At 45.0% G+C, this 115,343-nt stretch carries 105 protein-coding genes, 3 tRNA genes, 1 other RNA gene and 1 riboswitch (2 of these 110 running past the window's edge); of the genes, 51 read left to right on the forward strand and 58 right to left on the reverse strand.

Translation table 11 applies throughout. The features are described 5' to 3' along the window. Positions 1 to 283: the start of an HD domain-containing phosphohydrolase gene (locus BUR09_RS02640; protein WP_084539297.1), read on the reverse strand. The gene continues 2,141 nt to the left of window position 1, outside the view; 283 of the gene's 2,424 nt are visible here — the first part of the coding sequence; its start codon is at positions 281 to 283; its stop codon lies beyond the left edge, outside the window. Between the two features lie 504 nt (positions 284 to 787). Then, a complete protein-coding gene (locus BUR09_RS02645; protein ID WP_074215392.1) occupies positions 788 to 1,339 on the reverse strand; it encodes a hypothetical protein in 552 nt (183 codons plus the stop codon). Between the two features lie 296 nt (positions 1,340 to 1,635). Between BUR09_RS02645 and BUR09_RS02650 the strand changes: the two genes are divergently transcribed. The 3 genes from BUR09_RS02650 to BUR09_RS02660 all read left to right on the forward strand — a co-directional run bounded on the left by BUR09_RS02650 (position 1,636) and on the right by BUR09_RS02660 (position 6,669). Beyond that, complete coding sequence (locus tag BUR09_RS02650) at positions 1,636 to 2,205, forward strand: manganese efflux pump MntP (protein ID WP_074215393.1); 570 nt, start codon at positions 1,636 to 1,638, stop codon at positions 2,203 to 2,205. 218 nt (positions 2,206 to 2,423) lie between these two features. Continuing rightward, positions 2,424 to 3,959: a biotin/lipoyl-binding protein gene (locus tag BUR09_RS02655; protein ID WP_074215394.1), complete on the forward strand. Its 1,536-nt coding sequence runs from the start codon at positions 2,424 to 2,426 to the stop codon at positions 3,957 to 3,959. 4 nt (positions 3,960 to 3,963) lie between these two features. Beyond that, positions 3,964 to 6,669: a glycosyltransferase gene (locus BUR09_RS02660; protein ID WP_084539298.1), complete on the forward strand. Its 2,706-nt coding sequence runs from the start codon at positions 3,964 to 3,966 to the stop codon at positions 6,667 to 6,669. Between the two features lie 46 nt (positions 6,670 to 6,715). On the opposite strand, the gene phnN is transcribed toward BUR09_RS02660, so the two are convergent. The 9 genes from phnN to phnG form a co-directional block, all read right to left on the reverse strand. Further along, on the reverse strand, positions 6,716 to 7,300 hold the full coding sequence (gene phnN / locus BUR09_RS02665; RefSeq protein WP_074215396.1) for a phosphonate metabolism protein/1,5-bisphosphokinase (PRPP-forming) PhnN: 585 nt from the start codon (positions 7,298 to 7,300) through the stop codon (positions 6,716 to 6,718). A 2-nt stretch (positions 7,301 to 7,302) separates the two neighbouring features. Then, entirely contained in the window at positions 7,303 to 8,007 is a 705-nt protein-coding gene (locus BUR09_RS02670; RefSeq protein ID WP_074215397.1) for a DUF1045 domain-containing protein, read from the reverse strand. Between the two features lie 68 nt (positions 8,008 to 8,075). Next, complete coding sequence (locus BUR09_RS02675) at positions 8,076 to 9,242, reverse strand: alpha-D-ribose 1-methylphosphonate 5-triphosphate diphosphatase (RefSeq protein WP_074215398.1); 1,167 nt, start codon at positions 9,240 to 9,242, stop codon at positions 8,076 to 8,078. Continuing rightward, positions 9,239 to 9,937, reverse strand: a complete 699-nt coding sequence (gene phnL, locus BUR09_RS02680) for a phosphonate C-P lyase system protein PhnL (RefSeq protein ID WP_074215399.1) — start codon at positions 9,935 to 9,937, stop codon at positions 9,239 to 9,241. Before phnL ends, BUR09_RS02675 begins: the two co-directional genes overlap by 4 nt. Positions 9,938 to 9,998: 61 nt before the next feature. Further along, a complete protein-coding gene (gene phnK, locus BUR09_RS02685; protein WP_084539299.1) occupies positions 9,999 to 10,853 on the reverse strand; it encodes a phosphonate C-P lyase system protein PhnK in 855 nt (284 codons plus the stop codon). Beyond that, complete coding sequence (locus BUR09_RS02690) at positions 10,846 to 11,799, reverse strand: alpha-D-ribose 1-methylphosphonate 5-phosphate C-P-lyase PhnJ (protein ID WP_074215400.1); 954 nt, start codon at positions 11,797 to 11,799, stop codon at positions 10,846 to 10,848. Before BUR09_RS02690 ends, phnK begins: the two co-directional genes overlap by 8 nt. Then, positions 11,799 to 12,983, reverse strand: coding sequence for a carbon-phosphorus lyase complex subunit PhnI (locus tag BUR09_RS02695; protein ID WP_074215401.1), 1,185 nt, complete (start codon positions 12,981 to 12,983; stop codon positions 11,799 to 11,801). Before BUR09_RS02695 ends, BUR09_RS02690 begins: the two co-directional genes overlap by 1 nt. Continuing rightward, positions 12,974 to 13,585, reverse strand: a complete 612-nt coding sequence (gene phnH / locus BUR09_RS02700; protein ID WP_074215402.1) for a phosphonate C-P lyase system protein PhnH — start codon at positions 13,583 to 13,585, stop codon at positions 12,974 to 12,976. Before phnH ends, BUR09_RS02695 begins: the two co-directional genes overlap by 10 nt. Position 13,586: 1 nt before the next feature. Further along, positions 13,587 to 14,036 carry a phosphonate C-P lyase system protein PhnG gene (phnG, locus tag BUR09_RS02705; protein WP_074215403.1) on the reverse strand — a complete coding sequence of 150 codons (450 nt, stop codon included), beginning with the start codon at positions 14,034 to 14,036 and terminating at the stop codon, positions 13,587 to 13,589. A 132-nt stretch (positions 14,037 to 14,168) separates the two neighbouring features. On the opposite strand from phnG, the gene phnF reads away from it, so the two are divergent. After that, the gene (gene phnF, locus BUR09_RS02710; protein ID WP_074215404.1) at positions 14,169 to 14,924 is read left to right on the forward strand and encodes a phosphonate metabolism transcriptional regulator PhnF; all 756 of its coding nucleotides are present in this window, start codon (positions 14,169 to 14,171) and stop codon (positions 14,922 to 14,924) included. Positions 14,925 to 14,959: 35 nt separating this feature from the next. Here the strand turns inward: phnF and phnE are convergent, their stop codons facing one another. The 4 genes from phnE to BUR09_RS02730 all read right to left on the reverse strand — a co-directional run bounded on the left by phnE (position 14,960) and on the right by BUR09_RS02730 (position 20,176). Then, a complete protein-coding gene (phnE, locus tag BUR09_RS02715; protein ID WP_074215405.1) occupies positions 14,960 to 16,057 on the reverse strand; it encodes a phosphonate ABC transporter, permease protein PhnE in 1,098 nt (365 codons plus the stop codon). Positions 16,058 to 16,204: 147 nt separating this feature from the next. Further along, entirely contained in the window at positions 16,205 to 17,086 is an 882-nt protein-coding gene (gene phnD / locus BUR09_RS02720; RefSeq protein ID WP_074215406.1) for a phosphonate ABC transporter substrate-binding protein, read from the reverse strand. 53 nt (positions 17,087 to 17,139) lie between these two features. Further along, positions 17,140 to 17,967, reverse strand: a complete 828-nt coding sequence (gene phnC, locus BUR09_RS02725) for a phosphonate ABC transporter ATP-binding protein (RefSeq protein ID WP_074215407.1) — start codon at positions 17,965 to 17,967, stop codon at positions 17,140 to 17,142. Positions 17,968 to 18,745: 778 nt separating this feature from the next. Next, entirely contained in the window at positions 18,746 to 20,176 is a 1,431-nt protein-coding gene (locus tag BUR09_RS02730) for a pyridoxal phosphate-dependent decarboxylase family protein (protein ID WP_074215408.1), read from the reverse strand. 199 nt (positions 20,177 to 20,375) lie between these two features. Between BUR09_RS02730 and BUR09_RS02735 the strand changes: the two genes are divergently transcribed. The 4 genes from BUR09_RS02735 to BUR09_RS02750 all read left to right on the forward strand — a co-directional run bounded on the left by BUR09_RS02735 (position 20,376) and on the right by BUR09_RS02750 (position 26,119). Then, a complete protein-coding gene (locus BUR09_RS02735; RefSeq protein WP_074215409.1) occupies positions 20,376 to 20,558 on the forward strand; it encodes a transposase in 183 nt (60 codons plus the stop codon). Between the two features lie 479 nt (positions 20,559 to 21,037). Further along, positions 21,038 to 22,945, forward strand: a complete 1,908-nt coding sequence (locus BUR09_RS02740; protein WP_074215410.1) for a BCCT family transporter — start codon at positions 21,038 to 21,040, stop codon at positions 22,943 to 22,945. A 366-nt stretch (positions 22,946 to 23,311) separates the two neighbouring features. Then, positions 23,312 to 24,739, forward strand: coding sequence for a sensor histidine kinase (locus BUR09_RS02745; RefSeq protein WP_074215411.1), 1,428 nt, complete (start codon positions 23,312 to 23,314; stop codon positions 24,737 to 24,739). 27 nt (positions 24,740 to 24,766) lie between these two features. After that, positions 24,767 to 26,119, forward strand: coding sequence for a sigma-54-dependent transcriptional regulator (locus BUR09_RS02750; RefSeq protein ID WP_074215412.1), 1,353 nt, complete (start codon positions 24,767 to 24,769; stop codon positions 26,117 to 26,119). 1 nt (position 26,120) lies between these two features. On the opposite strand, the gene BUR09_RS02755 is transcribed toward BUR09_RS02750, so the two are convergent. Next, a complete protein-coding gene (locus BUR09_RS02755; protein ID WP_074215772.1) occupies positions 26,121 to 28,133 on the reverse strand; it encodes a S16 family serine protease in 2,013 nt (670 codons plus the stop codon). 281 nt (positions 28,134 to 28,414) lie between these two features. Here BUR09_RS02755 and BUR09_RS02760 point away from each other — a divergent pair, with 281 nt between their 5' ends. The 5 genes from BUR09_RS02760 (at position 28,415) to BUR09_RS02775 (ending at position 30,958) form a co-directional block, all read left to right on the forward strand. Next, positions 28,415 to 28,903, forward strand: a complete 489-nt coding sequence (locus BUR09_RS02760) for a hypothetical protein (RefSeq protein ID WP_074215413.1) — start codon at positions 28,415 to 28,417, stop codon at positions 28,901 to 28,903. 30 nt (positions 28,904 to 28,933) lie between these two features. Then, complete coding sequence (locus BUR09_RS16785) at positions 28,934 to 29,101, forward strand: hypothetical protein (protein ID WP_175565974.1); 168 nt, start codon at positions 28,934 to 28,936, stop codon at positions 29,099 to 29,101. A gap of 32 nt (positions 29,102 to 29,133) precedes the next feature. Next, positions 29,134 to 29,442: a hypothetical protein gene (locus tag BUR09_RS02765; protein ID WP_074215414.1), complete on the forward strand. Its 309-nt coding sequence runs from the start codon at positions 29,134 to 29,136 to the stop codon at positions 29,440 to 29,442. Between the two features lie 24 nt (positions 29,443 to 29,466). Next, positions 29,467 to 30,534 (forward strand): sulfite exporter TauE/SafE family protein, encoded by a 1,068-nt coding sequence (locus tag BUR09_RS02770; protein WP_074215415.1) that lies wholly within the window; start codon positions 29,467 to 29,469, stop codon positions 30,532 to 30,534. A gap of 76 nt (positions 30,535 to 30,610) precedes the next feature. Continuing rightward, positions 30,611 to 30,958, forward strand: coding sequence for a hypothetical protein (locus tag BUR09_RS02775; RefSeq protein ID WP_074215416.1), 348 nt, complete (start codon positions 30,611 to 30,613; stop codon positions 30,956 to 30,958). A 261-nt stretch (positions 30,959 to 31,219) separates the two neighbouring features. On the opposite strand, the gene BUR09_RS02780 is transcribed toward BUR09_RS02775, so the two are convergent. The 3 genes from BUR09_RS02780 to BUR09_RS02790 all read right to left on the reverse strand — a co-directional run bounded on the left by BUR09_RS02780 (position 31,220) and on the right by BUR09_RS02790 (position 33,241). After that, positions 31,220 to 31,729 carry a DsrE family protein gene (locus tag BUR09_RS02780; RefSeq protein WP_074215417.1) on the reverse strand — a complete coding sequence of 170 codons (510 nt, stop codon included), beginning with the start codon at positions 31,727 to 31,729 and terminating at the stop codon, positions 31,220 to 31,222. Positions 31,730 to 31,754: 25 nt separating this feature from the next. Further along, complete coding sequence (locus BUR09_RS02785; RefSeq protein WP_074215418.1) at positions 31,755 to 32,345, reverse strand: TetR/AcrR family transcriptional regulator; 591 nt, start codon at positions 32,343 to 32,345, stop codon at positions 31,755 to 31,757. 374 nt (positions 32,346 to 32,719) lie between these two features. Then, entirely contained in the window at positions 32,720 to 33,241 is a 522-nt protein-coding gene (locus BUR09_RS02790; protein ID WP_074215419.1) for a type 1 glutamine amidotransferase domain-containing protein, read from the reverse strand. 706 nt (positions 33,242 to 33,947) lie between these two features. Between BUR09_RS02790 and BUR09_RS02795 the strand changes: the two genes are divergently transcribed. From BUR09_RS02795 to BUR09_RS02815, 5 genes are all read left to right on the forward strand, one after another. Next, entirely contained in the window at positions 33,948 to 35,279 is a 1,332-nt protein-coding gene (locus BUR09_RS02795; RefSeq protein ID WP_074215420.1) for a TolC family protein, read from the forward strand. A gap of 23 nt (positions 35,280 to 35,302) precedes the next feature. Next, a complete protein-coding gene (locus tag BUR09_RS02800) occupies positions 35,303 to 35,563 on the forward strand; it encodes a TA0938 family protein (RefSeq protein WP_074215421.1) in 261 nt (86 codons plus the stop codon). 62 nt (positions 35,564 to 35,625) lie between these two features. After that, on the forward strand, positions 35,626 to 37,800 hold the full coding sequence (locus BUR09_RS02805) for an efflux RND transporter periplasmic adaptor subunit (RefSeq protein WP_074215422.1): 2,175 nt from the start codon (positions 35,626 to 35,628) through the stop codon (positions 37,798 to 37,800). 19 nt (positions 37,801 to 37,819) lie between these two features. Further along, on the forward strand, positions 37,820 to 41,767 hold the full coding sequence (locus BUR09_RS02810) for an efflux RND transporter permease subunit (protein WP_084539331.1): 3,948 nt from the start codon (positions 37,820 to 37,822) through the stop codon (positions 41,765 to 41,767). 213 nt (positions 41,768 to 41,980) lie between these two features. Then, positions 41,981 to 42,967: an MBL fold metallo-hydrolase gene (locus BUR09_RS02815; RefSeq protein WP_074215423.1), complete on the forward strand. Its 987-nt coding sequence runs from the start codon at positions 41,981 to 41,983 to the stop codon at positions 42,965 to 42,967. 401 nt (positions 42,968 to 43,368) lie between these two features. Here the strand turns inward: BUR09_RS02815 and BUR09_RS02820 are convergent. From BUR09_RS02820 to BUR09_RS02830, 3 genes are all read right to left on the reverse strand, one after another. After that, positions 43,369 to 43,445: transfer RNA gene (locus tag BUR09_RS02820), tRNA-Met, on the reverse strand. 44 nt (positions 43,446 to 43,489) lie between these two features. Next, positions 43,490 to 43,566 (reverse strand) — tRNA-Met (locus tag BUR09_RS02825). Between the two features lie 104 nt (positions 43,567 to 43,670). Beyond that, entirely contained in the window at positions 43,671 to 44,480 is an 810-nt protein-coding gene (locus tag BUR09_RS02830) for an undecaprenyl-diphosphate phosphatase (protein WP_074215424.1), read from the reverse strand. 156 nt (positions 44,481 to 44,636) lie between these two features. On the opposite strand from BUR09_RS02830, the gene BUR09_RS02835 reads away from it, so the two are divergent. From BUR09_RS02835 to ribB, 19 genes are all read left to right on the forward strand, one after another. Next, positions 44,637 to 44,822 (forward strand): hypothetical protein, encoded by a 186-nt coding sequence (locus BUR09_RS02835; protein WP_074215425.1) that lies wholly within the window; start codon positions 44,637 to 44,639, stop codon positions 44,820 to 44,822. A gap of 27 nt (positions 44,823 to 44,849) precedes the next feature. Then, positions 44,850 to 46,037 carry an LptF/LptG family permease gene (locus BUR09_RS02840; protein ID WP_139296723.1) on the forward strand — a complete coding sequence of 396 codons (1,188 nt, stop codon included), beginning with the start codon at positions 44,850 to 44,852 and terminating at the stop codon, positions 46,035 to 46,037. Continuing rightward, positions 46,038 to 47,153: an LptF/LptG family permease gene (locus BUR09_RS02845; protein WP_074215426.1), complete on the forward strand. Its 1,116-nt coding sequence runs from the start codon at positions 46,038 to 46,040 to the stop codon at positions 47,151 to 47,153. It abuts the gene before it with no gap. 58 nt (positions 47,154 to 47,211) lie between these two features. Next, complete coding sequence (locus BUR09_RS02850; RefSeq protein ID WP_074215427.1) at positions 47,212 to 48,036, forward strand: hypothetical protein; 825 nt, start codon at positions 47,212 to 47,214, stop codon at positions 48,034 to 48,036. Between the two features lie 27 nt (positions 48,037 to 48,063). Then, positions 48,064 to 50,103 carry an elongation factor G gene (gene fusA, locus BUR09_RS02855; RefSeq protein ID WP_074215428.1) on the forward strand — a complete coding sequence of 680 codons (2,040 nt, stop codon included), beginning with the start codon at positions 48,064 to 48,066 and terminating at the stop codon, positions 50,101 to 50,103. 23 nt (positions 50,104 to 50,126) lie between these two features. Further along, positions 50,127 to 50,648 (forward strand): DUF2062 domain-containing protein, encoded by a 522-nt coding sequence (locus BUR09_RS02860; protein ID WP_074215429.1) that lies wholly within the window; start codon positions 50,127 to 50,129, stop codon positions 50,646 to 50,648. Continuing rightward, positions 50,626 to 51,420: a trehalose-phosphatase gene (otsB, locus tag BUR09_RS02865; RefSeq protein WP_074215430.1), complete on the forward strand. Its 795-nt coding sequence runs from the start codon at positions 50,626 to 50,628 to the stop codon at positions 51,418 to 51,420. Before BUR09_RS02860 ends, otsB begins: the two co-directional genes overlap by 23 nt. Positions 51,421 to 51,552: 132 nt before the next feature. Further along, positions 51,553 to 52,983, forward strand: coding sequence for an alpha,alpha-trehalose-phosphate synthase (UDP-forming) (locus BUR09_RS02870; protein ID WP_074215431.1), 1,431 nt, complete (start codon positions 51,553 to 51,555; stop codon positions 52,981 to 52,983). Between the two features lie 23 nt (positions 52,984 to 53,006). Then, on the forward strand, positions 53,007 to 53,825 hold the full coding sequence (gene rsmA / locus BUR09_RS02875) for a 16S rRNA (adenine(1518)-N(6)/adenine(1519)-N(6))-dimethyltransferase RsmA (protein WP_074215432.1): 819 nt from the start codon (positions 53,007 to 53,009) through the stop codon (positions 53,823 to 53,825). 173 nt (positions 53,826 to 53,998) lie between these two features. Then, complete coding sequence (locus tag BUR09_RS02880; protein WP_066852705.1) at positions 53,999 to 54,271, forward strand: HU family DNA-binding protein; 273 nt, start codon at positions 53,999 to 54,001, stop codon at positions 54,269 to 54,271. A gap of 15 nt (positions 54,272 to 54,286) precedes the next feature. Further along, positions 54,287 to 54,466 (forward strand): hypothetical protein, encoded by a 180-nt coding sequence (locus tag BUR09_RS02885; RefSeq protein ID WP_074215433.1) that lies wholly within the window; start codon positions 54,287 to 54,289, stop codon positions 54,464 to 54,466. Between the two features lie 158 nt (positions 54,467 to 54,624). Beyond that, complete coding sequence (gene rpsU / locus BUR09_RS02890; protein WP_074215434.1) at positions 54,625 to 54,828, forward strand: 30S ribosomal protein S21; 204 nt, start codon at positions 54,625 to 54,627, stop codon at positions 54,826 to 54,828. Positions 54,829 to 54,935: 107 nt separating this feature from the next. After that, on the forward strand, positions 54,936 to 55,379 hold the full coding sequence (locus tag BUR09_RS02895; protein WP_074215435.1) for a GatB/YqeY domain-containing protein: 444 nt from the start codon (positions 54,936 to 54,938) through the stop codon (positions 55,377 to 55,379). Positions 55,380 to 55,384: 5 nt separating this feature from the next. Next, positions 55,385 to 57,685, forward strand: a complete 2,301-nt coding sequence (locus tag BUR09_RS02900) for an endonuclease MutS2 (RefSeq protein WP_074215436.1) — start codon at positions 55,385 to 55,387, stop codon at positions 57,683 to 57,685. A 35-nt stretch (positions 57,686 to 57,720) separates the two neighbouring features. Further along, entirely contained in the window at positions 57,721 to 59,505 is a 1,785-nt protein-coding gene (gene dnaG, locus BUR09_RS02905) for a DNA primase (RefSeq protein WP_074215437.1), read from the forward strand. Continuing rightward, the gene (gene rpoD / locus BUR09_RS02910; RefSeq protein WP_074215438.1) at positions 59,492 to 61,264 is read left to right on the forward strand and encodes an RNA polymerase sigma factor RpoD; all 1,773 of its coding nucleotides are present in this window, start codon (positions 59,492 to 59,494) and stop codon (positions 61,262 to 61,264) included. Before dnaG ends, rpoD begins: the two co-directional genes overlap by 14 nt. A gap of 57 nt (positions 61,265 to 61,321) precedes the next feature. After that, complete coding sequence (locus tag BUR09_RS02915) at positions 61,322 to 61,984, forward strand: thermonuclease family protein (protein WP_074215439.1); 663 nt, start codon at positions 61,322 to 61,324, stop codon at positions 61,982 to 61,984. 68 nt (positions 61,985 to 62,052) lie between these two features. Further along, positions 62,053 to 63,132 (forward strand): GGDEF domain-containing protein, encoded by a 1,080-nt coding sequence (locus BUR09_RS02920; protein WP_084539303.1) that lies wholly within the window; start codon positions 62,053 to 62,055, stop codon positions 63,130 to 63,132. Between the two features lie 72 nt (positions 63,133 to 63,204). Next, positions 63,205 to 63,346, forward strand: a riboswitch (FMN riboswitch). A gap of 105 nt (positions 63,347 to 63,451) precedes the next feature. Continuing rightward, positions 63,452 to 64,096: a 3,4-dihydroxy-2-butanone-4-phosphate synthase gene (gene ribB, locus BUR09_RS02925; protein ID WP_074215440.1), complete on the forward strand. Its 645-nt coding sequence runs from the start codon at positions 63,452 to 63,454 to the stop codon at positions 64,094 to 64,096. Between the two features lie 298 nt (positions 64,097 to 64,394). Here ribB and cimA read toward each other — a convergent pair whose 3' ends face one another. The 7 genes from cimA to BUR09_RS02960 are packed head-to-tail and all read right to left on the reverse strand — an operon-like array spanning position 64,395 to position 70,968. After that, the gene (gene cimA, locus BUR09_RS02930) at positions 64,395 to 66,017 is read right to left on the reverse strand and encodes a citramalate synthase (RefSeq protein WP_074215441.1); all 1,623 of its coding nucleotides are present in this window, start codon (positions 66,015 to 66,017) and stop codon (positions 64,395 to 64,397) included. An 18-nt stretch (positions 66,018 to 66,035) separates the two neighbouring features. Next, complete coding sequence (locus BUR09_RS02935; RefSeq protein ID WP_074215442.1) at positions 66,036 to 67,250, reverse strand: aspartate kinase; 1,215 nt, start codon at positions 67,248 to 67,250, stop codon at positions 66,036 to 66,038. Between the two features lie 58 nt (positions 67,251 to 67,308). After that, complete coding sequence (gene tsaE, locus BUR09_RS02940; RefSeq protein WP_074215443.1) at positions 67,309 to 67,800, reverse strand: tRNA (adenosine(37)-N6)-threonylcarbamoyltransferase complex ATPase subunit type 1 TsaE; 492 nt, start codon at positions 67,798 to 67,800, stop codon at positions 67,309 to 67,311. 6 nt (positions 67,801 to 67,806) lie between these two features. Continuing rightward, positions 67,807 to 68,274 carry a CBS domain-containing protein gene (locus BUR09_RS02945; RefSeq protein ID WP_074215444.1) on the reverse strand — a complete coding sequence of 156 codons (468 nt, stop codon included), beginning with the start codon at positions 68,272 to 68,274 and terminating at the stop codon, positions 67,807 to 67,809. Beyond that, complete coding sequence (locus BUR09_RS02950) at positions 68,253 to 69,818, reverse strand: bifunctional ADP-dependent NAD(P)H-hydrate dehydratase/NAD(P)H-hydrate epimerase (protein WP_074215445.1); 1,566 nt, start codon at positions 69,816 to 69,818, stop codon at positions 68,253 to 68,255. Before BUR09_RS02950 ends, BUR09_RS02945 begins: the two co-directional genes overlap by 22 nt. Positions 69,819 to 69,844: 26 nt before the next feature. Then, entirely contained in the window at positions 69,845 to 70,219 is a 375-nt protein-coding gene (locus tag BUR09_RS02955; RefSeq protein ID WP_074215446.1) for a holo-[acyl-carrier-protein] synthase, read from the reverse strand. A 23-nt stretch (positions 70,220 to 70,242) separates the two neighbouring features. Further along, positions 70,243 to 70,968, reverse strand: coding sequence for a pyridoxine 5'-phosphate synthase (locus tag BUR09_RS02960; RefSeq protein ID WP_074215447.1), 726 nt, complete (start codon positions 70,966 to 70,968; stop codon positions 70,243 to 70,245). Positions 70,969 to 71,360: 392 nt separating this feature from the next. Here BUR09_RS02960 and BUR09_RS02965 point away from each other — a divergent pair, with 392 nt between their 5' ends. Next, positions 71,361 to 72,695: a UDP-glucose dehydrogenase family protein gene (locus tag BUR09_RS02965; protein WP_074215448.1), complete on the forward strand. Its 1,335-nt coding sequence runs from the start codon at positions 71,361 to 71,363 to the stop codon at positions 72,693 to 72,695. Between the two features lie 177 nt (positions 72,696 to 72,872). Here the strand turns inward: BUR09_RS02965 and BUR09_RS02970 are convergent, their stop codons facing one another. Beyond that, positions 72,873 to 73,100, reverse strand: a complete 228-nt coding sequence (locus tag BUR09_RS02970) for a hypothetical protein (RefSeq protein ID WP_074215449.1) — start codon at positions 73,098 to 73,100, stop codon at positions 72,873 to 72,875. A 202-nt stretch (positions 73,101 to 73,302) separates the two neighbouring features. On the opposite strand from BUR09_RS02970, the gene BUR09_RS02975 reads away from it, so the two are divergent. The 11 genes from BUR09_RS02975 to BUR09_RS03025 all read left to right on the forward strand — a co-directional run bounded on the left by BUR09_RS02975 (position 73,303) and on the right by BUR09_RS03025 (position 87,883). Then, positions 73,303 to 73,779, forward strand: a complete 477-nt coding sequence (locus tag BUR09_RS02975) for a chemotaxis protein CheW (RefSeq protein ID WP_074215450.1) — start codon at positions 73,303 to 73,305, stop codon at positions 73,777 to 73,779. 121 nt (positions 73,780 to 73,900) lie between these two features. Next, the gene (mfd, locus tag BUR09_RS02980; RefSeq protein WP_074215451.1) at positions 73,901 to 77,362 is read left to right on the forward strand and encodes a transcription-repair coupling factor; all 3,462 of its coding nucleotides are present in this window, start codon (positions 73,901 to 73,903) and stop codon (positions 77,360 to 77,362) included. A 10-nt stretch (positions 77,363 to 77,372) separates the two neighbouring features. Next, a complete protein-coding gene (locus tag BUR09_RS02985; protein WP_074215452.1) occupies positions 77,373 to 78,401 on the forward strand; it encodes a peptidylprolyl isomerase in 1,029 nt (342 codons plus the stop codon). Positions 78,402 to 78,549: 148 nt separating this feature from the next. Then, complete coding sequence (locus tag BUR09_RS02990) at positions 78,550 to 79,512, forward strand: peptidyl-prolyl cis-trans isomerase (protein WP_074215453.1); 963 nt, start codon at positions 78,550 to 78,552, stop codon at positions 79,510 to 79,512. A 12-nt stretch (positions 79,513 to 79,524) separates the two neighbouring features. After that, positions 79,525 to 80,478 carry a helix-turn-helix domain-containing protein gene (locus tag BUR09_RS02995; RefSeq protein WP_074215454.1) on the forward strand — a complete coding sequence of 318 codons (954 nt, stop codon included), beginning with the start codon at positions 79,525 to 79,527 and terminating at the stop codon, positions 80,476 to 80,478. A gap of 5 nt (positions 80,479 to 80,483) precedes the next feature. After that, complete coding sequence (gene recO / locus BUR09_RS03000) at positions 80,484 to 81,221, forward strand: DNA repair protein RecO (protein ID WP_074215455.1); 738 nt, start codon at positions 80,484 to 80,486, stop codon at positions 81,219 to 81,221. A 68-nt stretch (positions 81,222 to 81,289) separates the two neighbouring features. Then, entirely contained in the window at positions 81,290 to 82,171 is an 882-nt protein-coding gene (gene glyQ / locus BUR09_RS03005; RefSeq protein WP_074215456.1) for a glycine--tRNA ligase subunit alpha, read from the forward strand. A gap of 18 nt (positions 82,172 to 82,189) precedes the next feature. Beyond that, positions 82,190 to 84,280, forward strand: coding sequence for a glycine--tRNA ligase subunit beta (gene glyS, locus BUR09_RS03010; RefSeq protein WP_074215457.1), 2,091 nt, complete (start codon positions 82,190 to 82,192; stop codon positions 84,278 to 84,280). A 146-nt stretch (positions 84,281 to 84,426) separates the two neighbouring features. Next, positions 84,427 to 84,693: a 30S ribosomal protein S20 gene (rpsT, locus tag BUR09_RS03015; protein WP_074215458.1), complete on the forward strand. Its 267-nt coding sequence runs from the start codon at positions 84,427 to 84,429 to the stop codon at positions 84,691 to 84,693. A gap of 336 nt (positions 84,694 to 85,029) precedes the next feature. After that, on the forward strand, positions 85,030 to 86,427 hold the full coding sequence (trkA, locus tag BUR09_RS03020) for a Trk system potassium transporter TrkA (RefSeq protein WP_074215459.1): 1,398 nt from the start codon (positions 85,030 to 85,032) through the stop codon (positions 86,425 to 86,427). A 7-nt stretch (positions 86,428 to 86,434) separates the two neighbouring features. After that, positions 86,435 to 87,883 carry a TrkH family potassium uptake protein gene (locus BUR09_RS03025; protein ID WP_074215460.1) on the forward strand — a complete coding sequence of 483 codons (1,449 nt, stop codon included), beginning with the start codon at positions 86,435 to 86,437 and terminating at the stop codon, positions 87,881 to 87,883. Between the two features lie 418 nt (positions 87,884 to 88,301). On the opposite strand, the gene BUR09_RS03030 is transcribed toward BUR09_RS03025, so the two are convergent. From BUR09_RS03030 to BUR09_RS03055, 6 genes are all read right to left on the reverse strand, one after another. Next, complete coding sequence (locus BUR09_RS03030; protein ID WP_074215461.1) at positions 88,302 to 88,976, reverse strand: adenylate kinase; 675 nt, start codon at positions 88,974 to 88,976, stop codon at positions 88,302 to 88,304. 83 nt (positions 88,977 to 89,059) lie between these two features. Next, positions 89,060 to 90,079: a tRNA lysidine(34) synthetase TilS gene (gene tilS / locus BUR09_RS03035; RefSeq protein WP_074215462.1), complete on the reverse strand. Its 1,020-nt coding sequence runs from the start codon at positions 90,077 to 90,079 to the stop codon at positions 89,060 to 89,062. Between the two features lie 24 nt (positions 90,080 to 90,103). After that, entirely contained in the window at positions 90,104 to 90,439 is a 336-nt protein-coding gene (locus BUR09_RS03040) for a hypothetical protein (RefSeq protein WP_074215463.1), read from the reverse strand. 47 nt (positions 90,440 to 90,486) lie between these two features. Beyond that, a complete protein-coding gene (gene hemA, locus BUR09_RS03045; protein WP_074215464.1) occupies positions 90,487 to 91,794 on the reverse strand; it encodes a glutamyl-tRNA reductase in 1,308 nt (435 codons plus the stop codon). A gap of 5 nt (positions 91,795 to 91,799) precedes the next feature. After that, positions 91,800 to 92,618, reverse strand: coding sequence for a cytochrome C assembly family protein (locus tag BUR09_RS03050; RefSeq protein WP_074215465.1), 819 nt, complete (start codon positions 92,616 to 92,618; stop codon positions 91,800 to 91,802). Next, positions 92,605 to 93,294: a precorrin-2 dehydrogenase/sirohydrochlorin ferrochelatase family protein gene (locus tag BUR09_RS03055; protein WP_074215466.1), complete on the reverse strand. Its 690-nt coding sequence runs from the start codon at positions 93,292 to 93,294 to the stop codon at positions 92,605 to 92,607. The genes BUR09_RS03050 and BUR09_RS03055 overlap by 14 nt, the downstream gene beginning before the upstream one ends. 190 nt (positions 93,295 to 93,484) lie before the next feature. On the opposite strand from BUR09_RS03055, the gene BUR09_RS03060 reads away from it, so the two are divergent. Together BUR09_RS03060 and BUR09_RS03065 are read left to right on the forward strand one after the other, a co-directional pair. Further along, positions 93,485 to 94,693, forward strand: coding sequence for a glycosyltransferase family 9 protein (locus tag BUR09_RS03060; RefSeq protein WP_074215467.1), 1,209 nt, complete (start codon positions 93,485 to 93,487; stop codon positions 94,691 to 94,693). Beyond that, the gene (locus BUR09_RS03065; protein ID WP_175565976.1) at positions 94,683 to 95,711 is read left to right on the forward strand and encodes a CgeB family protein; all 1,029 of its coding nucleotides are present in this window, start codon (positions 94,683 to 94,685) and stop codon (positions 95,709 to 95,711) included. The genes BUR09_RS03060 and BUR09_RS03065 overlap by 11 nt, the downstream gene beginning before the upstream one ends. 82 nt (positions 95,712 to 95,793) lie before the next feature. On the opposite strand, the gene ispD is transcribed toward BUR09_RS03065, so the two are convergent. The 22 genes from ispD to BUR09_RS03175 all read right to left on the reverse strand — a co-directional run. Beyond that, positions 95,794 to 96,975 carry a 2-C-methyl-D-erythritol 4-phosphate cytidylyltransferase gene (gene ispD / locus BUR09_RS03070; RefSeq protein WP_074215469.1) on the reverse strand — a complete coding sequence of 394 codons (1,182 nt, stop codon included), beginning with the start codon at positions 96,973 to 96,975 and terminating at the stop codon, positions 95,794 to 95,796. A gap of 84 nt (positions 96,976 to 97,059) precedes the next feature. Then, an RNA gene (gene rnpB, locus BUR09_RS03075) (RNase P RNA component class A) lies at positions 97,060 to 97,425 on the reverse strand. Positions 97,426 to 97,435: 10 nt separating this feature from the next. Beyond that, positions 97,436 to 98,188: a zinc ribbon domain-containing protein gene (locus tag BUR09_RS03080; RefSeq protein ID WP_074215470.1), complete on the reverse strand. Its 753-nt coding sequence runs from the start codon at positions 98,186 to 98,188 to the stop codon at positions 97,436 to 97,438. A gap of 55 nt (positions 98,189 to 98,243) precedes the next feature. Continuing rightward, complete coding sequence (locus BUR09_RS03085) at positions 98,244 to 99,248, reverse strand: Nif3-like dinuclear metal center hexameric protein (RefSeq protein WP_074215471.1); 1,005 nt, start codon at positions 99,246 to 99,248, stop codon at positions 98,244 to 98,246. Between the two features lie 375 nt (positions 99,249 to 99,623). After that, positions 99,624 to 99,806 carry a hypothetical protein gene (locus BUR09_RS03090; RefSeq protein ID WP_074215472.1) on the reverse strand — a complete coding sequence of 61 codons (183 nt, stop codon included), beginning with the start codon at positions 99,804 to 99,806 and terminating at the stop codon, positions 99,624 to 99,626. A gap of 430 nt (positions 99,807 to 100,236) precedes the next feature. Beyond that, entirely contained in the window at positions 100,237 to 100,842 is a 606-nt protein-coding gene (locus BUR09_RS03095; protein ID WP_074215473.1) for a DUF1641 domain-containing protein, read from the reverse strand. A 14-nt stretch (positions 100,843 to 100,856) separates the two neighbouring features. Continuing rightward, positions 100,857 to 102,095 carry a type III sulfide quinone reductase, selenoprotein subtype gene (gene sqr / locus BUR09_RS03100; protein WP_074215474.1) on the reverse strand — a complete coding sequence of 413 codons (1,239 nt, stop codon included), beginning with the start codon at positions 102,093 to 102,095 and terminating at the stop codon, positions 100,857 to 100,859. 219 nt (positions 102,096 to 102,314) lie between these two features. Beyond that, a complete protein-coding gene (locus BUR09_RS03105) occupies positions 102,315 to 102,731 on the reverse strand; it encodes an RrF2 family transcriptional regulator (protein ID WP_074215475.1) in 417 nt (138 codons plus the stop codon). Positions 102,732 to 103,078: 347 nt separating this feature from the next. After that, positions 103,079 to 103,504, reverse strand: coding sequence for an RrF2 family transcriptional regulator (locus BUR09_RS03110; RefSeq protein ID WP_074215476.1), 426 nt, complete (start codon positions 103,502 to 103,504; stop codon positions 103,079 to 103,081). A gap of 381 nt (positions 103,505 to 103,885) precedes the next feature. After that, positions 103,886 to 103,961, reverse strand: a tRNA-Ile gene (locus BUR09_RS03115). A gap of 192 nt (positions 103,962 to 104,153) precedes the next feature. Beyond that, entirely contained in the window at positions 104,154 to 104,879 is a 726-nt protein-coding gene (locus tag BUR09_RS03120) for a protein phosphatase CheZ (RefSeq protein WP_074215477.1), read from the reverse strand. Positions 104,880 to 105,150: 271 nt separating this feature from the next. Next, complete coding sequence (locus BUR09_RS03125) at positions 105,151 to 105,660, reverse strand: hypothetical protein (protein WP_074215478.1); 510 nt, start codon at positions 105,658 to 105,660, stop codon at positions 105,151 to 105,153. A 14-nt stretch (positions 105,661 to 105,674) separates the two neighbouring features. After that, entirely contained in the window at positions 105,675 to 106,106 is a 432-nt protein-coding gene (locus tag BUR09_RS03130; RefSeq protein ID WP_074215479.1) for an NIL domain-containing protein, read from the reverse strand. An 18-nt stretch (positions 106,107 to 106,124) separates the two neighbouring features. Beyond that, positions 106,125 to 107,045 carry a tol-pal system protein YbgF gene (ybgF, locus tag BUR09_RS03135; RefSeq protein ID WP_074215480.1) on the reverse strand — a complete coding sequence of 307 codons (921 nt, stop codon included), beginning with the start codon at positions 107,043 to 107,045 and terminating at the stop codon, positions 106,125 to 106,127. A gap of 3 nt (positions 107,046 to 107,048) precedes the next feature. After that, the gene (locus BUR09_RS03140) at positions 107,049 to 107,321 is read right to left on the reverse strand and encodes a PLD nuclease N-terminal domain-containing protein (protein ID WP_322788040.1); all 273 of its coding nucleotides are present in this window, start codon (positions 107,319 to 107,321) and stop codon (positions 107,049 to 107,051) included. A gap of 9 nt (positions 107,322 to 107,330) precedes the next feature. Continuing rightward, entirely contained in the window at positions 107,331 to 107,801 is a 471-nt protein-coding gene (gene lspA / locus BUR09_RS03145) for a signal peptidase II (RefSeq protein WP_074215481.1), read from the reverse strand. A gap of 314 nt (positions 107,802 to 108,115) precedes the next feature. Next, positions 108,116 to 110,926 (reverse strand): isoleucine--tRNA ligase, encoded by a 2,811-nt coding sequence (gene ileS, locus BUR09_RS03150; RefSeq protein WP_074215482.1) that lies wholly within the window; start codon positions 110,924 to 110,926, stop codon positions 108,116 to 108,118. A gap of 173 nt (positions 110,927 to 111,099) precedes the next feature. Continuing rightward, the gene (locus BUR09_RS03155) at positions 111,100 to 111,351 is read right to left on the reverse strand and encodes a HypC/HybG/HupF family hydrogenase formation chaperone (RefSeq protein ID WP_074215483.1); all 252 of its coding nucleotides are present in this window, start codon (positions 111,349 to 111,351) and stop codon (positions 111,100 to 111,102) included. Positions 111,352 to 111,418: 67 nt separating this feature from the next. After that, entirely contained in the window at positions 111,419 to 111,907 is a 489-nt protein-coding gene (locus tag BUR09_RS03160; RefSeq protein ID WP_074215484.1) for a HyaD/HybD family hydrogenase maturation endopeptidase, read from the reverse strand. A gap of 83 nt (positions 111,908 to 111,990) precedes the next feature. Continuing rightward, positions 111,991 to 113,679 (reverse strand): nickel-dependent hydrogenase large subunit, encoded by a 1,689-nt coding sequence (locus tag BUR09_RS03165; RefSeq protein ID WP_074215485.1) that lies wholly within the window; start codon positions 113,677 to 113,679, stop codon positions 111,991 to 111,993. A gap of 38 nt (positions 113,680 to 113,717) precedes the next feature. Then, the gene (locus BUR09_RS03170; RefSeq protein ID WP_074215486.1) at positions 113,718 to 114,671 is read right to left on the reverse strand and encodes a hydrogenase small subunit; all 954 of its coding nucleotides are present in this window, start codon (positions 114,669 to 114,671) and stop codon (positions 113,718 to 113,720) included. A gap of 567 nt (positions 114,672 to 115,238) precedes the next feature. Then, positions 115,239 to 115,343, reverse strand: partial view of a type III secretion system chaperone gene (locus BUR09_RS03175; protein ID WP_074215487.1) — the 3' end only. Its footprint extends 354 nt past the window's final position; only the last 105 of its 459 coding nucleotides appear in the window; the start codon falls outside the window, past its right edge — the gene reads right to left on this strand; the stop codon is at positions 115,239 to 115,241.

Consider the following 115,343-nt stretch of genomic DNA (forward strand, 5'->3'; position numbering starts at 1 on the left):
CCAGAGGGGCAAGTGCGGGCATTTCGCCATCCTGAGGTGGAGAACTTAGTTTATCGAAAAAACTTATTGTTTCAACAGTGTTCCGCGCTTGTCGCTTTAGGTTAAGGAGCTGTTGCTCCATGTTGTTTGCTGTGTTGTAGAAGGCTTTCGTTGCAGATTCCATGGCGAGTTCTTTGCCGTAATGAAATTGCATTCCGATGACCAAACCTACCGAAAGAATGGTGAGGATTATCATTACGCCTAGCAGGCTGAAGCGGAAGGAGATCAAGTGCCGGTTGCTCAAAGGAATACTCCTAGGGATGGTCTGGGACACTTTGGGGTGGCGTCTGTGGGCAATGCTATTAACGAAAGCAGATTAGGTGCGATTAAGTTATACAGGCGTGAGGGGGCGCACCTTTACTCCTCTTTCCGTTGCTAATCCTCCATTTACCCTATGGGACTTTTTGCCCGCGTTGCCATGCTTTGTCTCGAAAGGAGAAAGTAAGAAAAATTCTATTATCGTTGTTAGTTATCCTATGACGTAAGATTTGGTCATTTATTTTTGCTTTTTCGAAACTCGAAGTGGGAAGCACAAGTGCCAGTGCTTAGCTGGAAGATCATATTAAGATTTAATATAACGTTAACTCGTGGCAACTCCATTAATGTCGGGGATGAATTCGTAATCACCCTCTATATCCCACTGCTCAGGATTTAGAGGGATAAAAAGCCCCGTCTGCAGTGGACCTGCAAGGCGGGGCTTCTCTTAGAGTTAGTTTTGAGCAAAAACTATGAAGAAAGTTAGCCGATGTTATTTTTTGCTTCTGATATAGTAACGTGCGGTGGACTTCGGTACTGCTGGGTACTTCGTTGCCTCTTTGGAGGTGAAGGCGAGCACACGGGCTACGCTGGTTGGGGTGACAAGAGAATCATACATTTCGACAAGGTAGCTAGAGCTGGTAAGCAAGGCTTTTTCCTTGAGAAAATTGTTATAGTTGTCAAATTCCAGTGTCGTGCTGTCTATATCCATGCTGTAGGTATTTTTATACCAATCTTTACCCCATTTGGTTACTTTTTCTCCATTAAGAGGCTTAAAGCAAGTCTTTGCGGTTGGAGTAGACATGCGCTGCACGAGAAGAATGGTCTCGCCATTAGTATAGGCTGTTGAATGCATGGAGCCATGCGGAAATCGGCCGCTTACTTCCGTATTCAACTTAATTTTAGCTGAGAACTGACCCACCTTTTGAAAATCTGATGGAATAGAAAGCGCATATGCGTCATAGCCAACAGTCTTGGCTAATACTATTGCAAAAACGAAGACGCAGATGAGAGCGAGGAGTCGTCGCTTCTTTTTAGTATTCATTACAACCTCTTTTTTGGTGTCTTGTGAGGTTATTTAAAGTCGTTGTCAAATTAGGTCTACAAGAGATTCATGCCACGTGAAATTTTGATTAGCTTCTACAATAAGTTTTTTTATAAATATCCTTATTGGCAATATCTGGTGCGAGGTGTAACGGTTTCTAACCGAACCTTTGGGTTGAATTGATAGCATGCTGAAAATCTGTCACGTTTCATTTCGTGTTTTTGATAAAGAAATATTTCTTGTAAAAGTACGATTTCCTGAGTAGCTGCTTTGGCAGTTAATATGGGAGATTTTTTATGGGTATTATTGAGCTTGTTTCCATTTCTATTGCGCTTGCGATGGATGCTTTTGCCGTCGCCATTGCGACAGGCGTTGCGTTAAAAAGAGTCAGCTCGAGACAAACTTTTCGGTTAGCATGGCATTTCGGTTTGTTTCAGGCGTTGATGCCAATAATAGGTTGGTACTTAGGGAGTACCGTTCGATCATCTATTGAAGCTTATGACCACTGGATTGCTTTTGGACTTTTAGGATATATAGGGTTCAAAATGATTCGCGAGTCTTTTGATAAGGACGAAGAGTCTCAAGGTGATCCAACCAGAGGAATGACTCTTGTTGTTCTTTCGGTTGCAACCAGCATTGATGCGTTAGCCGTTGGTTTTAGCTTGTCCATGCTAGGTCTTTCAATTTGGTGGCCTGCACTGGTTATTGGTGTAGTGGCTTTGCTTTTTACAGCTGTAGGCCTGCATTTGGGCAAATCTGTCTCAGAGGCTAAAGGCATTGGCAGCTATGCAGAATTAGTAGGTGGAATTGTTCTTATTGGAATTGGAATAAAGATTCTATGGGAACATGGAGTATTGACTTTGTAGTATTTTGTAAATTGATGAAAGTAAGCGGTGCTGAGTTTTTTTCTCAGCGCCGCTTTTTTTATGTCATAGATTGTTTGAGGTTGAAGGTAGACTTAAGCGAGACCTGAGCATTGCGTAGAACGAACTATGTTTTTTTTTGTTAAGAATAATTAAAGCTGATGTGCCTTAAAGGAGCTGTGCTATAGGTTTTAGATATTTTGTTGGGGGTGGAGGCTCACATGACTCTACGAATGGAAGGTAAGTCGCAACGCAAATCACATCGCATCTCATTACCTGCAAAAATGAATTTGCAGGGGAAGGAATATAGAGTTCTCGACTGGTCGCTTGAGGGATTTAAGGCAGAACTTCCTCAGGGGAGCTTAGCAGACAACTGGATAGGCGAAGTAACGTTCATTTTGCCGTTACAGCAGATGGATATTTCGTTTGGTGTAAAAGCGCGCTTGCGACGTCAAGAAGACGAAAGTGCAGGATTTTCTTTTGAATCATTACCCGAAAGAAGTAAATCGCTACTGTCCGCATATGTTAAAGCGAGCATAGAAGGGCAGCTCGATGACGTTGAAGGTATAATTGCCCGAGTAGATACATTGGGCACACCGGTAGAAATCGAAAAGCCATTAACCATTAGTGAACGTAAGCAGTTTAAACGAAGCTTTTTGGGGAGAGCCTTCGGGCATGTTTGCTTGGCTGCAACTGTCGTTTTTCTAGTCAGTTTTATTTGTTATAATAATTATTCAACTCTTCGCAGTACTCGCGGCGTTATTTCAGGGGGACTTGTTGATGCAGTTCCTCAACTTTCTGGCACATTGAAGAGCATTAAAGTGCAAGAAGGGCAAAATGTAAAAAAAGGGCAATTGCTATTTACTCTTGATGATAGAGAGTTGCTGCGCCAAGGAGAGGGGATCCGGCATGAACTTTCTATTGAAAGAGAGAGGTTAGAATACCTCTATGTTCTGTTGCAAGAAGAAGCGAAGGCAATGGGATTGTATCGCGAAGCTGCAAAGAATTCAGCGGCTCGTTTGCGGTTGAACATTGAGGGGATAGATGCCCGGATTGCCTTGGCTACTAAAGAGTTTCAACGTGCAAATTTACTTGTAAAAACAGGGTATGTCAGTCGATCAGAATGGGATAAAAAACAAGAACATCTTTTGAGTCTTGAAGCTAAACGCGAGGAAGTTGTGCAGCAGCTTTTGCTTGCTGAAGAAAACATACGAAGTTCTATAGACGGTAAGTATCTCTCTGACGGTAAAGCCCAGGGTAAATTTCGAGAGATCGAGGCACAAATAAGTATTCAAAAAAAAGTGATTGCGAAAGATGAATTGCGCCTTTCAAGTGCTCTTGAGTTATTGGAAAAAACTCGGGTTTTAAGCAAGGTGGATGGTTTTGTACACGCTACAAAACGTATTTCCGGAACCTTCTTACGTTCCGGAGAGAGTGTTTTAACGATAGTTGTGGATGGTGCAAAACCGTGGGTTCAGGCTCGTTTTACCTTCCAAGAAGCTAAGAACCTTTTTCCGGGAGCAAAAGCGCAAGTATTCATTCCTGCTCTTGGAATAGTCTGTGATGGAACTGTACAAGCGTTGGGGCATTATGCAATGGGGCCGAATGAATCCGTGTCACAAGCGAATGAAACGCGCCTTAATGAAGTACCTGTAAAAATTATTTTAGATAATCCACCTAATGGATTGATTACAGGGCTTGGGGTGGAAGTGTCTGTTGATATTCCTTGGCGTAATTTTTTGAATTCTATTTCGTAACGTGATGCAGTCCTACCTCACCAGTGATGTTTTTTTACGCCCTTCGTTAAGGCATACCGTTGTAAGATCTCTTCCTGTAACAATGTTGTATCTGGCGTTGGCGTGGGGGCTTATTGCTGCACTGCCAGATAGAGCATGGTTAGTAAAAACACAACCAATTGCAACATTAACGGTATTTGGCATTTGGCGTTTTGGGTGGCAGTTTTTGCATGCGGTGCGTCATATCATGTACCGGATGCGCGCATTTCCACAGATTCGCAATGAAGCGATGTCACTGATACAAAAGTATCCTAAGCGTCTTTATATAATGGTACCTTCGTATCAAGAAGAGTTTCAGGTAAGCCAGCTTGTTTTTGAAGCGCTTATTCGTGAAGTTCAAATAATACCAAGCAAGGTGTTTTTGTACGTAAGTGTAGCAACGGAAGCAGAAGTAGAATTTATTTCCAAGGTTATCAACTCCGTTTCTGGTGGCGAAAATGTAGAAGTAGTATTCATGTATCAAGAACAGGGAAAGCGAATCGCTATGGGGCATGCCTTGCGTGCAATTGCGAGAAGCTACAATGACCCTGCAACTTGGCACGATGACACTGGGAATGATGCTGTTATTTTCATGGATGGTGACACGTTAGTAGAGCCAGGAACCTTTACTAAAACGTTACCCTATCTTCGTCATAATTCAAATCTTGGCGCACTCACAACTGATAATATTGGTGTTTCTCCGGATGCCGCTGGTGTGTTCGCTGATTGGTATTCTGTAAAGTTTGCGCAACGAAATCATCTTTTTCATTCTCACAGTCTTTCCAAGCGGATTTTAACAATCACAGGCCGTTTTTCTCTGTATCGTGCCTCTATAGTTGTGAATGAGGATTTTATTCGTCTTCTTGAGGCAGATTACCTTGATCATTGGTTGTTTGGACGTTTCCGTTTTTTGATGGGGGACGATAAATCCACATGGTTTCATTTGCTTAAAGAAGGATTTGAGATGATGTATGTGCCAGATGTTAGAGTTATAGCACTGGAAACACGTCAAACTCACTTCTTCCGGACAAGCCTTTCGTTAATGTTCCGCTGGTACGGGAACATGCTCAGAAACAATTGGCGAGCGATAAAATTGGGACCACGCCCTATGGGGGGATTTATCTGGTGGTGTATTCTTGACCAGCGATTTTCGTCCTTTACGCCTCTTGTTGGCCCTGTATCTATTCTGTTGTTGTGCCTTGTGGACTCGTGGTTCTATCTAGATTTTTACCTTGCATGGATCATTATAACTCGTCTTGCAATGATGTGGATGTATGTGCTGGAAGGCATGCAATTGCGTTTACTGCATATTCCATTGATGGTTTATAACCAGTGGGTTGGGGCAATTATCAAAATTTACAGCATGCACAGTTTGGATATGCAGTCGTGGCATAAGTCAAACGCTAAAGAAAAACGCAATAAGCAACGCACGTCTTCCGCTAAGATTGAGTTTGGTGCAATGCGTAAAGCTTTGCGGATCTTGCTGTTAGGTTTGAATGGAGTACTTCTTGTTTTTTTGTGTGGACTTACTTCTGGTTCATTAGCACTACCTAGTTGGGCAGAGCTTACCTATTGGCCTGAATTAACAAAGCGAGACCTTGTAACTACAAATAGCTCAGAAAGCCATTCTGTTAGGATTATTGCTGTAGATGCGAATCTACAGAGTATTACCAATGCCCTGCAATCTGTAAAAAGTAATGAATCAGTAAGAATAGTGCTTCCTGAAGGGCATATTGAACTAAGTGCTCCGCTTCTTATTGATAAAAGTAATGTCGAAATTGTGGGGGCTGGAAAGGGCAAAACAATATTCGATTCTCGAATGAGTCGACTAGAGGGAGCTGCTGCGATTGCTGTGCGTGGACGCAAGGGACCTGTTGTCGGTTCCCTGCATGCAGCTTCCCGCAAGGGAGATAGAGTACTTGCTGTCGATAACTGGCCTGCCACGGCTCGATATATTTGGCTTGGAATAGAAAATGACAATGCATTTTTTGATGTCATTGGAGACACTAAGTGGCGAAAAGAAAAGCCGTGGGTGCGTCAATTTATTGCGGAAGTTGTTGATTCAGGTAAGGGACATGTTATTTTGAAAGATGGAATCCCTGTTGGTTTTCCTGCGGGAACAGTGGTTCGGGCAGCACGAATGGTGTCCCAAGTCTCACTCTCTGATTTTTCAGTTGTCCAGCATGTTCCAGATATGACATTAGAGCAAGTTGCTGGAGTATACGAAAACAGTGCACCTGAATATGCGGTGGATGGTGTTCGTTTCGATTGGGTAGCAGGGAGTCGTATACATAATGTGTCTGTTGTAGGAGCAGGGCGTCATCCTCTTGTGTTCGAAACAAGCCTTGATGTGCATGCCTCAACAATGGCTATAGATGGTGCATGGAATAAGGGAAAAGGTGGAAACGGCTATATTCGTTTTGCTAGAGCTTTTAACTGTGAACTCACTGACTCTGAAGTAAAGAATATACGGCACCTAGTGTTTCAATGGAGTTCCACCAGCAATATTGTACATAACAGTGCTCTTGCTACTGATGTAAATTTCCATGGTGGCTATAGCCAGAATAATAGAGTTGAAGGCTCGATAATAGAGCCACCGGTAAACCATCCATGGTCTTCAGTTACGCGTATGCCATCAGGAGGAGCAGCTTGGGCTCCACCTGATGGAGAAGGGAACGACGTTTTTCACTAGTGATGCTGGAAAGTTTCGTTGCGCGTGTCGGTGTGTGTCTAATTAGCTAGCCGTGTTGCAGAAGGAGCTCTTCGTTGCAGATTAAGGCCTCCAGATGATCCACCGCGGACTCTATTGTGGAATCATTTATTACGACTGCAGTTTGCCGTCCGCAGCCACAGTCGATGGTGCAGATGTCATTCAGTTCAGTGTTTCGGTGTAGGCGGTGAAGGATTTCGTTTTTTGTTTCCCGCTGGCGTGCGTGGAGTCGTTCAGCGATAATATTTTCAGGCGCGGTAATAAGTACTGGCTGTAAGTCAGGATACAATTCACGTGCTTGTGGAAGGTAGGCACGTGATCCGTTGATAACGACAGAGAGCCCCTGATTGAGCCAGTTGTTTATTTCTATGCCGATTCCATAGTTCTTGTCGTGGCTGTGCCAGTGCAGTGCAAAGCTGTTTGCAACTAGATGCTTTTGAAATTCTTTTTTGGAAAGTGCCACGTGATTTTCACCAGTAGCTGAAGCGGGCCGTGTAATGTAACGATGTGCTACAATCACCGATTTGCCTTCCAGGCGGGAACGAAGTGTATTGAGGAGCGTATCTTTTCCAACGCCTGAAGGACCCATCAGGTAAAAAAGAGTGCCTTTCATGGTTATGCCTTTTTAAAGCCTGTTAATGGAATGCGGGTATATTCCACAAATGGTGTTTTCCTGTCCGGCTGCATGTAGACAGAGACTTCTTGAACGGGAACTGGTTCGGTGAGGTATGGTTTGAGTATGTTCTCTAATTTTTCTTTGTAGGAGCTTCGTACCTTGTCTTCAATCGTTCCTGTCAGGGTCATGTGGAACTTGAACTCTTCCAGAACAAAAGGGTAGCCGAAACGGCGCAGGAGTCGTTCTTGTCGTTCGGAAAGCTTCTTGTCCATATGGCGTTTCAGGTCGAATCGGGAAAGCGGAGGACGCAGGAAGTCAAGTTTACGGATAAGATCTGAATGCAACTTGATAAGCTCAGGATAGCCGGAAGTGGGAGTCAGGGCTAAAAATCCACCAAAGCAGCTGATAGAAAGGCTGGAGAAGTTAAAAGGCGTATGGGTTGCGCAGATTTTTGTGATTTCCTTTATGAATTCTTCAGGTGTCACATGTTCTGCAAGTTCAAACGGAGCCCTGATGGTGCCATGGAATCCGTACCAACGTGGGGACTCAATAAGTTGGTAGTACTCTTGTTTGAAAAATCCTTCAGGGATTTCCTTTGGGATTTGTCCATACCGGACTGTTGTGCGTCCTAGCCAGTGTGTTCCTGCTGCTTCTAAAAGCGAATTACGCGGAGGAGTGTAGTATATTGCGTAACGGGCTGTCATTGGAAGTATCCTTGTACGCTATTCACCTTCCGTTGTGTGCGGGAAGGCGAATAGCGAGCATCATTTTTTTATAACAGACGCTTGCCGCCGCGCCATACGGTACGAACGACAGGTACAGATTCGATAGAGGTTACACGTACAATATCTGCACGTTTGCCTTCAACCAGTTCGCCCCTGTCATCGAGTTTTAATAAGCGGGCGGGATTGCTGGTTACAGTTGCAAGAGCTTCGTGCAGCGGGATATTCAGTGTTTCGTTGAGCATGAATGCACCGTGCAACAGGCTTGCAGGAACGTAGTCTGAGGAGAGGATATCCAGCAGTCCTTCTGCTGCAAGGTCTCGTGCGGAGACGTTTCCGGAGTGGGAGCCGCCGCGTACAACGTTAGGAGCACCCATAACAATCCCTAACCCCTCTTTCCGTGCCTCGCGGGCTGCTTCCATCGTTGTAGGGAATTCAGAAATAGTCAGCCCTTCGCGTACAGCCTCTTCAACATGTTCCAATGTTGTGTCATCGTGACTTGCTATTGGAATATTGCGACGGTGACACATAGCAAGGATCATGGCGCGGTTTTTCGCAGCGTTGCTTTCCTGTTCACTTTTAAGTTGTGTTACCAAAGTCTGGAATTCTTCGTCACTCCAATCGAGGCATTTGTAGTATTCGCGGTACTTGCTATAATCGCAGAACTGACGTTGCCCCGGAGTGTGGTCCATGAGTGAAACAAGACGCAGGTTTTCTTCATCCACGTATGGTTCAAACATTTCCATTACATGCGGGTCACAAATTTCGCAACGCAGATGAAGCTGATGGTCTGCTCGTAGGATATTTTTCTTGCGGGCATCACGAATGGCGGAAATGGACATATCTAGAAGAGTATGACGCATTTTCCCTTCGTTCAGCTGGCCGCAGCAGATGGAGTCCAGTACTGTTGTAATGCCGGAGCCTACAACCTGTGTGTCGTGTGCTACTAACGCAGCAAAGGAGGACGGCCACAGTACGCCCGGGCGAGGCTGGAACTGAGTTTCCAGATGGTCTGTATGCATTTCGATTAGACCCGGAAGAAGGTAATCCCTTTGCACATCTCGAACAAGGCTGCTTTCGCATTCGCAGGTACTGCCTACGTTGGATTTGCCTTCGTCGATGGTAACAATTTCTTCATCTCGAACTACCACTGTGCCGAAGATGGTCCCCTGTGGGGTAACAACTTGGGCATTGGTAAAAATTACTTCTTTTGTCATGCAGCATGCTCCATAGATTGCATGTCAATAACACGGTCTGCCACAGCTTTTCGTACTTCATCGTCGTGGAAAATACCCACAACTGCGGTGCCGTTTGCTTTGGCTTCTTCAATTAATTCCACTACAATCTGTCTATTTGCGGCGTCTAGTGATGCAGTAGGTTCATCCAATAAGAGAATCGGATATTCTACCGCAAAACCTCGAGCGATATTTACTCGTTGCTGTTCCCCACCGGAAAAGGTTGCCGGAGCAAGGTTCCACAGGCGTTCAGGGATGTTCAGCCGTTTGAGCAGGGTGCCGGCTCTTTTTAGAGTCTCTTCTGTGTTTCCCGTGAGCTCTTTTCGTGTTTCAGCAACGATATTCAGTGCAGAAACACGTGGGATGACCCGTAAAAACTGACTCACGTATCCGATGGTATGTTTTCTCATTTCAAGAACTTTGCGTGGAGGAGCGGAAACTATGTCAATCATCTGGTCGCGGTGTCGAATATCAATTGTGCCGGAAGTCGTTTTGTAGTTTGCGTACAAAGAGCGTAGGAGTGTGGATTTTCCCGCACCGGATTGTCCGTAGAGTGCAACACATTCTCCAGCGTGGACTTGTAGAGACAGATTTTCAAAGACAGAAATTGTGATTCCATTCTGGTTATGTAATACGAAGTTTTTACAAACATTCTGTACATCAATCATGACAGTCATACGTCATTTTCCTGTATTTTTATGTCAAAAGGTTAACAGCAATGATACGTCGATTGTGCTACTAGACTTGCAGGATGGAAGAAACCAACAGCTGTGTGTAGTGGTGATGCGGGTCGTCCAGCACCTGATCGGTTAAGCCTGATTCTACAACCTGCCCGCCGCGCATAACCATGAGGCGGTGTGCCAAAATGCGCGCTACTGCGAGGTCGTGCGTTACGATGATCACGGCAAGTCCCATCTCTGCAACCAGTTCTCTGAGAAGATCCAGCAGACGTGCCTGCACTGATACATCCAGCCCGCCTGTTGGTTCGTCCATAAAAATGAGTCGTGGATTGGAGACAAGGTTACGGGCAATCTGCAAGCGCTGTTGCATGCCGCCGGAGAAGGTTCGCGGTAGATCGTCCATTCTGTCTTGAGAAATTTCAACGCGTTCCAGCCATGAGGTCGCCTGAGAGCGGATGTTACCGTAGTGGCGCATGCCCACTCCCATGAGTCGTTCACCGATATTTGCGCCGGCGCTTACGTTGTTACGCAGACCGTCACGCGGGTGCTGGTGAACGTAGCCCCATTCTGTTCGCATGAGCATGCGTCGCAGGTGCTCCGGTGCGTCATGGAGATCACACAGTGAGCCGTTTTGTTGCTGGTATGTTACAGAGCCGTATGTCGGGCTGAGACGTCCAGAAATGCAGTTGAGTAGGGTGGATTTGCCTGAGCCGGATTCGCCTACGATGCCGAGAATCTCACCCGGATAGAGGTCAAAGGATACGTTGAGGCAACCAATCCTGTCGCCATAATATTTGCTGAGGCCTTCCACTGTGAGGAGTGGTTGTTCTTCTGTTTCTATAAGAGAAGAGTGCTGTACTACAGCGCCTTGAACTGGGGGTTCCTGAACGGAGGTGGAACGAAGATTATGCATTCTTCAACTCCTTACTGTCAGTATTGGTTGCGGCGGGCTGCTCCTGCGGTGCTGCCATGGTACCGACATGGCCTGCCTTCAGTCGTTTCTGGCAATAGTCACTGTCAGAACACACGAACATCCTGTTGCCTTCGTTATCGAGGATGATTTCATCGAGATAACTATCTTCCGCTCCGCAGAGTCCGCAAACAGCGTCCCATGATTGCACGGTGAACGGGTGATCTTCAAAGTCAAGGCTGTGCACTTTTGTATATGGCGGAATAGCGTAGATGCGCTGTTCTCGACCTGCGCCGAACACTTGAAGCGCCGGACAGTTATCCATTTTAGGGTTGTCGAATTTTGGAATCGGTGACGGGCTCATGATGTAGCGGTCAGCAACCTGTACTGGGTAGTCAAAACTGGTAGCAATGTGTCCATGATGGGCGATGTCTTCGTACAGTTTTACATGCATAACGCCATACTCTTCGTGAGCGTGCATCTTGCGTGTTTCTGTTTCACGAGGTTCCATCCAACGTAACGGTTCAGGAATCGGCACCTGATAGATAAGAATCTGTTCTTCAGTCAGTTGCTGTTCAGGAATGCGGTGTCGTGTCTGAATAAGCGTTGCTTCTTTAGTCTCTTCAGTTGTTGTTACACCTGTTGTGTGTTGGAAGAAGTTACGGATAGATACAGCGTTTGTGGTGTCGTCTGCGCCTTGGTCAATGACCTTAAGGGTGTCCTGCAGGCCGATTAGGGCAGCTGTAAGCTGAATACCGCCAGTACCCCAGCCGTATGGCATTGGCATTTCTCTGCTGGCAAATGGAACCTGATATCCGGGGATTGCAACTGCCTTTAGGGTTGCGCGCCGCACCATGCGTTTTGTCTGTTCGTCAAGGAATGCAAAGTTGTACCCTTGTTCAAGTACTGTCTCCTCAGGAACGTTTGTTTTTTCTGTTGCTTGTGTCATTATGCTGCCCCTTTGATTACGGGGTGTTGAGGATGTTCCGGTTGTGTATTGGCTTGTGCGGAAGCTTTTTCCAAGGCTTCGCGTTTGGCTTTACCTTCTGCCCAGTTGCTGCGCAGTCGGCGCAGGATGTCCAGTTCGCTCTGGAAATCAACGTGATGCGGAAGTTTTAAGTGTTCAACAAATCCGGTTGCCTCAATGTTGTCGCTGTGCATGAGGACAAATTCTTCATCTTGTGCGGGGGCAACAATGTCTTCCTGCAACTCTTTGCAGCGTAGTGCACGGTCAACAAGTGCCATGGAAATTGCTTTACGCTCTCCGCTGCCAAAGGTGATGCCGTAGCCTCTGGAGAACTGAGGCGGTGCTTCGTCTGAGCCGTCATAGATGGAGACAATTTCACTTTCAGTGACGGTGATGTCGCCGATGCTGACAGGGAATCCCAGTTCCTCCGGGATAATCTCTACAGAAACGCTTCCTGCACGGATTTCACCGGCGAACGGGTGACCGCCAGAGTTTTTGAAGCCTCGTTGAGTAGAGTACCCCATTGCCAGCACAAAGCCTTCATCAGCACGTGTCAGCTTTTGCAGTCTGATATCGCGGTTTGCCGGAAGTTCCAGTGGCTCGCGGGTTATGTCACCTACACGGTCGGATTCTGTTTCGCCCACGCCTTCAACAAGCTCATCGTTCTGGAGGAAATCCAAAATTCGCGGAGTTTCTTTGTCAGGATTTACTTCTACGTTCTCGTCAGTTGTTGGCGGGGTGAAGTCATTCTGTGCCTCTTCGTCAGCAAGGCTGAAATCCAGCAGACGGTGAGTGTAATCGAATGTAGGCCCGAGCATTTGTCCGCCCGGCATATCTTTGAACGCTGCGGAAATACGGCGTGTAAACTGCATTGCAGACGTGTTCAGCGGGGTGGAGGTGTAGAAACGCGGCAGAGTGGTGCGGTAAGCACGGAGCAGGAATATTGCTTCAATGCTGTCACCGCGAGCTTGCTTAAGCGCAAGAGCCGCAAGGTCTGGATCATACAGTGAGCCTTCGGTCATAACCCTGTCTACTGCAAGGCGCATTTGCTCTTTAATCTGTGCCACGGAAAGTTCAGGAAGCTCGGTGTCTCCGCGGCGCTCAACCGCAAGGTATTTATGGGCGTTGGCAATGGCTTTTTCGCCGCCTTTGACAGCTACATACATGGTTCCTGTCTCCGGATTGTTATAGTGCGTGGAATGCAGATAACACCGTCTGGTGCTGCTAAAATTGTGTCGAATCCTTGAGGGAATAAGGCAGAGTTTGTTTCCTGTGCGTTCCAGAAGGATGCATTCAGTCCGGAAACTTTCAGAGTTTTAGTCGTAGCTATTCCAGCTCCTGAAAGCTTTATGGTATCGCCTTCTGCAAGCGAGCTAACTTGAATGATCAGTGTGGTTGATCTGTCTGGAAAATCAGCGGTTCCGATGGCGAACTGTGTGAGATCAGGCAGACTGCTTCCGTCGGTAATTAGGGCGAAAGCTGCTTCTTCTGGAAGGTCAGTCAGGGGGCAGCCGCAATGAAACTGGAGCCAGCGGGAAAGATTTTCTTCCGGAGATTGAAGCCAGATTGTCGTGTCATTATCAAACAAGGTCAGGGCAATCGATGCCGTGGTCTTGTGGCATAGTTTAGGATTATTGGAAAAGGCTTCAATGGATTCCGGAATATACACATTCCCTGGACGGGACATGGCATTCAGGATGACTCGGTACCATTGTTGGCTGTTTTGTACCGGATTAATGAAACCGGAAAGAATTTGCTGACTGTTCATGTTAGTCCTCTCCACGAACCATGGTAAAGAAATCTACACGGGTGGATGCGACTTTTTTAGCTTTGGTCTGTCGCTGTTCCATAAGTTTTTCTTCCATAGGTTTAATGACTGCTTCTGTGAGGTGTGCGTTGCGGTCAGGATCTTGAAGCAGGCCGTCAAAGACAGCAGCCAGTTCTGCATGGCGTTTGTCTCGTCCTGCGATGAAGGCATGGCCTATTGTATTACTGATTGCCACAGCGCAACGGGTGAGTGTTATTTCGCCCATGTTGAATGGGCTTCCGCTACCGTTTGTGCGAGCCTGAATCATTGCCAGACCTGTTTCCGGTTGACGTAGGAAAGAGTATTTCGGTTTGTTGGATAATGTACTCCATGCAGCTTGAATATCTGCAAGCGAGGTACGTGCAAGCACGCTCATCCAATGTTGTCTGTTTTCAGTCTGTATCTGGTTCATAATCATTCCAAATAAAAGAAAGTTGTCTAGATAACTCTACGAGTTGTTGTAACAAAAACGCCACGTAATCTTCCCTCTCTGCATGTACTGTGCTGCTTTTACGCACAATTTCGGCAGAAAGGAGAATGCGTTGTGAAACAAAAGGAAAACAAGAACAGTCCACAGAAACTTGTACGCGCGCAAGGGGTGACTCTTTGGCATCAGATTCAATCTGTATTGGAAAAAGAGATCTATAAGGGCGCGTATTCTGCTGGCGAAAAACTGCCTACAGAGAAGCAACTTTCGGAACGGTTTAATGTGAATCGTCATACCGTGCGTCAGGCGTTGGCAGGTCTGGTTCGTAAAGAACTGATTGTGGTTGAACAGGGACGCGGAGCATTTGTCCGCAGGGACAAGCTGGATTACTTTCTTGCTCGCCGTGTCCGGTTTCGTGAGAATCTGTTGCGGCAACGCAAAGTTCCGAGTGAAGAGCTGTTGAAGCACGATGTTGTTTCTGCTGACGCTGTTTGTGCCAAGGCGTTGTGCCTTCGTCCCATGGCGCCGCTTGTGCGGCTGCGTTCTGTAGGCAGCGCGGATGCATATCCGCTGTGCTGTACCACACAATATTTTCCGCAGGAGCGATTTCCCGCCTTTGGTGATATCTATGTAGATACTTGTTCTGTCACTGCCGTTTTTACTGCCTTGGGCGTTACTGATTACGTCAGAAAGTCCACCCGCATTATGGCGAGAATGGCGAATGCAGAAGAGACTCGTCTTCTCAAGCTTGGTCGTCAAAGCCCAGTCATGGTTGTTGAATCCGTTAACGTGGATAGCGAAGAGACTCCGGTTGAATACAGTGTCTGCGTATGGGCAGCAGATCGTATTCAGTTTGTGGTTGATTCTGACTAGCATTTGTTGTTCCTTCAATCGGTTAGCTGTCACTGTTACACAAACTTTCTACGGATTTTGCCGCATAAGTAGTCGATGATGGTTACCATCAGGATTACCATGATCATCATGGTGCATACTTCGCGGTAGAGGTAGCCGTTTAGCTTATCGAAAATTAGGAAGCCGAGACCGCCTGCGCCAACAAAACCTAGGATTGTTGCACTACGCACGTTGGTTTCAAAACGTAGCAGGCTGTAGCTTGCAACCAGCGGCATGATCTGTGGCAGAACAGAGAATGCGATAGTTTGGATTGAGCTTGAGCCACTTGCTTCGACTGCCTCAACTTGCCCTGGTTCAATTGCTTCAATACCTTCACTGAATACTTTTCCGAGAATGCCGAATGAGTGGATGGCAAGCGCAAGTACGCCGGCGTAAGGACCAAGTCCGATAACTGCTACGAAGATCAGCGCCATGACGAATTCATTGAAGCCTCGACAGAAGTCCAGCAAGCGTCGCATGGAGAACTGGATAGTTCGGCGAAGTTTTTTACGAACTGGAGAGCTGCCAGGGATAATGATTTTAAGGGTGTTCCGTGCTGCAAACATAGAAGCCGGAATAGAGGCGATAAAAGCAATCAGTGTTCCCCAGATAGCAATAGCAAGTGTCTCTACAAGAGCTTTTGTGTACTCAAAGAGCGGTTCTGGACGCATTTCCGGCGGGAAGAAACCGCCACGCTTTTCATCCAGCACTCGTGTATATTCTTCATCAATAATGGCCTGCTTTGTGGCGGGATCAAGATTAGCCAGACGTTCCTGCGCCAGCTCGTTCCCTTTGCGGGTCATTTCTGTAAAATCCATATTGCCTTCAGCCTTCATGCGGTTACGCACTTCTGCTATAGCTTCCTGACGAACAATGATCGCTGGCAGGCGGCTAGCCTGTTCTAGTGCCGCGTTCTTGTCGCTTTGGGTTACTGCATGCCCGAAAAGGTACTCTGCTGCGTTCTGTCGTTTTTCATACAGTTTTATAGGGTCAATTCCACACCAGATGTAGGTGATGACCAGTACGGTGGCTATAAGTGCACTTGCAGTTGCGATAACTGCTTTTTGGCTCAAGTTTTTTTTGGGAGTAAGTTGATCAAGCGTTAAATCTGTCATTGTTATCCTCTGGTAGGCTTGATGGGTCAGATTGGTGACAAACCTGCATATGGGGCGCCTGTTAATTACTGTAACGCCTATCTAGCTGGAGCTTTTAGGGATCGCGTTCCATGGGTGTGCAGGTCTGCCACAATCTGAAAGTGTCAATTACTTAGCTGCGAGTTCTTTTTTGAGGCGTTTGAGATAGCGGATAATGTCGTAGGTAGAGTCGCTGGTGAACTGGTAGCCGCCGTTCTGCAATTTTTCGACACCTGCTTTGTTTGCGTTGAACATGAGCATTGCGCCTGTGAATGCAGCTTTGAGGCTTTCCGGCATGTCGCGGCGTGCTGCCATTGGGGCACCCGGGATAAGTTCGGAGCGCCAGAGGATGCGGAAGTCGTCCATGGAAACCTGACCTTTTTCAATCATGCGGTCGAGGTCGATGTTGTTGGTAGCAGCTACTTCAACACCTTTGTTTTTTACTGCGAGGATGGAAGCACCGTGGGAGCCGGAGAATTTGACCTGTTTGAAGTAGGCTTCAGGTTTTACGTTGAGGTCGCGGGCAAATAGTACGTTAGGTACAAGGTAGCCGGAAGTGGAGTTAGGATCGGTGAAAGCAAAGACTTTGCCTTTGATGTCGGAGAGCTTTTGCATGTTAGAATCTTTGCGGACGATGATGATTCCGGTGTAGCCTGGCTGCCCTTGTTTGTTCAGTTCCATTATCAGTGCCTGAGCACCTGCTTTTTCAGCAGCTTCGGTGTAGCTTTTAGGTCCGAAGTACGCAAAATCGATGTGTTTGTGAGTCATTGCAGTGATGATGCCTGCGTAGTCGGATGCGCTGAATGCTTCTACTTCAATTCCGAGAATTTCCTGAAGGTGGTCGGTAAGTGGTGCGAAGCGTTTTTTGATGTCTGCGTTACCTTCAGTAGGGATAAAGCCGACACGGATTTTGGAAGGCCATGCTTCAGAACTGGCAGCTGCAAAGGCAGGCATTGTCATTGAAACAAGCATACATACAGCAACAATGCTCATAACTAAACGACGATACATACTAATCTCCATTTTTTAAGGAATAAAAAAGCAAGACGTTTATTTGTTAAGGGCTAGGCGCAAGCAGCAAGCTCGCCTCTAGCCTCATTAATTCGTGCGCCGTAAATTTCAGTGATCATGTCATCATCCAGGTTGGACGGCAGGACATCGTGAATAACTTCACCGTGGCGCATACCGACAATGCGTTTGCCGTAGCGAGTGGCGAAATCAATATGATGCAGGTTTACAAGCACCGGAATGTTACGTGTTTCGTGGATTTCTCTCAGAGTATCCATCACAACCTCTGCACTGTGTGGGTCAAGGCTTGCAATGGGTTCGTCAGCAAGGAAGATTTCAGGCTCTTGTGCCAGTGCGCGTGCAATGGCAACGCGTTGCTGCTGACCGCCGGAAAGGGTGTCTGCACGCTGGAAGGCAAGATGGGCAATGCCGACTTGCTTGAGGCATTCAAAGGCGATTTCTTTTTCATTTGCGCTGAAGTGACGCAGCAAGGAGCAGCATTGGCTGAAGAAAGAACTGTTAAAGCGCAGGCGGCCTACCAGCACGTTTTCCAGTACGGTAAGGCGGCGTACCAGATGGAACTGCTGGAATATCATGCCCACTTTTCTGCGGACTTGTCTGATTTCTCTGCCGGATACAGCAGTGATGTCTTCCCCGAACAGTTCAAGCGTTCCGGAAGTAGGGCGTATGAGACGGTTAAGGCATCGCAGCAGAGAGGATTTACCTGCGCCGGATGAGCCGATGATAGAAACAAATTCATTTGATGCCACTGTAAGTGACACATTGGAAACAGCACGGGTGCCATTTGGGTAAATTTTAGTCAGTTCGTTAGTCGAAATGGCTGGTGTCTGTTTTTTTATGGTTACCTGTGTAACGTTTTGCATAAGGCATTTCCTCGTGAACCTGTCAGAAAAGAGTTGTTACTTTCGATGAGGAGGTTTTACGGGGGAAATGTGGTGCTTATGTTACACCGATATTGCAGGGCGTTGACCGTCACTTATAATCTAGACAAGTTGCTGATTGGTCTATTTGAAGGAGCTGATTCTTATTGTTCTGATAGGTTGCTAAGTCGTTGCGAGGTTGCAGCAAGTTACTTTGTGACGATCAATAGTTACAAAAGCAGTTAATGTGCGGAGAGCAGGGCGGTGGGATAGAGTAAAACGTTATCGCTTACCTGTAAGCTGTGACTGGAGATGACTTGGCATTTTTATGTAGAATTTAACCTCAAGTCAGAACATGTTTGGGGATGGAAGAAGAGGACTTTTAACCTAATCTAACTGTATGAACGATGGATGAGTCTTCTCAGGAAACGTATATAGCAACTTAGCTATGTTACGTAGACCTCGCTAGAGCGAGGCCTACGATTTTACTTTTGCGGGCACTTTACAGACTAGCCTTTTTCAGAAGTCTTTCCCAATCCACGTGATCTTAATCATTTTGTAGAGCATTTTAGATGTCGACATTTTTACCAGTCGCAAATCTATGTTCAACGTCCATCTCTTGCCAAGTTAATTTCCTCTTGGATTAAAAGATTCTTTAGATCAGGTTTGAAAGCGGGTGGGGTCAGGCGGTAATATCTGAGGCCCAAAGCCTTCAGAGCTTAAACCAAGCCTTTATAGCAAAGCCCGTAAAAATAGGTTCTTATGAGATGTAGCTTTGATTTTACTTAGCGAATTCATTTCCAATTTTTTGGATTTCTTCCAGAAGCAAATCAAGATCCTGAATGTCTGTACGATGGTTTGTAATATTCACGCGGATGGCCAGCTTGCCATTCAAGAAGGTGGTAGAAGGAGCCGCTATTCCTCTTTCCTGCAGAGCAATAACAATATCTCGGTTTAGGGTGTCTAAATCACTTTCCGTCTCCGAGAGGTATCGGAAGCAGACAATGTTGAGAGCAACGGGGGCTAAAAGCTCAAACTGTGCAGACTGTTTAACCTTCTCACCAAGGTAGGCTGCCTGTCTGCAATTTTCATCAATGCATGCGCCTAGCTTATCCACCCCATGTTCAAGAATATGAGCCCACACTTTCAATGCCCTGAACCCTCGAGACAGCTCTGGACCAAGATCCACAGGCCACAACTCTCCCGCAGCCAGCCCTTTATTTACTCCAGTAAGGTATTCCGCTCGCCCAGAAAAAGATTGCAGATGTTTTTTCTTGGAGCGAATCAGCACACACCCCGCATCGTAGTTAACCTGTAACCACTTGTGAAAGTCAAATGCCAGTGAATCTGCTCGATTAAGGCCGGAAAGCCGCTCTTGCACGGTTTTGCTCAAAATAGCGGTGGCACCAAAGGCACCGTCAACATGGAACCACAAATTTTCTTTTTTGGCCATTTCTGCAAGCGCATCCAAATTGTCAATGGCCCCGACATTAACCGAACCAGCCGTACCTACAACGAAAAAGGGCTCAAAACCTTGTGCACGGTCATCTTCAATGGCTTTTTGCAGTGCAGCTAGGTTCATGGAAAAGTCGTCATTACAAGGGATTCGCCTCAGTGATCCGCTCCCTAACCCTAACAGATCAAAAGCACGTGCAATACAAGAATGAGCCTGCTCGGAAACATATCCAACCAATGGAGCCTTTCCGACACCATGCTCTCTGCATTGATAATCAAGTCTTGAATCCCTTGCGACTTTGCAGGCGATAATGGTTGCCATGGAGGTTCCGGAAACCACGAGCCCACTTGCTTCTTCCGGGAAGCCCATCATTTGGCGACTCCACTCTATGACTTGTTGTTCAACATAGATGGCACCATGGTCACGTCCTCCCAGATTCGCATTCATAGCTGCGCTTGTAATTTCAGCTAATACGTTCCCGGGGTTGCCTGCTCCATGCACCCACCCAAAAAAGCGCGGGTGTGTATTTCCCACACCATACGGCAATAGCTCTGCGAGTTTCATCTGCAACGATTCATGATCAAGACCATCAGCTGGAAGATCAGCACGCAAGACTTCTTTCATACCTTCCGGCAAGGGCGTCCAAACTCTTCCTTCTTTGGCGGATTGCATTTTATCGATAGCAGTATCTAATAATTTGTGTGCCGAAGCGCGAAAAGCTCCCCAATCTTCAGGGTCCAATGTATTTTGGCCCATGGCATTTCTCCTTTGATAGTGTTCAACGACCCAGCGCTGATTTCAAATTTCAAACAATGAATTGCTTAGGGCAACTACCTTAAGTCGTCTTGCAAAAGCAACTTGTTTTCGAAGCTGCACGTTCTGGACTGAGAAACTGAATCGCTCTAAGTTTTATAGACTTTTTTGAGGTATGAAATTGTAATTTAAGGAGGATACGATGAACGATAAGCGTTGCACTGATAAATTCAAAATTGAAGCAGAGAAGCAGATCACAGAACATGGCTATTTAGTCCAAGATGTTACTCAGCGGGTAGAAGTAAGTTCGCACAGCCTGTATTTGTGGCAAAAGAAGTATCGTGATGGTGTCGTTTCGGCAGGTCATATCGATGATCGCAGGTAGAAATAAAGAGTCTACGAGCTGAACTGAAACATGTAATGGAAGAGCGAAAAAATTTTAATGAGTAAACAAGAGTTACCTTTTGGTAGTTTTTTTGTGCTGTAAAAGTAGTGCCGTCAACCGTTCTGTTTTTTTAGGGTACAACAAATGTAGGGGGAGAACTACACAGCGTTGGTAGGTTGTCAACAGGGGGGCAGAGCAAGGTAGATCACATCAATGTCATCATTTTATGCTTTTTCAGCAAATTCAGGATCCAAGTCTTATATAGCTTTTGTGATCAACGTGAGTACATGCCCGTGCGTTATCCCAACTAACAAGTTGTGGATATCAAGTTATAAAAAAAACGACAGTATCGGGTATTGTGACGTGTATAACCTACTAATTTTTTTGATTCGGTTTACAAATTCAAACATACAAGGCAGGCTGTCCTTTTTGAATGTGTATTTGGTATAGCTAGATATAGTAATTAGCAGGGAGTGTGTATGACGAAAGGACGCTTTGAACTTATTGACAAACCAACTTTCTTTGGTGCGTTGGGACTGTTGGTGTCAGTAGCTCTTCCTTTATTGCTTTTTCCGCATAAAGGGGAGGAATGGATTGGCGTTGCCAAAACATTCATGACAGATTCTATGGGCGTTATGTATCTGGCTATTGGCCTTGCTGCAGTTTTCTTTGTTATTTATATTGTCTTTTCCGATATTGGTCAGATTAAGTTAGGTAGTCCAGATGAAGATCCTGAATATTCAACTAGCTCTTGGGCGGCGATGCTTTTTTGCGGTGGTATTGGAGCAAGTATTTTATATTGGGGAGTTATTGAGTGGGCTTATTACTACCAATATCCTCCTTTTCAGCTGGAGCCGGGGAGCAATGAAGCCATACGTTGGGCTGCAACGTATGGTATTTTTCATTGGGGGCCAGTGGCGTGGTCTCTTTATTTAGTACCGGCATTGCCTATTGCGTATTTTTTTCATGTGCGCAACCAGCCTATTCTTAAAGTCTCCTATGCGTTGATGCCTGTTCTTGGTGAACAACGATGCAATGGCTGGGTCGGAAAACTTATTGATGTACTTTTTATCTTCGGCATGCTTGGTGGTGGCGCAACCTCGTTGGGGTTGGCTGCTCCTCTTATCAACAGTGGGATAAGTCATCTTTTTGGTTTGCCACAAAACATAACTATGCAGGTGATTGTGCTAATGGTGTGTACAGCATTGTTTGGTTATTCTGCATACTCAGGAATGGATAAGGGGATTAAGGTATTAAGTAATATTAACTTCTGGGGAGCAATGGGGCTGCTTTTTTATGTTCTGTGCGTTGGTCCGACTACCTTCATGCTCGAAACAGGATTAGATTCCCTTGGTCGAATGCTTACAAATTTCTTTGTGATGGCAACATGGGCTGAACCGTATGGTGGCTATGGTGCATTTAAAGATACGCATTTTCCGCAAGACTGGACTATTTTCTACTGGGCTTGGTGGTTAGTCTTTGCCCCTACCATGGGATTGTTTATTGCTCGTATTTCTCGTGGGCGTACAATTAAACAAATGGTTGTTGGTGCAATCTTTTTTGGTTCCATGGGATGCTTTCTCTTCTTTATGATTATGGGCAATTACGGAATCTTTTTACAGCTTTCAGGTCAACTAGATGTAGTGGGACTATTAAATACTCAGGGAGCCTCAGCTACTATCTTCAACGTCTTATCGACATTACCTTTTGGAACTGTGGTTATTGCTGTTTTTACAATCTTGTGTGTGATTTTTACTGCAACTACATTTGATTCGATTTCGTATATTTTGGCTGCTGTGGTTCAGAATAATGTTACCGCAGAACCAATGCGCTGGAACCGTCTTTTTTGGGCGTTTGCATTATCATTTTTGCCAACGATTCTTATGTTTATGGGTGGCCTGTCAACCTTGCAAACAGCCGCGATTGTTGGCGGGGTACCGTTGCTGGGTATAGCTATTTTGTTGATGATGTCTGCTGTTAGAGCTGCTACTTTAGATCTAGCTCATCAGGAAAGCTATGAAGACCCTGTTATTAACATTGAAGCACTGCCAGATGTGGACCCATGGTCTATTGAGGGAGTAGCTCTGGCTCGTTTTGAAGACTTGAAGGATGTTGCTATTAATGCAGCAAAAGCTGAGAGAAAGGCCCTTAGCAAAATTTATCAACTTAAGAAAAAAATTCGTAAAGAAGCACTGGCGCGTGGGATGTCAAACCTTGACTTGGGGGATGCTCCAAAAAGTATGATTGAAGAGTTGGAACGTCTTACAGCTATTGCTATCGAGGCAAAAGAACACAAAATTGTAGCTTCTGAAGAGGCACAGGCTGCACGTGTTATCTTTGATGATCTGTTCCGCGAGTCAAAAGAAGAGGCATCAAAGTTCGCTTAACCATCTAATGTTTTAAATAAAAGAAAAAAGCTCTTACATGTTTTTTGTAAGAGCTTTTTTTGTTTGGTCTGGGCTCACTCTTGATTTTGCCTTAGTTATGTGAAGTACTTGTTCGGATATGATGAGGGAGTGGCGATTCAGTCGGCATGATTCGAAAATTTGTTTATTCAAATCAAATATAATTTGAACAAGGCATGTGCTTGAATCAAGGGTAAGGGCTGGAAAACTGTAGATATAATTCAGTCAATATCTTTTTACACTATCTAACTAATAATATTGCATGTTATTGACTTTGTGCAATAAGTCACAATAAGGTAGTGTTTACTCATTCAGTTTATTTTCTGACCTTATAGGACGAACGACGTGATGAAGCTTAATATCAAACAGCGAATATTAGTTGGTTTTTTGTTGCTTTCCATTGGTCTTGGAAGTCAGACTGTTTTTTTTTACAACCAGCTTCTCACTGTAGAAGATAAGATAAGCTCAGTTGAGTTTATTGATGATATTGCGAAAATTATTCTAGAGTTTAGAAGGCAAGAAAAAAACTATCTACTTTACGGGGAACAGGAGAGTTATCAGACCGCCCTTAAAGGCATCGACAATACTCTAGAGCTACTGCACAGGCGTACAGAACTTCAACTGGAACCGGAAATTATCAGGTATATTATACAGCTAAAAGACACCATCTCACTGTACAAGAATAACATCATCGCCATGCATGGAGTTAAAAATAAGGACTCCAATGAATACAAAAAAGACGTTGAAAAGCTTCGCAACACTGGGCACGAACTAGTCGTAAAAGCGCAATTAATATCTCGTCTGGAACGAGAAAATATTCTTCATATTAACAGACTGCTGCGTAACTACATTCTTATTTCAGTTCTTGCTGTTGCCGGTCTTCTCTTCTTTACAGTCTACTTTCTCTCCAAGGGAATTATCGCCCCGCTTAAAGCCATTGAAGAGACCACGCAAAAAATTGCGCAGGGTAACTTCAGCAATGTTAACGTAAAAAAATATGATGACGAAATGTCGCAGGTTCAAAAGGCCTTCAACAGCATGGTTGCAGAACTTGAAAATCGTCAGACTCAGCTTGTTCAAGCACAGAAATTATCATCCATAGGCACTCTTAGTGCAGGTATTGCCCATCAGGTAAACAATCCGCTTAATAACATATCGACTTCTGCACAAATCCTTCAGGAAGTCCTTTCTGACTCTGCTGATTCCTTTCAGAAAAAGTTGTTGCATAACATTGAAAGCGAAACTCTTCGGGCGCGAGATATTGTAAAAGGGCTGCTTGAATTTGCGCGTCATACTGATCTTTGTATGCAGGTTGTTACTCTTTCTGAAGTTGTCGGCAAAGCAGTTTCACTCGTCTCATCACAAGTTCCATCTGGTGTTTCACTTACTGTTGATGTCCCATCTGGAATTACGGTCTACATTGATCCACAACGTATGGGGGAAGTTCTCATCAATTTGATAATCAACGCAATTCAGGCGATTGAACCGGAACGGGGTGAGATACATATCTATGTTTCGGAAAAAGCGACGCACGATATGAGTACCATCGTTGTTGCCGACACAGGAAAAGGGATAAGTGAAGAAGACTTACCTAAAGTTTTCGACCCGTTCTTCACCCAAAAAGAAGTGGGACAAGGCACAGGACTTGGACTTTCTGTGGCGTATGGAATCATCGAAGAATTTAACGGGAAAATCCGTGTTGAAAGTGAGCTCGGAAAAGGAACCTGTTTCTTTATAGACCTTCCAAAGATGCAGCATTCCAGTTCAGCAGCATAACGTAATCGCAAAGCAAAGGTCATTATCATGCAAGAACCACGCATTCTGATAGCTGAAGACGAAATTATTGCCAGAGAAAACCTCGCCCATACGCTTACAAAGCTTGGCGGGCAGATAACAGCTGCTGAAAATGGTAATGAAGCACTGGCGTCGCTGGAAGCGCAGGAGTTCGATGTTGTACTAACTGACTTAAAGATGCCGGACATAGACGGCATAGAATTGCTGCATCACATAAAAAGTACTTCTCCGGACACCGAGGTAATTGTTTTAACTGGGTATGCAACAGTAAACAGCGCGGTTGATGCCATGGATAAGGGAGCATTTCGCTATATTGCAAAGCCCATCAGGTTGGATGAAGTTACCCTGTATGTGCAGCAGGCGCTGGAGAAAAAAAGACTGAAAGAAGAAGTCGCTTCACTGCGTAAAAATTTCAGAAAAGGCACAGACAGCATTATAGGGCACAGTCAAAGTATTACGAATCTGAAACAGCAGATAGATCAGATTGCTCCGGTTAACTGTACAGTCCTTATTCATGGAGAGACCGGTACAGGCAAAGAGTTGGTTGCCAAAGCCTTGCATGTAGGAAGCCCCAAATGTGATAATAAGTTTGTGGCGGTAAACTGCGCTTCATTTAATGAAGAGTTGCTGGCAAACGAACTCTTCGGACATGAAAAGTCCGCCTTTACAGGTGCAGGGAGTGTCAAGAAAGGGTTGTTTGAAGTTGCGGACGGGGGCACCTTCTTTCTGGATGAAATCGGCGAAATGCCGCTCAGTATGCAAGCAAATTTGTTAAGAGTTTTGGAGACACGAAAGCTACTGAGGGTTGGCGGAACAACAGAGATTCCGGTCGATGTACGCATTATTGCAGCAACAAACAGAAACCTGCAAGAAATGGTAGAGCAAGGTACCTTCCGAAGAGATTTGTATTATCGTCTGAACATTCTTACGCTGGAAATTCCACCGCTTAATCAGCGTACAGATGACATCCCGCTGCTTGCCAGCTTTTTTGCAAACAAGTTTGCAACGCTCTTTGATAAAACAATTACTGAAATAGACGATGACGTTCTCACCATCCTGAATGACTATCCGTTCCCTGGAAACGTACGGGAACTTGAAAATTTGATGCAGCGTGCTGTTGTACTTTGCAATGGAAAAAATATTCGCGCCGCCCACCTTCCACCCGACCTTCAGCAAACTTTTGTAACACGACTGGAAGTTCCCACCACTGAACCTATCGTTTCACTGGAAGAAAACGAGCGTAACCATCTTAGGCGTGTTCTCAAATACACAAACAACAACAAATCGCACGCGGCAAAACTGCTAGGGCTTAACCGCGGTTCCTTGTGGCGAAAAATGAAACGGTTCGGGCTGGACGAATAAACTATTCCGCAAAAACATGCGGCAGCACATCATCCAGCGAAGATACAAAATGCAGATCAACAGCTGTTACAACTTCTTCGTCCATCGCCAATACCTGTTGTTTGCTCCATTCAGGGAGGATAATCTGCTTCATTCCCGCTTGCTGCGCCGCAAGAATTTTTTCTCGTAATCCGCCAACAGGCAGCAGCCTGCCGCTGAGAGTAAACTCGCCTGTCATGGCAACATTACCCCGTAATGGTCTATTCACAAGTAATGAAAGTAGTGCAGTAACAATTGTTATGCCTGCCGATGCGCCATCCTTAGATATATCCCCTGCCGGAATGTGAACATGAATGTCGTGTGTCGAAAATAATTCGTCTTCAATAGAATAATGTTGTGCATTGCTCCGTAAAAAGCTGAGAGCAGTCTGGGCAGATTCTTTTAACACATCTCCCAGTGAACCAGTCATAATAAGCTGTCCACTGCCTTTCATCTTTGCCGTTTCAATATAGATAACCTGCCCGCCTGATTCACTCCATACAAGCCCTGCAACAACTCCCACACGTGGTGTTGCCATGGCTGCTTCGCTGACGAATCGGGTATCACCGAGTAAGTCAAAAATATCGCTTTTATCTATTACTACAGGCTTTAGTGTTTCACCTTGCAGTATACGTAAATTTACTTTGCGGCATACATTACCAATTTCCCTGTTTATACTCCGCAAACCTGCGTCTCGAGTATATCCGGTAATGAGCGCGGACATACCATCAGCGGTGAATGAAATATCATTATCTGCAAAGCCTATTGCCTGCATTTGACGCGGCAAGAGATACTCCAGTCCTATGTGCACTTTTTCTGACAATGTGTAGCAGGAGAACGGAATAATCTCCATGCGGTCACGCAACGGTGCAGGAAGACGGTCCACCATATTGGCGGTGGTGATGAACATGACTCTGGAAAGATCGAACGGTACATCCAGATAGTAGTCGAGGAATTGTCTGTTTTGCTCCGGATCAAGAATTTCAAGGAGCACAGAGGCGGGATCACCTCTAAAGTCCTGTCCAATCTTGTCAATTTCATCGAGCATAAAGACAGGGTTGTTTACACCTGCTTTATTCAGTTCTGTAATGATTCTTCCTGTCATAGCACCTACATACGTTCGCCTATGACCGCGTAACTCAGCTTCATCTCGCATTCCTGCTAAAGAAAGGCGGATGAACTTTCGTCCGAGCGCATTGGCAACTGACTTACCAATAGAGGTCTTACCGGTTCCCGGAGGGCCCGAAAAGCATAGGATGGGGCCTGAAACTGAGCAGGCATGCTTTTTCTGATCAAGAATATCTTTAACGGTTACCTTGAGCACTTCCAGATTAAGAGGCTTTGGCAAATAATGAACCGCACCTTTTTGCAGAGCGCTTATTGCATTATCCACTGTTGCGTAGCCGGTAACAATCAGTAGCTTTGTGTCCGGCCATGATGTCTGCACCTTGTCCAGCAGTTCCAACCCATCCATCTGCTGCATCTTCAAGTCTGTTACAATGCAATCAACTTTTCTGTTTTCCAAAATATGGACAGCTTCTTTCCCGTTTGCAGCTTTAAGGATATCACATGACAGCTTGCTCAGCGCATATGCGATATTATCTCGGGATATTTCCTCATCATCCACAACGAGTACCACACTTTTGCGCACATGATGATTGATGTTGGAGGCAAGGTATTCAAGAATTCTTTGCTTTACTGCAGCAAGCCCGAGATGCTCCTGCTGCAGTACCGCTACGGCATTTTCAATATCCAGATTATCTTGAGACGACTCTTTCCATGGCAACGACAGCAACAACTCAACGTATGTAACGCCTACGCCAAACTCGGCTACCGAAGGATCAATCCTGTCGAGCTTAGCGATCTCGTCCAATGCGACCCTTCGGATATTTTCCGGCAAATCAGCCGCTTCTATAGAGTTACGCAATGTCTCTTGTGTGCTCGCTGGAACTTCCCGTTCTTCTGCTGTCTCTTCAAACCTGCTGAAAAATCCCATAATAACCTCTTTTTTCTTACTATACTCCTTTGTGGCAACTGGTTCTAGCTGTAATTGCTGCTGCAATATGAATCACTTCTCCTTTGATTTATCCACCTTTTCACCTCAAGTGCTGTAAAATGCAGCGGGTTTTTTAAAAACGCTGCATTTTGAATCAGTTATGCTTTTATGCCTTTCTGTTTTTCAAGATTTTATCCTTTCTTTTCAGCGCGTTATAGAATGGCACGTTCTCTGCTAATGGTAAAAAAAGGCATCATGCCAATCTATTTGCAGGAATTAATATGAATATACTGGATATGTTGGGAACCATCTCCACAGCTGCAACCTTTGCACAGGCTGGGGATGTAGATACCGCGCTACACATCATGAGTCAGGGCAAATCTGAAAAGAAAATCGTAGTTGCCTACGAAAGCGCGGAAAAAGAACGGGAAGCAATTCGTGCAGCAATACCGCTTGCAGAAAGACTTAATAGCTCCCTGCTTTTCGCAAGAATTGTGCACTTACCCGCAGGTAGTGCATTAAAGAAAAATTTGATTGAGGGATCTCAATCATCCTTCAAACAAGCATTTCATGAGGAGGTCGAAAAAATAAACATTCCGGCAGAGACCATGAACGTGAAACACATTGTTACGTCAGATGAGTTTTATTCAGCAGTTAACGGCATCTGTCGGGAACTGAAAGAATTGCAGTTCGCAATTCTCCAACCTAACTCAATAAAGTCATCACAATTACACATTGGAGTTCCGTTCTATTTTCTGTCGCAAGCTTAGCCCTGAAAGCAGTGGCTAAAGGAGTAGGTCATGAGCTTATTCGACAGATTGGAAAAACTATTCATGGCTGTGGCATTTGCTGAAGGCGGAGATAAGCGCACCGCCCAATTTTGGGTCAAACATCGTGGTACTGCAGGAAAACAGAAGCGTTGGCAGGCGACTGATAATTCCCGCAAAAGACCCCAGATTCGTATGTAGTCACAGATGAAGTAAAGAGGAGGAAGTAAGGAATGGATACCACCCAGAATAGAAAGAAAAAAGCAGCAGTTAGTGCAGTGTTGTTCGGCGCAGCAAGTATTGGGCTGTACACCGCTGTATATATGTTTGCAAACCCTATGGTGCAGTTGTTCTCTAAAGGCGGCGCATACTGTCTGCTGCCTGTTTCCACTGTTTTCTTGTTTTCATACGTTCATGGCAACTTTGCCAGTAACGTATGGACAGCCCTTGGCATTGAAGCTTCTTCATCAGCACAGAAACAGGACAAAGCAAGTGCTACTAAGCGTCAGGATACACGTCCTCGTGCGACCTTACAGGCTTAATCAAGATTACTTAGGAGATATCACATGCATGACGTGTTATTAGATGGTGCCCGTTTTGTTGACCTGTCTATGACAGGGGTACTTTTCATGTTCTTTGTTGGGTTTGTAGGCGGCCTTGTGAGCGGTTTTATCGGCTCCGGCGGTGCTTTTGTTCTGACACCGGGTATGATGAGTCTTGGTGTTCCTGGACCTGTGGCTGTGGCAAGTAACATGTGCCACAAGTTTCCTAAGGCTCTTGTAGGCGCACTTAAGCGTTATAAGTATGGTCAGGTGGACATCAAAATGGGACTCATTGTTGGTGTATCCGCTGAAGTCGGTGTTCAGATAGGTATTCAAATTCAGAAGTTTATCCTAGAACAATGGGGACAGGCTGGTTCCAACCTCTACGTTTCTCTGGCATTTGTATTTGTTCTGGTAACTGTAGGCGGCTTTGTTATGAAAGATGCTGTTTCTACAAAGCGTAACGGCGGCGAAGAACAGGTTACCAACATTGCCAAAAAGCTTCAGTCTATCAATCTGTGGCCAATGGTGAACTTTAAGGCAAGTAACATTCGAATTTCTTTCTGGTTCACAGCTCCTGTTGGCTTTGCCGCTGGTCTGCTTGCAGCAACTATCGCTGTTGGCGGTTTCGCCGGTGTTCCGGGTATGATCTACCTTATTGGCATGTCCAGTCTTATGGCTTCTGCAACTGAGCTTGTAGTTGCATTCGTAATGGGGCTTGGCGGCACTCTTATTTGGGCATTCTACGGAATGGTTGATATTCGCCTTACACTCATCATTCTTGCAGGCTCTCTTTTTGGTGTGCAACTTGGCGCTATCGGCACTACCTACGTAAAAGATTACGTAATCAAATACGTAATGGCTACCATCATGCTCATCGTAGCATTCAGCCGCGGTCTGGCTATTCCGAAATATCTCCAGCAGCTTAACACCATCAATTGGGATGCTTCCCTTATTTCCAGCATGAGTAAAGCCAGTTTTGGGCTCATGTGCTTTGCCCTTGGGGTCGGTGCTTTCATTATCCTGAAAGCAATGGTTGTTGGGCGCCGTAAAGAACGCAAAATGCAACAAGCTGCTCAAGCAGTACAATAAATGAACCAGGGGGCATCATAGTAGCCTTTGATGCCCTCTGATTTCCCATAAGAAACGATTAACAAAAGGGTATCCTATGGAAAAAAACATCAATGTGATTGCCCAATCTCAGTGTCTTTCAAGTGAGTTGCACGAAGAATTCTCCCCGCAACCTGTGGTAAACTATCAATTTGTGCTTTCATCCACAGGCGGACTCATAAACCCGAATCTGCTTGTGTGCGATACAGACGAGTTTACCGTGGGAGATCTTCTGAGCAGCAAAGAAGGAAAAGAAAAGTTTGTGGTAATGGACATTGATACAGGTAGTGCTCTTATCACCCTTGAATATGCAAAAAATGCATATGTAAAAATATTGTTTCTGTTGGTGCTTCTTATAGGATGCTGGTTTCCGGTCTCATATATTTTTGAAAGAATTTTCAGTTAATCGCATACAGTGCGTTCCGTATTATCGCAGTGCTTCTGCGATGGCTCCGCCTTTTTGGGAAGGGCGGAGCCTTTTCTTTACACTGACTTTCAGTCCATTTCTTAGCTAATATTTTAAATTGGATGTTGAAAAAGCTCTAACGATTAATCGCTAGAGCTTTTTTTATGCTTATCTACCGCTTTGTTCTCAAGAAATCGAAACGTTGGGTTTAACTAGCGTAAGGTGTGGGTTTGTATTTTCTTACAACATCAAACGGTTGTTCTAGAAAATTGGTACAAGTCCATAACCTTTAGCTTGATATCCAATAAGTGAGGTAAATCCGTTTCCGACTAGGCTAAGTCCCGGAAGCAGCTTTTCGTTCGGCACTTTGAAAAAGTTTGTTGCAATAACACATACTTCTTGTCGTACGCCAAGTTCTTTAAGCGCTTTAACCGAAGAAGCAATGGACTGTAGTACTGGTTTAATCTCCTTAGCTTCTTCAGCAGGTTCAGTGGTAAGGAAACGTACCGTCGCGCCAACAAATACAAGAATAAAATCTGGCTTAACACCTTGAGCAGCCATGCTCTGGTGGGTTGATTTAATTATTTCAAGGTAAAGAGCTGTTTTTTGGGGATTATCCAAGCTTATTAAATATACCCCTTTCCCTTCTTTAATTCCTGACAGGGCAACTGAGTCGTTGATCTCGGCTGCATTAGCGTTAGTACCGAGAGCTAGAAAAATTAGCATGAGTAAAGTGGAAAGATATTTTTGTACGAGGGGAAGTGATTTCATTTTATGATCTCCAGTTGTGTGCATATTATTTAGAGTCTAGGAATAGAAACAATTTTAGATTGTTGAATGATTCGCTAAGTGCTCGATTATTTTTGTTAAGCCTGTCTAGCATGATTGCCCCTTCAGTCACGGCAACCATGTGTCGTGCTAAGCTATCTGCACTAATGTCGTTGCGAACAATTCCGGCCAGCTGGGCTTCTTCAACCACATTACGCAGACGGATAATCCAGTCTTCAAAGACTGCTGCAACAAATGATGCAAATCGTTCGTCAGTATCCCCCATCTCCAAAGCTGTGTTGCCGAATATGCAGCCACCAACAAGCCCTTTTTCTTGTTGCCAGTTTAATAAAGACGAAAAGTAACGATTGAGGGCTTCTTGTGGATTCGGGCTAGATAGGGCGTTATCTAAAAAGCTAGAAAGTTCAATACGGGCACGTTCGAGAGCTGCAAGAGCGATCTCATTCTTGTTTGCAAAATGAAAGTAAAGCGCTCCCTTTTTTAAGTTGGTTGCTGCGAGAATATCACTGAGACTAGTTGTCTGAAATCCTTGTTTTTGAAAAAGTCGAGCAGCTTCAACAAGAATACGCTCTCTAGTTTGGTCTCCCTTCCGTGTCATATTTACCTCCAAAAAATACCGACCGGTCGGTTTTTTTAAAAGGTAGAGCCTCTCGTTTTTTTTGTCAATAAAAATGCACGGGCTCAGTGGTAGAAGACGATGATGGCTCTTTGGGGCTTAGCTTAACTACGATGGAATAAGGGGGGAGTTTACGTTGAGTAATAATGGGATGACGAGCAATGGAGACAATTGCAATGAAGGGTAAGTAGAGGCAACGGAAACAACAAAGCCACTAGTTGTTTCCGTTGCCTAAATTATACGTAAGTGGAAGAGCTTATGAGTAAAAAAAGACGTTTTGTCTGACTGCAACACTTAATCTTAACTTGTTGGAGTTATACCAAAATTAAGTGTTAAGACACAGGGAGAACGTATATTTACTTCGTTGCCTCTTCGATAATGGCGCGACAGAAAGCTGGCAGATCATCCGGTTTGCGGGAGGAAATCTGGTTTCGGTCTACAACGACTTCTTCGTTTACCCATTTAGCTCCTGCGTTCATTAGGTCGTCTTTAATTCCAGGTGTAGAGGTGCAGGTAAAGCCTTTCATGATTCCTGCGGAGATCGGAATCCAGCCACCGTGGCAGATATGAGCAACAATTTTACCAGCTTCGAAAATCTCACGGGTGAGTTCAAGAACTTTAGGATCACGTCTGAGCTGGTCAGGAGCAAAACCGCCTGCAACAACAAGAAGATCGAAATCAGTCGCCTGCTGATCTGTGATAGCAGCTGTAGACTTGAATGGATAACCGTTTTTACCTTTGTAGACGGTGTCAGCCTCAGGACCTGCTACTACGACTTCCGCACCTTCTTCAATCAGGCGATAGTATGGATACAGAAGCTCCATGTCTTCGAAAATATTATCTACAAACATCAAGACGCGTTGACCTTTCATTTTCATGGGAACCTCCGTTGGTTCAGTATCAAGTTTTACAAGGTGAAGACAGTTGTGCACTGCTGTTGAGTTGAAAATCTCTCCCTCGTCTGCTGTGAAAAGTGAGGGAGCATGTCTGTACACATCATTATTTTGATGAACAGTGTAGATTGCCGCATGGTGCGGATAGAAACGAAGAGCCCCTGTTACAGATTTGTGGTTGTCTAGTAAAGCTGCAGGAGGGGTACAACCAAAATACTTATGTAAACCAAGATGGGGGACGGTTTAATTTCGGTTTCGCGCTGCATGATGAACTTCAATGCATTTGACCGTTAATCTATTGATAACGATAGGTCTTTTAAAAAATACATTGTGACACTATGAAAAGCTGAAAATGCTTTTGAGGCAATGAGCAGATATATTTGGTAAAATCCATGTCATTGTATGTAGGTTACAACTGTCAAATAATTATACACATGCAGTTTTTTCAAATGGCTGTGTGTATGTTTTTTTAACAGTATTCTTGAAGGAGAGCTCAGAAACTGTTCATTGGGATTTATACCTGACTAAAATAGTAAGGATTAGTTGAAGTGGTCTCGTTCTTGCTGAGTTTATTATGAGGAATGGATTAGCTGTATAGTTATTAAACAGTTGCATAGAATATAATAACTACATCTTACTTGCTTGATTATATAAGGTTTATTTCTATGTGTTTTAAATTAAGTGAGGAAATATGGTTTTACGATTCTTTTTCGCAGTAGGACTCTTGCTGTTTGCCGTAGGCGATTTATATGCAGTAGACGAACAAGCTGATCCCCTTCCTTCTTATTTAAAAATAGCAGCTGAAAATAATGGGGAGTTGCAGGCAGCGTTCAGCAAGTGGAAGGCTGCTCTTCAAAAAGCACCACAGGTTTCTACACTGCCGGACCCTCAATTGAGTTTTGGTGTCTACATCGTTCCGGTTGAAACACGTGTTGGTCCACAAAGAATGAGTTATGGACTCACTCAGAAATTCCCATGGCTTGGTAAGTTAGGTGCTAAAGAAAAGGTAGCGCTACGTGAAGCAGATGTGCTGAAAGCCAGAACAGACAGCATTAAAACTAGAATTTTCCGTGACGTTAAGGTGGGATATTACGAATTGCTGTATTTGCAACGCGCTATCCAGCTGACAGGCGAGCAGATTGAACTGTTAGAATTTATGGAAGCTACTAATCGTGCCCGATACTCTGCTGGAAATGCACCTTACGCAGATGTGCTACGAACCCAAGTTGAACTTGATTCTACCCGAAACAGAAAAGCGTCCTTGAAAGATATGTTTGTCCCGCTTCAGGCGCGGTTAAATGCAGCCATGGGACGGGATATTGAGGAACCCGTACATCTTTCTGATGTTGTTGAATTAGAGTTAGGGGTTGAAGGGCAGGAGCTCAAAACACTTCTTGCAAATACTAATCCCGAGTTACTTAGTTTTGATCAGCAATTAGCCAGTGCAGATGCTCAAATTACGTTGGCTGAGAAGAATTATTATCCAGACCTCACTTTCGGGATCAAATCAATTTACACAGACAAGGCCCGTTCAGGAGATCCAAGTCAGAATGGGGATGATCCGGTTATTGCGAGTGTGAGTTTGAACATACCGATCTGGCAGGACAGCAGAGATGCCGCTGTAGAAGAAGGCAGAGAGAAAAGACTGGTTGCCATTAAAGCAAAGAAAGGACGTAAAGACACGTTGCTGGCAGACTTGGAACTGACCTTGTACCGTTATCGTGACGCAGTTCGTCAGATTGTCTTGTATGATGAAAGCTTGATTCCAAAAGCAGAACAGTCTGTGGAAGTTAGTTTGGAAGCGTATCAGAGCGGCGAAGTAGACCTGCAACAGGTTATCGCGGCAGAAAAAACATATTTTGAGCTGCACATAGCTCAAGCGCGTGCCCTGACAGATCAGGCACAGCGTATTGCACAACTAGAACAACTGGTAGGTAAGGAGTTGCCTGTTATGCAGAAAAGCACAACAAAGCTAACAGGATTATCCTTACTCCAAACCGAACTCAATGTAACAATTGAGTAGCACAAAGATGTTAGGAGATGAGAATGAAGTCACTTTTAAGAATTGCTGTGTTGGCATTTGCTGTTATCACTTTTGCTATGCCGGGCACTGCTGCATTTGCTGGCACACCACAGACCAAGTGTCCTGTAATGGGTAACGATATCAATAAGGACCTGTATGCAGATCACAACGGAAAGCGAGTATACTTCTGCTGTCAGATGTGCTTGCCGAAGTTTAAAAAGAATCCAAAAGTTTTCATTAAAAAGCTTGAAAGCCAAGGTGTAGAGTTAGAAGTCGTTAAATAACTGATTCATACGCGCTCTCAGGGCGGTACCTGAGAGCGCGTATGAGTTTCTGGAGATGTGAGATGCAGTTACCTCGTGGTATAGGTAAAATTGTTTTTGGTGCCGCTGCGATTGCGTTAGCAGGCGGAATATGGGCATCTGGCCTTCTGGTGTCTACAGATGATGACACAACAAAAGTTGCTCAGATAGAAACTGCAAAGCAAATCTCTGATGAAGGGCAGGCGGAAGGCAAGGTTGTATGGACATGCTCCATGCATCCACAAATACAATTACCTCAACCAGGTAAGTGCCCGCTGTGTTTCATGGACTTAATTAAGCTGGAAATTGACGCAAACACAGCTGCTACTGAGAGCTATCGTCAGATTGAACTTGATACGAATGCCCGAAAGCTTGCAGAAGTTGAAGTAACTCCAGTTACCCGCAAATCAGTTACAGCTGGTCGACGCATGGTCGGTAAAGTTGATTACGATGAATCCCGTGTGGAAACGATCAGCGCGTGGACAGCCGGACGTATCGACCGGTTGCTTATTGCCAAGACAGGCAGTGTGGTCCGTAAAGGACAGCCAATGGCTGTTATCTACAGTCCTGAACTGTACTCAGCACAGGCAGAGCTGATTCAGGCAACTGCCGCCAAGGTTAAACTTTCTTCACAAAGTTCCTCTCTTATTAGAAAATCAGTAGAAAACAATATTTCGGCTGCAAAAGAAAAGTTGCGTCTTCTGGGGTTGTCAGAAGGACAGATTGCGGCCATAGCCAACCAAAAAACACCATCCAAAAACCTTACTGTATACGCACCGCAGGCTGGCATTGTTATTCGCAAAGACGTGGTAGAGGGCGCGTATGTAAAAGCAGGACAACCTCTGTACTCCATCGCAGACCTTTCTGCGGTGTGGGTTGTACTGGATGCCTACGAAACTGACTTACCGTGGATTAAAGAGGGCGATGATGCCGTTTTTACAGCTGAAGCCTTTCCGGGGGAACAGTTTACCGGACGTATCGTATACATTGATCCGACTGTTAATCAGAAAACCCGCACCGTTGCTGTGCGGATAGAGGTCGCGAACACGCAGGGCAAATTGAAGCCCGGTATGTTTGTACAGGCACTACAGAGGAAAGCTGTTTCTGGCGATGAAGCTCCGCTTGTGATTCCGACATCAGCTCCGTTGATAACGGGGAAACGTGCAATTGTGTATGTTCAGAATCCTGAAAAGGAAGGTGTGTACGTAGGGCGTGAGATTGTTTTAGGTGCTAAGACAAATAATACCTACGTTGTGAAAAGCGGGCTTGAAGAGGGCGAGCTTGTTGTAAGTAAAGGAGCGTTCAAGCTTGATAGCGCCCTCCAGATCAAGGCTAAGCCGAGTATGATGAGTGATACGGAAGGGGTACACATGTCTTCTGGTCATGATGCGCATGAAGGACACAGTTCAGACCATCTTGGTGCTCCATCAATTCTGGTTTCCAAACTGTACTTTATGAATAAAGATTTTGAGGCGTTGCAGAGCGCGTTACAGCAAAGGGACAATGCACGCGCACAGGCTTTGTTTGCAAAAATTGGTAAGAAGTTGAGTTCCATAGAAACATGGATGCTTGAAGGTGAAGCTATGCTTGCATGGAAAGAACATGGAATGCTGCTTGCCAATGACTGCGTTTTGGGTGCTGAAGCAGAGACATTCAAGCGCCAGCATGAACTGTTTGCGCTTGCTCATGCCCATTACACAGCTCTTAAGAGGGCTTTTGGCGTTCAGGATGCAGCAAAATCGCTTACGCCTTCTCTTAAGGCTCCTGAAAAATTTAAGATACAAATCTGCTCTGCTTTGATTGCATATACTGAAGTGGCTGAAGCACTGAGTCAGGATAATGCGGAAGGAGCTCGTGTCGCTTTAAAAGGGTTTTCAGCAGCTTTGAACTCAGTTTCTGATGCAGGTTTATCAGAAAAAGCATCGAAGTTTTGGGCTGATAAAAAACGTCTGATGACAAGCGGAATTGCTGAAATGCGTAACGCGTCAGATATTGAAGGCATCCGCAAGGGATTCTTTACCATATCTAACGGCCTGTTGGACGTAGCAAAGAAAATGGGAATTTCTTTGAGTGGTGATGTGTACGAGATGCATTGCCCGATGGCCTTTGATAACAAAGGGGCGACTTGGTTACAGCAGGATGAAAGCATTCGAAATCCATATTTTGGGTCGAAAATGTTTAATTGTGGCGAAGTGAAAAAGCAGCTTGCTGTAGACTAAGGGGACATCTGTGGCTGATATGGAAAATAAACCAGAGAAAACTGTTACTCCTCCTGAGTGTGCTCCTGCATCTGGTACTGACTCTGGATGTGATGTTGTCCCACGTACTCTAACTGAAAAACTTATCTACTTCTGCTTAAAGCGTAAGCTCGTTGTTATTCTCCTGACCGTTCTTATGATCGGTTGGGGGGCTATGGTTGCGCCGTTTGACTGGGATCTTGGTGGCATTCCACGTGATCCGGTTCCCGTAGATGCTATTCCGGATATCGGAGAGAATCAGCAGATCGTCTTTACAGCATGGGCAGGGCGTTCCCCGCAGGACATGGAAGATCAGGTTACGTATCCACTTACGGTCTCCTTATTGGGTATACCGGGTGTTAAGACGGTGCGCAGTTACTCCATGTTCGGTTTTTCTACGATATATGTCATTTTTGATGAAGATGTTGAATTTTATTGGTCACGTTCACGTCTGTTAGAAAAATTAAACAGTCTACCTCCGGGTACATTACCGGCGGGAGTGCAGCCGACACTTGGGCCTGATGCGACAGCGCTTGGGCAGGTTTTCTGGTACACGATTGAAGGCCGTGATACACAGGGGAATGCGACAGGGGGCTGGGGGCTTGATGAACTGCGCAGTGTTCAGGACTGGCTTGTGCGCTATGGGCTTCTTTCAGCTGAAGGCGTGTCAGAAGTTGCATCTGTGGGTGGATTCGTAAAAGAATACCAGATTGATGTTAATCCGGATGCAATGCGAGCCTATGGCGTAACGCTGCAGCAGGTTATTAAAGCCGTTAAGCAGTCCAACCTTGATGTTGGAGCTCGTACAATGGAAATTAACAGCGTGGAGTACCTCATCCGCGGTGTTGGTTTTGTAAAGAAGCTGTCCGATCTTGAGAAAGCAGTAATTAAGGTTGTAAATAATACTCCGATTACCGTTAAAGATGTTGCGACTGTTACTCTTGGTCCAGCCACACGGCGTGGTGCTCTGGATAAAAATGGTGCTGAAGTTGTAGGCGGGGTTGTCGTGGTACGTTATGGCGAAAACCCGTTAGCAGTTATCAAAAATCTGAAAGAAAAAATTACGACAATCAGCGCAGGGCTTCCGAGCAAAACTCTTGCAGACGGTACAGTGTCCAAGCTTACCATTGTTCCGTTTTATGACCGAAGCGGGTTGATTCAAGAGACACTGGGGACACTGGATAATGCGCTGTCAGAAGAGATTCTTATCACCATCATCGTTGTACTTATTGCGGTGATGCACTTTAAGAGTTCACTCGTTATTTCGTCATTACTTCCTCTTGCGGTGCTCATGTGTTTTATCGCCATGAGAACGCTCGGCGTTGATGCCAATATAGTTGCTCTTTCCGGTATTGCTATTGCCATCGGTACGATGGTGGATATGGGCATCATTATATGTGAAAATATATTGAAAAAGCTTGAAAAAGCTCCGGTAGGAGCTGATTCATTCAAGCTTGTTTTTGAAGGTGTTGCCGAAGTAGGCAGTGCCGTCATGACTGCCGTTGCAACAACCATTATTAGTTTCCTTCCTGTGTTTGTTATGGATGGGGCGGAAGGCAAGCTCTTTAAGCCACTGGCATACACAAAAACCTTTGCCCTTGGTGCATCCATCTTACTTTCACTGACTGTTCTGCCTATGCTGACGCACTTGTTGTTTAAAACACGCAAGGCATCTCATGCAGGAAAAATGAAGGCATATGCAGTACCAGCTGCACTTGTAGCGTTAGGTGTAGGGCTGAGTGTTATGGTGAAGTGGTGGCTCGGTTTTGTTATCGGGTACATCGGAGTTCGCCGTATACTGCGCACTCATCTGCCTGAAGTTACCAATAGAGTTATTGGATATGCTGAAAACTGGTTTGTCATCATTGCCGTAACAATTGTTCTTTCTCAGCATTGGTTGCCTCTTGGTCCAGAAAAAGGCTTTATGGTTAACCTGTTGTTTGTTGCCGTAACAATTGGCGGGTTGATGGCTTTCTTCTATGGCTTCCAGAAAGCGTATCCTTTCTTGCTACGTAGAGTGTTGGGTCATAAAGGCGTGTTCATGCTTGTGCCGGTAAGCATTTCCATATTCGGCATGGTTATTTGGCTTGGTTTTGGAACATTTACAAGCTGGTTACCGGATTATGTCCGCGCGATAAAGCCTATTGCATCGCTAACTCATGTATTCCCCGGACTTGGTAAAGAGTTCATGCCGCCGCTTGATGAAGGATCGTTCTTGTATATGCCTACAACAATGCCTCATGCTTCTATTGGTGAAGTGCAGGATGTTTTGGCAAAGCAAGATATGGCTATCCAGAAAATTCCTGAGGTACAAAGTGCTGTGGGTAAGCTTGGAAGGGCGGAAACTCCGCTTGATCCAGCTCCGGTTTCTATGATCGAGACTGTTATCAACTACAAGCCGGAGTTCCTGCTTGATGCAAGCGGCAGACGCATGCGTTTTAAGTTTGATGCCTCGAAGAAAGATTACATGCGGTCTGTGGATAACAAGCTGCTTCCGGCGGATGATGGGTATCCGTATCTAGTTCAAGGATATTACGAGCGAGATGCAGCAGGCAGGCTTATTCCCGATCCTGATGGCAGGCCTTTCAGGATATGGCGTATGACACTTGATCCGGAGATTAACCCTGATCGCGAGCCGTGGGGTGGGATACGATCTTCAAATGATATTTGGGATGAAATTATCAAAGCTGCGGATATGCCCGGTGTGACAAGCGCTCCAAAACTTCAGCCAATTGCTGCGCGAATTGTAATGCTTCAATCAGGCATGCGTGCGCCTATGGGTATTAAAATCAAAGGTCCGTCCTTGCCTGTGATTGAAGAATTCGGTTTGAAGATTGAAAAATACTTAAAGCAGATTCCTTCAATAATGCCTGCGGCAGTTACTGCGGATAGAATCGTAGGGAAGCCATATATCGAGATCATTATCGACCGTGATGCGATTGCCCGTTACGGCATAAGCATTACCAAAGTGCAGGACGTTATCGACAGTGCTGTTGGTGGACGTGTCATTACTACGACTGTTGAGGGGCGTGAGCGCTATCCTGTTCGTGTTCGTTACCAGCGTGAACTGCGAGATTCTATTGAAGGGCTTGAAAACATTCTTGTCGCCTCTGTCACAGGGGAGCAAGTACCGCTGTCGCAATTGGCAGAGATTAAGTATGTTCGAGGACCGCAGGTTATTAAAAGTGAAGATACCTTCCTTATCGGGTACGTTTTGTTTGATAAACAACCCGGCTATGCGGAAGTGGATGTAGTAGAACAGGCTCAATACTTTCTCGACGAGAAGATTGCTAACGGAGAACTAGTTGTTCCTGCAGGTGTTTCATTTGAATTTGCAGGAAGCTATGAAAATCAGATACGAGCGCAGAAGAAGCTCGCTGTTATTTTACCACTGGCCTTGTTGGTCATTGTGATCATTCTCTATTTGCAGTTCAATGCTATTACTACAACCTTAATGGTGTTCTCAGGAATCATAGTGGCTTGGTCGGGCGGCTTTATTATGATCTGGTTGTACGGACAGGATTGGTTCTTGAACTTCTCGGTTATGGGCACGCATATGCGCGACTTGTTCCAAGTTCACCCAATCAACCTTTCAGTTGCCATCTGGGTTGGTTTCCTCGCATTATTCGGCATTGCGTCAGATGACGGTGTAATTATGGCGACGTTCCTTGACGAATCTAAATCCAAAAGCACCCCGAAAGACGTTGAAGCAATCCGTGAATTTGTTGTGGAGGGGGCTAAAAAACGAATTCGACCAGCGTTAATGACGTCCGCGACTACTATCCTTGCTTTACTGCCTATTTTAACATCAACAGGAAAGGGCGCAGATATTATGGTTCCGATGGCGATACCGTCATTTGGTGGTATGTCCATTGCTCTGTTGACAGTGTTTGTTGTGCCAGTTTTGTATTGTTGGGTTGAGGAATTAAAGTTGAAAAGACGGAGCTGAAAATGCTGAACGAATGTCGCGTGAGTGAGACAGGCAGAGTCTTCTCTAGTGGCAATGTCTGGAAGGCTCTTTTAATAAAATGAATAAGCTGCATACCAAAGAGGTTGGTATGCAGCTTTTTTATTAGTTGTTTATACCTTAGCCAACAGTGCAATGTAATATAATAGCTGCTACCAATGTGTAATGTATGGTTGTTACTGTTATGGAGGGAAAATGAACAACAGGATTTATAGAAAAGTAGTAATATGTTTCCTAGTCCTTCTAGTCTGCACTAATGTATCTTACAGTGCGGATTTTGTAATAACATTGGGGACCGGAGTTCCAATTCCTCAACCAAAGAAGCGAGGCTCTGCAACTTTAGTTGTAGTAAATAATCAACCTTACTTATTTGATGCGGGAGTTGGGGTTCAAGATCAATTTATTGCTGCTATGAAGAAGTATCCTGAGTATGCAAGTTTTATCTCTCCAGAACGAGTTCGTCAGGTTTTTTTAACACATCTACACTCTGATCATACGTTAGGTCTGGATGAGATGATATACGGGGTATGGGCTGGGAATGCTCGTTCTGAAAAACTTGATATATATGGGCCAGAACAAACTGATGAATTGGTATCAGGTCTGCATTATGCATTTAGAGCTGATAAAGATTTAAGATTGTATGGTCTTGAGCCTGTTACAGTCGATGGTTGGATGACAAACGTAAAAGTCACTCCTGCTACGGGGCAGGTGTACAAAGATGATAATGTTACAGTCACTGCTTTTCCTGTAAAACATGGTACTTGGCCTGACCCAAGAGGGTATTTGGTCAAAACAGATAAAGGACATCTTATTGTAATTAGCGGTGATAATAGAGAGCCAGAGCTCCTTGTGCCATATGCTAAGGTGGCTGATGTTGTTATCTCAGAAGTTTATACCTTATCAAATTTTGATGATAATTTTCCTAAGGAAAGCGAAGAGACAAAAGAGTTTTGGACAGAGTATTTTAATTCATTTCATACGAGCACAAAGCAGTTAGCAGAAGCTATGAAAAAGGCTAAGCCCAAGTTGTTGGTGACTACTCATCAGATAACTGGCCAAACCACAGGGAAGGTAGCATCTGCCCTTATAACGAAAGAGATGAGACTGTATGGGTATGATGGCCCGCTAATTAATGCCCAAGATTTAACATTGATTGAAATACCTCATAGCAGTCCTAATTAGTTCTTAAGTATGGCTTGATTCGAATAGTAAAAAAAGCTCCATAGATTTAACTATGGAGCTCTTTTGTTAGCGCGTAATGAGCAGTATCTTAACTTACTTGGTGGAACAGATAATTGCGAGCGTAATATTCTGTCAAATTTCGAAATGCGAAATAATGTCCTTGATGCGAAAGTAAAATATCGGCGATCTTGGTCGCCGCCTTGTGTAGATAAGATAGAACACGGATATGAAATTTGTGCTCGAAGCACGCATAAGAGGGCGTCTTGTGCTTTGATCAAAAAGTGGGATCCGAGCAATGAATGGATCACCAGTTTGGATCAGTTTGGAACAGTGCACGAATAGAAGTCCCGAAAGACGAAAAAAGGATCATAGATTTTCATCCATGATCCTAGTCTTCTCTTTGGTAGCGAGGGAGGGAATTGAACCCCCGACACTGCGGATATGAGCCGCATGCTCTAACCAACTGAGCTACCTCGCCATCAATTTTATGCTGCCGTTTTATGAAGTGCTTTTTCAAAAAAGTGGTAGCGAGGGAGGGAATTGAACCCCCGACACTGCGGATATGAGCCGCATGCTCTAACCAACTGAGCTACCTCGCCATCTCTTGTGAATCGCACTTCGTTGCGACGGGAGAGTGTTTAAGGAAATCTCAAACACAATGCAAGCGTTTTTTGAAAAAAAATTATTTTTGAGGCAAAAAAGTCTAAGTCCAGAAAAGGTATACTAGTGGGGCGATAATTAATCGGTACCACGCGAATGGCTTAAACGTCATTTTGCCAACAAGTGTTATGAATGTTTTTACCGCAATTAATGCCGAAATAAATGAGACTACGAATCCTACAGTAAAAAACGGAAGATCGGCAGTGGTGAACAGTTGATAATTTTTGAGTACGTCATAGCCAGTTGCTGCAAACATAATAGGCACGGCCGCTAAAAAAGAATATTCCGCAGCAAGAGTACGGCGTGTTCCGAGAAGCATGCCTCCCATAATGGTTGATGCGGAGCGGGAAAAGCCTGGCCACAATGCGAGACACTGGAAACAGCCGATGCCTAACGCGAGCTTTGGTGTCATGTCATCAAGGCTCTGGTACGTTGTTTCACTGTTTTTATTGTCCGGTGCATATTTTTCGACCCAAAGAATAAAAATAGCACCTACAGCAAGGGCAAAAGAAACTGTTATTGGATTAAACAGATACGTTTTAATGTAGCCACTAAGCAAGAGACCAAGAATACTTGCTGGAAGCGATGTAAGGAAAAGCATCCACAAACCGCGTATGCCGGAGAAAGGAATTTCCGGTGTGTTTTTTAGCAGTCCTAAAAATCTGTTAAGGTAAAGCACAACAACGGCAAGGATGGCGCCAAGCTGGATGAATACCTCAAACACAGCTGCCTTAGGGCCGGTGTAGTCAAGGAGATGGCCGGTGATGATAAGATGACCGGATGAGGAAACCGGCAGAAATTCTGTTAACCCCTCGATAATACCGAGAATCGTTGCGGAAAAAAGTTCTGTCATAAGTATGTCGTATGTGTTTAAAGTTAATGGCAACAACCGCGGAAAAATACCGGATAGTAGAGTTAGTTGCAAGGTGTTGGTTAGTGAGTTAGATTGCCATGTTTTTCCATGTTAAAGAGTCAGGTTGCATTCAACACCAATGCAGGGAGTCAAATTATGACAACTATTATGCCGCAGAGTGAACTGGTAAAAAAAGCTGTCGCGTACATCCAAGAGCGTCGTAAAGAAGGCTCTGAAAGTTTGACTAAACTGTTGGATCAGGCGGGAATGCGTTTTAACCTGAGTCCTAAGGAAGCAGAAATGCTTAAAGATTTTTTTAAACAATCAGAAAGTGACCACTAGGGGGCTGTTCTGTTTAAAGTCAGTTTAGTGCACAGAGAGATTTTTAAGGAACATGTTTCCATTTTCTGTCTGTCTATGTTTTCTTTGGTTTTTCTGATCGTAATCGGAAAGGTTTTGCAGCTTAGAGAGCTGTTTCTTGGACTTGATATCGGGATTCTCGACATGCTCAAGCTGTTCGGGTTCTTGACTCCTGCCCTTCTGATTATGATTATTCCTATAGCAACCATGTTGTCTGTGTTTCTTACGTTCCTGCGAATGAGCTCCGATAGGGAGCTGGTTGCACTTAAGGCGAGCGGTGTCAGCTTGTATCAGCTTCTTCCGGCACCACTGTTATTCGGAACTATTTGTACGCTGCTTACCCTGTGGGTGTCTATGTTCGGCATTGCGTGGGGTATGGATAATTTCCGTACCTCAGTAATGGAGTTGGCAAAAACCCGTGCAAAAGTTGTATTGCAGCCTGGGGTATTTAATAAATCTATTCCCAATTTGATGGTTTATTCACGCAGCTCTAGCCTTGCGACTGGTGAATTGGAACACGTACTTGTTCAGGATACCAGCAAGGATACCAGCAAGGATACCAGTAAGGATACAGGCGGGGTAACTATTGTTGCGCCGACTGGTAAAATTGTTTCTGACACCGCACAGGGTGAGATTCGTTTTGTATTGTACAATGGCAAGATTTACCGTCAGAACGAAGACGAAATCAGCGTGCTCGGATTTAATCAGTACGTAGTGCGCCTATCGTTGTCTCAGCTGGTTAAAGGCGTTCATCTGGGTAAACTTCGTCCATCTGGTATGTCCTATGCTCAGCTTCAAGCTATTAAAAAAGATCCATCTATTGCAGAAAGCGATTCGTTTGTACGTAAGACAGACGTTGAGATTCCTAAGCGATGGGCAATGCCGTTTGCCTGTCTTGTACTTGGGTTGTTTGCAATGCCGCTTGCCTGTGCTTTCGAAGGCATGCGTCAGCAGATGGGCGTTATTATGGCTCTTGGTAACTTTCTTGTTTATTACAGTCTCCTTTCTATCGGTATGAAAAGTGGTGAGAGTGGAAGCGGGCTTCCTCCTGAGATCAGTCTTTGGATTCCTAACGCTCTTTTTGCCGTTTTGGCTATTGCAGGACTCTATTTTACTGCAAAAGAGCGAACTATAAATCTTACGGCGATGTTTACACACTTTATATTTAATCGCCGCAAGAAGTTGGGAGGACGGTAGATGTCACTTTTATCTCGCTACATGCTTAAGCAGAATCTTTTCTTGATGCTGCTTATTCTGGGCATTGGTACTGCCGTTTATTTGATGACAGACCTTTTTGAAAAGCTGGATGACTTCCTCGAGGCAGGACTTGGTTTTTCAACTATTGCTTTGTATTTTATCTGTAAGCTTCCGCTTATTATATCCCAGATTCTGCCTGCGGTATTCTTGCTTTCCTGTACAGTCCAGCTGTGCGTAATGTCCCGTAGCAAAGAGTTAGTAGCGCTGCAGGCTGGCGGTGTTTCCTTTATGTCGCTCGCGCGCTTTATCGTGTACATGGGATTATTTTGGGCTGTTGTTCAGCTTGGTTTTTCCCAGTATCTCGGTGTAATGGGCGATGTGGAATCCCGTCGCATCTGGAGTGAAGAGGTTCGGGGCAAGACAGCTGCTAATGCAATAGTTCATGATATCTGGTTTCTTGAAGATGAATACATTATCAACCTCGGTGTTGCTCATTTGAATGCTGAAACAGCTGAGAATGTTACCGTGATGCGTATTCTTGATGATGGAGACACTATTCAGGAAGTAATTAAAGCAAAGCGTGCCGTCATTCAGCCGGATAGCTGGATGCTACTCTCTGTTGTACGTACAGAACCGGGTAGCTACGTTGTTTCAAACCTTGCTCAGCTGACATTACCGATTCAACAAAAATTAGGCGTATTTAAAACAGTCTCCGCAGATGCCAACTTGAACAGGTTGTCATTATGGGAACTTGGTGGCGCAATCGATAGATTGGAAGCTTCTGGCTCTAACGTAGAAGCATTACGTACCACATATCACCAGAAAATAGCGTATGCAGCTGCGGTGCTGATAATGGGCTTGGTTGCCTTGATGCTCCTTACATGGAAAGACAGCCTCTATATTAACATCTCTGTCGGGCTGATTCTTACGTTTGTGTTTTATGCCCTCTTTACATGGTTCGGCGCTCTTGGAGAACGTGGTTTAGTTAATCCTGTTTTCGGCGCGTGGTTTCCTAATGTCCTATTTGCGGTGATCACACTTGGACGTGTGCTTTGGTATACACGTTCTCGTGTAAAGAAGACGTCCGCCATGACGCTTTCCGGCAGCGCGCAGTAATTCTCCGTTACAGTAATAATATTTGTCATACACTTGAATATAGGTGTATGGAGTTTATATGTTTGAAAATAGCTTTTTTCCTGAATGGTTAGATGCGTTCGTTGTTGAGGATGAACGCTTTGGAGCAGCATATGATGCTGTACCGGATAATCGTCGTGCATGGTTGAAAACAACGATTGCGCGATTACATGTGCTGTACGGAACTCCTCAAGTGATGTGGGGAAGGCAGGAGAACCACTGGCGTCAGGGGCATATTTCTGTTGCTGAAACTCGTCCTGTTGATTGGGCAGTTGTGGTGGTGGATTCTTCCTATGCGTCCGGTGTTCGTCTTCTTGCGGCTGCCATGATGCCTTTGTTAAGCGGTGTAGAAGATATTTTAGTTATGTTTTCCGGTGAAAAACCGGTTGCGGCGGAGTGTCTTGCTGCTCTCGAACTGGCAGGGATAGAGATGGCTGTACAGCTTGATGCCGACAATACATCTGCATTTATGACGGAAATTTCCAGTGCAGGAACCAGTGGCAGAGTGCTTGCTTTAGGAAATGTCGCAAGGCAAGCAGTGCATAACGTTGGTGTTCTTGGTAACGGACTTTCAGCTTGGTTCGAGCCACAGTATTCGAGTCTGGGAGTTCTTGCAGGTGGTTCATTTGATAGAGACTTGCTTGCATGGGCGCATCCTGATTTGAATATTGTTGAGGTTGCGGAGGATGATCTTGGCTCATTATCTTCACTTGCAGCTGTTTGTTGCGAAGCGGATGTGGTGGATGCAGTAGCGGATACAGTTCCTGTTTCTCTGGGAGCAGGGCAGGAAGGCTGTTGGATCTGGCCGGATTTATTACCGCAATGGTTTATGCATCGTCGTTTTTCTCTTCTTTCCGAAGTGTAACATCTCATTTGAGTGAAGGTGAATTCAATGAGCAAGGGCGCTACTTCGTATCTGAACAGCTTGAGAAATATTGGTATTATTGCACACATTGATGCTGGCAAGACTACGCTTACTGAACGAATTCTGTATTACACTGATAAAATCTACCGTATGGGTGAAGTGCATGAAGGCACCGCAACCATGGACTTTATGCCGGAGGAGCAGGAGCGTGGTATTACGATTGCTTCTGCATGTACATCATGTGAGTGGGATGATGGCGTAATCAATATCATCGATACCCCCGGTCATGTGGATTTTACTATTGAGGTTGAACGTTCCTTACGCGTGCTTGACGGTGCCGTTGGTGTTTTTTGTGCCGTTGGTGGTGTTGAGCCGCAGTCTGAAACCGTGTGGCGTCAGTCTGAGAAATTTAACGTTCCTAAGATTGCTTTGATCAACAAGATGGATAGACTGGGCGCTGATTTCAAAGCAGTACTTAAGTCTATGCGTGAGCGTTTGAATGCAACTCCTGTGATGCTTGTTGTACCGCTTGGCGAGGGTGATGAATTTTATGCTCTTGCAGATGTGTTGACGCTGGAACGTCTGGACTTTGATCAGGAATCAGAAGGTCGAGAATACACTCGCACACCCCTTGCAGGTGATGAGTTGGCCTTTGCTGAAGAGTGGCGGGAAAAGGTTCTTGAAATAGTTGCCGACAGAGATGATGAGATTATGGAATTGTATCTTGCAGGCGAGGAAATTCCAATTGATCAAATCAAAGAATGTATCCGCAAGGCGACACTTGATTTGTCGATTACTCCAGTCTTTTGCGGCTCAGCCTTAAAAAATGTTGGCGTGCAGTGTGTTTTAGATGGTGTGTTCGACTATTTGCCAAACCCGCTTAATGTTCCTGCACCTAACGTTATCAGAAAAAATACAAGTGAAGCGGAAGAATTGGTGGTTTCACCTGAGAGTCCGTTAGGTGCTTTAGCTTTTAAAGTGTACATGGATGATGGACGGAAAATGGTGCTGGCCCGTGTATATTCCGGCACATTGCGTTCTGGCGATTCCGTGCAGAATATTACACAGGGTAAAAAGGAAAAACCGGCACGCCTGTATCGATTGCATGCAAGTCATCGAGAGCAGGTTGATGAAGCTCGCGCAGGTGAGATTGTAGCTTTAGCAGGGATGAAGTTTGCCAAAACTGGTGATTCTCTTGCAACAGAAGCGAATCCATACCTGCTTGAAAATATTACAGGGTACCGACCTGTCATATCTCGAGCTCTTGAGCCTGCAAACTCCGAAGAAGCTGACAAGCTTGATGAGGTGTTGGAGAAACTGCTTCTTGAAGACCCCACTTTGCAATATGAGCAAAATCCTGAAACTGGGCAGCGTGTCATTTCTGGTATGGGGGAACTTCATCTGGAAGTTGTAGTGGATCGTCTCCGTCGTGAGTACCATGTTGCACCACGTGTGGGTAATCCGCAGGTTGTGTATCAGGAAACAATCACCGGCATTGGTTCTGCGTTCGAAGAATTTGATCGCGAACTAGGGGATAAACGTCATTATGGTTATGCAAGCCTGACTGTTTCTCCACGTGAGCGTGATTCTGGGAATGTTGTGCGTTTTGGGTTTGATACTTCCCAATGGCCTGAGGCATGGCTTGAAGCTGTAGAGCAGGGGGTTAAGGACGGCTTGCAATGCGGAGTAATTAAGGGGTATCCTGTGCAGGATGTGGAAGTTGTCATTACAGATATCAAACGTAATGAACACTCATCTGAGCCTGGATATCGGATGGCCGCAGGCATGGCCCTTAAGGCTGCCTTGGGAAGTGCAGCTCCTGAGCTGCTTGAACCGATTATGGATGTAGAGATTTCTGTTCCTGACGAGAATGTCGGGGATGCTATCAGTTTGCTTGGCGCAAAGGGCGCAAAAGTTGAAAATCTTTTTGACCGTGCAGGACTTAAAATGGTGCAGGCATTAGCTCCAATGTGCAGTCTTTTTGGTTTCTCAACGGATTTGCGCTCTGCAACACAGGGGCGCGCTGGGTTGGTAATTCAATTTTTACGATTTGATACCTTGTCGTAGAAATTAGAAACGAGGAGTTTTTGGTGCGGTTCTGGGACTCTTTTAAACGTGCTATACGTTATAACTACTTGCGCGTAATGCGCTTGAAGGTTTCAATACATTCTGTTGCATTGGGTATGGCTGTCGGTGTGTTTACGGGCTGTTTGCCTGTACTTCCATTTCAAACTGTTGTGGCTCTTACGCTTGCCTTTATATTACGATGCAGCAAGGTTGCAGCGGCAGCAGGAACATGGGTTTCCAACCCGTTGAACTGGGTGCCTTTTTATACTGCATGTTTTATTATCGGAAACTGGCTCATTCCTATTGATGTAACTTTTGACCCTCATCATATGGAGTTGAAAGAGTTAGTTGAGCAAGGGTGGGGTATTGTCGTTGTTATGATGACCGGTGGACTGGTTATGGCAATTCCATGTTCTGTACTGTCATACTTTATTACGTTCAGAGCCGTTACCCGTTTTCGTAAACGCCGCATGATACGCCTTATAAATCAGTATAAGCGTAGGCATGGAGAGCAAAGCACTCATGATAAAACTTTGGACAGCTGAAGAACAAGCTGGTTTTGGGCAAAAACTGGCTGCCTGTCGTAGGGCTGTTCTCTTTTTTGACTATGATGGTACATTGGCACCGATAGTCCCTGATAGAGATAATGCGCTTCCTTTTCCAGGGGTCCGCGAAGCTTTTGAACGACTTTTAGCCATCAAGCACTGCCGTACTGTGCTTGTAAGTGGGCGCAGGGTAATGGAGATTCAGCCATTGCTGCAAAGTCGGTTGCCGTTTGAGGCTTGGGGTTCTCATGGTTGCGAACGTCTGCGAGTAAATGGTCAACTTGATACTATTTCGATTTCAGATGCTGCACAGGAAGGCCTGCAGCTTGCAGCAGCGAAAATATCGGGTCTGCTGGGTGAACAAGCTATTGAGCGAAAGCCGAACTGTGTTGCAGCGCATGTGAGCAACATTAATGCAGAGCTTATGCCGCAGTATCTTATGGAAATAGAAGAATTGTGGGAGCCTGTTGCGGAAGAGTTCGGTTTAGAACTTCTGGACTTTCATGAAGGAATGGAAATGCGTGTTCCGGGAATTAATAAATCCCGTGTTGTTACTTCTGTTCTTTCGGAAGAGCCAAAAGATGCTGTAACTGCTTATCTAGGCGACGATATTACAGATGAAGATGCCTTCCGTGTTTTGGATGAACAAAGTCATACTATCTTAATAGGACGGGAAAAGCGTCCTTCTGCGGCACAATGGTTGTTACCTATGCAACCGGATGGTAGGCATATTATTGATTTTTTGCATGCAACTGCATCTGCTCTTTTGTAGCAACTGTAATATTTTGCCCCGAACTGTATTTTACAGTTCGGGGCTTTTCTTTTGCCTTTTCTGTTAACTCTCATTGTTTCGTTTCGGCAAACTGGTAATCTACTATGCTTGAAGTACAGTAAAGGAGTTCTCATGCCTAACGGGTTAGAAGACGACCAAGGCCTCATAGTAGTTTCTAATAGATTACCAGTATCATTGGAGTGTTCCGGTGGAACATGCCATTCTTCTCCAGTCTCCGGTGGGTTAGTCACTGCACTATCTCCAGTGCTGAGAGAGAATAATGGTACTTGGATTGGATGGGCGGGGGCGCCTGATGTGGAAGGTGTTGAATCGGCATTGCGGTTATTTTCTGAAGAAACAGGGTACAACCTTCTTCAGGTTGGTTTGACGGCAGAACAGATTCAGGATTTTTACTTTGGCTTCACTAACCAGATTCTTTGGCCCCTATTCCATGCATCACAGTTTGAGTGCAATTTTAATCCTGATTATTGGCGAACTTATTTGGATGTAAATGCGCTGTTTGCTTTTCGCACTATAGAGAGTGGCGAAGCCGATGACTATATCTGGGTGCATGATTATCATTTGATGCATGTGGCTAAGTACATGCGTGAAGCTGGAGACTGTAGGCGTACAGGTTTTTTCCTTCATATACCGTTTCCATCAGTTGATTGTTTTAAACGTCTACCGTGGCGCACCGAGCTTTTGCAGGCGCTTCTTGAGTACGATCAAATTGGTTTTCAGACTTTACATGACAGGCGTAATTTTCTTCAGGCTATTTCCTCCTTGGTGCCGAATGTGCGGGTATTCGGTCGCGGGCAGGTTGTGTATGCCACTGTCGGTTCCCGTACCGTTAAAGTCGGTACTTTTCCTATAAGTATTGATTACAAGAAGTTTAATGAGACGGCCCGTTCTTCTGTTGTCCGTAAGCATTCTCAACAGGTGCATAAGGCGTTGCCGTATCCGAAGATAATTCTGGGTGTAGATCGTCTTGATTATACAAAAGGAATTCCAAAGCGCCTTATGGCAATGCACAGGCTGTTAACAATGTATCCGGAATTGCAAGGTAATGTGAGCTTGCTTCAGGTTGTTGTGCCGAGTCGAGCAACGATTCCAATGTATGCACGGTTGAAAAAAGAAATAGAATGTATGGTAGGGCAGATTAACGGTGAGTTTTCTGTTCCGGGGTATGTTCCGATTCATTACCAGTACCGAAATTTGACGTTTGATGAACTGCTTGCGTATTACCGCGCAAGCAGTGTGGCTCTTGTTACTCCGCTTCGAGACGGTATGAACCTTGTTGCAAAGGAATATTGTGCCGCTAATGTTGAGCGAAACGGTGTGCTAGTGCTTAGTGAGTTTGCTGGTGCCGCGGCGCAGCTTCGAAATGGGGCTATACTGGTTAATCCTTTTGATGTAGAAGGTGTTGCCTCTGCTATTCATCAGGCATATACGATGGATAAAAAAGAGCGCTTGAAACGGATGGATAGGATGCGGGAATCAATCCGCAAAAACGACATTTATAAATGGGTGGATAGCTTTTTTGCTTCTGCTTTAGCAAAGTAGTCCGCCTGTCTGGATATACACACATGGCATTGGATATTAAGCAAGGACCTCGCGCAAAAAAGAGTCTCGGACAGAACTTTTTGCAGGATAAAAATACGGCTAACCGTATTGTAGATGCACTTCATATAGAACCGGAAGATTATGTTATTGAAATTGGTCCCGGTCCCGGTGCGTTGACTCACCTTATTCATGAACGCAAGCCCGCATGGTTCACTATTCTTGAAAAAGATAACCACTGGGCGCACGAACATAAGCGCCAGCCTCCTGCAGGGGACCCTGAATTGCAGGTTGTGCTTACTGATGCCTTGCTGTTTCCGTGGGAGAATTTGACTTCTGAAAAGCCATGGAAAGTTATTGGCAATCTTCCATACAATGTTGCGTCTCCCCTTATGTGGGATATTTTGAGCAAGGCAAGCGGGCTGCAGCGTGCTGTTTTTATGATTCAGAAAGAGGTGGGGGACAGGATTATTGCTGCTCCATCTTCTAAACAGTATGGTGCGCTGTCTGTTTGGTTGCAAAGTTTTTGTAAACCTAGGCGTGAGTTTATAGTGCCTCCGGGAGTATTCATTCCTCGTCCTAAGGTGGATTCTGCAGTGCTGAGTTTTGTGCCGACTCCTGCCGAAGAACGTGATTTTGACCCTAACGCACTTTCATGGTTACTAAAGGTCACTTTTCAACAGCGTCGAAAGCAATTGCAGAAAATTCTAAAAGGTTGCGTTGCCTCCGGTGCTGAAGAAGCACTTGAAAAGGCTGGCGTGCAAGGAACTGCAAGGCCTGAGACGCTTACCACCCGTCAGTTCCAAGTATTGGCTGATGCGTTGAAAAGTTGTCCAAAAAAGTAGGAAACCCCTATTTTCAAGGGTCTAAGGGTGTATAAACCGTTGCATATGCTGCATGCATCTGGTATCGACTAACAAGTTTGGGCTTATATCTCAAATAACAGTAATAATTTTTGTAGCTAGAGTGTGTGCGCTTTGGCGAAATTTATTGCAACCCCAGAGAGGAGGACGTGGCCGTGACCAAGGCGGAACTCGTAGAACGAATTGCTGAGAAAGCAAATCTTACTAAAGCAAATGCTGAACGTTCTTTGAACGCATTTCTTGAATCAGTTCAGGAAGTTCTTGTAGCTGAAGGCAAGCTGACTTTGACAGGTTTTGGTACATTCGTTGTTGAAGAGCGTAAAGAACGCTTGGGACGCAACCCGCAGAGCGGTGAGCCAATTATCATTCCAGAAACTAAAGTAGTTAAATTCCGCCCGGGAAAACTGCTTAAAGAAGCTGTTAAGTAAGAGCAGGAGGCCTTTATGCTGCACGGTGAGACTCTGCATAGTGCGTTGCCTCAGGATATCCCTTGGTGGATGCCTGACCATTTTGTATTCTTCGGAGCATTCTACGCTGTTCTGTTCGTAATCCTTGGTGGATTGGGGTACGTAATTCTGAAGTCCGTTCTTCATGCTCGTCATGAGAAGGGGCACAGTCACTAATTTTGTTTGTTAAAAAAAGCCTACTGTTCGCAGTAGGCTTTTTTTTATTGTAAGATGTAAAAAAAAACTTGCAAAAAGTTTGATCAGGCTTTAAATTACGCTCTTGCCTTGGGCGTGTTTTCGCTTGGGGTATTATGTAAAGAAGGTGGTGATATTTCATGCCAGGCGTATATCTCGAAGATGGTGATTACAACTTTGACATCGCGCTTCGACGCTTTAAAAAGCAGGTAGAAAAGGCAGGCATTCTTTCAGAAATGAAAAAACGTCAGCATTTCGAAAAACCTAGCGTAATGCGTAAGAAGAAGAAAGCAGCTGCCCGTAAACGTCTTCTTAAGAAGATGAGAAAGATGAACCAGTACTAGTACTGCGTTTACCGCTACGGCGGGTGCATCTTATAGATGCTTCTTGGCGGGGGTTCGTTATCGGATCCCCGCATTATTCTATGCAAAATTTACATAAGAGTGACAGCATGAGCCTTATTCAGCAGATCGATAAAGATTACATTACTGCCTACAAAGCCAAGGAGCAAGTTGCACTTGGTGTACTGCGTCATTTGAAAACTGCTGCTAAAAATATGCAGATTGACCTCAAGCGTGAACTTACTGATGAGGAAATGCTTGATGTTGTAATGAAGCAGGCAAAACAGCGTCAGGACTCTATTGAGCAGTTCCGTGCTGCAAACCGTGAAGACCTTGTTGCAACAGAAGCTGCAGAGCTTGAAGTTTTGCAGACTTATCTGCCAAGTCAGCTTTCTGATGAAGAACTTGAAGAACTTGTTACCAAAACCATAGCTGAAACTGGTGCTGCCGGTATGCAGGATATGGGTAAAGTAATGAACGCTATTATGGCAGAATATAAAGGTCGTGTAGACGGTAAAAAACTGAGCGCATCTGTTCGCGCAAAGCTCGCATAAGTTCTATGGAACAGCGTACCATACACAATTTAGAGTTCCGTAAGGTGCTTGAGCGCCTTGCGGACTTTGCTGTTTCGGAGGCAGGCGCGAATGCGTGCTTGTCTATTTCTCCCGTGCCTAATCGTGAAGATGCGCAAAAAGAGGCGCAGCTGTTTAGACAAGGGCAGGAATGGGCCCGAACTGTCACTGTTAAACTCTCTTCTTTTCCTGATCTTGCAGGAATGTTCCGCTTTCTTGATAAGCCGAATGCTGTTTTGGATCTTGATGATCTGTGGGCACTGCGGCAGGTGCTCGTACAGGCACGTGATCTGCGGGCTTCTATTCGTGTAAGTACAGAAGATTCCCCTTGGCCGCTCCTGCTGGCTATGGTGGACAAATTTCCTTGGCCGGAACAGTGTGCTTCTGGTCTTTCCCGTTGTGTTGGGGATGATGGTCTTATCCGTGATAACAGTTCGCCTGAACTTTTGTTGGTTCGTCAGGAGATTCGAAGAATTCACCAGACATGTACCCGCAAAGTAAAAGACTTTGTTAATTCTCACGGCATCCTTCAATATCTTCAGGATGAATTTATTACACTTGCGAATGATCGCTATGTGCTCCCGCTTAAGAGTAACTTTAAGGGAAGAGTACAGGGGATTATTCATGATTATTCCCAGACTGGTGAGACATGCTACTTCGAGCCAATGTTCCTCGTTGATCTTAACAACGAACTTGCTGATTTGAAAAAGCAGGAGCGTGAAGAAGAGCATAAGGTTCTTGAGTTTCTTACAGGTCTTGTCCGTGCTAATTTTGGTGCGTTACATGGCGTGTACGACCTTATGGTGCATGTTGATGTTTTGCTCGCAAAGTGTACTTTGGCTTCCAAATTCAATGGCGTAGCTTTGGATTTTTGCGACGAATGCAATCTGCACCTTGTTGATGCACTGCATCCGTTGCTTGCATTGGCTGATGGTGGCGCGTTGCCTGTTACACTTGAGCTGCAGAAAGATCAGTTCGCTCTTCTTATCAGTGGTGGTAACGCAGGCGGTAAGACAGTATGTCTTAAAACCATCGGGCTTATTGCACTTATGGCAATGAGTGGGTTGCCTGTTCCTGTGAAAGAGGGCAGCTCTATTCCGTTCTGGAAAAATATTTTTGCCTTTATCGGTGACGAACAAAGTCTGGAAGAAAACGTATCTACATTTACTGCTCAGATTAAAAATTTGAGTGCTATCTGGGGTACAGCGGACGACAGTACTCTTGTTATCCTTGATGAATTTGGCGCAGGTACTGACCCTGCACAGGGGGCTGCGCTTGCACAGGCTGTTATTGATGAATTGCTTGATCGCGGAGCATATGTTTGTGCAGCGACACACTTCCCAGCGTTAAAGGCATACGCGCTTTCAAACGATAAGGTTCGTGCAGCGTCTGTGCTGTTTGATCCAAATACGAAGAAACCGTTATATCGTCTTGCATATGATCAGGTCGGTGCATCTCAGGCGCTTGATGTGGCGCGTGAGCATGGCATGCCGGACTATGTATTACGTCGTGCTGAGCAGTATTTGCTTATGGATGGTGAGGATACATCGGCACTTATTGATCGACTGAACACGTTAGCTGTTGAGCGTGAACGCGAAGTTGCCAAGCTTGATTCTGAGCGTCAGCGTTTTGAAGAACGTCGTAAAAAGATGAATGTGCGTTACGAGCGTGAGCGTGATAAACTGTTTGGCGATATTCAGAAAGAAGCGCAGAATGTGCTTAAGGATCTGAAAACTCAGAAGGTTACGCATAAGCAGGCTCTGAAAGAGTTGGCAAAAACTCGTCAAAAACTTGCTGAATCTACTAAGCCTGAACAGCCGAAAGTAGAGGCACTAGTTCCGCAAGAAATTAAACCTGGTCAGACATTAAAATATAATCCTTGGAAAAAATCAGGGGTTGTTGAAGAAATTGATGATAAACGTGGAAAGGTCAAAATTAATCTTTCTGGCGTTGCTATGTGGGTTAATTTACAAGATGTTGCCTTTGCTGAAGAGGAAAGTAAACTTGTTCAGCCTACTCGCACGACAGTAAAAGCAGAGCGCAAGGTTTCTTTTAGGCTTGACTTACGCGGAAAGCGTGCTGATTTAGCTATAAGTGAACTTGAGTCCTTCATCGATAGAGCTCTTTTGAGCAATATTGAAGAGCTTGAAGTTGTGCACGGAAAGGGCACAGGCGCATTGCGCCGAGAGATCCATTCGTATCTCAAAAATGCCCCTGCTGTTGCTTCATTCCGTCTTGCCCCTGCTGATCTAGGTGGTGACGGGATGACCATTGTTGAATTGCGATAATGTCTTCTGGGTATCGTAACGATTCTGGATCAGTCATGACAAATAGCGGTTTTTCTGCTGTAAAAGAAATTAAGGCTCGTCTGAATATTGCTGACGTTGCACGGCGTTACATGGAGTTACGTCATGCTGGTGGCAGGTGGATGGGACTTTGTCCTTTTCATCAGGAAAAAACACCATCATTTTCTATCAATGAAGAAGAAGGGTTTTACTACTGTTTTGGATGTCAGGCTGCGGGCGATGTCATTGATTTCTATTGCAAGGTTAATGGATTAGAATTTCGAGATGGACTTCAGCAACTTGCAGAAGAAACCGGAGTTCAACTCACTGAGTATAAAGCAGACCCGCGTGCGAAAGAGGAACGGGATTTTAGAAAGCAGTGTTATACTATGTATGACATTGCAAAAAATCACTTTCGTCAAAATCTTTCTAAGCATGATGCGCGTGAATGCAGAACATATATTAAAGGGCGTAAATTAACGCCCGAGATTGTAGAAAGCTTTGAGCTGGGTTGGGCTCCTGATTCGTGGCAATCCCTTTCTGATGCACTGGTTGCAAGGGGAATGACACAAAAACAGGCAGCCGAGGCTGGCCTTTTGTCACGTAATGACCGTGGTCGTATGTATGATCGCTTTCGTGGCAGACTTATCTTCCCGATTAAGAATCTTTCCGGTCAAGTTATCGCTTTTGGTGGTAGAATCATTGGAAAAAGTGATCAAGCGAAGTATATAAACAGTAGCGATTCTGCGATCTATAAAAAAGGTGAGCATCTCTACGGACTTTTTCAGGCTCGCAGGGCTATATCTGCGGCCAAAAGTGCCTTTTTAACAGAAGGGTACATGGATGTACTAACACTGCATCAATTTGGTTTTGAAAACTCCTGTGGAGTGCTCGGTACAGCACTGACACCGGATCAGGTTAAGCGGCTTGGTGGTTTTTGTTCCTCTGTCGACCTTATTTTTGATGGAGACGAGGCAGGGCGCAAGGCTGCTTTGAAAAGCTGTGAGATGATCCTGACCAAGGGGATGAAGTGTCGGGTTGTCCTTTTGCCGGATGGCGAAGACATAGACAGCTTTTTACATGAGCGTGGTGTAGAGGCGTTTCAAGAGCTGCTTGCACAGTCGCCGGATGGACTTTCGTATTGTACCGCAACGGTTAGCATGTATGCACCGCGCGATGTAATGGATTGGACTACCCGCTTCCTCAGCAGCATGGAAAAACCTGAACTGTGTTCATTTTATGTGTCCCGAATTGCGTCGGGGCTTGGGCTGGATGAAACAGAATTACGTCAGCTTGTAGCGCCAAAAAGAAACGTCCAGACTCGATCTGGTACCTCTTTTCCGCAACGTGGGGCTCGTAACAAGTCCGACGGTTGGAAAAGAAATCAGGACGCTCAGGGGACGGCCCCTCGTCCTGTTTTAGCTGCTTCATTGGAAGAGCGTGTGTTGCAGTTTATTGTGCGTTATCCACACCATGTTTTCTCTTTGGAACAATATGGTGGGATGGAGCTCTTGCAGTCCGCATGGGCTGAGTCGCTCTGGAATAAAATTTCTGCTTACGGCAACGATGCCGCTGAGTACCTTGAAGGTAAAGAAAAAGTATTTTGGATTAAGCACCGTGTAGTCGACACGGTTGCAATGCAAAAAGAACAAGAAGAATTGAACGACGTCTGTATGTTCCTGGAAAGAACTCGCCGCCAACAGCAAGGGCAATCCCTAGTCGCCGCAATGCGGCATATTACAGAGGGGGGCGAACAGGATGCAGAAATGGATTTTCTTCTGGCCTTAAAAGAATCCTTGGGGAGGTCCAATGGGGAATATTAAGGACATCCAGCAAATTAAGTCCTTGATTGCGAAGGGCAAAGTCAACGGGTTCCTGACTTTCGATGAGGTTAACAAAGCATTACCGGCTGAAGTAAATACTCCCGAACAGGTTGAAGAAATCATCGGGATTTTTGATCAGTTGAATATTGCTATTGTTGACACCAACAAAGACAAAGATGACGTTCCCGTTGCCGCTGCTGAAAGTGACGATGACCTGCCTTCTGAAGACGTTATTGACTTTAGCGAGGAAGAAGAAACTACAGACTATGCATCACGCAGCACTGACCCAGTGCGTATGTATCTGCGCGAAATGGGCGCAGTACCGTTACTTGATCGTGATGGCGAAGTAGTTATCGCTAAAAAGATCGAAATTGGTGAGCAGGATGTATTATACGCGCTTGTAGAAGTGCCTGTGGCTGTTGAAGAACTCGTTAGCGTTGGTGAAGATCTTAAAGAAAACCGCGTTAAGCTGAAGGACGTTGTTAAGACCATCGAGGAAGATGATCCTAGCGAAGACGAACTTAACCAGCGAGAGCGTGTAATTAAGCTTCTGGACGAGATTCGCAACATCTACAAAAAGAAAAGAAAGATTTACGACAAGCTTGATGACTGCTGCACTCTTGATCGTAGAGTGTACGGTTTGCAGAAAGAGATCATTCAGTTCAAAGAAGATGTTGTTGTGCGTCTTCGTGACATTAAACTGGAAAAGACTCTTATTGACCGTGTTATCGAGACTGTTGAAGATTACGTTCGACAGATGCATAACTGTCAGCGTGACCTTTCCGCTTATATTCTTTCTACCGGTAAAACTCAGTCAGAGATTCAGGTACTGTTTAAGCAGCTTGATGATCGTGAAGTGAACCCGGTAGTAGCAGCGGATGAGCTTGGTCTTACTGTTGATGAATTGTTCTCCTTTAAGGAGATGATTCTTGGTAAGATTGAGATCTTAGAACGTCTGCAGGAAAAATGTTGTCATAACGTTACTGACCTTGAAGAAGTTCTTTGGCGTATTAAACATGGTAACACTGCAGCAATGCGTGCAAAGCAGGAACTTATTCGTTCTAACCTACGCCTTGTTGTAAGTATTGCGAAAAAATACACTAACCGCGGCTTGCAGTTCCTTGATCTTATTCAGGAAGGTAACATAGGCCTTATGAAGGCTGTTGATAAGTTCGAGTACCAGCGTGGTTACAAGTTCTCTACCTATGCAACCTGGTGGATTCGTCAGGCTATTACCCGTGCTATTGCGGATCAGGCCCGTACAATTCGTATCCCAGTGCATATGATTGAGACAATTAACAAGTTGATCAGAACTTCTCGTTACCTTGTTCAGGAGCTCGGACGTGATCCGACACCTGAAGAGATCGCAGAACGTATGGACTACCCGATCGATAAGGTTAAGAAAGTTCTCAAGATTGCAAAAGAGCCTATCTCTCTTGAAACTCCAATTGGCGATGAAGAAGATTCAAGCCTTGGTGATTTTATTGAAGATAAAAAGGCAGTTGCTCCAGCAGAAGAAGTGGTTAACACTAAACTTGGCGAGCAGATTGCGGGTGTTCTTGCAGACCTTACTCCTCGTGAGGAGCAGGTATTGCGTAAGCGTTTTGGTATCGGTGAAAAATCCGACCATACTCTTGAAGAGGTTGGTAAATTGTTTAACGTTACTCGTGAACGTATTCGACAGATCGAAGCAAAAGCGCTTCGTAAATTACGCCATCCGGTTCGAAGTCAGACGCTTAAGTCCTACTACGAAAACTAGAAAAAAGGCGGCTTCATTAGAAGCCGCCTTTTTTTTTGAGATGTTTCAGGAGATGTCATGGTGAAAAAAGGAATATATTTTGTAATTTTTTACACTTTACTATTTATAACCTTACCTGCTTTTGCCGATACTGCATATGTTGTAAAAACCATCATCGATGGCGATACTATAATTCTTGAAAACGGAAAGAGAGTGCGGATAGCATATGTTGACACTCCAGAACTTGAACATAAAAAAAGAAAGCGACAATACTTTTCAATTAACGCTAAAAATTTTATAGCAAAGGCTGTCTTAGGACGTAAGATTACTTTGCAACAAATCGTTTCTATTGATCGATATAAAAGAACTGTTGCAATTGTCACATTGCCTGATGGGCGTGATCTAGGTACGTTACTAATTCGGAATGGTATGGGCTTTGTGTATCCTCATGGGACAAAGCATAGTTCATATACAAATAAGCTTGCACAGATACAGAGAGAAGCCATAAATGCAAAAGCAGGAATGTGGAATAACGTAACTGCTTATTTTAAACGTGCTGGAAATGTTGTTGGTAATAGACGCAGTAAGCGTTTTTTTACGCTTAAATGTAAATTTTCAAAAGAAATTTCAAAGAAGAATAGGGTATTGTTTAAGTCTGCTACCGATGCATTTTATAATGGATATGCGCCAGCACGAGTTTGTAAGCTGTGGCCGGAAGATACTGATATTTTTGTTGAATAACAGTACGCATAGAGTACGTCATTTTCATTTTGAAAAATATTGCAGAACCGTATTTGTAGGGGGGCGATGTGCATTCTGATAACCCTTCAAAAAAAATCTGTCGTTTCGAAGTAGGTCATAAATATTGTGATCTGTTTGAACGTCTAGGTGTACCACGCGATGATCGTTGGCGTTCATTGCTTTCATGTTTACGTAGTACGCAGAAGTACTCGTATTATTCTCAAGAGCAAAAGAAGCAAGTTGCGGATTTGCTAATAAAGACGCTAGAGGATGCGGATTTCTCAGAGGAAAGATATTGTTCCGTTTTGAGAGAATATCAGGCTATTCTGGCGAGTTCTTATGCAAAACGATTAGAGGAAGCGCTACAAGAATCTGCTGATCTGGCTGATGATTTCCGCCGAAGCGTTTATCACCATAAGGGCGCTGTTGAAGGTTTGGAAGAGAAAAGCGTGGCAGCAGTTCGTAGTGGAGCAGATCCTGAGGATATTGTTGCTCAACTCAGAGATACTTTTCAGGAAGTTATTTCTGTACTGAAAGAGGATGCTGAGCGTCTTGACCATATCTGCAAAACAGACGGTTTAACAGGGCTGTTCAACCGTCGTGCCTTTGATGAAAACCTTAAGGAAGGGGTGAAGGCGTGGGAAAGTGATAAAAAGCCTTTGTGCCTGCTCTTGCTCGATGTTGATAATTTGAAGGAATTTAACGATCGATTTGGTCATCGTATAGGTGATCAGGCACTGCAAACGTTTTCGCAAATCATGCAGGCAGTTGCACACAGAAGCCATGATGATGACGATATTTGCTGTTGTCGATTTGGTGGTGATGAGTTTGCAATATTATTGTTTGGAGATGCGGTAACTGATGTTGTTGAAATTGCACAGGCTATTCGCTCTCGGCTGGAAACTTATGATTTTGTGATTCGGGATAATCAAGGGCGCATCATTAAACGTAATGTTCAAATGACAGTGTCCTGTGGTTTTGCATATGCACACGATTTTTCATTTGATAATTTGGGTGCACGGATACTCGATGCTGCTGATTCGGCGCTTTATGAAGCTAAAGATCTTGGCCGAAACAGAGTTGTAGAATATTCAAGAAAAGATGATAGTTGCAAATTCACCGTGCTCAGCGGTGGAGATGTCGCATAAAAAATATTGTTAAAATGGTTCCGGTTATGTTGACACAACGACTGGAACCATATAGCCATCTTGTTAACGCGAATTTATTCTCAGGGCAGGGTGTAATTCCCTACCGGCGGTGATCCTCTTTAGGAAAGCCCGCGAGCGCTTCGTTGTACGAAGGACAGCAGATCTGGTGTAACTCCAGAGCCGACGGTAATAGTCCGGATGAAAGAGAGTAAATGCAGCCTGCATTTCTTTTTGGCAGCGTGGTTATGCTGCTCTATTCTTTTGCACTGCTTTTTACTTGCCCTGATTCTTGCGATTCTTAATTATCATGGAGAATTCAATGAATCAGTCATTACTTGATCAGTTTGGTACCCCAGAAGAACGTGTAGAACGAGCTCTCACTGCTTTGCAGCAGGGATTCGGTGTAATTGTTACTGACGATGAAGATCGTGAAAACGAAGGTGATATGATCTTTTCTTCAGAGCATCTCACCCCAGAACAGATGGCGTTGCTTATTCGTGAATGTAGCGGCATTGTATGCCTTTGCATGACTGATGAAAAAGTTAAGCAGCTTGATTTACCTATGATGGTTGATGAAAACCATAGCCAGTATCAGACAGCATTCACTGTATCTATTGAAGCTGCAGAGGGTGTAACAACTGGTGTTTCTGCTGCTGACCGTGTTCGCACTGTTAAAGCTGCTTCATGCGGCAATGCAAGTTCTTCAGATATTAACAGTCCAGGTCATGTATTCCCGCTTCGTGCGTGTGAGGGTGGCGTTCTTGAACGTCGCGGTCATACTGAAGCAACTGTAGATCTTATGCGCCTTTCCGGTCTTGGAACATGTGGTGTACTATGTGAAGTAACAAATCCAGATGGTACCATGGCACGTATGCCGGAGCTTGTTGAAATCTCTAAAAAATATGAGATGCCAATGCTTACCATTGAAGATTTGGTAGCTTACAGAACACAAAAGAATATCTAGGGTGCAGCGCTAGTTCCTATTACACAACGATAAAGACCGGACATTGTCCGGTCTTTTTTTTGGTTTAAAAGCTTGAGGGCAAGTTTATTTACTCAGTGCTGATGAAGGTGGGGTGAAGAAACTTTCTCGTAGTAACATGTTTGGCTCAAGTTATTGGGTTCCAATTGCATGTTGCGAAAGTTGTATTGGGGTGTAAATGTGGATGGAATAACTAGCCGCTTAAATTTAATTAGTTTGTTGAAGAACAAAAAAAGGCTGTCCCCGTATGGAGACAGCCTTTATCTGTTATACGCAATGCTTATGAGTTCTCAGTTTGAGCACGTTGTTCGAATTCATCCTTGTAGAGCTTGTAGGTAATAGAATCAGCTACCGCCTGCCAGCTTGCTTCGATAATGTTGTAAGACACACCTACAGTTACCCAGCGTGACAGATGGTCACCAGATTCAACAAGAACACGTACAAATGACGCTGTACCACCGCCTTCCGGTGATTCTGCTGTCATGACTCGTACTTTAAAGTCGAGCAGCTTCATTTCGGAGAGCCGTGGGTAGAAGTTGCAAAGCGCTTTACGCAATGCGTTATCCAAGGAGTTAACAGGACCACGGCCAGTTGCGGCTGTGTGCTCTGTAATTCCTTCAACTTCTACTATTACAGAAGCTTCAGATATAGGGTCCTTATCCTGCGCTTCTTTAAGCTCCAGTACGCGGAATTGGTTAAGTTTAAAGAACTCTCTGACTCCACGTCGACCGAGCTTTTTAAGCAGGAGCAGTTCCACAGAAGCTTCTGCAGCAGCATAGTCGTAGCCCATGCTGGAACGTTTTTTCAATTCATTGAGCAAACCTTTGACAACCGGCTCGTTTTTATCCAGATGGAATCCGAATTTTTTAGCCAGATTAACAATGTTAGCTCGTCCGGCAAGTTCTGAGAGCAGTACTCGCTGTCTGTTGCCGACAATTTCTGGATCAATGTGTTCGTACAATGCTGAGTTTCGGTTAACCGCACTTGCGTGAACACCACCTTTATGCGCAAACGCCGATCTGCCTACAAACGGCTGACGGTCGAATGGCATTACGTTGGCCACGTCTGTTACAAATGCTGATGTGCTTGTTAACAGTGCCAACTTATCTCTACCAATGGTTGTGTATTCGTCGTTGAATTTCAACTCAAGGGTAGGGATGATAGAGCAGAGGTTCGCATTACCGCATCGTTCACCGATGCCGTTAATGGTTCCCTGAATATGGGAAGCGCCTGCTTGTATCGCAGCAATTGAGTTAGCCACTGCTAATTCACAGTCATTGTGAGCATGAATACCAAGCTGTGCACCTGGCAGAGCCTTGGTTACATTTTCTACAATTTTGTATACTTCATACGGCAGAGTGCCGCCATTTGTGTCACAGAGACTGAGTGTTTGTGCACCGGCGTCATGAGCTGCTTTAATGGCTGCTAAGGCATATTCCTGATTCGTTTTGAAACCGTCGAAAAAGTGTTCGGCATCAAACACGACATCAGCTCCCATAGAGCGAAGGAACGCAACAGAGTCATGAATAATCTTCAGATTTTTTTCCAGCGGAATTCGCAACGCTTCGGTGGCGTGAATATCCCACGTCTTTCCGAAAATTGTACACACATCTGCCCCTGAACTAAGTAGGTTACGTAGGTTGGGGTCATTTTCCGCGGTAAAGCCCGGGTGATGGGTACTCCCGAAAGCAGCAATTTTGGAATGCTTTAGAGAGATGTGTTTAATTTCACTAAAGAACGCCATATCCACAGGGTTAGACCCTGGCCAGCCGCCTTCAATAAAATCTATACCAAGGTCGTCAAGCTTGAGAGCAATCTTAAGCTTGTCGTCATTGGTAAGACTTATGTCTTCTGATTGAGTTCCATCACGCAAACTTGTGTCGTAGATCTGAATTTTTTTCATGGCCCTTTTAACTCTTATTTATTCTTTGCCGAGCCCGAAGGCATCGTGCAGTGTTCTTACTGCGAGCTCCGTGTACTTCTCCTCGATAAGGCAGGTAATTTTAATTTCAGAGGTGCTAATCATGAGAATGTTAATATTTTCCCTACGCAGAGCATCAAAAGCCTGTGCAGCAACGCCGGAGTGGTTACGCATACCAACACCGATTGCAGACACTTTACAAACATGTAAATCGTGCAGGACTTCTGCCGCGTTTGTCTTTTTCTGAATGTCCTTCATCAACTCAAGAGTTTTCTCAAGATCGCCGCGTGGAACAGTAAATGTCATGTCTGTTTTACCGTTACGGCTTGGGTTCTGGACAATCATATCAACAACAACTCCGCCCTCTGCAAGCGGACCAAACAAGTTGGAAGCGATACCTGGCACGTCCGGAACATCGCGCAGTGTAACGCGCGCCTGATCCTTGTCATATGCGATACCTGAAACTAAAACGGCTTCCATGCGTGAATCCTCCTGAGTTACTAACGTGCCTGGGGCGTCTGAAAATGTTGAACGAACAAGTACTGGTACTTTATATTTTTTAGCAAACTCTACAGAACGAATCTGTAAGACCTTAGCGCCCATGGAGGCCATTTCTAGCATTTCATCATAGGATACACGGTCCATTTTACGAGCATTGCTCACGATATTCGGATCGGTGGTGTATACACCGTCTACGTCTGTGTAGATTTCACATTCACAGCCGAGTGCAGCGGCAAATGCTACAGCGGACGTATCTGAACCGCCGCGGCCGAGAGTTGTTACGCGGGATTCTTCTGTGCAGCCCTGGAAGCCTGCAACTGCAAGAACATCATGTTGTTCAAGCAGGCCTAAAAGTTTGTCCTGATTAATTCCGAGAATACGTGCATTGCCGTGTGCATTGTCTGTGCACACAGGTACCTGATACCCAAGCAGGGAACGAGCGTTCACCCCAGCGTCGTTCATCAGCATCGAAAAGAGTGCTACAGACACTTGTTCTCCAGTGGAGACGAGAACATCAATTTCCGCCGGGTCAGGGGAGTTGGACCATTCTTTAGCTAGTCCTAAAAGGCGGTTGGTTTCTCCTGACATTGCAGAAAGAACAACCACTACTTTGAATCCCTTGGCACGAGCGGCAAGAACTTTTTCACGTACTTTTTTCATGCACTCTAAGTTGGCAACCGAAGTTCCACCGAACTTCTGAACCAGAATACGCATACTGATTCCTTTGTCGTTAGAAAGAGAATGAGAAGGGTAGAGCGAATCTACTTAATAATTATGGTGCTACTTGCATCGAGGTCACAAGTGGTTTTAATGCCTCGATTACACGGGTAGCTCCTGCCCCTTTTACCAAAATGTTAATTTGTCGTCCTTCTTCGCATGGAACCCAAGTGAATTGCAACCATTCATTCGGGTATTCCTGCTCAGGAAGGTGTTCAGCCCACTCAATGAGCATGAGCGTCTGCTGTTCGTCTATGAGCTCATGAAAGGACTCATCGACACTTCCGCCGGCAAGCCTGTATAGGTCATAATGGGCGGTTTCCGGGGTGGTCGGGTAAAGGTTATATACATTAAAACTTGGGCTACTTACCTCAGCTTCATCTCCACCCGGAAGGTGTTGAACGAGCGATCGGATTAGGGTTGTTTTACCAGAGCCAAGTGTTCCCTTGAACAATAAAGTTTGCACAGGGTCCGTAGATACGAGAGCCTGTGCAATATATTTTCCCAGAAGTTCTGTTTCTTCTGTGTTTTTCAAATAAAGAAGCACAGTTAATTACTCTTTTGGTTCTTCCTTAGGAAGGAGGGTGCGTAAAATATCTTCTTTTCCGACTATCCCTACCAATTTGCCATTTTTGACAACTGGCAGGGAGTGGTACTTGTTATCCACCATAAGCGTGGCAATTTCGTCAATAGGCGTTTCTTCTGTTACAGACGTTGGAGCTGGCGTCATAGCCTCTGCTACCTTGCTTGCAGATATTTTCCTCATCTCTTTATCCATATCAGAACTGGAGCGAAGAGGAATAATGCCATCCAAAACTGTGAACAGTGAAGGAAGGTTAAGGCGCTTGTGCTGGTTAATAAGGTCGCTTTGGCAAATGATGCCGACCAGCGTGCCATCAGATTCCACTACTGGTAATCCGTTGTACCTTTTTTCAACCATAACTCGTGCTACGGATACAATATCATCATTAGGGGCAACGGTCAGTGGATTCTCTGTCATCAGGTCGTAGGCTGTGAGCATAAGTTCTTCCTTATGGCTTTTGGCAAAGCATGAGCGATTTCTTGTGGAAGATTCCCTCGGTGCGGGAAGTCATTTTCAAGAAACTCTCCAGCAAGCCCGTGTTCATAGACTCCAAGGCAGGCAGCTTCCCGTACAGGAACTCCCTGGGCAAGGTGAGTTCCTATGATGCCGGACAGTACATCTCCTGAGCCTGCCACCGCAAGGGTCGGGGTGCAGAAAGGAGAAATAACAGTCGGTCTTCCTTGTTGTGCAATACAACTTGCTGCCCCTTTCAAAACGACTACACCGTTAAAGGTGTCGTTAAGAATTGTTGCAGCAGTGAGTCTGTCTGCCTGAATTTCACTAATTGTTTTTCGGCTGAGTCTTGCCATTTCACCCGGATGAGGGGTGAGAATGTCACTGTCAGACAGTGATTGTATAAGATTTTCATCTTTAGCAAGATGATAGAGAGCATCAGCATCAAACACAGTAGGTGGTCGATGTCTCGTAATCAGCTTACGTAAAAAATTAGCTGCCTCTTTAGAGCGTCCCATTCCTGGGCCGATGATAAGACTGTCCGAATTTTGTATTTCCTGAATAAGTACCTCTGGAACATGAATAGGCCATTCATTAGATATTCCGAGTTCCAGGGTTAGAATTCCAGACTGTCCTGCCTTAATTTCCTGAGTTAATAATGCAGGGGATGCAACTGTAGCGTATCCTGCACCGGAGCGCATTGCCCCTAGCGCTGACAAGTGTGGTGCACCAGTAAGCCCCTTTGAGCCACCAATGATCAACACCTTACCTGCGGAGCCTTTATGCATTGCCTCCGATTGCGGTTTGCGTAATCTGAGTACATCATCCGTCATTCCGTAATAAGACGCAGAGTGTGTATCTTGCACCTGTGTAGGAATTCCAATGGAGCGTGTGTACAGATCGCCAATCCACTGTCGGGCTTCCGGCATAACTAAGCCGCATTTAGCTGCTTCAAACGTTACTGTGGCATTAGCTCGTACAGCAACAGGGTCAACAGTGCCGAGCGTGCCGTTGAGTCCGGACGGAATGTCCAGTGCAAAGACAAAGGCTTTTTGTCCAAGTCTGTTGATGTGCTCAATAAGGCTCTTTTTATCAGAAGACAAAGTGCCTCGCAGACCAGTACCAAGCAGGCCATCGATAATAATGTCCGGTTGCTCAGCGGACAACAAGCGTGAAGCATTCTTAGATGTAAGCAAAGCATACGGGGTACCAATAGTTCTTGCTAACTTAAAGTGATAGCCAGAGGTTTTATTGTATGCCCGTACAGGTTTTGTGTGGAGAAGAAGAACTTCAGCACCGAGATTATGCAGGTGTCTGGCAGTAGCGGCAGCATCGCCGCCGTTATTTCCGCTTCCCATAAAAGCAAGTACACGTTTGCCTGTCACAGAACCCGTCAGCTCGAGAAGCACATGAAGTGCTTCTCGGCTGGCGTTTTCCATCAGAATTTCTTCACGGATACCAAAGGTTGTAATTGCCTGAGTATCCCAGCTGTTCATCTCTGCCGGAGTAGGCAGGGGAATGTATGCCATTGAGCCTCCGCAAAATGCGATGGTGATTATAATGACTCGAGAATGACCACAGCAGAAGCTGTATCTCTGCCATGCGTTAAGCTGACATGGTAGCGTGTTGCAGATAAAGCATCTGCAAATTCTGCTGCTTTATTATGTAGAACCAGAACGGGTTTGCCGGAAGGTTCAGATTGTATTTCAATATCCTGAAACTGAATGCCTTGTGTAAATCCTGTCCCGAGCGCTTTTACTGCAGCTTCCTTTGCAGCAAACCGTGCTGCAATATAGGCTACAGGGTGCTTAGGCAGGGAAGCTTGTTCATTCGGATGCAGGATGCGTGAAGTGAACCGGTCGCCATGTCGTTCAAACGATTTCTGGATGCGATCCAGTTCCGTAGTGTCAATGCCAAGTCCGACAATCACCTAAAGCCCCACAGTATCGTATGTTATTCAGCAAAAGTGCTGATGATGTCGTTCATTTCACGTACAGCGCGATCCATGCCAACAAGAACAGCACGGGAAACGATGGAATGACCAATAGAGTACTCGGAGATACCTGGAACATTCTCAAATTCGTATACGTTGGTGTAGTTAAGGCCGTGACCAAGGTTTACCTTAAGGCCAAGACGCTTAGCGTATGCTACGCCTTTGATGATCTTGTCGCGTTCAAGATGCATTTTTTCCGGAGTTTTTGCGTCTGCAAAATGACCGGTGTGAATTTCGATGTATTCAACACCGCAAGCAAGAGCAGCATCAATCTGCTTTTCGCTTGCTTCGATGAACAGGCTGGATTTAATGCCTGCTGCATGAATTGGTGCTAAGTACTCACGGAAAAAGTCTTCACGCCCTGCTACTACGAGACCACCTTCAGTTGTAAGCTCTTCGCGTTTTTCCGGTACAAGACAAACCATGTATGGATTGATGCGAAGTGCGATTTCCTTCATTTCTTCTGTTGCCGCCATTTCAAAATGGAAGCGGGTGTTCAGGCATTGTGACACTAATTCGATATCACGATCCTGAACGTGGCGACGGTCTTCGCGAAGATGCATAATAATGCCGCGTGCACCGGCAAGTTCTGCAAGATGTGCAGCAGTTACCGGTTCTGGCTCTTTACCTAAACGTTGTTGCCTAAGAGTTGCAACGTGATCAACATTAACGACTAAAACGGGCATATCTTCTCCTCATATAAGTAAACCCATATGTATCTAATCACTTTATATAAAGTTGTAAGCAATGAAAACATAGTTTTTGCAGACTCTATGGATTTTATACACTCTTTTACAATAAAGTTCATGCATAAAGTGTAACGAACTTGTGTGTAAGGTTTGAAAGGCTTCCCATAGGCTTTTTCTGTTTGCAAAGCGAATAGTTAGAAAGTGGGCGTTTGCTATTCACTTCGGGGCCAGAATGGTGTGATATTAGCGTCTTGAGAGTCGTGTATAAGTCCTTTCTGCACATAATTGACTGTTGAGATACAACTCAGTAAAGAGTGTGTCCATATTTACATGAAATCTGAAGTTACATGAAATCTGACATCTCAGCAGGGATGAACAGGAGTTCGTTTATGAACGTTTGTATTGTTGGCACAGGTTATGTTGGTTTGGTAAGCGCAGCATGTTTTGCAGAAATGGGTAATGCCATCACATGTGTTGATGTTAACCCTGATGTTGTAGAAATGCTTTCAAATGGTCATGTCCATATTTGGGAACCAGGTTTGGAAGAGCTTGTACAGCGCAACTATGCAGAAAAACGCCTCACCTTCACAACCAGCCTGCAAGAAGGCATTGAAAAATGCGATGTGGTGTTTGTTACCGTTGGTACCCCTTCAAGTGAAGATGGCTCATGCGACCTTTGTTACGTTGAGCAGGTTGCCCGTGAGATTGGTTCGGTAATGACCACACCAAAAATTATTGTAGATAAATCCACGGTACCTGTAGGCACCGCAGATTTTGTTTCTTCTCTTGTTCAAGAAGAACTTGATAAACGTGGCGAGTCCATTGACTTTACAGTTGTTTCTAACCCTGAATTCTTGAAAGAGGGTGATGCGGTTAATGACTTTATGAAACCGGATCGCGTTATTGTTGGTACTGATGATGAAAATGCTGCGGCAACTCTTGGTGAGTTGTACGCACCTTTTGCCCGCAGTCGTGAAAAGTTGATTGTGATGGGTGTTCGCAGTGCTGAAATGACAAAGTATGCAGCTAACTGCATGCTTGCGACCAAAATTTCTTTCATCAACGAAGTAGCTAATATTTGTGAGCGTGTTGGCGCAGATGTCCGTGACGTACGCACCGGCATCGGTTCTGATCACCGCATCGGGTATGAATTTATTTATCCTGGTGTTGGCTACGGCGGGTCTTGTTTTCCTAAAGACGTTAAAGCGCTTATCCATACAGCACATCAGTATGAGTACAAACCTGAGTTGCTTGAAGCTGTAGATAATGTGAACAAGCGTCAGAAGAAACGTATGGCAGAGCGACTTGTTGAGTACTTTGAACCACAGGGTGGTGTAGAAGGAAAGACTTTGGCTCTGTGGGGTATCGCGTTCAAGGCGAATACAGACGACACCCGTGAAGCAGCTTCTTTAACTATTATTGAAGAGCTTACCGCAAAGGGCATGCGCATTCGTGCATTTGATCCTGTTGCAGGTGAAAAAGTTAAAGATCGTTTTGCAGACAATGACTTGGTAGAAATAGTCGATGAGCAGTACGCCGCACTTGAAGGTGCGCAGGCGCTGATGGTTGTTACTGAGTGGCACCAGTTCCGTACACCTGATTTTGATCGCGTAAAAGAACAGCTTACCGCCCCTATTTTGTTTGATGGACGTAACCTTTACAATGCCAAGACAATGGCAGAGAAGGGCTTTGCCTACTTCTGTGTAGGTCGTAAGGCGGACTAATTAGCATTTAAAAGATCGGGGTAGAACTGCAGATAATGTACTTTCTATCCTGATCTTTTTTGTTTTTAAGGCTGATGTATAGCGGGTTATTTGTGGTCTCGTGATTGTAAAGTCTTAAGAAAAGAAAAACCCTGCCGATGAGGTTTCAACGGCAGGGTTTTTCTTTAGGAAAAATCTTTATAGTTGAGCAGTAGCGGCACAGCGCCTGCAAGATCTCAGCTGAAGTTCCTGTAGAATCAATTTTTCGTATTGCATGGAATCTTGATTCTGCACAGGGGCGCCTTCCTTCAGAAAGCGTTCAAGAAATTGTGTTTCTTCCCAGAAATCGAGAAGCTCCTCGTCGCCAAGGGATTTAATCTGCATGGCAAGCGGCGTTTCTTCAGGGAATGGTAAGATGTTCGCCATCAATTTGGTACTCCTCGTGGATAGCGTTGAACTCAATTGCTTTTGAGCGAGGTTATACTATCTAACACTTTCTGTTTTTACAACCGCTTTTATGAATGGTGGTATCGTCCTGTAGTTGCTTTGGATTGTGAGAACAGGTATATGTCGATTCACTAAATTTTTCCCGTACTACGCTGCTCGGGAAAACAAGGAGTTGTTCTGTATGAATGAGCCTCAAAAGAAGCAGGATGACGAGCTGATGCAACTAGTCACCTTTAGTATAGGTGAAGAGGAATTTGGTGTTGATATCCTTAAAGTACAGGAGATTATCCGTACTATGGAAATCACTAAAGTGCCAAAAGCTCCGGATTTTGTTGAGGGGGTAATTAACCTTCGGGGAAAAGTGATTCCAATCATTGACCTCAGAAGGCGTTTCGGGCTTAGCTCCAAAGAGCATGACAAACACACCCGAATCATCGTAATCGAAATCAACAACATGATTGTCGGGTTTGTCGTCGATTCCGTGTCAGAAGTTCTGCGTATTCCAGCAGGCACGGTTGAACCGCCTCCGGCTGTTGTTGCAGGTATGGAATCCGAGTATATCAGTGGCGTTGGTAAGCTTCAGGATCGTTTGCTTATTTTGCTTGATCTTGACCGTCTTCTTTCCAACGAAGATCTTGACGTGCTTGGTCAAATGTAGTTTTTTCCTGAGGTTGTTGCGGCAACGTATTCAACCTCTTTTGAAAAGCATAAGCCGCCTGCCTTCCATAAGGTCTGGCGGCTTTTTCAGTTTATATTTTAAGAAGCGGGAGCAGTGACGAGTGCTGTTTTCTGAAGTCGTCAGAAAAATACAGAATGAAAAAGACGCTGTTGTTCACATAGCGCGAAGCGGACCGGCTAGTCAGGCACGGCTTGCGCGTTCACTACGTGACAGAGGCGAAAATGTGGTAGTGGTCGCACGTGATGCTAAAGAATTCGCTGAATTAAATGGACTATTGCGGCTGTTTACTCCAACTTGCTCCCGAGGGCCTGCGCCATTGGCAACACCGCAATGGGATGATGAATGGATTACTATTCCGCAACATCCTGCAGGCACATATGGAAAATCTCGCTGGGCAGTAAGAATGGCAAGTCTATACGGACTTGGTTTGAAGCGTTCTGCTCAGGGGGTTCTACTTTCTATCGATAACTTCTTGCCCGCACTGCCTCCTGTAGATATTTTTACGCATAATGAGCTGCTTCTGACTATCGGGGATGAAACAGGTCCTGATCTGATTATCGAGCAAGCTATTGAGTGGGGCTATACCCGTGTGCCTTTAGTGACGCAGCCGGGTGAAATAGCGTTGCGCGGCGATATATTAGATATTTTTTGTCCGGGGTTCACGCTTCCAATCCGAATGGAATTTTTTGGTGATATTCTGGAAGAAATCCGTCTTTTTGAACCTACCTCCCAACGTTCCCGCGGTAATATTCAGCAACTCGTGCTGCTTCCGGCTGCTCCGGTTGTCTTAAACGATTCCAATGTCGCGCAGGCTTCTGTTTGGTGGAAACAATTGGAGGCTGAAGGTGTATTGGCAAGTGGTCAGGCGTCAGCTTTACAGCATGCAGCTCACCATGGTGATTACACTTTCCTTCCTGGTTGTTTTTATAAAAATTCCAGTTTCCTTGAAAGCTGGCTTCCTAACGATGCTGTATTTATTCTGCCTTCAGAAGGCGGAATGAGTGAGGCTTTGGAAGAGTCAGAGCGTTCATGGGTGTCCTTTTTGGATGCTCAGGCTGAAGAGCATGGTGTGCGCCAGCCAGTAAGTTGCGTGCTTCGTTCTGCCGACATTGCCGGATCGGTGTGGCAACAATACAGACGAGCCCATTTTGAAGAGTTGAAAATGGGTGTGGAAGTACAAGGCTCTTCATTGCAGGAACGAAGCTATGGTGCGTTTCAGGATATTTTCCAGAAGCCTGAAGATGCAGAGCGACCATGGCATACCTTGGTAGCCCGTTTGCGGGAGTGGATGAAAGAAAAGCGTCAGGTTGTGTTGAGTTTTGCCACAGACCGTAGTCGTACAAAGTTTCTGACTCTTGCTGAACAAGACGGTTTGGTGCCGCACATGTGCTATGCCCCGAGAGAACGTGGGCTGTTTGCACTGGTGTCTGCGTTTCGGCGTGGTATCGAGCTTGAGTGGGATAATATCCTTTTGCTCGGGGAAGATGTATTACAGCCGAAAGTGGAGCGCCAGGCGCGTGCCCGGTCCGGTGCTTTTTCTGGTTTGAAAGACTATGACGACCTTAAAGTCGGTGCGCATCTTGTTCATAGAGATTACGGAATTGCTACATTTGGCGGTCTTCATCGTCTCGATTTAGGTGATGTTTCAAACGACTTTTTGCTGCTCCAGTATGCTGGAGACGATAAGCTGTATCTTCCTGTAGACCGTTTGTCTCTTATTCAGTTGTTTAAGGGGCCGGATGGTTCAACTCCTCCGTTAGATAAACTTGGTGGCTCTGCATGGCAGGCAAGCAAGTCTAAGGCTCGAAAAGCCATTGAAAAAGTGGCTCATGACATTATGGAAATGTATGCATGGCGCAGGCTTGCTAAAGGTTTCTCTTATGGTCCTGTGAATGAGCTGTACAGGGAGTTCGAAGCGTCCTTTGGTTTTGAAGAGACGCCGGATCAGGCTCGTGCGATTCAGGATGTGCTGGATGATATGCAGAAAGCTGAACCGATGGACAGACTTGTTTGTGGTGATGTCGGCTTTGGTAAAACAGAGGTGGCTATCCGTGCTGCGTTCCGTGCTGCATGTGAAGGCAAGCAGGTTGCGTTGCTTTGTCCAACAACAGTTCTTGCAGAGCAGCACTATCAGACATTTAAAAGTCGCCTTTCACGATTCCCTGTTCATATTGGTTTGCTGAGCCGCTTTGTGACAAGAGCCCGCCAGAAAGAGGTGCTTTCTGCTGCTGCACGCGGACAGATAGATATTTTAATCGGGACACATCGCTTGTTGTCTGATGATGTCGACCTACCTAACTTGAGCCTTCTTATTCTGGACGAAGAGCAGCGTTTTGGTGTTCGTCATAAAGAAAAGCTGAAGAAACTGAAACGTAATGTGGATGTGCTAACGTTGACAGCGACCCCTATTCCGAGGACGCTTCAGTTATCTATGTCCGGTGTACGTGAACTTTCTGTTATTGAAACTGCCCCTGTTGGACGTAAGCCTGTGCGGACAGCGCTGATTGAGCGTGAAGCACTGGAGCTGAAAGGGGTACTTGAGCGTGAACTTGCCCGTGACGGTCAGGTATTCTGGGTGTATAACCGCGTTGAAGGATTGGAGCGTGTTGCAGAATACGTGCGTGAGCTTGTTCCTGATGCCCGTATTGGTATGGCACATGGTCGTATGTCGGAGAAGAACCTTGAGGAAACCATGCATAAGTTTTGGCATGGTGAACTGGATGTTCTTGTTTGTACTTCAATAGTGGAATCCGGTCTTGATTTTCCAAGGGCGAATACACTTATCGTTGATCAGGCGCAAATGTTCGGGCTTGGACAGCTCTACCAGTTGCGTGGTCGCGTAGGGCGCTCTGATAGACAGGCACATGCCGTCTTTGTAGTGAATAATTTGGATAAGCTACCTGCTCCGGCACGTAAGCGACTGCGTATTATTCTGGAACTGGATTATCTTGGTGCTGGCTTCAGAGTTGCCATGGAAGATTTACGTCTGCGTGGTGCCGGTAATATCTTAGGTGAAGCTCAATCCGGTCAGATGGCTCGCGTTGGTTTGGATATGTATCTGGAAATGCTTGAAGCAGAAGTAAAACGCCTGAAAGGTGAAAAAGAGAGTGTTGTGGTTGAGACTGAGATTAACCTTGGTATTAACGCACATATTCCAGAGTCATATATTCCGGACGGTAAAGAGCGCCTGAAGTTCTATAAAGCTCTTTCTTCTGCTACGGACGCTGTCCATATGCAGGATGTTGAGCTCGAAATCCGTGACCGTTTCGGGGCATTACCACCAGAACTCGTGAGCTTCCTTGGCGTGCTTGAGTTCAAACGTTTCCTGATGGCAATTCAGGTTGAGAGGGCAGATATTTTACGGGATAAAGTTCGCCTTACCTGGGCAGAGAATGCAGATGCCATATCTCCTCTGCGACTTGTTGAGTGGGTAAACGACAACATAGATAGAGCTAAATTAACTCCTCCTGCAACGTTGGAACTACGCTTGAAAGGAGAAGATGATTTGCGTACATGTCTTGCTAAATTGAAAATAGAACTTGAACCTCTTGTAACTGTATAAAAGGTAACGAATGCGCCGAATCATAGTATTGCTGCTTCTCTTACTTGTAGTTGTTGGCTGCACGCAGCATCCGGAAGAGAAGGGGGTTGTGGCACGGGTCAACGGTGAACCTATTTACTTGAAAGAGTTGGAAGCTCGTTATGACCTGAACAACCTTGGTTGGGTTTCTGGAGTTGTTCCTTCTGTTGAGGCGTTAAGCGCAGAGTATGGAAACGTTCTTTCAGAGCTTGTTGTTTATAAACTTGTTGCTGCTGCTCTTGAAAAAGAAGGGTTGAGCGTTTCTGCAGAGGACGTCCAGAAAGAAGAAGCTGCTATCAGGGCTGATTACCCTGATGATCTTTTTGAGCGAACATTAACGGAAGAGTATATTGATATTTCAGTATGGCGATTGTTTTTGAAGCGTCATCTGGAAATGAAGATGTTTTTTAATGACGTACTGCGTTCGACTGTTTCCCTTACATATCAAGAAGCGGAACGATACTATAAAGACAATTTGTCTGAATTTTATATTCCTGAACGAGTGCATGTATTGCTCGTAAGAGGAAATGACATAACTGGCGTACAGCGTGCCTCTCTTTTACTGGAACAAGCAGAAGATTGGAAAACTGTCGTTGGTACCTTGTCTTCAGATATTACTGTTCGTGAGCTGAAGCTAAGAAAAGATCGTTTCCCGATTCAGTGGTCTGCTACATTGCAGCAACTTTCTCCTAAAAGCAGCAGTAATATTTCAACGACTGCATATGGGTTTGAGCAGCTTGTTTTGCTTGCAGTGGTTCCGGAAAAATTACTTGGTCCATCTCAGGCATACTCTGTTATTGAACGAGTGTTGATTGATCAAAAAATGAACGAGGCATTTGTAAAGTGGTTGGAAAAAGAAGTTGCATCTTCCAAAATAGAAGTTACACCACTTCTTTCAGAAAAAATGAGTGGGAAAGTTAGTCAAATTGTTATGTCTGGCTCCCCTAAGAAGCTGGAAGAGGCAGAAGAAGAGCCTTACAGAGAGCCGGAGTCTGAGGTTGGAAAAAAATCTGACCCGTAAATTAAAAATGAAATAAGAAAGTTATATTAGATAGTTTTTAAATAAATTAGTGGGTCTGATTTTTCTCATTATTGCATAATTGCGTAAAAGATAATACAGACCCAAGAAGTAAGAACTCGCGCATCACGAGGGGAGCTGTGTTGCGCGGATGTTTATCACCTATATTAGGGAGAAAAGTATGGCCTTCAGGTTTTTAATTGCGCTGGCAGCTGTTGTTATGTTTGCTGCACCTGTTCGTGCTGAGCTGTTAGTTAATAAAATTGCCGCAGTTGTGAACGGTGAGATTGTAACTTTATATGATTTGAAACAGCTGGCAATTCCGGAATTGAAAAAGGCCGGGGTGCTTGACCCAAAATACGCTGAAAGTCCCAAAGTAAAATCTATTCTGAATACTGTCCTTGAGAAGGTAGTGGCAGAAAAACTTTTTTTACAGGATGCAGAGCGTCGCGGTGTTACAGTTGAAGAGTCTGAAATTGAAAACGAGTTGCGCAAGATGGCGCAGCAGCGTGGCATGACTCTTGAGAAGGCTAAAGAACAGATAGTTAATGAAGGTCTTACCGTTGAAGGTGTGAAAGAGCGAGTAAAGGTGTCTATTATTCGACAACGCCTTCTCGGAATGATGGTAGGACGTAAGGTAGTTATTACCAAAGAAGAGATTCAGCGTTTTTATGAAGAACATAAAGCTGAATTTGAAGCAGACGGCAAAGTGGAAGTGAGCTTGCTCATTTTTGATCCAGTTGCTGATGTAACTGAAGTCCGTAATGAACTTTCTGCCGGTAAGATTTCATTTGAAGAAGCTGTTCAAAAGTACTCTGTAGGGCCAGGTAAAGAACAGGGTGGTTACCTTGGTGAGCTTGGTGTGAAAGATGTATCACCAAAGATGCTGGCGGCAGTTCAGGAAATGAAAAATGGTTCTGTGTCTGATGTCGTGTCTCTTGGGTCTTCAAAAGCACTTATTAAATTGCACAGTAGAACCAAAGGTTCATTGCGCTCACTTGATGAAGTAGCGCAGGAAATTGAAGCTAAGCTGAGAGCACCTCGCCTTGAAGCAAGCTTTAAAGAATACGCTGAAAAACTGCGTAATAATGCCGTCGTAGACGTTCGGCTGTAAGTGGAGGTACAGATGTCTGAAATGCTGGAGCTCGGAACCCTGTTGCGTGAGGAACGTGAACGTCAAGGTTTATCTATCGAAGAACTTTCTGAACGCATAAAATTGGCACCGCGCACACTTGCATTTATAGAATCAGGTACTAAGTCAGAACTGCCTCATCCAGTGTATGTGAAAGGCTTTGTTAAAAGTTATGCCATGGTGTTGGGGCTTGATCCGGAAGAGCTTGGTGCAATAGTTGATATTGCATATAAAGATGAGCTTGATGAAGAAGTTGCTGAGCCCGTTATTGCTCGTAGAGAGAAAAAAGGGTGCCCTGTAAAACTCATAGCCATTGTAGTGTTGATTGCCGGCCTTGCTGCGGCGGGCTATTACTATATGCAGTCAGGTACTGCTACACTTGGTAATGAAGAAGCAACTGTAGAAGTCCCTGTGCAGCCATCTCCTGCACAACCACAACCTGTAGAACAGGCTCCTGATCAGCCAGAGGCTGTTGAGTCTGCCCCTGTTGAACCAACCACTCCTCCGGTACAGGAGAAAGAGGTTGCTCCTGAAGCGCAGCCAGAGTCTTCAAAGCCTATTGAGGTTGTTGAAGAACCTGTTGCTGTCAGCGAAAAAACGGCTCCTAAAGCCGTGGCTGTGCCTGTCGTAGCTCCATCAGATGTTGTTGCACAGGAAGCTGAAAAAAAAGTTCAGGAAACTAAACAGGATGAAAAAAAAGTAGAAGTTGCAATGCGCTCCTTGCGTATTGAAGCTACTGCGGATTGTTGGGTTGAAGCTACCGGCGATGATTTTACCCGTAAAGAGTTCCTACTTCGTAATGGACAGGGATACACAGTTACGTTCCCGAAAAATTTGTCTTTACGCTTAGGAAACTCCGGCGGGATTTCACTGACACTTGATGGTGTTCCATATTCTTTTAATGGTGCAGAGGGCAAGGTACGTACAGTACATATTGCCGCTTTATAGTTCTGATGGAATTTACCGAACAAGTTATCATCCTCCGTATTGGAAGGTTTAAAGAAGCGGACCTATGGGTCCGCTTTTTGTCTCCTACACGCGGAATAATGAATGCTTTTGCTTTTGGTGGTTGCCGGAGCAGACGTCGTTTTTGCGGCTGTCTGGATCATTTAAATCGTGTGTTATTTCGTGTAAAAGGCAGCAAGCTCGCAACATACTTTACGCTGGAAGAGGGAGTGTTAATGGACTCTCCCGACAAGTTACGTGTCAGCCACGAACGGTTGGGGCTTTCAGTGAATTGTCAAAAATTTATGGAGGCAATGGGTATATCTTTTGAAGGTGCACCTGCTGCCTATAGCCTTTTTTCTGAAATGCTGGTGTTATTGAATCAAGCAGAGACATTGGATAAGCTTTGGTCAATTTTTTTTCGTGCCCGTTTTGCTTTTGATCAGGGGTATAATCCAGAGCTGCATGTCTGTCAGGTTTGTTCTAAGGGTTTGAAATATCCAGTCTTTCATGTTCAGGAGGGTGTGCTCACATGTGCAGCCTGTGCGAGAACGCAAGGGCCAAGATTCAGATTAAGTAAGGAATCTCTTGACGCTTTGCGATTTGTACAGGAAAATTCTCCGCTTCGTTGGACAGAGCTGAGTCTTTCTGTGAAGGCACGTAAAGAGCTTTCCAGAGCTATTGACGGTTTTATCCAATATCATATAGGTCTTTCCTGGGAAAACGGAATGTTTAGGCGCGTTTAGCGTTACATAAAGTTACCACAACAACTCGGCGTATGCCGTGTAGAGAATATAGTATTCAGGGGAAAAACATGAACTTCCAAGACGTTATCCTCACCCTGCAGGACTTTTGGTCCAAACAGGGCTGTGTATTGCAGCAGCCGTTCGACATCGAGTGTGGTGCCGGTACGTTTAACCCCGCAACCTTTTTGCGTGTTATTGGTCCGGAACCATGGAAGGCAGCTTATGTTGAGCCTTCCCGCCGTCCTACTGATGGTCGATACGGTGAAAACCCGAACCGTCTGCAGCACTACTTCCAGTTTCAGGCTATTTTAAAGCCTTCTCCTGATAATATTCAGGAAATCTATCTCGACAGTTTGCGTGCTCTGGGTATTGATCCTGCAGCACATGATATCCGTTTTGTAGAAGATGACTGGGAATCTCCAACTCTCGGTGCTTGGGGACTTGGCTGGGAAGTTTGGCTGAACGGTATGGAAGTAACTCAGTTTACTTACTTCCAGCAGGTTGGCGGTATTGATTTGCATCCTACCAGCGTAGAAATTACCTATGGTCTTGAGCGTATTTGCATGTACTTGCAGGAAAAAGAGTCAGTGTACGACCTTATGTACAATGACACTGTGACTTACGGTCAGGTATACCATCAGAACGAAGTGGAAATGTCCAAATACAACTTCGAGCACAGCGATCCAAAGATGCTTCTCGAACTTTTCAACATGTTTGAAAAAGAGTGCAAGCAACTTTGCGAAACTGGTCTTCCGCTTCCAGCGTATGATTACTGTTTGAAATGTTCACATACATTCAACATGCTTGATGCTCGTGGTGCGATTTCCATTACGGAACGTACTGGCTACATTGGCCGTGTGCGTGCTCTTGCTTCTGCTGTTGCCCGCTTGTACGCACAGCAGCGTGAAGAGCTTGGTTACCCGTTGATGCCTGCAACAACTAACGATTAGTCCATAGGAAGAATTGAGATGTCCTTATTTATTTTGGAAATCGGTACTGAAGAGCTTCCTGCCCGTTTTCAAAAGGGCTTGGAAAAAGAATTAATTACCCGCATTTCTAGCTTTCTCAAAGAATCCAATGTGGAATTTGATAAGGTAGAATCACATGTAACTCCTCGCCGTGCTGCTGTAATGGTATACGACATTGCAGCTGTGCAGAAAGAAAGCGAAGAGGTTATTCCGGGGCCTCCGGTACGTATCGCATATGATGCTGACGGCAATCCGACCAAGGCTGCCGCTGGCTTTGCAAAAACACAGGGTGTTGACCTTGCGGATGCTTTCCGTCTTGAAACTGATAAAGGTGAATACCTTGCAGTTCGTAAAAAAATGGGCGGTGCAAAAACTGCTGACCTGCTCGCAGCATTCTGTCCTGAATTGATTGCACATCTTCCTTTTGCAAAGAAAATGAAGTGGGGTGATCTGGAATTTACATTTGCACGTCCAATCCGTTGGTTGTTCGCAATGCTCGACGATGCGGTTATACCGTTTGAAGTTGCTGAATTGAAATCCGGCAACGAAACTTACGGTCACCGCGTGCACGCAGCAGGTCCTTTTGCAATTGCAAATGCAGCTGACTACTACGCAACCGTGGAAGAAAAATGCGCAGTTGTTCTTTCTGCTGAAAAACGCCGTGCTACAATTATTGAAGAGGGTAATGCCCTTGCAGAGAAAGCTGGCGGACGTATTATCTGGAAGGAAAGCCTTCTTGATGAAGTTCAAGGGCTTGTTGAACATCCGATCGCTTGTCTTGGCGACTTTGATGCATCTTTCCTTGAGTTGCCACGTCAGGCGCTTCTTACCAGCATGCAGAGTCACCAGAAAAGCTTTGGTGTAGAAGATGCTGATGGCAATCTTCTTCCACACTTCCTCACTGTACTGAACACTACTCCAAACGACATGGAAGTAGTAAAAGTTGGTTGGGAACGTGTTCTGCGTGCTCGCCTTGAAGACGGTCGCTTCTTCTGGAACACCGACCTGAAAGTTGATGTCGACACCTGGCTTGAGAAACTCGACAATGTTATCTTCCTTGCTCCACTTGGTAGCATGGGGAACAAAACTCGTCGTATTTCCAGCCTCTGCGCAGATCTTGCCGATAAGGTTGCTCCAGAAATTAAAGCTGATGCAGAACGTGCAGGCCGTATTTGTAAGGCAGACCTTGTTTCTGAAATGGTTGGCGAATTTGATAGCCTTCAGGGTATCATGGGCGGTATCTACGCAGGTCGCAAAGGTGAATCTGATGTAGTTGCACAGGCAATTGCCGAGCAGTACCTCCCTGCTGGTCCTGATTCTCCGGTTCCTTCCACTATGGGCGGTGCATTGGTTTCCATGGCAGACAAAGCTGACACCCTTGCTGGTTGTTTCGGTTTGGGCATGATTCCAACCGGTGCTGCTGACCCGTATGCACTGCGTCGCTGCTGTCTCGGTATTGCACGTATTATTATTGAAAAGCACCTTCGCGTTTCTGCTGCTGAATTTTTTGCTACAGCACAGAGCCGTTATGAAGGTATTTCATGGAAGCTTGATGAGCAGGAAGCTCTTACCAAGCTGAATGAGTTTTTTGCACAGCGTCTGAAAAACTACTTCACCAGCAAAGGTTATGAAACATTGTTAGTAGAAGCTGTACTTGCTGCAGATTCTGATGACGTATGGGCTGCAGATGCTCGTCTGAAAGCTCTTTCTACATACAGCAAAGGCGAAGGCTTTGATCAGGCTGTTCTTACCTTCAAACGTGCTGCAAACATTATTCGCAAGCAAGGTAGCGAGGCTGGCGTAGAGCTCAGCGGCGCATATGATGCTGCGTTGTTTGAAAATGATGCAGAAAAAGCTTTTGCTAAAGCACTTGAGGACGTAGCTCCTAAGTTTGCGCAGCTTTGGGCAGAAGAAGATTTTGATGCTCTCTTCGCGCTGCTTGCGGAACTTCGTCCTGCGGTGGACGCATTCTTTGATAATGTAATGGTTATGTGCGACGACCAGAAAGTTCGTGCAAACCGCTTGAACTTGCTGAGCGCTCTTGTGCAGCAGCTTGGCCGTTTAGCGGACTTCTCTGCATTGCAGATGTAGAGAGTGTTTTTCCAGCTGGAATACGATGATAAAAAGTTGTAAATTGGTTGACACTGCGCTTTGATGAGCGTAAAGACCTAGTTCCCGTGTTCCAGTAAGGTCTTAAATTTGAATCTTACTACCATATAGTTTTGGAGGAAATTACCTTGGCTAACCATAAATCTGCCATCAAGAGACATCGTCAGTCCCTTAAGCGTGCTGCACGTAACCGTGCAATGAAAACTCGCGTTCGTAACGTTGTTAAAGACGTTCGCGCTGCAGTACTCGAAGAAGATCTGGCGAAAGCTCAGGAAGCTCTCCGCGTAGCTAACGGTATTCTGGATAAAGCAGCCGGTAAAGGCGTGCTCCATTGGAAAACCGCTGGTCGCAAGATCTCCCGTCTGAGCAAGGCTGTTGCTGGCATCAAAGCCTAGTCTGTCCTGCTTGACTTTTCAAAAAAAGCCCGCTCCAAGCGGGCTTTTTTCTTTCTGTACCTTTCAAGTATTTTGCTTGGTTGATGTTGTACCTTGAATCTGGTAACTTTTTTTAATGACCTTGATACCTTCTAGTAAAGAATGCTGATGTAATTGTTACGTCTGTTTCAATGCAGTGTATAGAAGTTGTGGTGTGCATCTTTCTTGTTCTACTGTTGAGAATTCAATTAGCTGTGAGACATATTTAGTGGCAGGTATCTTTCGTGTGGTCACTGATTTGGGGCATATGCCCCTAACTTTTTTTTGTCTCACGTTTTTTTGGGAGTTACTCTCTTTATGCGTTTATTCCATCGGGAACCTAAAGTTGACCAGCTTAAAGTTGTTATCGTCGGAGCTGGCGAAGTTGGTTATCACATTTCGCATAGGCTTGCTCAGGAACATAAGCAGGTCGTTGTGATTGATCAGGATGAAAATGCACTGCGTAGAGTCTCAGAGATTCTTGATGTGCAAACTATTCTTGGTTCTGGTTCCAGTCCAGAAGTGCTCAAAGACGCTGGTGCTGCAAATGCAGATATTTTTCTTGCAGTGACAGACAGTGATGAGGTCAATATTATCGCATGCTTATTTGCGAATATTATTGCTCCAAATGCAAAGAAGCTCGCGCGTATCCGTAATGAAGAATACAGTGGGTACAGCAAAGAGCTTTCAGAAGAACTTCTTAATATTTCAGCTGTCATCAACCCTGAGGTTGAGGTTATCAAGAGCATTGATCGTCTTTTGTCTATGCCTGGCGCTGTTGACTTCAATGAGTTTGCAGCGGGCAAGATTAAATTGATCGGTGTTCGTATGGGGCATGGTCCTTTGCTGGGGCAGGCTCTTATAGACTTCAGAAGTGTTGTTCCTGATACGAACGTAATTATTGCTGCGATTGTACGTGATAATAAACTTATTATTCCGGGTGGTAGCGACACTATTCAACAAGACGATATAGTGTACTTCGTTTGTAAGGATACAAGTATTGAATCCGTGCGTAAGGCTTCTGGACGAAGCCTTGATCCTATTAAAAATGCATTTATTATCGGTGGCGGTAATATTGGATTCCGACTTGCTTCTTTGTTCGATAAAAAAGGCATCCATACCAAAATCGTGGATTCGAATCCTGACCGTTGTAGTGTTCTTGCTGAAAAACTTGATGCGCCGCTCGTTTTGTGTGGCGATGGTACAGATCAGGAGTTTTTACAGGAAGAGAATATTGCTGAAATGGATGTAGTAGTTTCTCTTACATCAGACGAAGAAACTAATATTCTTACCTCGCTGCTTGCTAAAAACCTTGGCGTAAAGAAAACAGTAACTCGCGTGAACAAGCTTGCGTACCAGCCGCTGATTAAAGCTGTTGGTATTGATCACTCTGTTTCACCGCGTTTGTCTGCTGTTAACTCTATCTTGCAGTATGTGCGTCAGGGCAACGTTCTTTCCTCTGTTTCAATCAGTGGTGAAGGTGCGGAAGCTTTGGAAGCCATTGCTGAAAATAATTCTGAGATTGTCGGCAAGCCGATTAAAGACCTGCCGTTTCCTAAAGGAACACTGGTTATCGGTATCATGCGCGACAGGGAAGTTATTATCCCTAGCGGCGATAGCGTTATTCACCCTGATGACCGTATTATTATCCTAACTACGCCTGAAAACGTTGCGCGAGTAGAGCAAGCTTTACTTGTTAAGCTTCAGTCCGTGTAGGTATAGTATGCGAGTTAAATATTGCCTTTACATTATTGGAGCATTGCTTGGGGCTGTTGGCCTCACCATGTTTTTTCCTATTGGCTGGGCGTTGTATTATCAGGATGAGGGTTTAATTCCGTTACTGCTTTCAACAGTGGTTACCCTTTGGAGTGGGGCAGCTTTGTTTATGCTGTTCCGTCCGAAGCAAAAGCTAATGATGAACCATAGGGAGGGCATGGCAATTGTTGCCATCGGCTGGCTTGCTGCTGGTCTTGCAGGAGCGTTGCCGTTCTATTTTGGTAATGTCTTTCCCTCGTGGACAGATTGTGTTTTTGAATCCATCTCGGGTTTTACCACAACTGGTTCAAGTGTAATGACGGACATTGAGTCCGTGGCGAAAAGTTTGCTTATGTGGCGTAGTCTGACGCACTGGCTTGGCGGCATGGGTATTATTGTGCTTTCGCTGGCTATTCTTCCTTTCCTCGGTGTTGGTGGTATGCAGCTGTATAAGGCTGAAGTGCCGGGACCGGTTCCAGATAAGCTTAAACCTCGTATTAAAGATACAGCAGCAGCATTGTGGAAGGTTTATGTTTTCTTCTCCATTTTGCTTTGTATTTTGCTGATGTTCGGTGGCATGAATTTGTTTGATGCCATTTGTCATACCTTTGGTACGATGGCTACTGGTGGTTTTTCTACCAAAAATACATCTGCCGGATACTACAATAGCGCGTATATTGACTGGGTGATTACTATTTTTATGTTCATTGCCGGTGCTAACTTTTCTCTGCATTTCAGAGCATTGGCAGGTGATGTTAAATGTTTTTGGAAAGACTCAGAATTCAGATTTTATACCGCAATTATCGTGCTGTTTACTGCCATAATCACTTATACAGTATACGGCTCAAATTATGATTCTTTCTCAGCTTCCCTGCAGTATGCAGCGTTTCAGGTGGTTTCTATTTGTACTACCACTGGTTTTGCGACTGCTGACTATGAACAATGGGCACCGTTGGCTCAGGCTTTACTGCTGTTTTTGATGTTCCTAGGTGGCTGTGCGGGCTCTACTGGCGGTGGTATGAAATGCATGCGCATTCAGCTGCTATTAAAACAGGGATATCATGAACTGTTCAGGTTAGTGCATCCGAGAGCCGTTAAGCACATCAAGCTTGGGGGGCGTACCGTTCAGTCAAGCGTTATGTCTGGCGTGCTTGGTTTCTTTGTTATTTATCTTGCGCTCTTTGTCCTTTCTGGATTCCTGCTTTCAGCGACTGGTCTGGATGTATTAACGTCCTTTGCTGCCGTTGTTGCTTGTATTGGTAACATTGGGCCTGGCCTTGGCTCTGTTGGTCCTGCAGAAAACTTTGCGCACTTGCCTATATTTGCAAAGTGGGTGTTAACGCTATGTATGTTGTTAGGACGACTTGAGATCTACACCGTCTTTATTCTATTTGTTCCCGAATTTTGGAAAAAATAACATGAAGCCTGAGGAGTTTTTCCTCAGGCTTTTTTTGTGCCTGCAACATGTGTTCAAGTGCGTTACCAGATTACGATCTAGATAGGTTCATGTCTTCTTGTTGGGGTAGAAAAGAAGGGATGAATAGAGTCGACGAGATTATATCCAGCACAAAGTCGCCTATAAGTCTTTGTGACCGGCAAGCGTTATTAGTTTTGCAATGCAGGTTAGGTACAGAGATATGAGAAAGAACGATGTGGTTACGATGAGGAAAATTTTTATGAATGTGGGGGCACTTATGAATGGATGGAAAAGGAAAGTCTTTTTTAGCAGTAGCTAATTACAACGCTTAAGGGAGAATTAATCCGATGCCTTTACGTATAAAAAAGACCTCTTACCTGAATCAGGTAAGAGGTCAAATGCATAGTAGTCCGATATACTAAGAGAGCTTGGAGATAAGGGTTTCTTTGATGGATTCAATAGTACCTTCACCATCAAGCTCAATGTAGTTTGTTTCACCTTTTGCAGCGAGATCTTTGTAGAAGTACGCAGCAGCAAGGGTACCGTCACCGGTGTTGTAGTAGATGTCGTGACGTTTGTTGATTGCATCTTCGTCCTGATCATCAGCACGAGCAGAAAGAGCACCGCCACATACACGACATACGTCGCCGTTTGGCTTAATTGGCTCGATAAAGATGTTGTTAGGGTGGTTGTTGTCATTTTCACAAAGACGACGACCCATGATGCGGTTTTTAGCAACTTCGCGAGGAAGAAGGATTTCTACAACGTAGTCAAGTTTGATGTTCTCTTCTTTAAGAGCATCGTAAAGCTTTTCAGCCTGAACCATGTTGCGTGGGAAACCGTCAAGCAGCCAGCCCTTAGCGCCTTCTACTTTCAGAGTTTCGAGAACCATAGGAATGGTGATTTCGTCAGGTACGAGGTCACCGCGGTCGATGTATTCTTTAGCTTTCTTGCCAAGCTCAGTTCCGCCGCCAATGTGTGCGCGGAAGATAGCACCAGACTCGATGTGAGCCATGCCATCGTACTTTTTCTTAATGAGAGCGCCCTGAGTACCTTTACCACTGCCATTTGGTCCGAAAATGAGAATGTTCACCTCATTCCTCCTTGTCATTTATTTCACAAATGAAATACAGCAGGCTGTTACGTCTGTCAATCGCAGAGAGATAAAATAAATAATCATCGGTAGCTAAAATAAATTGCACCCTTTCGAATAGTGGCAATTTTATTACCGGGAAACTGCACTATCTTCCCGCCAACATTGGCTTGCCACGCTGCATCCAGCGCAAGCAGGTTCTGTTGAAGCGGTTGGCCTTTGCCCATGCTGCTCAGTACTGCTTTATAGACTCGCAGCCTTGTAGCTTGGGACATGGATTCAAGGTCTTCTTTGAGCAATGTCGGTGTGTTAAAGTCAGTATTCTCAAGGTATTGCTTTATCAAAGCTGACCAGTGATCAGTATCAATCTGTGCAAGTTCCCAAAGAGACGTTATTGCATTGAGAAAGGCTGGATTCTCTTTGCATAACAGTGGGATAACTTGTGATCTTACGCGGTTGCGTAGGAAATTTTCATCTTCATTTGACGCATCCTCACACCAGTAAAGGGAACATGCGTTGGCAAATGAAATAAGAGTTTCTTTTGGTGTCGAAAGCAGTGGGCGTAATATTTTACGATTATTGCATTTCCCTTCCATACCACCAAGAGCAGGCCATCCAGTGCCACGAATAAGACGCATGATAACGTCTTCTGCAAGATCGTTCGCGTGGTGCCCTGTTACAATCCAGTCGGCGTTTAATGCCCGCCGTTCTCTTTCTAAAAATTTATACCTTACCATGCGCGCTGCTTCCTCTAGTCCTAATTTGTGGCGGGAAGCGAAGGCTGTGACGTCTTGAGAATCTACTTTTAATTCAATGTGTAATGATTCACAGAGCTGGCGGACATGTGCTTCTTCCGCATCAGCTTCAGGACGAAGTTGGTGGTTAAAGTGTGCAGCATGAATGCGGCAGCCATTCTTTTGGGCAAGGCAGGAAAGTATGATGAGCAGAGTACTGGAATCGACTCCTCCCGAAAGAGCAACAAGCAAAACAGAGCCTTTTAGAGGTGTTTTAAGTTTGCTTGTGATAAAATTCTCAATCCCAAGACAGATGTGTGCTGTCTTGGGATTGAGTTCTTGTAATTTAGTCGGAAGATGTCTGTTCATAATCTGTTTTAACAACAGTAGAGGCTAAACATAAATGTTCAGTTCTGTAAGCATCTCATCCATGTATTTGATCATATGCGCACGTAACTCTTCAGAAGCGTAAGATACGCATTCACAACGTAGTTTGTTTCGTGCGCGTACAAGGAGTTCCATGCGTAACGATGTGCCGTCAACTTCAAGGGCCATACAGTGTGGACCACATTCTTCGGTGTGCTCCTTTTGAACGTCGGAGAGGAGTTCCTGCGGGCAAGGAAGCCAGTAAATGCCATCCATTGCACCGGCAAGTTCCATATCGTTCAGTCGGCCTGTAATAGCTTCAATTTGTTCGCCAGTGAAATCTTCAAGCAGGTAGAGTCGCATGTGAGTATTCCTTTCTATTCAGCTTACAGTATACGTACAGTCAAATGCTAGCGTCGTCTGTGCGGGTGTGCCTTAATGGTCACATTATCTTTATCCAGATTGAACATGCGGCGGGTAATATCAATGTATCGTTCGCCAGCTTCTTCTTCCTCATAGCGTCGTTTGAGGAAAGAAATTGGTTCATGGTTCACTTTTTTGGAGATGGAATTGATCATCTCTCTTAAGTGCATTTCCATTTCTGGGGTTGCAGCTGGAATATGCTTGAGCGTCTTAGCAAGCTCTTCTTCCATAATAGCATCTGTTCTGTCGATAAGATCAACAATGGTCGGCTGCAGTTGAAGTGACTTTAGCCATTTACTGAAGGTTGCGGTTTCACATTCAACAATTCTTCGAGCTTTATTGGCTTCTTCCTGACGTTGGGCAAGGTTTTCTTCAACCACTTCTTTCAGGTCATCGATATCGTACAGGTAGACGTTGTCTAAACCGTTAACGTCTGGATCAATGTCACGTGGTACGGCAATATCGATGAAGAACATGGAGCGGTTCTTACGTTTTTTCAATACCTGACGAATATCTTTAGCGCGGATAACAGCTTCATGAGCACCAGTAGAAGATATGATGATATCTACTTTTTCCAGTTGATCGAAAAGCTGGTCAAACGGAATTGCTTCGCCGTTAAATTGTTCAGCAAGAGCCTGTCCGCGAGAAAGCGTGCGGTTTGCAACATAAACTTTGCTTATGCCGTTGTTCAGCAGGTGCGTTGCCGCAAGTTCTGCCATTTCACCGGCACCGATGAGCATGGCACTGCGTTCACTCATATCGCCGAAAATGCGTTTTGCCAGTTCAACAGCAGCGTATGAAATGGAAACAGCACTGGATGCGACACCGGTTTCAGTGCGCACTCGTTTAGCAACGGAAAATGCTTTATGGAGCAGTCTGTTGAGCACAACACCAGTGGTGTTTTTGTCAACTGCGTCATGGTACGCATCTTTAAGCTGACCAAGAATTTGTGGTTCGCCAATAACAAGTGAGTCAAGGCTGGCAGCAACGGTAAACAAGTGTGTTACCGCATCAAGGCCTTTGTGTTTGTAAACGTAGGGGGCAAGCTCTTCAACCGGCAGGTTGCGTGCCTTTGCCCAGCAGCTCAGTACGTGGTCGATGGCATTATCGCCCTCAGCAACTACAAGCAGTTCTACTCGGTTACAGGTCGAAAGCGTAAGTGCCTCTTTAATACATCCTTCAACAGGCACAACACCTTCTTCAAGATGCTTACAGTCTGTAAGAGCGAATTTTTCGCGGACTTCAACACCGGCGGTCTTATGGTTAAGACCTATAAGATAAATATCGCGATCCATATTAATTACTGAAGAAAGCTATGATGTGTTGGGGTAAAGATATTAATGCCAATTAATGAGAACATGCAGATACCAAATATCCAAATAGCTGCACGAGCTGCCTTACGACCGCGCCATCCCAACACAAGTCTCTGGTGGAACAACCATGCGTAGACAAACCAGACGCCCAGGGAAACAATTTCCTTTGGGTCACCGCTGAGTATTCTGCCCCATTCAATACGAGCCCAGATAAATCCGGTTACCAAACCTACTGTGTACAAAGGAAAACCGGCAACTACAGCAAGTTGGTTAACTTTGTCAAAAGTGTTTAGTGCGGGCAGTTCTTTTTCAAAATCACTAAGAGGTTCTTTTGATTTAATTTTATTTTCAAGACGGGTGAATAAAATTCCAGCCCCGAATGCCATTGCAAGTAAGCCAAAGCTTAAAAACAGTGTGCCGATATGGAGGCCGAAGAATGCTCCAGACCATGCTTTTGGTAATTGTGACACGCTCTTAGCATGAAACGAGCCAATGAATAGCACAAGTGCAAGTGGCGAAGCGGTGATCGATAAAAAGGAAAGCTTAAATCGCCACCACATAAAAAAGTACATAAGCAATAAGCTCCATGACAGCATGGAGATATAGTAACCGGAAGGAAGAGCCCATCCGTTAAGCGCTAAGGCGTACCCGAGAATAACTGTGTGTAGTCCGAATCCGGTGATAGTCAACGCATTAGACAGCAGTTTAAATTTTCGGTTTTTAAGAATTGAACCGGTAAAAACGGTAATAGCACCCAAACCATACAACGTAACGACAAGAATGGAGAATAGCTCAAATGAGCTCATGGAGTAACGCTCCTATGTTAGAATGCAATGTCTCCGGAAGGGTAGACCGTAAAATAGATTCAGCCGCAATTCGATCTTTTTTCTGAATAGCTTCTGCAATGTCAGAAGAAACAAGGCTTCGGAACACAGCTGTGTTCTGTGCAGTATCATTTGCCAGTTCAAGTATCAATGGACGAATCCGTCCCATGAGTGTGACTACTGGGGCGTATTTGTCGCCAACCAGTTCCTGAAGTTCTTTTTTTATCTTGCGGGAAAGCGCTGGACTGGCACCACCCGTGGAAAGAGTAATAAGCAAATCACCCTTTTCAATATGTGCAGGAACAGTAAATGTTCCCGCCGAAGGATCATCAATAACATTGCATAGAACTTTTTGCTTTGCACATGCTTTTGAAACAGCTTCGTTAATTTCACGGTTGCCTGTAGATGCAAAAACAAGAGTTTTCCCTTTAACATCGCTTGCTTCAAAATCACGCTGGGCGTAGGAAACAAGAGGGCTGTTAAGTAGTTGCAGCAAATCAGCATCAGCCACGTCTTCAATTGCAAAGGTGTCCAGAACAGTTACTTGTGACGGATTTGCTTTAAGAAGAGTGGCAAGCTTTCGCTGCCCGACTTTGCCAAGCCCAACGATAAGACAGTGCGTACCATGAAGGTCTAATAGAAGAGGATAATAGCGCATAGCTGTCTTATATATTGTGTATTGCGTCTTGTAAAATGCTGCCTTGGGTAAGTTGTTCTTAAAAATACAGGGTGAATACTTTGAAAGAGTAGAGTGTGACTTTTAAAAGTCTTTTTACTTAAGCAAGGAACTGTATAAATAAGTTGAGCCCAGCGGGGGGCAAGATAATTTTTTACCGTCTTATGTCATTATGAAGAAATATTGCGTTATTCAATTGGGTGATCTGGCAGATCTTTTTCAGACAAAACGGCTTATTCTGTCCCTGAGTCGTAATGATGCGAAGGTACATATATGTGTGTCGCCTGAGTTACAAGCTGCTGCATTGTATTTGTATCCAGAAACAGTAGTGCATATTGTACCGCAAGTGGCAGAAGGTGAAGATGTTTCTGCTGCTGAGTGGTTGCAATCAGAAGCATTCGATGCCGTATATAATCTCCATGGCTGTCCGCAAAATATGAATTTGTTCAATTACTTTGCTCCGGGCGTGATGCATGGATATTGGCGGCATAAGGGACGTGAGTATCGCAGTAAGTGGCTTACATGTTTATCTCGTGTTCAAGGACGTCAACGCTTTCTGAATGCTATGGATATGTGGGCACATTTAGCTCCTTCGCCTATTCCGTCTCATATGGTTAACCCGATTGCGATGCGCAAGGGGGGCGGCATTGGTGTAGCTTTACGGGACAATAATAACAGGGTGTTACCGATATCTGTTTTGGCAGGATGCATAAATTCTGTCTGTACAGCCAGTCGTGAAAACGATGTTGTCCTGTTTGGAGAAAAAGAGGATGAGCCGCTTGTAGCTGAGTTGCTTCCGTTGTTAAAAGATAAGATAGCAGCAAAGACCGTTAGCCGATGTTTTGAGACAACTTTTGAAGAGGACATGGAGATTATCAGCACGTTGGATATGCTTGTGACTCCAGAATCTACTTTAATGCATGCTGCTGCTCATGTTGGGACCCCAGTGAATGCCTTTTTCCACTCGTCTGCATGGTGTATGGCAAACGGACCATATGGATTAGGGCATAGGATCTGGCAAGCTGATATTGCGTGTGCACCGTGCAATCAAGCAGACGATTGTTCCGAACAATTTGCATGCATGCATGTGTTCGGTGAAGAACAATTACAGCGTTTTCTTGCTGGTAAGATCGACAAGAACTATCCTGCAGGCGTTACTGGATATGTTTCTATGCTTGATGAAGTTGGGGTTACGTACATGCCTGTCTTCGGAACAGAAGAACATGCAGAAGAGCGACTTGCTTTGCGTGGGGTGGCTTCGGAATTTGTCGGCATAACTAAAATTAGTAAAACAGTGCCTCAGGGAAGCAAAAATTTTTATGCGGAGCAGGATTGGTTGTTGTCCAACTGTGTCGCTGATGAGGAGGACTATGATGAATAATACCCAGCAACATATTCTTATTGTTCCTCCGTTAGATAAGTCTGAAGCCTGTATTGTTACCGGTTGTAAGGAATCATTAGAAAAATTGGGACATAAGGTGTCGGTCTTTAATACTGAGGCATGGGTGCCTGTCTGTTCTGCGCTTCAGAACTTGCCTGTGACGTTGGCTCATCAAGATGCCCTAGGCTCACAAGGAATGGAACTTATTTCTGGTGCTGTGGTGGCGGTAGTAGAGTCACAACATATCGACATTGTTCTTGGATTTCCTCAATCGCCCCTTACCTCTAGTTCTCGAGAGAAAATGCAGGCACGAGGGATTGTAACAGTTTGTTGGATGACTGAAGAATATGCTTCGTTCCCATATTGGCGTAAGGCCATTGAATGCTGCGATGTTGTTGCAACAATTCAGCATGAGCCGTTTATTAGTGAACTTTCTGTGCTTGGGCATGTTCCGGTATATCTGCCATTCGCAGCAAAAAGTGCCTGTTGCACACCAGTAGTTACCCATACGGCAGCAGAGGGTATGATTGCTGTTCTCGGAGATGCCAGTGACGAAATGGCTAATGCCTTATCCTCTCACACAGGGAGAGGAATGGTACTTTGGGGAGACGGCTGGGAAAAATACGAGCAGCTTGTACCGTATTATCAAGGAAAGCTTCAATCCCTTACTCGTTCAGAGCGTAAGGCCTTGTATAGAGACGCCGCTATTATTGTGAACATTCATTCTACAGATGTCGGCACTGGTGACTCTGTAAATATGGAGACGTTTGCCATTGCCTCATGTGGCGGCTTTCAATTAGTAGACAAACGAACTCTTATGGAAGGTATGTTTTCGTATGATGAGTTGGTTATGTTCGAGTCTGCAGAAGAATTGTCAGAGCTACTTACTGAATTTATTGATGACCGAAATGCCCGTCTTGAATATGCGCGTAATGCACAGAAGCTTGTGTTAGCTAAGCATACCTATGAGCAGCGAATGGAAAGTCTGCTGCAAGCCATTGCCGAAGCGATAAAATAGTCTTTGGTCCATCTATATCATATATAAAAAAAGGCTGTCCTTCGTATGAGGACAGCCTTTTTTCATTAGTTAAGTAAGAATGCTAGCCGCGTAATGCCATAACGGCAGCTACGGCTTTGATACCTTTTTTCTCACCGGTAAATCCAAGCTTTTCTTCGGTAGTAGCTTTGACGTTCACCTGATCATCATTGAGTTTAAGCATGCGGCAGATGTTTTTTTTGATCTGCGGCTTCCAAGGCACGAGACGTGGCACCTGTGCAATGATGGTGAGGTCTACGTTTGTAAGACGGTATCCACGCTGAAGAAACTTGTCATAGACTTCGTTGAGAAGTACTCCGCTAGAAATATTGTCGAACTGCTCTGAGGAATCCGGAAAATGTTCGCCAATATCGCCGTCTCCCATGCAGCCGAGAAGTGCGTCACAGAGGGCATGGAGGAGAACGTCGCCGTCTGAGTGAGCTATAACTTCTGGAGCACCTTGAATAGGGATACCGCCGAGCTTCATCGGGCGTCCTTTGCCGTAGCGGTGTACATCGTATCCCCATCCGGTAACTGGAATTGGCATAGGGGGCTCTTTTGATTCGATCATGGCAAGGTCTTCCGGATTTGTGATTTTGCAGTTTGTTGCTTCGCCTTCTACCATTTCAACGGTGAATCCTGCCTGCTCAGCAATAGATGCATCGTCTGTTACTTCCCAGCCCTCCTCGTTGCACTTGTTGTGTACATCAATCAGCATTTTTTTGTCGAATCCTTGCGGAGTCTGGCATGCTCGAAGGGTAGAGCGGTCAAGTGTATGGCAGACAGTGTTGTTTTGAGTAACTTTAATGGTATCTGTTACCGGAATTGCAGGAATTACTGCCTGCGCTCCTTCTGAGAGGGAGTCGAGAAGGGTGTTAGAAAGCGCTGCGGAGAAGAACGGGCGAGCTGCATCGTGTACGAGTACATGAGTACATTCTTTCGGCAGTGCCTGCAGTCCATTGTAGACAGAATCCTGTCGGCGTGCACCACCAGCTATGACTTTCCATGGCAGTCCAAGTCTGCGCCCAAAATCGAGATTCTTGAGCGTATTTGTAGCTTCTTCGATGTCTTCTTCTGGAAAGACAAATATGAGACCGCGCATACGTGTTGTATGAGAGAAGGTGATTGCGGAGTGCCAGAAAAGCGGTGCACCTTTCCATTCTAGAAACTGTTTTTTGACGCCATTTGTGGCTTCAGAAAGTCTGGTGCCGGAACCGGCAGCAAGAATGATGGACCAACAATGCATGGGAGTTCCTTACATATTGTAGGGTGGTAGTAGTAAAAAAGTTTAGCATACAAAAAAAGGGTGCAACGCACCCTTTTTTTAAAAATATGGAGTTAGACTATAAGCCGGGTTTTGTCTCCCTCTTGCGAGGGCGGTTATCATTCGTCTAGGATTATGATTACTCATAACCTCAAGCAACCTACCCGAAAACAACGACCGGGCCGGTCGTAACTGTTTCCCTATTTGGTCTTGCTCTGAACGGGGTTTACCTAGCCTATCATGTCACCATGATACCTGGTGAGCTCTTACCTCACCGTTTCACCCTTACCGGCAGTAAAACTGCTTAGGCGGTTTGCTTTCTGTGGCACTCTCCGAGGATCACTCCCCCTGGGTGTTACCCAGCGCTCTGCCCTTTAGAGCCCGGACTTTCCTCCCCGCACTAATGTGCGCGACGATAACCTGTCCAACTCCAAAATATGTTTTATGCTTCTTCTGCTGCGTTTTCCTCTTCACTACCAAAGTGTTCTGACCAGTAGATCAGACGCTGGCAGTTAGGACAGCTGAGGATCTGGTGTCCCTTCTGAAGCTCGATGTAGCTCTGTGGCGGAATAGCAATGTGACAGCCGTTACAGATTTGTTCTTTAACGGAAACGATAACTGGGTTGTCCAAACGGGAACGGATGAACTCGTAACGGTTGAGGATAGGAGTAGGAACTTCTTTACCTGCAATATTACGTTTTTTATCCAGCTTTTCGAGAACCTTGTTAGCTTCTTCAACACGCTCTTTAAGGCTTGTTTTCTTTGCTTCCAGGTCATTTTTGAGGATGCTGTAACGTTCATCCATGTCAGAAACAGCCATCTGCTGACGATCAAGTTCTTCAGCAAGAGCAAGTTTTTCTTCTTCACGGAGACGGTTAAGCTTCTCAAGGTTGTCCATTTCGCGCATCATTGCATGGTACTCTTTAGTGTTACCAACGAGCATGAGCTTGGACTTGCTTTTTTTAACTTTGAGAGCGTCGTTTTCGATCTCAGAGTTGATGCGTTTTTCCTGTGCCTTGAGGTGATCAATTTTCTCAAGGAAGCGGTTGCGCTGGCTTTCAAGCGCATCAAAGCGCTCCTGAAGAGCTTCCACTTCTTTTGGAGCTTCATCAAGTTCGCTGGTGATACCAAGGATTTCATCATCAACAAGCTGCAGTGCAACAAGCTGTTCGATTTGCTTTAAATACAGGCTCAAGGTTTTTTCCTCCTGAAAACCATAAGGTTCGGATTTCGCCGAAACTGTGAAATTTCTATTCTGCGAATGGGCCGATCAAACGCATCGGATCCTGCGCCGGCAGGAAAAATATTTCTATGTCATCCAGTTCGCTTGCAAGCTGTAAAGCAAACTGGTGCATCATTTCTTCTTCAAGGCTGAAATGCCCAACATCAAGAATGCATCCGGTTGTATCCAGAGCAGCATGATATTTGACATCGCCAGTTATAAATACATCCGCACCCATGGCAAACGCTTTCGGGGCAAAATCACTGCCAGAGCCTGTGCAATAAGCAACTTTAGTTACTGTTTCAGGCGTATGACCACTTACTACCCAATAATCACGATTTACCACCGAGGCAAGTTGCTCGGTGAATATGCCAAAAGATACAGGTTTTGGCAAAGTACCAATGGTACCAAAGCCGAGGCTTTGGGGGCCTGTATCAGGTGTAGAAGGTATAAAAATTGGCAGTTCGTCCAGATCAGCTGTGAGCTGAGCAAGAACAGCGCTGCGATGTTCTTTATTATATGTTACGTTGATCATTTGTTCAACGTGTCGCACGCTATGAATATGAGGGTGGTTTTCCCATTCATAGAGTCTAGTGCTAGCTGCAATGTCCTGCTTTGGAGTGAAAGCTATTGCTTCCGGTTCAAACGTGCATGTTGAGCCTAGCAGTTTACAATCTTGCAGCTTAAGCGCGCGGGCAAGCCATCCCGCTGGTCCTTCCGGATTTGCATCAAGCGACGTATGTGCACTGTAGAGACACATATCATTTTTAATAAGCGCAGATACAATAGAAAAATGTGTATCAAGTTTATTTAAATACTTGGGCTTCATCAGCAATGGATGATGAGTAAGTATAAAATCTGCGCCTTGATCTATTGCTGCTTGAATTGTCTCTTCAGTCGGATCAAGTGCAAGAGCCAGCTTGTGTACTTCATTTTTACGGCTTGGAACCTGAATGCCACAGTTGTCCCATGAAGCCGCACCGCAAAGAATGGCTGTATTTTCGATTTGTTTGATAAGGTCAGCTGTTTTCATAAACTATCTCTCAGCAAGTTGGAAAGGCGGTTGAATTTGTCGCCCGTAAAACAGCGTTAGTATCAACGAAAATTAGGAATAAATCCAGCAATAGGTAAAAAAAGCAGCCTACTACCATGTAGTGTGGTTAGCATGCTTCTTGATGATACTTGAGCTTATCTCAGATGTGGTGAAACAGACACAATCCGTTGCGTGTCGCAAAGCGGATGTGTGCTATGACATAACATGCGAGGATGGTCAAGAAAAGTATGCAAACCGTGCCTTCAGAGGGGGATAATCGGCAACCTGATAGAGAAAGCAAGAGGGGAGTAGATGATGTTGGGTGAAAAATGGGGTGATCCTCCCGACAATTTCTCGAGAGGATCAAAAAAATAATTATCTTTTTTTGCTTGGCTGCCACATGTCCCAGTCCATTGGTCTGTTAACAGGACATTCTTCTGTGGTTTCACCTTCATGGCTGATTCGTTCAGCAGCTTTTTTCATCCAGCGTTCTTTGTTGTGTGGTTCCCAAAGGTCGTTCCAATCTTTAGGGCTGTTTTCAGTTTTAGGTTGTACCATTTCCCTTTCCTCCTGGTTGAGCGTGCCCACGACAGATTTTAACAATCTGTAAAAATGAACGCTGTGCAACGGTGAGGCAATCGCCACTGCCTACATTTGCACAATGAGATTATTCCTAAAATCATACTATAAAAGTATGATATAAACGCAAAAAAAATTTCAACCACGCATCGAACAAATGTATGACCGATGCTTAAGCGAATATCTTTTTAAAACAATGTCTTGCAGATATTCCGAGTGAGAGCTGTAACTACTCACTGTATGAGACTAACGTTACAGTATTGGAAAGTTAGGTTCAACCTTTTTCCTACTAAAATTGTAGGAATTTAAAAAAAGAGAGTGCGGGAGAGTAGTTTTTACGTGTATCTGCCAACAAAAAAAGCCCTCTACATTTCTGTAGAGGGCTTTATATCTTAGGAGATACTGGTCGTTATGCTTTTTCTTTGCCGAGTGCAGCAACGAGTTCCATAACAAGACCAAGTGCCTGCTTGGATTCTTTGGTATGGAGTTTTCCAACCATGCCAAGAGGACTTACTGGTTTTGCATTATCAAGGTCTGCATCGCCCATTTTTTCGAGAAGACCGGCAAGTACTACGAGGCCATCGCCCATACGGCCGATTTCTTCAGGAGAGTACTTGTCAGTGATTTTACCCATGGATTCAGCAAGTGCATTCATGGACTTGAATACGCCTTTCTCATCCAGTTCCTGGAACTTGTCGATTGCAGCAAGGAAGGTAGGCTTGATCATAGGCTCGGTAAGAGCCCAAATGTCTACGAGGTCATCAAGACGCTCAAGTGCCCATGTGATGTTGCGCACGCTCATAACAAAGCGTTTCAACAGAGCAGTGATGTCGTCCAGTTCGCAACGGTGCTGAAGAGCATCCATCTCGCCAAGCATTACGTTGTGAAGAGTATCCCGCATAATCGGGGTAACTGTAGCTCCCAGTTCAGCCATGGTTTCAGCACGACTATGCATCATACTGATTTTTTCTTCCATAGCTTCAAGGCGAGCTAAGATGAGTTCTTCGTTGGTCATAGTAGTAGGCTCCGCTATTTGTTTTTACGAACGTCGATTTTGCCAGCCATGTACATGTTTGGCTCAAATGGAAGTTCGTGACCTTTCAGCATGAGGTTGTAGTAAACCCAACGGAACATCTGTTTGCCGTAGTAGTTCATACGGGTGTCGCCGAGAAGATCGAAAGGTCCAACGCCTGGAAGCGGGAACTTACCTGGAAGCGGCTCAGTCTCGTAGTTAAAGTCGATGAGAGATGCTTTCTCAAGGCTGGTTACGATAAAGCAGTTGGAGTGACCATCAAACTTGTGATGTGGCTCGCCACCGTTGATTTCAGAGAAGAGGTTTTCACAGATGATGTCGCACTCGAAGTGAGCAACAGAACCAGCTTTAGAAGTTGGAACGTTGGTTGCGTCACCGATTACGTACATGTTCTCGTGCTCTTCAGCTTTGAGAGTGTGGTTGTCGGTAGGTACGAAGCACATAGCATCGCCGATGCCGGAGTCTTCGAGAACCTGCTGACCAAAGTTAGGTGGAATAGATACGAGCAGGTCGTAGTTAATCTCTTCACCCATTACGTTAACAAGAGCTTTGTTTTTGGTGTCAACGCTGTCGAGAACAAAGTTAGGCACAATGTTAATGCCTTTTTCTTTACAGAGACCACCAAGGATGCGGTTTGCTACAGACTTGGTGAATGCACCGGTAAGCGGAGTAACAAGCTCAAGCTCAATGTTGTCACGTACGCCGCGCTTCTTAAAGAAGTCGTCAGCCATGTAGAGGAATTCAAGTGGAGCAACAGGGCATTTGTATGGTGTTTCTGCGATGTTGAGGATCAACTTACCCTTGGTGAAGTCGTGCAGTTTAGGCATAAGAGCCGCTGCACCGTCAGGGGTGTAGAAGTCGTGGATATCACCACGCCAGTCATCCATCATACCTTCAACTTCTTCTGGTACAACGCGAGCACCGGTACCGATTACGATCCAGTCGTAGTCGTATTTACCTTCTTTAGTGGTTACAACTTTGTTCTTTGGGTCAATATTGGTAATGGTATCCAGTACGAAGTTAACACCTTTAGGGATAAACTCAGCTTTTGGCTTTACACAATCACCCGGAGTGTAGATGCCGAATGGTACGAACAACCAGCCTGGCTGGTAGTGGTGCATCGGATCACGGTCGATAATTGTGATATCCCATTCTTTCTCAGCAAGCAGCTTGCGCATTTTTGCGGCAATCATTGTGCCGCCACAACCTGAACCGAGAATAAGTAGTTTCTTCATGCCTGATCTCCTCTTACATATCAGTGAAGTAGTGCTCACCTGCAGGATGATCCCCACCAGTAAGCGGTTACGTCTATTTGGACGATTTTTTTTAAAGCAACATTATCTCTAAGGAAAAACTGGACATACCCAATGGCAGCCAGCTTTCCTGAATAGATTTACGATTGAGGTAAGTTGGGTAGGGGGGGCGTATCTTGTTTTCCCCTGCCTGTTACCGGATTAATTATATTGACTGTAGGTTGAGGCCTCGCTGCGCATCAGGTCGGCAAGAGTGATTTTCTCAAGAGTGTCTTCTAATGCTTGCGCTACACTGTCCCAAGAACCAACAACAGGAGTAGAAACAAACTCATCTTCAACCTGGGGAGTAGGGGCAATTACTCCGCCTTCAATAACCCGCAATACCTGCGCAAGAGTTACCTCTTCAGGGCGTCTGCAGAGGATATGACCACCAGCAACGCCGCGCACGCTTCTGACCATTCCGGCAGATTTAAGAGAGCGGATAATTTTTTCGATAAATTTTACAGAAATACCTGTTTTATCAGATAGGGTTGCAGCTGGTACTGGTTTGTTGCCATCCTGTAGAGCAAGATGAGCTAGCAGTAACGATGCATTGTGTGCAGTTGTAGATATACGCATGACTTGCTCCTTGATTTTGGTGTGTAGTTTTTGTTGGAGTAATTCCTACCTCTGTAATCCAGATTAATCTAATCCGGATTAGATAGGTCGGAAATAGCTGAATCAGAAATGGGTGTCAACAAGGATTCTAAAAAAAAAATATGCGTATTATAGGGGTTATGGAGAGGGAAAGGGGATTGAAAAGAAGCTATTTGTAAGAATGAAGGGCTGTTGATGCAGTGTGCAAAAAAGATGATTTCATAATAAACAACAGCGCCCTGCTATAAATTTATAGCAGGGCGCTGTTGTTTATGTAGTTTTCGTAACAAATTAGATAGCAGTTCGTTACGAATAGTACGTGTTAAAGATTATTCAAGAGGTTGAACTTTTCCATCAATAATATCTTGCAGTGATATTGAGTCCAGTTCCTTTTCTAAAACTTTGGATGCCTTAAGCCAGACGTTGCGAGTAGTGCAAAAGTCTTTTCGTGGGCATTCGTCAGCAAGTTTTATGTCACAGCATGCGGTAAGTCCCACATGTCCTTCCATTATACGTATAACGTCACCAACTGAGATATCTTTGGGTGATTTTGCAAGCATGTGGCCCCCGGCAGCGCCGCGCATGCTTTTAATAAGTCCTGCTTTCTTGAGAGGACGAAGGATTTGTTCGATGAACTGTACGGAAACTCCTGATGATTCTGACAAGGAAGTGGTTTTCAATGGAGAATCCGTGCCATGTCGTCCCAATTTTACAAGAATTCGGACAGCATAGCGAGTACGCGCAGAAAGCTTCATTAATTATGCCCCTTAAATTACGAAGTCTGTTGATTGCGTGTCGATAATTATTGAGAGTACTACGTTAGTAAGTGCTTCTCGTCAAGGTAGGCTGCGGATTTTAGCCGATTCAAGCTATGATGAATATTCGCATAACAGCATGTAGCGTGGTTACGCCAGCATACGAATATTACATATTACGCTCTTTAAGAAATTCCAGTTTGTAGTGATGAGGAGGGTGGAGCGCAATGTTCAGCGACTTCCGTATGGTATGGCATAAGACTCTTCTGTGAGCTGTGTTACCTGTACAAAGAAGTCATCGGTGGTGAGGGATTGGTTGTTAGCATTTGAGTGTGCTGGACAATAAAAAGCGCTTGCAGAAAACTGCAAGCGCTTGAGTGCTGGTGGGCCTAGCAGGATTTGAACCTGCGACCTGCCGGTTATGAGCCGGAGGCTCTGCCAACTGAGCTATAGGCCCTCTTTGTGCTGAGGAGGAGTAGCTAACACCTTGGTAACTCACTGTCAATTGCAAATCTGCAAAAAGTTACTGAAAATGTTCCTTACAGCGTTTTTTCTAAGAGGTTGTTGTTGTCCTAAAAGTATATGATGCGACAATTTACTTCGCAACATACAGAAAATATAGAAAAAAGTAATCCCTATCTTTCAATTTCTAAAGTCCAAGAGATGCGAGTAAATTGTCAACGTCTGATTGTGAGGCTGTCTCACTAGGACCTTTTAGTTCAGAGTTATCAACTTTTTTAGTTGAATCGGCTTGTTTTGCCTGAGATTCTCGCTCTGCTTTTTTAACAGCGATAAAGTCACTTGTTGAATAGAGGTCAAAAACTGTGGTCTTAAGTTTTTGCAATGCGCTGATGATACGTAGAATACGTTGACCGGCCAGATCCTGAAAGCTGAGGGCAGTCATGATTTCATTCATGTTCTGGCTTAACTTATTTTCTAGGGATGCTAGTGCGGCTAAGTCCTTATTGTCAGGCTGTGCGCGTTGTGCGCTTTGCAGGTGAGCTAGAGCCAGTTCTCGCATCTGAATCTGCTGCTCGACGATTGTCATAATATTATCTGTAGCATTCTCAAGGGTCTTATAGACTGCATCCAGCTGCTCAGAGGCTTCACCAAAGAGTTGAGTTGCCTGCTTTTCTTCATCGGCGTTTAAATTTGGGGTATCTGAAGCGGTGATTTCGGAGTAGATGGATTGAAGGCCCTCGTGCATTTCTATGCTGAGCTTTTTGTAAAATTCACCTTCCATCAAAGCCTGAGTCAGATGCTCACTTAGGGTATTTTCTACACTGGTAGTAATGGTCTGGGTAATGCTGTTCGCGATCTGGCTGGAAACGCGATCTAAAATTTCATCCATTACATTAGCGTCGTTAGTAGTCATAGAAGAGGTCTCCCTAAGGCGTTGTTAAGGTGAGAAGGAAAGCAAAAATACGAGTAACCTTTAGAAGCTGGGTAACTATGAATAATTATTTTCCGAAATGCAACGGCTTATGCGCTGTTTTCCTGTTACAGTCAGCAGTAACGGGGAGCAGTAAAAGTTTACCTATGTATTATCTAACCAAATATAATAAAAAAGCCCCTCATAGCATTTAATATGAGGGGCTTTAGATTATCGTAACCTTAACGTTGCTTATTCTCTGGCTGGGCAGATGTTATGCAAGGCGTTGGGTTCGAATTTGTCTTCGTTCTTCCACAAAAACGTGATGAACGATTTTTTCACGGTCTTCTGCGCTGATTCGGTCAAACTCCACCGTAGCGGTGTTATCATCAGCTCTGGTTACATGTCCGCAGGCACCAGCAACACTCAAAGGGAAGTCGCTTAAGAAGACAAGTAACTCAAGGTAGGTGCCTTCCTTTAACCCAAGAGTGTTCTTGATGGTAAGATCAGCTCCACTCAATTCTGTAACTTCAATTGGGCTTGGAAAGTCCATTTCAAGTTGGTCATGTTTCAAGTGGGAGAGGATTGCATCAAGTTTTGCATTCATGTTGAGAAGAAATGAGATCATTGCTTCCGGTGTATGGGAGTTTTTGAGCTCTTCAACATCCAGATTGGAATCAGAAAGACCGAAACCGGAAAAACGGGACGGCTCATCTTTATCTGTTAAAAGGCGCATACGACCTTTGAGGTACAATGAGATGGATGCAAATTCTCGTTTTTCCATAGACAACTCCGGTGTTAGATCATGCCATTTTCTGAATCAACATGCATTGCGTTAACCGGACATACCCGTACGCACATGCCACAAGCGGTACAACGATCAATATCGAACACGATAGTACGCTTCTCACGATCAACAAAAAGAGAACCATTAGGACAGATTGCCGTGCACATACCACAGTGCATGCAGGAATCTTCATCGCGTGAGATTCGCTGAGTAACAGGGGTTACAACAATACGGTTTTTCTCCAGATACTCAATACCCTTCTGATAATTCTCTTTAGAGCCGATGATTTCAACGGTCATGTGCCCCTCTTTGCGAGGGGTAATCTGTGCTTTGAGAATGTTGAAAGAAAGATCGAACATTCGGGTAAGGTCACAGATAACAGGTGAGCCGGAAATGGTAGGCGGAAAGGTCAGATGGACGTTTTTACGGTACTCTTTTGTCATGATGTTAACCAAATTGACTTACAGTTTAGCAAGCTCTTGCTTAGCGCGTTTTGCCTCAACTGATTTAGGGAACTTTTCAATAAGTTGATTGAGGCGGAACTTGCCGGCATTTTTTTTGCCTTGTTTAATAAAGCTGAGACCCTGTTTTAATAAGGCCTGTGGAAATTTATTACTCTTAGGATATTTTTTAATGACATCCTCGTAAGCAAGGGTTGCGCGTGCGTAGTTTTTCATTTGGAAGTATGCCTCGCCCTGCCAAAACTTAGCGTTCGCAGCTAGTTTGGATTTTGGGTAGGTCTTTTCATACTCACTCCACATGCGCTGTGCATCTTCATAGCGGCGTTCATTGAAAGCCTGTAACGCACTTTTATATAATGCTTCTGCAAGGTCTTCAGGAGCTACTTTCTGGGGAGGAGTAGCAGGTACAACTGGTGCAGGTTCCACTGGTTGGGCACCCTGAACTACTTGTCCATTCTGAGTCGGAAGCATTTCTCCGTTTGCTGGCAGCTGAACTGATGTTGCAGGCAGTCTCGAAGTTGTTGTTTTAGGTGCAGGGGCAGGAAGGTAGTTTTCAATACCTAACTGTGATGACATCATGCGTATGGCGCCTTCAATCTGTGTGATACGTTGTTTGATGTTCGCAACGTCTGCTTCAAGAGAAGCAACGGTACCTGATTCAGCCTGGACATCCTCGATTTGACCTTCAATGGTAGCGAGAGAAACTTTCATCCCCTTTAATTCAGACCAGATGTCGGCCTGTTCAGGACGTACAGAATCAAGAGCTTGTGAAGTGGAACCAAGAGTGTTGTTAAGAGCAAGAATTTGTTGCTCCTGCTGCGACAGCTTACGTTCCAAGAGGTTTACCTGTTCCTGTTTAACGCAAGCGAGCAGGGATAGAGCACTGAGACATAGCAGAGTTACACGAATAGCAATTCGCATGGATTATCCTCTCTGTTGAGGTGGTTTCGCCCACGGGGCAAGTCCGGTAGTGCGGCGGAAGCCGAACAGCAGATACAGAATTCCACCAATTACTGGTAGCATTACGCCTGCAAGCATCCAGCCGTATTTTTCCATCGGTGATGTGAATTCATGTTTATATGAATGCCAAATAGACCATAAATTAGGCAAAATGGGAAGAGCGAGAGCCAGAGCCATCAGTGCCGGATTCATTTCAGACACTGAAAATATGTTTAATATTGGCAATAAATCATTCATAAGTTCTCCCTATGCAATGTCCTTGATGGTCAACAGCATTAGTCCTGCGCCAATGCAGATACAAATATCTGCGACGTTAAATGCCGGCCAATGGTAATTATTATAGTAAAAATCGAGAAAATCGATAACAGCGCCAATTCTAATGCGGTCAATGAGGTTGCCTACGGCTCCACCAAGGATAAGTCCTAATGCTATGAAAAGGATTTTGTTGGCTTTTGCGGAGCGCGTCATAAGGTGCACGGCAATACAGGCGGCAACAGCTGCGCCACTGAATAGCCAAATTTGCCAGTTGGATTCTGTGCTGCTCAAAAATCCGAATGCCGCACCACGGTTAAGTACATGCACCAGATTAAAAAAATCAGGAATTACGGGAAAACCACTCCATAAGGGAATGTTTTGAACGGTAAGCCACTTAGTGAATTGGTCAACAATAATGGAAAGAAGACCAATTCCGTAGACGATCATGTATCGAGAGCGCATGGTACCTCCAGGTACGGAAGCATATATAAAAAGAGCCTACCGAAGCAAGTCCGGCAGGCTCTTAAATTTATGACAAAATATTTACCATGAAGATTGAGGAGAGTTTGTAGGCAGTCCTTGTGGTTACGTTAACTGATGAAACGTACCTTAAGTTTTTTTGCAATTTCTTTCCTCAGGCTGCCGCTAGCAACTTTTGCAAATATTGAACTAAAGTCAAATGAAAAAGCTGTTATTGCAGTCGATTGTAAATAAGAGGTGTAATCCTCTTATGCGGGCGAGGCAGCGCCTCGGCCCGCAGAGGTAAATATTTTTGATTACTCAGCTGCCTTGAGAACGCCAGTACAACGTGGGCAGATAGTTGGGTGTTCGCTGTCAGTGCCAAGCTCGTTGCTGTAAATCCAGCAACGTTCACATTTTTCGCCTTCAGCTTTAGCGACAGTGATCTTAAGACCTTCAACTTCAGATGCGAAGGCATCTGCAGGAGCATCTTCAAGAGCGGCTGTTGAAAGCTGTGAAACGATAAAGTTAGCACGCAGGTCAGTGTTCAGCGCTTCAAGCTTTTCAGCAAGAGGAGCTGCCATGTACAGGGTGATGTGGGTATCCAGCGGATGACCAACAATACCTTCTTTACGTACAGGCTCAATTGCTTTGGTCATTTCAGAGCGAACCTGAAGCAGGGCGTCCCAGTTAGCACGTTCTTCATCAGAGATGGAGAAGAGCTGCAGATCTTTGGAAGAAAGTGCAAATACGGTATCCACTTCTGGCTTGAGACCTTCAGGAATGTATTTGAATACTTCTTCAGCAGTGAAACTGAGTACTGGAGCCATGTTACGAACGAGTAAGGTCACAATGTGCAGCATTGCAGTCTGTGCAGAACGACGTTCTTTGCTGTCAGCAGCAGAAGAGTAGAGGCGATCTTTCAGGATATCTAAGTAGAAGGAAGAAAGATCGGTTGTGCACAGGTTATGCAGGGTGTGGTACACCTTGTGGAATTCGTATTCTTTGTAAGCAGTCTGAATTTTTTCGTGCGCACGGCATACGAGGTCGAGTGCGTAGCGATCAAGTGCTTCCATTTCTTCAAACGGAACAAGAGCGTCTGCAGTAAGGTCGCTGATGTTACCAAGCAGGTAGCGGCTAGTGTTACGAATTCGACGGTATGCGTCAACGAGGCGGCTCAGAATTTCTTCAGAGATACGTACGTCTTCGCGGTATTCAACAGAAGAAGCCCACATACGGAGAATTTCTGCGCCGTATTTTTTGATTACTTCTTCCGGCTCAATGCCGTTGCCCAAAGATTTAGACATCTTCTTACCTTCGCCGTCTACTACGTAGCCGTGAGTAAGAACTTCTTTGTATGGAGCACATCCACGGGTACCCATAGAAGCAAGCAAGGAGCTATGGAACCAACCGCGGTGCTGGTCAGAACCTTCGAGGTACATGTCAGCAGGGAAGCTGAGTTCCGGACGTTGTTCTACAACTGCGGCAAAGCTTGTACCGGAGTCGAACCATACGTCGAGAATGTCTCTGCTGCGTTTCCAGTGGTTGCCGCCACACTTAGGACAGGCAAGTCCTTCCGGTACGAGTTCAGCAATGTCTGACTCAAACCAGTAGTCACAACCTGTTTCGTGCTGTGCAAACTTCTCTACAATACCGTTTACCCACTCGGTGTCGTACCAAGCTTCATCACAGCTCTTACAAAGCAGTGCGATGATAGGTACGCCCCACATGCGCTGACGGGAGATACACCAGTCAGGACGGTTTTCGATCATGTTGTAGATGCGCTCTTCACCCCATGCTGGAATCCATTTTACATCATTACGGATTGCATCAAGGGAGCGTTTGCGAAGATCGTTAGCTTCCATGGTAATGAACCACTGAGTAGTAGCACGGAAGATAACAGGCTGCTTACACCTCCAACAGTGTGGGTAGGAGTGCTTAACTTTGGAGTGACCAAGAAGGTTACCCACTTCTTGAAGCTTTTCGATTACCTTAGGGTTAGCTTCGGTAATGGTGAGGCCTGCAAAGAATTCAACGGAATCGAGGAAGCGAGCTTCGTCGTCCATTGGGGAGTAAGTTTCAAGTCCGTATTTCTGACCAACTTCAAAGTCTTCGCGACCATGACCTGGAGCAGTGTGAACACAGCCGGTACCGGATTCGGTAGTAACGTGATCACCGAGGCAGATCGGAGATTCGCGGTCGTAAATAGGGTGTTTGGCAACGATACCTTCAAGCTTGTCACCAGTGGTGGTGCCAACTACAGAGTAGTCTTCCCATTCAAAGGTTTTAGCGTTTTCTTCAACCAATGCAGAAGCAAGCAGGTAGAAGTCGCCGCTTACCTCAACGAGGCTGTATTCAAGCTCTGGGTGTACGGCAATCGCCATGTTGTCTGGAATTGTCCATGGAGTGGTTGTCCAGATGATTGCGAATGTTTTTGCTGGGTCTGCCTGTGGGAATACTTCCTTCACTCGTGCGTCGTTCATAGGGAAACGAACGTAGATGGAAGGAGATACGTGATCATCGTATTCAACTTCTGCTTCTGCAAGAGCAGTTTTACAGGAAGCACACCAGTAGATAGGCTTTTTACTACGAGCAACAGAGCCTTTTTCCATGAAATGACCAAGCTCACGAGCTGTAGCAGCTTCGTAAGATGGATGCATGGTAAGGTACGGCTTTTCCCATTCGCCAAGCACACCGAGACGTTTGAACTCTTTTCGCTGGATGCCAACGAATTTATTAGCGTATTCGCGGCAGAGTTTACGGAATACGTGTTCAGGAATGGTTTTTTTCTTTTCGCCGAGCTGCTGTTCTACTTTAAGCTCAATCGGAAGACCGTGACAGTCCCAGCCCGGAACGAACTGGGCTGTTTTGCCCTGCATGTTCTGGGACTTAATAATAATATCTTTAAGAACCTTGTTCAGTGCGTGACCAAGGTGGAGGTGACCGTTAGCATATGGAGGGCCGTCGTGCAGGACGTACTCGCCATTCTCGCCGCTTGCGGCGATCATTGCATCATAGGCTTTTTTGCTTTCCCATTCTTTGAGCATTTCAGGCTCTTTCTGGGAGAGGTTTGCCTTCATTGGAAATTTGGTTTTTGGGAGATGCAGCGTCTTTTTGTAGTCGCTCATGGGAATCTCTTCCTCCGGAAGTAACATTGCTGAAATAAGTCAGTTAGATTGATTTAAATGCTTGCTAAAGTCAAGAACAGAGCAGTGATGAAGAAAAATAACTTTTTTGTCAAAAGAAAAAAGTCCCCTGCAGTTATTCTACAGGAGACTAATACTACTATGAACTGAATTAGCTAAAAAGCGCCCGGTGTGTTTTCGTTAATTCCTGCCATTTGTCTGAGTAGCCGTAATGTCTCCTGTGCTTCATCAAAGTCCAGCTTGCGAAGGGCAAATCCTGCGTGAACAATCACGTAGTCACCTATTTCGGCAGGACTTTCCAAAAGCATGGTAGAGGCATCAATGTAGGTTTCACTTTGTCCCACTCGACATTTTGCCATCGTATCAGACTGAATTTCTACAACTTCAGCAGGAATTGCAAGACACATAAGCACTCCTAGGAACAGCGTAATGCTGATAATTCATCAAAATATACTTTGAATGGATACCGGCAGACTATTTTGCGAAAAATTTGCCGCCGGACTCAGTAATTTCCTGGAGTACAATGTCACACATTGAATCAAGTTTGCAAGCTACTTCTGGTGAGAGATTAATATTCATTGTTTCGTAGTCATTAGGTTCCATCCCGATGACGACGGTGTCGGGACGATTTCCAATGAGTTCGCAGAAGATGAGTGTGTCTACTAAATCTGTTTGGTGCATTGAATTATTGAAACCAAGGCTCTTGCGTAAATCTTCACCAACTAGGCGATAGATGGAGCCTGCCTTATCTCCGCATAGTACTGCATCGACAACAATCAGCTTGTCGTACTTAACGATGTGATCCATCAGCTTCATGCCAAGAGTGCCACCGTCAAAAAGCGCTACATTATCTGAAAAATTATACGAAGAGGACAATTGGTCAACAGCACGAACTCCAAGCCCTTCATCAGTGTACAGCGTGTTTCCCACGCCCAGAACGAGAATTTCGGGAGAATTAGCCATAGTTCTTTTTCCTTTTTTGCCTCCGATTGGCAAAGGTGGCTGGGGGAGAAAGATTCTTCCCCAGCCACCGAAGTCAACTTTCTTTATCTAATTTTAAACTTGTGCACTTTGTTTGTGTTGCCGTCGATGACGTGTACGCCACAGGCGATACATGGGTCGAAGGAGTGCACAGTTCTGAGGATTTCAACAGGACGTTCTGCATCTGCCACAGGGGTGCCGATGAGTGCTTCTTCTACTGGTGACAGCAGGTCGTTTGCACAGCGAGGGCCGAGGTTCCATGTGGAAGGCACAACAAGCTGGAAGTTATCGATTCTTTGTTCGTTAACCTTGAGCCAGTGTGAAAGACCACCGCGTGGAGCATTAACGAAACCAACGCCTTCAGCTTTATCCACCATATCGATGTCTTCGATAATTTGGTTTTTGCCTGCTGCGAGGTTGCCTTCAAGCTGGTCCAGCATTTCTATGCAATGTTCTGCAATAACAGCCGTTTCAATACCGCGAGCTGCGATGCGACCGAGAGTTGAGTAGAGGTTCTCAACTTTAATACCAAGTGTATTAATGACGTGATCAACAAGCGGTTTAACTTTAGGATGATCTTTTGCGTAGGCGATGAGTACCTGTGCAAGAGGGCCTGTTTCCATAGCTTTATCTTGGTAGCGAGGTGCCTTCATCCATGAGTAGCGATCTTCACCGAACATGTCAGTGTACTTAGGGTCGGTCTCACCCTTGTAAGGATGTAATGCTTTATCACCTTTGTACCAGCTGTAGCGAACATGCTCAGCGATTTTGCCTGGATCGAACTTTTGTATTTCTTTGATGTTGCGATCCATGACGACACCGGCAGGTAAGAAGCGGGTATCAAATTCCTGACCTTTGGTTGGGAATTCACCGAAGGTGAGGAAGTTTGTACAACCGCCGTATTGTGTCCAGTCTTTATACTGGCCTGCGATTGCGATGAGGTCAGGGATGTAAACCTGATCAATGAAGTTTTTTGTCTGCATGACAAGGTCACGGAATTGCTTGAGTTTGTCTTTTTCTAAAGAACTGTAGCAAGTTACGCCGCCAACCTGCATGAACTGGGGATGTGGGTTTTTGCCACCGAAGATAGCCATTGCACGGGCAGGGAGAAGCTGAATTTTGAGAGCTTCCAAGTAGTGAGCTGTGCCAATAAGGTTCAGTTCAGGGCTTAGGTAGTATCCTTCATGACCGTTTAAGAAGTATGCATTTGTGAAAGGCCCAAGTTGGCCGCTGTCTACAAACTTCTTAAGGGTTGTTTGAACGGCTTTAAGGTCTTCTGCTTTGGTTTTGCGTGGTGAGATAGAGTTCGCAATGGAAGCAGCTTTTTTAGGGTCTGCCTTTAATGCGCCCGCTACGTCAATCCAGTCCAGTCCACAGAGATGGTAGAAATGAACAATATGGTCATGCATGTACTGGCTGGCCATAACAAGGTTACGGATAAGGGTAGCGTTTTCTGGAATGGTCACTTTGCAGGCATCTTCTGCTGCACGGGTGGAAGCAAGGCCGTGCACATAGGTACAAACGCCACATGAGCGTTGAGTAAAGTGCTGGGCGTCTTCCGGTTTGCGACCTTTAAGGATTATTTCAAGCCCACGGAATAAAGTTGAAGAACTCCATGCGTTGGCAATTTTACCATCTTTTAATTCTACCTCGATACGAAGGTGACCTTCAATACGCGAGACAGGATCTACAACAACTCTGCCGCTCTTGTTGCCCTGAGGAGTAACAGGGAATCCAGAGGAATTGCTTTTCATGTATCTTGCTCCTTGGGATAAGCTATCGGTTCAAGCTGCTAGTTTTCATAAAATGGACTCATTTCGTCCCAGAAGTCTGGTTCAGAGCAGCCGATACAAGGATGACCTGCTTCAACAGGCCAGTTTACCTGATTGAATTTGATGGTTGGGCAGTTGTTATATGTGTCTGGCCCTTTGCATCCTAATTCATACAGACACCAACCCTTACGGGCTTCTTCAGAATTGAAGGAAGGAGCAAATTCTTCGGCTTCAAAGTGTGGCAAGCGTGGGCACTTGTCGTGAACAGTTGTGCCAAAGAACGGAATAGGTCTTTGAAGATCGTCAAGCTCTGGTGCTTTCTTTTCTGTGAGATAGTACAGGATAGTATGTACAAAGTTGTATGGATTAGGTGGGCAACCCGGCACATTAATGCCAACGATGTTTTTATCTTTAAGAACTTCGTTAACACCTTTTGCACCAGTCGGGTTAGGAGCAGCAGCTTGGACGCCACCGAAACAGGCACAAGTACCGTGGTTGATAAGCGCTGTTGCTTTTGGGGCGATCTTCGTCACAATATCCAGCATGGTGTGTCCGGCTACTTTGCCGTAAATACCACCGTCTTTTGTCGGGATGCCGCCTTCGACTGCGAGGATAAAACCGTTAGGATTTGTCACAGCTTGATCAAGGGCTTTTTCAGCTGCATCACCGGCTGCAGCCATAATGGTTTCATCATAGTCGAGTGAAATTGTGTCAAAGAGGATTTCTTGAATGTACGGCTCATGTGCCCGTAATAGAGCTTCAGTACAGCCAGTGCATTCTGCACAATGCAAATACACTACCGAAGGACGAAGTTTAGAGGTGACAGCTTCGGCAATTTTGGCGCCGAACGCGGGCCCCATTCCCAGTGATACTGCGGCGGCAGTACAATACTTTAGGAATTGACGGCGGGAGACGCCTTTTTTCTCTAGACGTTCAACGACATCTTCTTTGCCGAGACCTACAGAAATTTTCATACAACCTCCTTATAGGAAGGAAACGGTTTGCACTTTGGTGCTACACCAGACGTATAAACACTGTTGGCTTCATACGTAACATATACATATAACTAAGAAGTCAACTCATATAATTGGCATCAACATAGCATGACTGGATTTTTTTGCATAATAGAAAAAAACAATATCATCAGATGATTACTATTAGATGAGGTGTATATGTAGAATCCGTGGGGAAGGTTGGGGGCTTTTTAGTGCTATGAAATATATAGGACTCGGCTTTTGAGAAAAATTACAATTAATTTAGGTGGATGAAGTTTGTGGTATGTCTATGTTGGTGAGAGGGCAGAAAGAATACGATGTGGGCTTTTTATAAAAGACCAGGATAGGTAGAGTCGTACTCTAGAGTGAAAAGTGGGGTATTCAGAAGTGGTTCAAGAAAATAACTTGTCTAGGTTCTTGAATTCAAAAGAAACTTCTACATGTTGAAGTAGTTGACTACAGGTTGATATGGTAGTTTTCGCCACATCAACCTGTAATTCTTTTTAATATTCCTTCATGGATAACGATGTGACATGTCTTATATTGTTACACACGATTCATAAAATTTTGCATGTATTGATCGGATGTGCTTGCGCTCTCTTGTTCCTCTTGCAATTTGTTTTCAAATGCTTGTTTCCATACAGAGACAGT

Origin of the sequence: Halodesulfovibrio marinisediminis DSM 17456 (assembly GCF_900129975.1) — a bacterium.
Taxonomy (GTDB): domain Bacteria; phylum Desulfobacterota; class Desulfovibrionia; order Desulfovibrionales; family Desulfovibrionaceae; genus Halodesulfovibrio; species Halodesulfovibrio marinisediminis.

Coding starts and splice junctions, on each gene's coding strand:
- BUR09_RS02985 (WP_074215452.1), top strand. CDS start 77,373: ATGCGCCGAATCATAGTATTGCTGCTTCTCTTACTTGTAGTTGTTGGC.
- BUR09_RS03050 (WP_074215465.1), bottom strand. CDS start 92,618: ATGAGCTCATTTGAGCTATTCTCCATTCTTGTCGTTACGTTGTATGGT.
- dnaG (WP_074215437.1), top strand. CDS start 57,721: ATGACAAATAGCGGTTTTTCTGCTGTAAAAGAAATTAAGGCTCGTCTG.
- BUR09_RS03170 (WP_074215486.1), bottom strand. CDS start 114,671: ATGAAAATTTCTGTAGGTCTCGGCAAAGAAGATGTCGTTGAACGTCTA.
- glyQ (WP_074215456.1), top strand. CDS start 81,290: ATGAACTTCCAAGACGTTATCCTCACCCTGCAGGACTTTTGGTCCAAA.
- BUR09_RS03120 (WP_074215477.1), bottom strand. CDS start 104,879: ATGACTACTAACGACGCTAATGTAATGGATGAAATTTTAGATCGCGTT.
- BUR09_RS02800 (WP_074215421.1), top strand. CDS start 35,303: ATGAAGTCACTTTTAAGAATTGCTGTGTTGGCATTTGCTGTTATCACT.
- BUR09_RS02995 (WP_074215454.1), top strand. CDS start 79,525: ATGTCTGAAATGCTGGAGCTCGGAACCCTGTTGCGTGAGGAACGTGAA.
- BUR09_RS02770 (WP_074215415.1), top strand. CDS start 29,467: ATGCATGACGTGTTATTAGATGGTGCCCGTTTTGTTGACCTGTCTATG.
- BUR09_RS02835 (WP_074215425.1), top strand. CDS start 44,637: ATGACAACTATTATGCCGCAGAGTGAACTGGTAAAAAAAGCTGTCGCG.
- BUR09_RS03060 (WP_074215467.1), top strand. CDS start 93,485: ATGAAGAAATATTGCGTTATTCAATTGGGTGATCTGGCAGATCTTTTT.
- BUR09_RS03160 (WP_074215484.1), bottom strand. CDS start 111,907: ATGGCTAATTCTCCCGAAATTCTCGTTCTGGGCGTGGGAAACACGCTG.
- ispD (WP_074215469.1), bottom strand. CDS start 96,975: ATGCATTGTTGGTCCATCATTCTTGCTGCCGGTTCCGGCACCAGACTT.
- phnK (WP_084539299.1), bottom strand. CDS start 10,853: ATGCATAATCTTCGTTCCACCTCCGTTCAGGAACCCCCAGTTCAAGGC.
- phnG (WP_074215403.1), bottom strand. CDS start 14,036: ATGAACCAGATACAGACTGAAAACAGACAACATTGGATGAGCGTGCTT.
- tilS (WP_074215462.1), bottom strand. CDS start 90,079: ATGAACAGACATCTTCCGACTAAATTACAAGAACTCAATCCCAAGACA.
- phnL (WP_074215399.1), bottom strand. CDS start 9,937: ATGACTGTCATGATTGATGTACAGAATGTTTGTAAAAACTTCGTATTA.
- BUR09_RS02750 (WP_074215412.1), top strand. CDS start 24,767: ATGCAAGAACCACGCATTCTGATAGCTGAAGACGAAATTATTGCCAGA.
- sqr (WP_074215474.1), bottom strand. CDS start 102,095: ATGAAGAAACTACTTATTCTCGGTTCAGGTTGTGGCGGCACAATGATT.
- cimA (WP_074215441.1), bottom strand. CDS start 66,017: ATGAAAAAAATTCAGATCTACGACACAAGTTTGCGTGATGGAACTCAA.
- BUR09_RS02690 (WP_074215400.1), bottom strand. CDS start 11,799: ATGACACAAGCAACAGAAAAAACAAACGTTCCTGAGGAGACAGTACTT.
- BUR09_RS02975 (WP_074215450.1), top strand. CDS start 73,303: ATGAATGAGCCTCAAAAGAAGCAGGATGACGAGCTGATGCAACTAGTC.
- BUR09_RS02675 (WP_074215398.1), bottom strand. CDS start 9,242: ATGACAAAAGAAGTAATTTTTACCAATGCCCAAGTTGTTACCCCACAG.
- recO (WP_074215455.1), top strand. CDS start 80,484: ATGGAATTTACCGAACAAGTTATCATCCTCCGTATTGGAAGGTTTAAA.
- BUR09_RS02830 (WP_074215424.1), bottom strand. CDS start 44,480: ATGACAGAACTTTTTTCCGCAACGATTCTCGGTATTATCGAGGGGTTA.
- BUR09_RS02735 (WP_074215409.1), top strand. CDS start 20,376: ATGAACGATAAGCGTTGCACTGATAAATTCAAAATTGAAGCAGAGAAG.
- ileS (WP_074215482.1), bottom strand. CDS start 110,926: ATGAGCGACTACAAAAAGACGCTGCATCTCCCAAAAACCAAATTTCCA.
- fusA (WP_074215428.1), top strand. CDS start 48,064: ATGAGCAAGGGCGCTACTTCGTATCTGAACAGCTTGAGAAATATTGGT.
- rpoD (WP_074215438.1), top strand. CDS start 59,492: ATGGGGAATATTAAGGACATCCAGCAAATTAAGTCCTTGATTGCGAAG.
- BUR09_RS02915 (WP_074215439.1), top strand. CDS start 61,322: ATGGTGAAAAAAGGAATATATTTTGTAATTTTTTACACTTTACTATTT.
- BUR09_RS03105 (WP_074215475.1), bottom strand. CDS start 102,731: ATGCGTATATCTACAACTGCACACAATGCATCGTTACTGCTAGCTCAT.
- BUR09_RS02935 (WP_074215442.1), bottom strand. CDS start 67,250: ATGCGTATTCTGGTTCAGAAGTTCGGTGGAACTTCGGTTGCCAACTTA.
- BUR09_RS02850 (WP_074215427.1), top strand. CDS start 47,212: ATGTTTGAAAATAGCTTTTTTCCTGAATGGTTAGATGCGTTCGTTGTT.
- rsmA (WP_074215432.1), top strand. CDS start 53,007: ATGGCATTGGATATTAAGCAAGGACCTCGCGCAAAAAAGAGTCTCGGA.
- BUR09_RS16785 (WP_175565974.1), top strand. CDS start 28,934: ATGAGCTTATTCGACAGATTGGAAAAACTATTCATGGCTGTGGCATTT.
- BUR09_RS02815 (WP_074215423.1), top strand. CDS start 41,981: ATGAACAACAGGATTTATAGAAAAGTAGTAATATGTTTCCTAGTCCTT.
- BUR09_RS02745 (WP_074215411.1), top strand. CDS start 23,312: ATGAAGCTTAATATCAAACAGCGAATATTAGTTGGTTTTTTGTTGCTT.
- ybgF (WP_074215480.1), bottom strand. CDS start 107,045: ATGCGAATTGCTATTCGTGTAACTCTGCTATGTCTCAGTGCTCTATCC.
- BUR09_RS03130 (WP_074215479.1), bottom strand. CDS start 106,106: ATGACAAAAGAGTACCGTAAAAACGTCCATCTGACCTTTCCGCCTACC.
- BUR09_RS02805 (WP_074215422.1), top strand. CDS start 35,626: ATGCAGTTACCTCGTGGTATAGGTAAAATTGTTTTTGGTGCCGCTGCG.
- rpsU (WP_074215434.1), top strand. CDS start 54,625: ATGCCAGGCGTATATCTCGAAGATGGTGATTACAACTTTGACATCGCG.
- BUR09_RS02810 (WP_084539331.1), top strand. CDS start 37,820: ATGGAAAATAAACCAGAGAAAACTGTTACTCCTCCTGAGTGTGCTCCT.
- BUR09_RS02645 (WP_074215392.1), bottom strand. CDS start 1,339: ATGAATACTAAAAAGAAGCGACGACTCCTCGCTCTCATCTGCGTCTTC.
- lspA (WP_074215481.1), bottom strand. CDS start 107,801: ATGCGCTCTCGATACATGATCGTCTACGGAATTGGTCTTCTTTCCATT.
- BUR09_RS03140 (WP_322788040.1), bottom strand. CDS start 107,321: ATGAATGATTTATTGCCAATATTAAACATATTTTCAGTGTCTGAAATG.
- BUR09_RS02650 (WP_074215393.1), top strand. CDS start 1,636: ATGGGTATTATTGAGCTTGTTTCCATTTCTATTGCGCTTGCGATGGAT.
- BUR09_RS02950 (WP_074215445.1), bottom strand. CDS start 69,818: ATGGCATACATTCCCCTGCCTACTCCGGCAGAGATGAACAGCTGGGAT.
- BUR09_RS03110 (WP_074215476.1), bottom strand. CDS start 103,504: ATGAAGCTTTCTGCGCGTACTCGCTATGCTGTCCGAATTCTTGTAAAA.
- BUR09_RS02960 (WP_074215447.1), bottom strand. CDS start 70,968: ATGCCCGTTTTAGTCGTTAATGTTGATCACGTTGCAACTCTTAGGCAA.
- BUR09_RS03065 (WP_175565976.1), top strand. CDS start 94,683: ATGATGAATAATACCCAGCAACATATTCTTATTGTTCCTCCGTTAGAT.
- BUR09_RS02660 (WP_084539298.1), top strand. CDS start 3,964: ATGCAGTCCTACCTCACCAGTGATGTTTTTTTACGCCCTTCGTTAAGG.
- phnD (WP_074215406.1), bottom strand. CDS start 17,086: ATGTATCGTCGTTTAGTTATGAGCATTGTTGCTGTATGTATGCTTGTT.
- BUR09_RS03095 (WP_074215473.1), bottom strand. CDS start 100,842: ATGACCAACGAAGAACTCATCTTAGCTCGCCTTGAAGCTATGGAAGAA.
- BUR09_RS02885 (WP_074215433.1), top strand. CDS start 54,287: ATGCTGCACGGTGAGACTCTGCATAGTGCGTTGCCTCAGGATATCCCT.
- BUR09_RS03165 (WP_074215485.1), bottom strand. CDS start 113,679: ATGAAAAGCAATTCCTCTGGATTCCCTGTTACTCCTCAGGGCAACAAG.
- BUR09_RS03155 (WP_074215483.1), bottom strand. CDS start 111,351: ATGTGTCTTGCAATTCCTGCTGAAGTTGTAGAAATTCAGTCTGATACG.
- BUR09_RS03025 (WP_074215460.1), top strand. CDS start 86,435: ATGCGAGTTAAATATTGCCTTTACATTATTGGAGCATTGCTTGGGGCT.
- BUR09_RS02795 (WP_074215420.1), top strand. CDS start 33,948: ATGGTTTTACGATTCTTTTTCGCAGTAGGACTCTTGCTGTTTGCCGTA.
- BUR09_RS02970 (WP_074215449.1), bottom strand. CDS start 73,100: ATGGCGAACATCTTACCATTCCCTGAAGAAACGCCGCTTGCCATGCAG.
- otsB (WP_074215430.1), top strand. CDS start 50,626: ATGATAAAACTTTGGACAGCTGAAGAACAAGCTGGTTTTGGGCAAAAA.
- BUR09_RS02945 (WP_074215444.1), bottom strand. CDS start 68,274: ATGCTCACAGCCTACGACCTGATGACAGAGAATCCACTGACCGTTGCC.
- phnN (WP_074215396.1), bottom strand. CDS start 7,300: ATGAAAGGCACTCTTTTTTACCTGATGGGTCCTTCAGGCGTTGGAAAA.
- BUR09_RS03085 (WP_074215471.1), bottom strand. CDS start 99,248: ATGAAAACAGCTGACCTTATCAAACAAATCGAAAATACAGCCATTCTT.
- BUR09_RS02765 (WP_074215414.1), top strand. CDS start 29,134: ATGGATACCACCCAGAATAGAAAGAAAAAAGCAGCAGTTAGTGCAGTG.
- BUR09_RS02780 (WP_074215417.1), bottom strand. CDS start 31,729: ATGAAATCACTTCCCCTCGTACAAAAATATCTTTCCACTTTACTCATG.
- BUR09_RS02790 (WP_074215419.1), bottom strand. CDS start 33,241: ATGAAAATGAAAGGTCAACGCGTCTTGATGTTTGTAGATAATATTTTC.
- phnC (WP_074215407.1), bottom strand. CDS start 17,967: ATGCAAAACGTTACACAGGTAACCATAAAAAAACAGACACCAGCCATT.
- trkA (WP_074215459.1), top strand. CDS start 85,030: ATGCGTTTATTCCATCGGGAACCTAAAGTTGACCAGCTTAAAGTTGTT.
- BUR09_RS02900 (WP_074215436.1), top strand. CDS start 55,385: ATGGAACAGCGTACCATACACAATTTAGAGTTCCGTAAGGTGCTTGAG.
- BUR09_RS02695 (WP_074215401.1), bottom strand. CDS start 12,983: ATGTATGTAGCTGTCAAAGGCGGCGAAAAAGCCATTGCCAACGCCCAT.
- phnE (WP_074215405.1), bottom strand. CDS start 16,057: ATGACAGATTTAACGCTTGATCAACTTACTCCCAAAAAAAACTTGAGC.
- BUR09_RS02775 (WP_074215416.1), top strand. CDS start 30,611: ATGGAAAAAAACATCAATGTGATTGCCCAATCTCAGTGTCTTTCAAGT.
- glyS (WP_074215457.1), top strand. CDS start 82,190: ATGTCCTTATTTATTTTGGAAATCGGTACTGAAGAGCTTCCTGCCCGT.
- BUR09_RS02655 (WP_074215394.1), top strand. CDS start 2,424: ATGACTCTACGAATGGAAGGTAAGTCGCAACGCAAATCACATCGCATC.
- BUR09_RS03090 (WP_074215472.1), bottom strand. CDS start 99,806: ATGGTACAACCTAAAACTGAAAACAGCCCTAAAGATTGGAACGACCTT.
- BUR09_RS02730 (WP_074215408.1), bottom strand. CDS start 20,176: ATGGGCCAAAATACATTGGACCCTGAAGATTGGGGAGCTTTTCGCGCT.
- BUR09_RS03040 (WP_074215463.1), bottom strand. CDS start 90,439: ATGCGACTCTACCTGCTTGAAGATTTCACTGGCGAACAAATTGAAGCT.
- BUR09_RS02670 (WP_074215397.1), bottom strand. CDS start 8,007: ATGACAGCCCGTTACGCAATATACTACACTCCTCCGCGTAATTCGCTT.
- BUR09_RS02845 (WP_074215426.1), top strand. CDS start 46,038: ATGTCACTTTTATCTCGCTACATGCTTAAGCAGAATCTTTTCTTGATG.
- BUR09_RS03055 (WP_074215466.1), bottom strand. CDS start 93,294: ATGCGCTATTATCCTCTTCTATTAGACCTTCATGGTACGCACTGTCTT.
- BUR09_RS02785 (WP_074215418.1), bottom strand. CDS start 32,345: ATGACACGGAAGGGAGACCAAACTAGAGAGCGTATTCTTGTTGAAGCT.
- hemA (WP_074215464.1), bottom strand. CDS start 91,794: ATGGATCGCGATATTTATCTTATAGGTCTTAACCATAAGACCGCCGGT.
- BUR09_RS02760 (WP_074215413.1), top strand. CDS start 28,415: ATGAATATACTGGATATGTTGGGAACCATCTCCACAGCTGCAACCTTT.
- BUR09_RS02870 (WP_074215431.1), top strand. CDS start 51,553: ATGCCTAACGGGTTAGAAGACGACCAAGGCCTCATAGTAGTTTCTAAT.
- phnH (WP_074215402.1), bottom strand. CDS start 13,585: ATGAACAGTCAGCAAATTCTTTCCGGTTTCATTAATCCGGTACAAAAC.
- BUR09_RS02990 (WP_074215453.1), top strand. CDS start 78,550: ATGTTTATCACCTATATTAGGGAGAAAAGTATGGCCTTCAGGTTTTTA.
- BUR09_RS02895 (WP_074215435.1), top strand. CDS start 54,936: ATGAGCCTTATTCAGCAGATCGATAAAGATTACATTACTGCCTACAAA.
- BUR09_RS02755 (WP_074215772.1), bottom strand. CDS start 28,133: ATGGGATTTTTCAGCAGGTTTGAAGAGACAGCAGAAGAACGGGAAGTT.
- BUR09_RS03125 (WP_074215478.1), bottom strand. CDS start 105,660: ATGGAAAAACGAGAATTTGCATCCATCTCATTGTACCTCAAAGGTCGT.
- ribB (WP_074215440.1), top strand. CDS start 63,452: ATGAATCAGTCATTACTTGATCAGTTTGGTACCCCAGAAGAACGTGTA.
- BUR09_RS02740 (WP_074215410.1), top strand. CDS start 21,038: ATGACGAAAGGACGCTTTGAACTTATTGACAAACCAACTTTCTTTGGT.
- BUR09_RS02965 (WP_074215448.1), top strand. CDS start 71,361: ATGAACGTTTGTATTGTTGGCACAGGTTATGTTGGTTTGGTAAGCGCA.